Origin of the sequence: Mycobacterium sp. DL440, from assembly GCF_011745145.1 — a bacterium.
GTDB lineage: Bacteria > Actinomycetota > Actinomycetes > Mycobacteriales > Mycobacteriaceae > Mycobacterium.
Window position 1 is genome coordinate 3,322,593 of the sequence record NZ_CP050191.1, and the last position, 113,765, is coordinate 3,436,357.

Consider the following 113,765-nt stretch of genomic DNA (forward strand, 5'->3'; position numbering starts at 1 on the left):
TCGAAGCTGTAGTCGTCGGTGGTCCAGATCCCTCGGATGACTTCGAGTGCCTCGTCGAACAGTTTGGCACGGTCGTCGTAGGACACCCCGAGCGCGGCGAATTCCCGCTTGAGGTAGCCCACTCCGACGGCCAGGGTGAATCGGCCGCCGGACAGCAGGCCCAGGGTGGCGCCGGATTTGGCCACCACGAACGGGTTTCGATACGGCAGCACCACAATATTGGGCACCAGGCGAAGCGTGGTGGTGTGTGCCGCGGCGAAGGCCATGGCCACGAACGGGTCGACCGCGTCGTGACCGCCGGCATCCAGCCAGCGCTGCGACGGCGCGGGATGGTCGGTGAACCCGAAGCCGTCGAATCCTGCCGCCTCGGCCGCAGCCGCTACCGCGGCAACCCCGCTGCCGCTCACCAGATCCGGATGGTACGGGTGAGTGTGCATCGGATGGGTGATGCTGTAACGCACTGCGGCCGGCCGATCAGGAGGGGAAGCCGGAAAGGATGACGCCGTTGCACTCCGCTGCGCCTTGACGGACCTTGGCGGCCGCCTGGTAGGCGTCGGAGTAGTACCACTCACGCGCGGCGTCGACGGATTCGAACTCCAGCACCACCGTCTGCGTGCCGTGCCACGCGCCCTCGATCACCTCCGGCTTCTGGTCCACGGCCACGATCGTGGCGCCGCCCATCGCCTTCGACGCCAGCTTGGCGTACTCACCCATGCCGGCCGGATCCTTGATGTCCTCGGTGATGATCACGTAGCCCTTAGCAGATGCCATTACGAATCACTTTCTCTAGTTGTCGATTTCGCTGATTGCCCGCTCCGGGCAGTTGTCTATCGCCTCGCGCGCGGCATCTTCGAGCCCGGCCGGAACCTCGTCCGGGTCGGCCACCGCCCAACCATCGTCTGACATCTCGAAGACCTCGGGGCACAGCGTCAGGCACATGCCGTGGCCGGCGCAACGGTCCTCGTCAACCCTGACCCGCATCAGGTGTCGAACTCCAGGTGCAGCTCAGTGAGCCCGCGCAGGATGAAGGTGGGGATGTAGTTGTAGCGCCGATCGCTGTCGGAGCCGTGCTTGGCCTCGGAGATCCGGATGTCGGTCGTGCGGTCGAGCAACCGCTCGATCCCCACGCGGGTCTCCGCGCGCGCCAACGGGGCACCGGGGCAGCTGTGGATGCCACGGCCGAAAGCCAGGTGCTGACGGGCGTTCTTGCGCGCCGGGTCGAAGGTGTCGGGATCTTCGAAGCGCCGCGGGTCGCGGTTGGCCGCACCGTTGAGCACCATCACCGTGGTGCCGGCATTCAACTCGGTGTCGCCGATGGTCACCGGGCAGCGCGACAGGCGGAAGTCACCCTTGACCGGGCTCTCGATCCGCAGCGCCTCCTCGATGAAGTTGGGGATCAGGCTGCGGTCGGCGCGCAGCCGCTGCTGGATCTCGGGCTGTTCACCCAGGACCTTCAGCGCGGTGCTGAGCAGGCGCACCGTGGTTTCCTGCCCCGCCGAGAAGACATTGGTCGCGACCCGCGCGACATCGCCGACGTCGGGGATGCTGCCGTCCGGGAAGGTGGCGTCGGCCAGACCGGTGAGGACATCGTCGCGGGGGTTGGCCCGACGGTCGGCCACGTAGTCGGAGAACTGGCCGTAGAGGAACTCCAGCGGGCTGTGCGACAGCGACTCCTTGCTGGTGCTGCCGATGCCGCCACCGGAATTCTGCTTGATGCCGTTGACGAATCCTTCGCGGTCCTCGGGTGGAATGCCCAGCAGGTCGGCGATCACCAACAGCGTGAACGGGCCGGCGAAGCCCTTGATGAACTCGCCCCCGCCAGGTGCCAGATAGCTGTCGAGCACTTCATCGGCCAACTGCCACATGGCGTCCTCGTTCTCCTTGAGGCGCTTGGGCGTGATCAGCCGCATCAACAACGAGCGATGATCGGTGTGGGTCGGCGGGTCCAGTGTCGGCAGCTGGTCGCTGAACGGCAGATCGTTGCGGTGCTTGTCGATGAGCGCGGTGACCTCGTCGGCACTGCGCCCCTCTAGCGGGACCGGGAACCCCGGGAACGGCCCGGTGACCGACACGCACGACGAGAAGGTCTCCTCGTCGTTGTAGACCTGCACCGCTTCGTCCCAGCCGGTCACCATGGTCACGTTGTAGTGGTCTTCACGGGTGACGGGACATTTGTTCCGCAGCGCCTCGAAGAACGGGTACGGGTCGTCGACCAATCGTTCATCGCGGAAAAAATCGATACCGGTTGGGTCGATCGCCATCAGCTGCTCCCGTTCCAGCCACACATATGAGAATGCGGCTCTCATCTATGAATAGTAGATTTCCATAGCCCCGGTTGCGCGTCAACGCCGGACCCCAACCTATCAGCCATAAGCAGCAAGAATAGGATTCTCACCCCCTGAGCGCCCAGCGTGGTCAGGTCACACCCGAGGCACCGCCGGTAACCAGAACCGGCGGCCATGCACCGGGCGTTCATTGCAGAGATAGTTAGACAGACGTCAACTATTTCCAATCGCCGCATCCGTTGTTACAGTGCCGAATATGGCCAGGGGAACCGCGACGGATGCTGCTGACGGCAGTCAGCGTCGCGCCTCGTTCCAGCGGGCCCGCTCGCACCAGACCAAGCGCGACCTGGTCCAGGCCGCGATGGCGCTCTGGCGCACCAACGGCTACGCCAAGACCACGGTCGCCGATATCTGCCGAGCCGCAGGGGTGTCCCGCGCGTTGTTCTACTTCTACTTCCCGGCCAAAGAGGACGTGCTGTTCGAGGTGGGCCTGACCTCCACCCGGCTGGCCCAGAAGCGGGTGAAATCACTCCTGACCGGCGATTACGACATGATGGACGTGATCACCGAGGCACTGCGCAGCCTGGAACGGTCAATGGCCCGCAATCCACCCGATCTGATCGTCGAGACGATCCTGGAGGGGTACCGGCACGAGCACCGGATCCTGGCCGGCGACGTCGACCCGGATACCCAGGACGCCGACATGTTCGGCGAGTTGTTCGCCCGAGCCCAGGCCGACGGCACGCTCGGTGCGCACGTCGACGTGATCCACCTGTCCCGGCTGGCCCAGATCCTGGTCAGCGAGGGCGTCCGGCACTGGGCCGGCGGCAGTTACGGCGACCGCTCGTTCACCGACCTCGTCGCACGCGATATCGGCGCGATGATCACTGGCTTCAACACCACCAACAACTAGATCGGAGGACCCCCGATGGCGTGGGATTTCGAGACCGACCCGCAGTATCAGGAATTACTGGACTGGGCTGACGAATTCGTGACCGAGCAGGTCGAGCCGCTCGACTTGGCCTGGCCGCACCTGCAATTCACCCAACTGGAGGGCAAGCGCCGAGAAGCGATCGATCCGCTCAAGGCGCAGGTGCGCGAGAAGGGCTTGTGGGCGACACATCTCGGCCCAGAACTCGGTGGGCAAGGCTATGGGCAGCTCAAGCTGGCGCTGCTCAACGAGATCCTCGGCCGCTCGCAGTGGGCGCCGATCGTGTTCGGTTGTCAGGCGCCCGACACCGGCAATGCCGAGATCATCGCGCATTACGGCACCGAGGAGCAGAAGCAGCGCTACCTGCATCCGCTGCTCGAGGGCGAGCTGTTCTCCTGCTATTCGATGACCGAGCCGCACGCCGGTGCCGACCCCACGCTGTTCACCACCAGCGCGGTACGCGACGGGGACGACTGGGTGATTAACGGCTGGAAGTTCTTCTCCTCCAACGCCGCAACCGCATCGTTCCTCATCGTCATGGTGGTCACCAACCCTGAGGTCAGCGCCTACCAGGGGATGTCGATGTTCCTGGTGCCCACCGACACTCCGGGCGTCAAGATCGTCCGCAACGTCGGACTGTACGGCGAACCGGACAACGAGGGCAGCCATGCGTTGATCCATTACGACAATGTCCGGGTGCCCGCCGAGGCGGTGCTGGGTGGCGAGGGGCAAGCCTTCGTGATCGCGCAGACCCGGTTGGGCGGCGGCCGGATTCACCACGCGATGCGCACGATCGGCCTGGCCCAGAAGGCGCTGGACATGATGTGCGAACGAGCCCTGAGCCGCGAGACCCAGGGCAGTCGCCTGTCCGACAAGCAGTTCGTCCAGGGCTACATCGCCGACTCCTATGCCCAGTTGCTGCAGTTCCGGCTGATGGTGCTCTACACCGCGTGGGAGATCGACAAGTACAACGACTACAAGTTGGTCCGTAAGGACATCGCCGCGGTCAAGGTGGCGATGCCCGCCGTACTGCACGACATCGCCTGGCGGGCAATGCAGATCCACGGCGCACTTGGTGTCACCAACGAGATGCCGTTCCTGGGCATGGTCACCGGCGCCGCGGTGATGGGGCTGGCCGACGGCCCGACCGAAGTGCACAAGACGACGGTTGCCCGGCAGGTGTTGCGCGATTACCATCCGACCACCGACACCTGGCCCACCGAGTGGATTCCCCGCAAACGCGACGCTGCGAAAGCGAAGTTCGCCGAATACCTGGAAGCTGAGGTGGGCAACCTGTGAGCGAGATCGACACTGCGCGGCTTGCTGATTGGATGGACAACGCCGGGCTGGCGGGCAAGGGCGAGCCGCTTGAGGCCCGCTTCCTATCCGGCGGAACCCAGAACGTCATCTATGAGATCCGCCGGGGCGAGCACTCCTGCGTCCTCCGCATGCCACCGGCCGGGGCCCCACCCGACCGGGACAAGGGCATCCTGCGGGAATGGCGCATCATCGAGGCCCTCGACGGCACGGATGTCCCCCACACCGCCGCGATCGGTGTGTGTGCCGATCCAGAGGTGCTGGGGCGGCCGTTCTATCTGATGGGATTCGTCGACGGCTGGTCTCCGATGGACACTCATGGCCGCTGGCCTGAGCCGTTCAACACCGATCTGAGCACCCGCCCTGGGCTGAGTTATCAACTGGCGGAGGGTATTGCGCTGCTGTCCAATGTCGACTGGCAGGCCAAAGGGCTGAGTGACCTCGGTCGGCCCGACGGCTTCCACGAACGCCAGGTCTCCCGCTGGATCGGGTTCCTCGACCGGATCAAGAACCGCGCCCTGCCAGGCCTTGATGTCGCCACCGACTGGCTGCGAGCCCACAAGCCGCTCGATTTCATCCCGGGCCTGATGCACGGCGACTACCAGTTCGCCAATGTCATGTACCGCCACGGCGCCCCAGCCACGATGGCCGCGATCGTGGACTGGGAAATGGGCACCGTCGGAGATCCGAAGCTGGACCTGGCCTGGATGGTGCAGAGCTGGCCGGCCGATACCGACAACCCGGAGCCGTCTGAAATGGGCTACGTCGACATGCGCGGGATGCCCTCGCGTGACGACGTCGTGGCTCACTACGCCAAGGTGTCCGGACGACAGGTCGACGACCTCGACTACTACCTGGTGCTCGCGAAGTGGAAGCTTGCGATCGTGCTGGAGCAGGGTTTTCAGCGGGCCGGCGACGACGAGAAGCTGCTGGCGTTCGGTCCGGTGGTCACCGAACTGATGCGATCTGCCGCTGATCTCGCCGAATCCACTGATTACCGGTGAAAGCTGTCGTCTGCCCCGAGTACGGGCCTCCGGATGTGGTTCGCCTCGAGGACGTTCCCACTCCCCCGCTCGCCGCCGGTCAGGTACGGGTCCAGGTCGGCTCAGCCGCGGTCAACTTTCCCGACGTGCTGCTGGTCGCCGGCCAGTACCAGATCAAGGTGCCCGTACCGTTCATCCCGGGCAGCGAGTTCGCCGGTGTGGTGACCGAAGTCGCCAGTGACACCGACGGTTTCATCGTCGGTGACCGGGTGACCGGCACCGGGTTGTTCGGTGCGTTCGCCGAGCAGGTGTGTGTGCCGACGGCGGGGCTGGCCCGGATCCCCGACGGTGTGGACGACGGCACCGCGGCCGCCTTCGGGGTGGCGCACCGGACCGCGTATCACACGCTGCGATCGGTGGCCCGCATCCGACAGGGCGACGACGTGATCGTGCTGGGAGCCGGCGGCGGCGTGGGTTTGGCGGCGGTGCAGCTGGCGTCGACACTCGGCGCGCGGGTCACCGCGGTCGCATCATCTGACGAAAAGCTCTCCACTGCAGCACAATATGGCGCAGTCTCACTCGTCAATCACGCAAAGGCCGACCTGCGCGCCGCACTGCGGGAGGCGCTGCCTGACGGCGCCCACGCCGTGCTCGACCCGGTCGGCGGCGACCTGTCCGAACCGGCCTTGCGGTCCCTGCGCCGCAGCGGCCGGTTCGTGACCATCGGCTACGCCTCGGGCGTCATCCCTCGCATCCCGCTGAACCTGGTCCTGGTCAAGGGGATTCAGATCCTCGGCTTTCAGTTCCAGGACATACCCCCGGACGAGTTCACCCGTAACGAAGCCGAACTACGGGACCTGTTGGCCACTGGTGCGGTACGGCCCCACATCGGCGCGGTTTACTCCTTGTCCGAGACCGCCGCCGCGCTGCGGCAGGTCGCCGACGGGCGGGCGGTCGGCAAGGTGGTCATCGACCTCGCTTAAGCGTTATCCGCCCCGAGATCCTTCGGCGGGTAGAAGTACTCCCGCCAAGCCGTGATCTTCCCGTCTTTCACCTCATAAGCACCCATCACCGGCCAGCTCATTTGCTTGCCATCCACGATCCAGTAGTCGGTGCGCTCCATCAGCACCACGTCGCCGTCGACGGCCAGGTACAGAACTTTGAGGTCGACACAGTTCCCGCCGGCGAAGAACACCTTCATCATCTCGCCGATCGCTTCGCGACCAGAGAGCTTCGGCCAGTCCGGCCCGATGTCGAAGGTGGCGTCTTCGGCGAAGTGACTCATCACTTCGTCGACGTCGTTGCGGCCCCATGCGGCGATCTCGGCGCGCACGATTTCCTCAGCGGTCATCAGTACCCCGTCAGTCGTTGTGAAAGAGATTTACACTAGCCCGTCCGAGTGTAATTCCGATGGACATCACTTCCGGACCAGCACCACGTTTCAATCCGCAACAGCCAGTATCGAATTCGATCCTGGACCAGGAACCAGCAACCCAATCCTTGACCGGGCCACCTTCGGCCTGCTAAGCAGGTGCACAGCCCTTTCGATACGGTCAGGAGACCAGCCGTGCCCACTTCGACCGAAGCCGACCTGTACTACGACCCGTACAGCGTCGAGCTCAACATGGATCCCTATGCGGTATTCGCCCGCATCAGGGAAGAGGCCCCGCTGTACTACAACGAGCAGCACGATTTCTACGCACTGAGCCGCTACGACGACGTCAACAAGGCCGTCATCGACCACGAGACGTTCATCTCCGGGCGTGGAGCCTTGCTCGAGATCATCAAGTCCGGCATGGAAATTCCGCCGGGCACACTGATTTTCGAGGATCCGCCGATCCACAACATCCACCGCAATCTGCTCTCGCGGGTGTTCACCCCCCGCAAGGTGCTGGCGCTCGAACCGCAGATCCGCGAATTCACGGCGCGCTGCCTGGATCCACTGGTCGGATCGGACCGCTTCGACTTCGTCAATGACCTCGGCGAGCAGATGCCGATGCGCGTCATCGGCATGCTGTTGGGCATCCCCGAGGACCGTCAGCGGGCCATCACCGACCACGGCGAAGAGACCCTGCAAGGGCAGACGGTCGACGCCCTGGCCACCGGTGAGGTCTTCGCCGAGTTCATCGACTGGCGCGCCCAGCACCCGTCCGACGACATCATGACCGACCTGCTCAACGCCGAGTTCACCGACGAGACCGGCACCGTGCGCACGCTGCGCCGCGACGAGCTGCTGCTATATCTGACGGTCATCGCGACGGCCGGCTCCGAGACCACCACGCGGCTGATCGGCTGGGGCGGCAAGACCCTGGCCGACGTCCCTGATCAACGCCGTGAACTGGTGGAGAATCCCGAGCTCATTCCCCAGGCGATCGAGGAAATCCTGCGCTGGGAGCCACCGGCCCTGCAGATCGCCCGCTACGTCACCCGCGACGTCGAGTACTACGGCCAGACCGTCCCGGCGGGTTCGGCGATGCTGATGCTCGTCGGCGCTGCCAACCGCGACCACCGCCGGTTCGCCCCCGACGGCGACGTCTTCGACATCCACCGGGAACAGAAGTCACACATGACTTTTGGTGCGGGCACCCATTTCTGCATGGGCAACGCGCTGGCCCGGCTGGAAGGCCGCATCGCCTTCGAGGAGATCCTCAAACGCTTCCCCGAGTGGGAGGTCGACTGGGCGGGTGCGAAACCGTCGGAAACCGCTGCGGTGCGAGGCTGGGCCGCGATGCCTACCTTCGTATCCTGACCGGCCCACTCGCGGAAAGGACACGTCACGCCTACTGTCCGTAGGTGTAAAGGAAAGGTCAGCTGGCCGGGATCAGATCAGCGGGCACCGAGCGGCTGATCATCGTCCCGCACCGGAATGCCTCGCTGGTGCCGACGACCCGGGCCTCGGGATCATTGACCGCCGCCAGTGCCTGCGCCTTGAAAGCGCGTGCGGCAGCGGACAGTTCGTGGCGGACGGGATCAACGTGCAGGTCCGCCGGACACTCGTCGCCCCACAAGGTCACTTCGGTGTGTCCCTGCTCCAACGCGCCCAGGACACCGCGTCGCACGCGCTCATCGGTGTTGAACAGATCGGCGGCCACTGCCACGGTCTGCGGGTGCGGCCGGTCCTCCCAGGACTCCAGCACCGACTCCAGGGAAATCGTCTCCACCCCGAGAATCGCCAGCGGACGGACATCCTCGTCGGCACCGATCAGCACCGTGACATCCCACCCCGCCATCACCCGGTCGACCAGCCAGCCACCGGCGAACCGGACTGCGTCCACCACGCAAGGGGCGACCACATCAAGCCGATACCGCATGTCGTCCTCCAATCTCACTGGCCGGCCGCCCCGTTGCGGCCGCCCGACTGCTCGATCTCCCGCCCCAGCATCTCTGCGTAGCTCTTGAACACGTCCGTCAACGGGAGCGAGGGATCGAGTAGCCATGAGGTCTCCATTCCATTGATGAATGCCAGGATTTCCACGGCCTTGGTGGCCGCGTCGAAGTCGGAGCGGTAACGGCCGCTGAGCTGACCGCGGGTGATGATGTCGGTGACGATGTCGCGTGCCGCCTGCTGTCGTTTCAGCAAACGGTCGTGCAGTGGGGCGTCGGCTTGGATGTTCTCCACCAGCAGTACCGTGAACGTGCCGACCAACTCGGGTGCCCGGACGAACCGCTCGGCGACCCGCTTGATCTCCTGAGCGAGGTCACCGGAGCGGTCGGCGTGGGTGTCGTCGTCGTGATCGCGCGCGTCGAGGACTGCGTTGAGCAGTTGCTCCTTGGACTCGAAATGGTGCAACAAGCCGGCCGGAGTGACGCCGACCTCCCTGGCGATCTGGGCCAGGGAGGTGTTGCGCCAACCGTTGCGCGCCAGCAGCTTCTCGGCCACCGAAAGTATCCGCTGCCTGCGGTCTTCCCCCTTGGCCAGGAGCGTCTCATAGGGCCTTGCACCCTCAGACTGCCCCTGTAAACCAGAAACCGAAGCCACCGGACTCCTTCGTCGAACCAACCTAGTGAACACACAGTAGGTTGGTTTGACCGTTGTGACAAGCGTCTCAGGAAAAGAAGTTTCCGGTGGCCGTCACAACCGCCCGGTAGGCCCGGTCAGAGCCCAAGCGACTTGGCGATGATCACCTTCATGACCTCGCTGGTCCCGGCGTAGATGCGCGCCACCCGGGCATCCGTGTAGAGCCGGGCGATGGGGTACTCCATCATGTAGCCGTACCCGCCGAGGAGCTGCAGGCAACGATCGATCACTCGCGCCTGCATCTCCGTGCAGAACAATTTCACCCGGGCCGCATCGGCACCGGACAGCTCGCCGTCCACGTGCAGGGCCACCGCCCGGTCCAGCATCGCCTGGGCGGCCTCGACCTCTGTCGAACACGCCGCCAGCTCGAACTTGGTGTTCTGAAATGAGGACACCGGCTGGCCGAACGCCTTGCGGTCCTTCGTGTAGCCGATTGCCGCGGCGATCGCGGAGCGGGCCTGGGCCACCGAACCCACCGCCACCGTGAGCCGCTCCTGGGCCAGATTGTGACCGAGGTAGCTGAATGCCTCGCCTTCCTCCCCCAGCACGTTGGCCACCGGAACCCGCACATCGGCGAACGACAGTTCCGCGGTGTCCTGCACCTTGCAGCCCATCTTCTCCAGCTCGCGGCCCCGTTCGAAGCCCGCCATGCCGTCCTCGACGACCAGCAGGGTCAGCCCCTTGCGGCGGTTCTCCGGGTCGGTGGACGTCCGCGCCACCACGACCACCAGATCGGCCTGAATGCCACCGGTGATGAACGTCTTGGCACCGTTGAGGACGTACTCGTCACCATCACGAACGGCGGTGGTGCGCATCCCGGCCAGATCCGAACCGGTCCCCGGCTCAGTCATCGCGACCGCGGTCAGCAGCGTGCCCGCGGCCAGCCCGGGGAACCAGCGCTGCCGCTGTTCTTCGTTGGCGTAGTGCAGGAAGTACGGCAGGATCACCTCGAGCTGCGTGCGCACGGTCGACAGCGTCACCAGGGCACGGGCGGCCTCTTCCTGGAGAACCACGTTGTACCGGTAGTCGTCGATGCCCGCGCCTCCGTACTCCTCGGGGATCGCCATACCGAGCATGCCGAGCTCGCCCATGTGCTTGAAGACGTCACGCGGCATCCGTCCGCCCTTCTCCCACTCGGGATAGGCCGGGACGACTTCCTTTTCGATGAAATCGCGGGCGAGCGCACGGAATGCCTCATGATCCTCGGTGAACAGATTGCGTTGCACTACTTCTCCCTAGCGTCAGTCGATGAGCTCGACCAGCGTGGCGTTGGCGGTGCCGCCACCCTCACACATGGTCTGCAGTCCGTACCGAATTCCGTTGTCGCGCATGTGATTGATCATCCGGGTCATCAGCACCGCACCCGACGCGCCGAGCGGGTGTCCCAGCGCGATGGCGCCGCCGAGCGGGTTCAGTTTGGCCTCGTGGGCGCCCGTCTCGGCCAGCCACGCCAGTGGCACCGGGGCGAACGCCTCGTTCACCTCGAACACCCCGACCTCGTCGAGGCGTACGCCGGCCTTATGCAGGACCTTCTCGGTCGCCGGGATCGGCCCGGTCAGCATCAACACCGGATCCGCACCGGTCACCGCGCCCGCGCGATACCGCGCGATGGGCGAAAGGCCCATGGCCACAGCCGCTTCAGCAGTCATCACCAGCAGCGCCGCGGCTCCGTCGGAAATCTGCGAGGAGTTACCCGCGTGGATCACCCCGTCCTCGGCGAAGGCGGGCTTGAGACCGGCGAGCTTCTCCACAGTGCTACCGCGGCGCACTCCTTCGTCGGCGACCACCGGGTCGACCTGATCGGCCGGGTCCGGAAACACGGTGATCATCTGATTCTCGAAGGCACCACGGTCCTGCGCGGCCGCGGCCCGTTCGTGCGAAGCAACCGAGTACTCATCGAGACGGGTCCGGCTGAAACCCCACTTCTGCGAGATCATTTCAGCGGAAATGCCCTGGTTGAAAGCAAAACCCTTATACCGGTCAAGTGCCTTCGGTCCGTACGGCATGCCGGTCGAGCGGGCCGCCCCCAGCGGGACCTTGCTCATCACCTCCACGCCACCGGCCACCACCACATCCTGCTGGCCCGACATCACCGCCTGGACCGCGAAATCCAATGCCTGCTGGCTTGACCCGCAGGCCCGGTTGACCGTGGTGCCGGGGATGTGTTCGGGCCAGCCCGCGGCCAGCACCGAGTACCGACCGATGTTGCTGGACTGATCGCCGACCTGCGACACACAGCCCCAGATCACGTCGTCGATGATGTCGGGACTGATACCCGCCCGCTCCACCAGCGCGTTGAGCACCAGTGCGGACAGGTCGGCGGCGTGGAACCCGGACAGGCCGCCGTTGCGCTTGCCGACCGGGGTGCGGACGGCCTCGACGATGACGGTTTCGCGCATGGGATTCTCCTCTAGAACTAAGACTGGTAGGCCGGACCGATTGCACCCTGCTCGCGCAAGGCGTCGATCTTTTCCGCACTCAGGCCGATTCCGCCCAGGATGGCATCGGTGTGCTCGCCGAGCCCCGGCACCGCACCCATGCCCAACTCCATGCCGCTGATCACCGGCGGCGGCAACAGGGCCGAGATCTCCCCGTTGGGGGTGCCGACCGGACGCCACCGGTCCCGCGCTTTCAGGTGCGGATGCGTGATGACCTCACTGGGCAGGTTATACCGCGAATTGCCGATCCCGGCATCATCGGCGATCCGCTGAACGTCATCGAAATCATGCTGGGTACACCAGGATTCGATGGCCTTGTTCAGCTCGTCCCGATGTGCACAGCGGTCTGAGTTGGTGGCGAAGCGCGGATCGTCGGCCAGATCGGGGCGCTCGATGATCTCGCGGGCCAGCCGCTGCCATTCCCGGTCGTTGGTGGTCCCCAGCACCACGGTCTGCCCGTCACGGGTATCGAACGCACCGTAGGGCGCCACCGCCGGCGAACTCATCCCCAGCGGAACCTGGTCGATCCCGGAATGCTGGGTGTAGGCCAGCTGGTATCCCATGATGTCGGTCATCGTGTCGAACAGGCTGACCGCCACGGCCGGTGCGGCACCGGTGTCACCCTGGCGGGCCCGGCCAAGCAACAGCGCCATGATGGACAACGCCGAGTACAGCCCTGTGGTGATATCGGCAACCGCCGCACCGGGTTTGGCCGGCATCCCGGCATAGCCGGTCGACGCACACGAACCGGACTCGGCCTGCACCAGCAGGTCGTAGGCGCGCTTGTGCGACAAGGGCCCGCCGGGCCCGTAACCGTCGATCTCGACCGGGATCACCTGAGGATGGTGCACCTTGAGGTCCTCGGGTCCGAGCCCCAGGCGCGCGGTGGCGCCGGGAGCGAGATTGGACACCAAGGCGTCAGCATCATCGAGCAACCGGTGCAGCACCTCCATGCCCTCCGGGGACTTCAGATTGAGGGTGACCGATTCCTTGCCCCGGTTGGCCCACACGAAATGCGCCGCCTGTCCGAGCACCACATCGTCGTAGTCCCGGGCGAAGTCACCGCCCTTGGGGTTCTCGATCTTGATCACCCGGGCGCCGAAGTCGGCGAGGACCCGGGTGCACATCGGCGCCGAGACCGCCTGTTCCATCGCGATGACGGTGATCCCGGCCAGCGGCAGGGACGAACCGTCCGTCCTCGGTGGTTCGCTCGTAAACTCGCTCACAAGGTCACATAACCATGCCGCCATCGACCGGCAGTACCTGCCCGGTGATGTACGACGCGGCGTCGGAGGCCATGAAGACGAACGCACCGGCGACCTCATCGGCCTCGGCCCACCGCTTGAGCGGAATGCGGTTCATCATGTTGGCCGCGAACTTCTCGTTGGTGCGGATGGTTTCCGTCATCGGCGTTGCGGCCAGCGGCGCCAGGGCGTTGACCATGATGTTCTTTGTAGCCAATTCCCGGGCCAGCGACTTGGTGAAGCCGATCAGGCCGGCCTTGGCCGCCGAGTAGTTGACCTGGCCCAGGGTGCCGGTGAGACCGGCCGCCGAGGTGACGTTGATGACGCGGCCGGTCCCGTCGGTCGGCATGTGCGGCAGCGCGGCCTGGGTGACGTGGAAGGTGCCCATCACGTGGATGTCGAAGGTGACCCGGAACGTCTCGTCGGTGAGTTTCGGGAACATCGCCGGCGCGGTGACCCCGGCGTTGTTGACGACGATGTGCAGATTGCCCTCGCCCAGCGCGGCGGCCTGCGCAGCGGCGGCCACTGCGGCGCCGCGGTCACTGACGTCCAGCGCGGCGCTATCGGCCTTGCCGCCTGCAGTATTGATGCGCTCGGCCACCGCGGCCGCGGCAACACCGCTGATGTCGGTGACGAGCACTGAGGCACCGGCAGCGGCCAGCGCCTCGGAAACCGCGGCGCCGATCCCGGCACCGGCCCCGGTCACCAACGCCGAACGTCCGGTCAGGTCGAAATAGGTCCTCATTGAACTGGGCATCTCCTCAGTAACTCTTGGGCAGGCCGAGAACGTTGGCGGCAAGGAAGTTCAGGATCATCTCCTGGCTCACCGGTGCGATCTTCATCAGTCGGGACTCCCGGAAGAACCGGGAGATGTTGTATTCCTCGGAGTAACCCATCCCGCCATGGGTCTGCAGCGCACGGTCGGCAGCCCCAAATCCCGCGTCGGCGCACAGGTACTTGGCCATGTTGGCCTCCCGACCGCACGGCTTGCCGTTGTCGTAGAGCCAGGTGGCCTTGCGCAGGATCAGCTCGGCGGCGTCAAGGCGGGCCAGCGAGTCGGCGAGGGGGAACTGGATGCCCTGGTTCATGCCGATCGGCCGGTCGAACACCACCCGCTCGTTGGCGTATTTGACCGCGCGGTCCAGCGCCACGCGACCGATGCCGAGGGCCTCGGCGGCGATCAGCATCCGCTCAGGGTTGAGCCCGTGCAGGATGTACTTGAAGCCCTTGCCTTCCTCGCCGATCAGATGCTCAGCCGGCACCCGCAGATCGTCGATGAACAACTCGTTGGAGCTCACCGCATTTCGGCCCATCTTGTTGATGGGCCGAATCTCGACGTGATCGCGGTCGAGATCAGTCAGGAACAGCGACAGTCCGTCGGTCGGCTTTCCTCCGCGTTTCTCCACGTCTTCGCGGGATTCGGTGCGAGTGAGCAGCAGGATCTTCTCGGACTCAAGCGCTTTGGAGATCCATACCTTGCGGCCGTTGACAATGTAATTTTCGCCGACCTTCTTGGCGAAGGTGGTGATGCGCGAGGTGTCCAGGCCGGCGCCGGGTTCTGTGACACCGAAGCACACGTGCAGGTCGCCGTTGACAATCCGCGGGAGCGTCGCCTTCTTCATCTCCTCTGAGCCGAATACGACGACCGGCTGCATCCCGAAGATCGACATGTGGATCGCGCTGGCGGCATTCATGGCTCCGCCTGACCGGGCCACCTCCTCTGCCAGGATGGTGGCCTCGGTGATGCCGAGGCCGTGCCCGCCGTACTCCTCGGGAATCGTCATCCCGAGCCAGCCCCCGCCGGCGATGGCGTCGTAGAACTCCTGCGGGAACTCGTGGGCCTGGTCCTTGGTCATCCAATAGTGGTCATCGAACTTGCCCGCCAGCTCCGCAACGGATTTGCGGATCAGCTGCTGGTCCTCGGTCAGCTCGAAGTTCATACCGCCCGACACTGTGTGCTCTCCTATTTTTCTCGGCCGCTCGCCTTGACATTCAGTCTCGTGCGCCGGCAACGGCTTTCGCATTGACTTGGAAGTCGGCGAAGCTGGCGCCGGTCTTTTCCTTCTTGCTCAGTGCCTGGATCGACACGTCGTGGCCCTCGGCCTGCCTGCGCAGAGCACCGACGGTTGCCTGCTCCTTGGGGACGTGGACGAACGGGTCGAAGTGGTAGAGCCGCATGGCGTTCTCATGGGTGATCTTGTTGATCTCGTCGTCGGGTACCTCGTAGGTGTCGAACACCGCGCTCAACTCTTCGGGGGCGCCCGGCCACATCGAGTCGCTGTGCGGGTAGTCCATCTCCCAGCAGATGTTGTCCACCCCGATCTCGTGGCGGTTCTTCACCCCGACCGGATCGGAGATGAAGCAGGTCATGAAGTGCTCCCGGAACACCTCCGAGGGCAACTTGCCGCCGAAGTCCTGATGCGTCCACGTCGAGTGCATCTCATAGGTGCGGTCCACCCGGTCCAGGAAGTACGGAATCCACCCGGTGCCGCCTTCGGACAGTGCGATCTTGAGGCTCGGGTACGCCTTGATCGGCGCCGACCACAGCAGATCGGCCGCGGCCTGCACGATGTTCATCGGCTGCAGCGTGATCATCACGTCCATCGGGGCATCCGGGGCCGTGATCGCCAGCTTGCCCGACGACCCGATGTGCACGTTCATCACGGTTTCGGTGTCGACGAGGGCCTCCCACAACGGCTTCCAGTACTCAAGGTCGTGGAAGGAGGGATACCCCAGCGTCGACGGATTCTCGGTGAAGGTCAGCGAATGCACGCCCTTGCGCGACACCCGGCGCACTTCGTCGGCGCACAGCTGCGGATCCCAGATCGCCGGGATCGCCATCGGGATGAAACGGCCCGGGTGGGACCCGCACCACTCATCGATGTGCCAGTCGTTGTAGGCCTGAACCAGCGCCAGCGAGAAGTCGTCATCGTCGGTGGCGAACAACCGCGCGGCGAAACCCGGGAACGAGGGGAAGTTCATGGTGGCCAGCACGCCACCGGCGTTCATGTCCTTGACCCGCTCGCCTGCGTCGTAGCAGCCCTTGCGGATCTCATCGAGCCCCTGGGGCTCCAGGCCGTACTCCTCCTTGGGCCGGCCGGCCACCGCGTTGAGCGCCACATTCGGGATCACGGTGTCACGGAACTGCCAGGTGTCGCTGCCGTCGGGGTTGTGCACCAGACGCGGCGCCTCATCCCGGTACTTGGCCGGCAGGTGATTCCGGAACATGTCCGGTGGCTCGATGATGTGGTCATCGACGCTGATCAAGATCATGTCGTCTTTGCGCACTGCCTCGCTCCATTCCATGGGCTGTCACATTGGTTCTCTATGAGAGAAAACTAGCTTCTCATCTAGCGAGAATCAATGTCTGATGCCGTTGACAAGCAGATTTGGCCAGGTCACCGCAGAACCTGGCGCGTTCTTGTTGACCATCGCCCCAAAAGATGGAAACCTGTTAGTCGGAAATGAGAACCTGATTCTCGCCATCGAGAGTCACGAGAGACACCGATGGGTCATCGAGAGGAGAACCGCGCCGTGCGCTTGGCCCCTTTGCCCGCCGAGGAGTGGGACGACGATGTGCGACGAGCACTCTCGGTCATGCTTCCGGAGGAGCGGCTCAACCCCGAGGGCGCGGGCACCGCACTCTCGACGCTGGCCCGCCACCCTTCCCTGACGAAGGCCTTCCTGCGGTTCAGCAATCACCTGCTGTTCCGTTCGACCTTGGACCCGCAGATGCGCGAGCTGGCCATCCTGCGGATCGCTCACCGCAAGAAGTGCGAGTACGAGTGGACGCACCACGCCTTCATCGGCAAGTCCGAGGGGCTCACCGATGAGCAGATCGCGAGCAGCACGAGCGGCGAAGGCTCTACCTCCCTCGATCAACTCGTCCTCGACTCCGTCGACGAACTCGACGGGCAAGCGGAGATCTCGGACGGCACCTGGGCTGCGCTGAGCGAGCACCTCTCCGAGCGCCAGCGCATGGACCTGGTTTTCACGATCGGCGGCTATGGACTGATGGCCATGGCTTACAACACCTTTGGAATCGCGCCGGAATCCGGCCACTAACTCAAGAAGAAAGTAGAGGTAGATGATGGCGTTCTTCCCGAAGCCGGCTGCCGGCAGCTGGACCGAGAACTGGCCCGAACTGGGCACCGGCCCGGTCGATTACACCGATTCGATCGATCCCGAGCACTGGAAACTGGAGCAGCAGGCCATCTTCCGCAAGACCTGGCTGCACGTCGGGCGCGTCGAGCGGCTACCCAAGACCGGTAGCTACTTCACCCGGGAAATGCCCTCGGTGGGCACGGGCACCTCGATCATCATCAACAAGGACAAAGACGGCGAAATCCACGCCTTCTACAACCTGTGCCGTCACCGCGGCAACAAGCTGGTCTGGAACGACTACCCGGGTGAGGAAGTGTCGGGCAGCTGCCGCCAGTTCACCTGCAAGTACCACGCGTGGCGCTATGACCTCAAGGGCGATCTGACCTTCATCCAGCAGGAGCAGGAGTTCTTCGACGTCGACAAAGCCGACTACCCGCTCAAGCCGGTCCGCTGCGAGATCTGGGAAGGCTTCATCTTCGTCAACTTCGACGATGACGCCAAGCCACTGGTCGAGTCCATGGGCGACTTCGGCAAGGGTCTCGAGGGCTACCCGTTCCACGAAATGACTGAGGTCTACAGCTACAAGGCCGAGATCAAGGCGAACTGGAAGCTGTTCATCGACGCGTTCATCGAGTTCTATCACGCGCCGATCCTGCACATGAAGCAGGCGACCAAGGAGGAAGCCGAAAAGCTGGCCAAGGTCGGCTTCGAGGCGCTGCACTACGACATCAAGGGCGATCACTCGATGATCTCGTCCTGGGGTGGGATGTCCCCGCCGAAGGACCTCAACATGGTGAAGCCGATCGAGCGGATCCTGCACAGCGGTCTGTTCGGCCCGTGGGACCGCCCCGACATCAAGGGCATCCTGCCGGATGAGCTGCCGCCGGCGGTCAACCCGGCCCGTCAGCCCACCTGGGGCCAGGACAGCTTCGAGTTCTTCCCCAACTGGACTCTGCTGCTGTGGGTTCCGGGCTGGTACCTGACGTACAACTACTGGCCGACGGGCGTGGACAGCCACATCTTCGAGGCCAACCTGTACTTCGTACCGCCGAAGAACACCCGTCAGCGTCTGAGCCAGGAACTGGCCGCAGTGACGTTCAAGGAGTACGCGCTGCAGGATGCCAATACCCTGGAGGCCACCCAGACCCAGATCGGCACCCGGGCGGTCACCGAGTTTCCGCTGTGTGACCAGGAGGTCCTGCTGCGCCACCTGCACCACACCGCGCACAAGTACGTCGATGCCTTCAAGGCAGAACAAGCCGAGAAGGCTGCGACCAATGGGAAGGCCGCTCACAAAGAGAAGGACGAGGCACATGTCTGAAACGCAAGAAGCTCTGCTGCCTGCCGAGTTCGCCGACCTGGAGCGGTTCAGCGACTGGATCCTGGCCACCGAGCCCGAGCGCTACGCCAAGCGGCTGGCCTCGACCATGGACGAGATGCAGGATCTCTACGACGTCGGGATGGCCCGCCTCGAGGAGGTCATGGTCTACCTGGATGCCCGTTTCCCGTTGCACGACATGCCCGATGACGCCAAGCGGCTGATGCACCTGATGCAGTCCGTGGTGATGGTGAGCTTCCCGGTGGAGGCCTGGAAGCAGCCGCGCGTGCTCGACAGCGGTGCGGCCTGGGTCGAGATCACTCGGGAGCCGGTGGTCTGAGCATGCTGACCCTCAAGGCTGCGGGTCTCGTCGACGTCGATGCCGGGACGATCATTCGTCCCGGCATTGTCCGTGTCGACGGAGACCGTATTGTCGCCGTCGGAGACGGCAAATCAGACACAGCTATCGGCGACAATTCGGACGACGAGGTGATCGATCTCGGCGACTCGATCCTGCTGCCCGGCCTGATGGACATGGAAGTCAACCTGCTGATGGGCGGCCGGGGCGAGAACCCGGGCCTGTCCCAGGTGCAGGACGATCCCCCGACCCGCGTGCTGCGCGCGGTCGGCAATGCCCGCCGCACCCTGCGCGCCGGGTTCACCACGGTGCGCAACCTCGGGCTGTTCGTCAAGACGGGTGGGTACCTGCTCGACGTCGCCCTGGGCAAGGCCATCGACGCGGGCTGGATCGACGGTCCGCGCATCGTCCCGGCCGGTCACGCCATCACCCCCACCGGCGGACACCTGGACCCGACGATGTTCGCGGCGTTCATGCCGGGCGCCCTCGAGCTGACGGTCGAGGAGGGCATCGCCAACGGGGTCGACGAGATCCGTAAAGCGGTGCGCTACCAGATCAAGCACGGTGCCCAGCTGATCAAGGTGTGTGTGTCCGGCGGCGTCATGTCGCTCACCGGAGAGGCCGGCGCACAGCACTATTCGGACGAAGAGCTGCGGGCCATCGTCGACGAGGCGCACCGTCGCGGGCTGCGGGTCGCCGCGCACACGCACGGCGCCGAAGCCGTCAAGCATGCGGTGGACTGCGGCATCGACTGCATCGAGCACGGGTTCCTGATGGACGACGAGGCGATCCAGAAGCTGGTCGACAACGACCGCTTCCTGGTCACCACCCGCCGATTGGCCCAGGCCATGGACGTATCGAAAGCCCCGAAGGTGTTGCAGGACAAGGCCGCCGAGATGTTCCCGAAGGCCGAGACGTCGATCAAGGCGGCGTACGAGGCCGGGGTGAAGATCGCGGTCGGCACCGATGCGCCTGCCATTCCGCACGGCAAGAACGCCGACGAACTCGTCACGCTGGTGGAGTGGGGTATGCCGCCGGCCGCAGTGTTGCGCGCCGCGACAGTGGTGGCCGCCGATTTGATCAACGTCACAGACCGGGGCCGACTGGCCGAGGGACTGCTGGCCGACATCATCGCGGTGCCGGGTAATCCGCTTGAAGACATCACCGTTACACAGCATGTCAATTTTGTAATGAAAGGCGGTAAGGTCTTCCGCAATGAGCACATCAACTGATTCCCCGACACGGACCGAGGACCTCATCGAGATCCAGCAGGTGCTCGCCAAATACGCGGTGACCATCACGCAGGGCGACATCGACGGTCTCGTCAGTGTTTTCACCCCCGACGGCACATACAGCGCATTCGGCGAGACCTACACGCTGAATCGCTTTCCGGTGCTGGTGGACGCCGCTCCCAAGGGCCTGTTCATGACCGGCACCGCCCTGATCGACCTGGTCGAAGGGGCGGATAACGCGTCAGGGACTCAACCGCTCTGCTTCATCGAGCACTCCAAGCACGACATGCGCATCGGCTACTACCGCGACACCTACGTGCGGACCGCCGAGGGCTGGCGGCTGAAGACGCGTGCGATGACCTTCATCCGGCGCAGCGGCGATCACGACCACGGCCGGCCGCATGCAATCGGCAGGCCTTCGGCCGATGTCGCCGACCAAACGGCTCCGGAAGCCCGATGAGCGACCTGTTCGACACCGCGACCTTCCGTGCGGCGCTGCAGGATTGGATCGCCGAGAATGATCTGACACCGCCCGACGATCATTCGCTGCAGGGCCACATGCGGCAGTTCGCCCGGGTGCAGAAGGCGCTGTACGACGGCGGCTGGAGCCGCTACGGCTGGCCCGAGCACGCCGGTGGGCTGGGCGGACCGGCGATGCTGCGCGCGATCGTCGGCGAGGAGGTAGTGGGTCGCAGGCTGGCCGAACCCGGCCCGTACTCGATGCTCGAAGTGCTGGCGCCGACGATGATCGACTATGCGCCCAAGGAGCTGGCCGCCGAGATGGTGCCAAAACTCCTGTCCGGCGAAGAGCAGTGGTGCCAGGGGTTCTCCGAACCCGGCTCGGGCAGTGATCTGGCATCGCTGACCACCCGCGCCGTCCAGCGCGAGGACGGCAAGTGGGTCATCAACGGCCAGAAGGTCTGGACCAGCTTCGCGCAGTACTCCCACCGCTGCATCCTGCTGACCCGTACCGGCGATGCAGACACACCCAACCACCAGGCCATCACGGCGTTCTTCGTCGACACGGACGCGCCCGGCATCAGCGTGCGGCCGTTGCGCACCATGCACGATGTCGACGAGTTCTGCGAGGTGTACTTCGACGATGTCGAGGTCGACCCGAGCCGGATGCTCGGGAATCCGGGCGACGGTTGGCAGCTGGCGATGGACCTGCTGCCCTACGAACGCTCGACCTGCTTCTGGCAGCGCATCGCTTACCTGTACTCACGGTTCGACGCGTTGGTGGAAGCGGTGAAACGGCAAGGGCAGGTGGTGGATCCGGACCTCGGCGAGGTCTATCTGGCCCTGCATACGCTGCGCTGCCGATCGGCGGCAACCCAGCACCGGCTTGCCGAGGGCCACAAGCTCGGACCGGACACCTCGATCGACAAGGTGCTGCTGGCCGGTGCCGAGCAACTGCTCTACGACACCGCCCGCAATCTGCTGCCCGGCGTGATCGAACTCGAAGAGTCCGAATGGCGTACCGAGTACCTGTATTCGCGGGCCTCGACAATCTATGGCGGCACTGCCGAAGTGCAGCGCAACATCATCGCGCGCCGACTGCTGGACCTCGGGAAGGAGTGATCTGGTGACCGAATTGGATACCGAATCACTGGGCCTGCTTGAAGACACGCTTCGTAAGACCATGCTGGCGGTCTCGGGCGCCGAGCTGGACGCCGCCCTGGCCGAGCTCGGCTGGGCCGAGATGCTGTCGGACATGCCCGAGGTCGCCTTGCCGCTGGTGTTCCGGCTTCTGGGCGAAACAGGTTCGCACGCCTCAATTCTCAACGATGTTCTGCTGGAGACCATCGGCGGTCTGCCCGGCGGTACCCCGCCGATGCCCTATGCCGGTGGCACCTGGGTGGTCTGGGAGCGCCAGGACAATGCAGCCAGCAGCGCCTCGACATTGGGCGGCCTGCCGCTGCGCCAGGTACCCGACGGCCAGCTGCTCCGCATATCAGAGGCCCGTCGCGCGCTCGGCTGGTGGCTGGTCGGCTCGGCCCGTGCGATGCTCGCGCTGGCCCGACAGCACGCACTGGACCGGGTCCAATTCGGCAAGCCGATCTCGTCCTTCCAGGCTGTGCGGCACCGACTGGCCGAGACGCTGGTGGCCATTGAGGGTGCCGAGGCGACACTGAGCCTGCCCGGCGCCGACAATGTCGATCTGAACTCGCTGCTGGCCAAGGCCGCCGCGGGTAAGGCCGCTCTGACTGCGGCCAAGCACTGCCAACAGGTGCTCGGCGGTATCGGTTTCACCGAGGAGCACGAGCTGCACAACCACGTGAAGCGGGTCCTGGTGCTCGACGGATTACTGGGCAGCTCAAGAGAACTCACCCGCAAGGCCGGCGCCGGGTTGCGTGCCCGCGGGACCGTGCCGCGTCTGGCCCAGCTGTAGCGTTTCTCGCCGCCAACCACCCCTGCCGAACAGACGCGGAGGTACCCCGGAAAGCCGATTTTCGGGTACCGAAGCGTCTGCTCGCGCTAGGGGGTGACAGGCTCGGCGAAGACCGTGGCCGTCGAGCGGCCACGCAGAACCGTCGAGCCGCGCACCACCCAGTGCTCACCTTCGTCCGCGTCGGCGTGGGCCAGGGCGCTGCCCGAACACAACACCGTCGACTCGCGGTCCTTGGCGTGGTCGGCCAGGCGCGCCGCTTCGTTGACGGCGTCACCGATCACGGTGTACTCGTAGCGGTTCTCGGCACCGATGTTTCCCGCGAAAACCGAGCCGCACGAAATGCCCACGCCGAACTCCACATCCGGTAGTCCATGCAGCCGCGGCACCAACGCGCGCGCGGTGGCCAGCGCCGAAGATGCCGGGTTGTCCAGCCGTAGCGGTGCTCCGAAGACGGCCAGCACGGCGTCGCCCTCGAACTTGTTGATCAGGCCGTGATGCCGTTCGACGGTGTCCACCACGATCTTGAAGAACCCGTTGAGCAGCTGCGCCACTTCCTGCGGCGGGCGTGAGGCAGCGAGGACCGTCGAGCCGACCAGATCGACGTAGAGGACGGCGGCCTCGCGGACGTCCCCGGTGACCGCCCCGCCCTGCTGCAGCGCATGGCGGGCCACGTCAACCCCGACGTACCGGCCGAACAGGTCGCGTAACCGGTTCCGTTCGGCCAGGCCGGCCAGCATCCGGTTGAATCCGTATTGGAGTCGGCCGATCTCAGATGACTCATACACCTTGACCGAAACACCGGACCAACCTCGTTCGACCGCTTTCATGGCCAGCACGACCTCCCCGACCGGGTCGGATACCGAACGCGCCACCAGGATCATCGACCGAAGGCCGAAGGCCAGCGAGATGACCGCGAGCACGAGCACCGCGGCCTCGACCGGCGCCGTCTTCTGCACAAACCAGCCGTTGGAGCGTGCCAACACGATCAAGGCGATACCTGCCAGGGGCAGCCCGCTGAACAGGGTCCAGATGGTGATCAGCCGGGCCAGCACGCCGGGCATCCGCACCATCGCGGACGAGGACGCGGTCAGCGACGCGGCCACGATCGGCCGCAACATCCGTTGCGTCACCAGGAATCCCATGCAGGCGGCCGCAACACCGCCGAAGATGATCGCACCACCCATCACGTAGGCCACACCTCCCCCGACATCGAGGTTCAGCAGCGTGTACACGAGCGCGCTCACCGCCCAGGTGGTGAACTGGATGATGGTCTGACGCGGTGCGATACGCATGGCCGCGCGCTGCTGTTGCGGCGTCGGGTCCTGCCCCGCGGCAAACCATTTGAACGTCGGATGGACGTTGACCCAACCGACGACGGTGTCGACGATCGCCGCCGCGACCATCAGCGCGATCAGCGCAACGAGATTCGCCTGGGTCAGCAGCTCGCGCGCATCGCCCACGGTGTTACGGCTCAGCGCCAGCACCACGAGCGTCACCGCAGCCGCCGCGGTCGTCTGCGCGTAGATCTGCCTGGCCGCGTAACTCACGCTGAGCCGGACCGCCCCCATCTCAGAGGCCCAGGCCTACTTGATGTTCTGCTTCATTCCGTCGATATCCATCAGCACCGGCCATCCGCTGACGCTAAGCGCATTGCCGTGCCCGGTCTGGTGAATGTCAAACACCGATTGGATCGCGGCGTAGAAGCCCTGTACGTCGAGGGTCTGGTTGACCGCGCGCTTGGCCTGACGCAAGGCAAATGCCGGCATCTGGGCGATCTGCGCGGCCAGTTCCGCAGCCTGGGCGTCGAGTTCCGCGCGCGGCACCACCCGGTTCACCATGCCGGTGCGCTCCGCCTCCTCGGCCGTCAGCGCCCGGCCGGTGAACAGGATTTCCTTGGCCTTGCGGGCGCCGAGCTCCCAGGTGTGACCGTGGTATTCGACGCCGCCGATACCCATCAGCGCCACCGGATCCGAGAACAGCGCGTCATCCGCGGCCAGGATCAGATCGCACGGCCAACAGAGCAGCAGACCGCCCGAGATGCAGCGTCCCTGCACTGCAGCGATCGACGGCTTGGGCACATTGCGCCACCGCAACGTGTACTCCAGGTAGCGCCGCGACTCGTGCTCGATGAGGAACTCCAGCGTGATCTTGTCGGGGACCGGACCGCCGCCACGCAGGTCATGGCCTGCGGAGAAGTGCTTGCCGTTGGCCCGCAGCACGATCACCTTCACCTCGCGGTCGTCGGCGGCCCTGGTCCAGGCGGCGTCGAGCTCGTCGAGTAGTTCGGGGTTCTGCGCGTTGGCGGCTTCTGGCCGGTTCAGCGTGATCGTCGCGATCGAATCGGCGACGTCGTAGTCGATGTACACGTGTTTCCTTCTGCTTACCGCTGCCACACGACAGCCGTCTTCGCGATGCGGCAGCTACCGGCAGAAAGCGCCCCGGCGGCGCCAATATTTGATGCGAAACCCTTCTTCTCAAAGGACTTCTATAATTCCCATCATGAGAATACTATTCTCACAGTACGAAAGTTACAATCTCCGACACGTTGACCGCGAGGGGGTCTGGCACCACGATGGCAAGGCGTTCTCCGGTACAGTCAGTTCATGTTCTCCCCACTCGACAAGCGTCGGAGCGGCCAGTGACCACTGCTGGCGAAGAGCCCGCTTGGAAGCAACGAGCGGTCGAACGGTCGATCAAAACCGCCAAATTGCGCGCCGCGCAGCGCGTGCAACGTTTCCTGGACGCAGCCCAGGCGATCATCATCGAAAAGGGCAGCACCGACTTCACGGTCCAAGAGGTCGTCGACCGCTCCCGGCAGTCGCTACGGAGCTTCTACCTGCAGTTCGACGGTAAGCACGAGCTTCTGCTGGCGCTGTTCGAGGACGCGCTGAGTCGCTCGGCCGAGCAGATCCGCGCGGCCACCTCCACCCAAGGTGAGCCGATCGAGCGACTCAAGGTCGCCATTCAGCTGCTCTTCGAATCGTCCCGGCCCGATCCTGCCGCCAAGCGTCCGCTGTTCACCGACTTCGCGCCCCGGCTGTTGGTGTCACACCCGTCCGAGGTCAAGGTCGCCCACGCTCCACTGCTGGCCCTGCTCACCGAACTCATGGAGGAAGCCTCCGAGGCCGGCCAGCTGCGCGACGGGATCAACCCGCGGCGGATGGCGGCGATGACCATGCAGACGGTGATGTTCGTCGCGCAATCGAGCGGCGGCACCGACGAGGCGTCGATGCACCCGATCAGCGCCGACGAGGTCTGGGACTTCTGCGCCAATGGATTCGCCGCCAGCTAGTTGAGAATTTCATTCTCCTAGCTAAAGAATTGGCCTCGCCCTCAGGCGTGTGCCCGATCTCCGGACTGACCGATGTCGCGTCGCACATCGGCCGGCCGAGCCATCGAAACCCATCCGTTGCGCTCGATCATCGAGCCGCCACACCTGGAACTGACCACTGTTCATGTCTTCGGCGCCGGCAAGGTCGGCGTTGACGCCGGCGAGCTGCGGCCTGCCCATTCCGCTCGATCAGACGGCGGCAGTGGCCCCGGGACACACCGCGAACCACGCGGTCAACGCGGTGCCCTTCGTCTGCACCGCCGAGACGGGCATCCACTCGACCGTGGTCTGCCGCAGATCGTCGCGACAAAGGGTGTGAGAACTTCATTCTTCTAAGCGAAGAGTACAAATTGCCTGAAACGTATCTGTCGTTGACACAGCGGGCGACCCGGTGACAGAGTTGCTGAGCAGGTGCACAGAATTTCACCGAGTATGCGACAGACACGAAACAGAACTGGGGTAATCAATGACTGGACGGGTGGAAGGCAAGGTCGCGTTCGTCACCGGAGCGGCCCGCGGCCAGGGACGTAGTCACGCACTACGGCTGGCGCAGGAGGGCGCCGACATCATCGCGATCGACATCTGCGGACCGATCCGGCCCGGCGTGGAGACCGCCATCCCGGCCTCCACCTCCGACGACCTGGCCGAGACCGCGAATCTCATCAAGGGGCTCAACCGCCGCGTCGTCACCGCCGAGGTCGACGTCCGCGACGCCGGGGCGATCAAGGCGGCCGTCGACAGCGGTGTCGAGCAGCTCGGTCGCCTCGACATCATCGTGGCCAACGCTGGCATCGGCAACGGCGGCGACGTCCTACACGAGACCAGTCAGTTGGACTGGGACGAGATGATCGACGTCAACCTGTCAGGTGTCTGGAAGTCCGTCAAAGCCGGTGTGCCGCACCTGATCAAGGGTGGCAACGGCGGGTCGATCATCCTGACCAGCTCGGTCGGTGGACTCAAGGCCTACCCGCATTGCGGTAACTACGTTGCCGCCAAGCACGGTGTCGTCGGCCTGATGCGCGGCTTCGCTGTGGAGCTGGGTCAGCACAATATCCGGTGCAACACCGTGCATCCCACGCATGTCGCGACCCCGATGCTCCACAACGACGGCACATTCAAGATGTTCCGGCCGGACCTGGAGAACCCGGGTCCCGACGACATGGCGCCGATCTGCCAGCTGTTCCACACGCTGCCCATCCCGTGGGTCGAGGCTGTGGACATCAGCAACGCCGTGCTGTTCCTGGCCTCCGACGAGGCCCGCTACATCACCGGTGTGACGCTGCCGGTCGACGCGGGTAGCTGCCTCAAGTAGCTCCGGAAACCCTAGCCCGGACCGAGTGCCACCGTCGACGTGAAGCGTCTGCCCGGTGACGTAGCCGGACAGGCTGGAAGCCAGAAAGACTGCTGCCCCGGCGATTTCGTCGACATGACCGGCCCGACCCAGCGGGATGGCATCAGCGATACCCAACGGCGGCCCGTCTGGCGACAGCGCCATGAGTCCCTCGGTGAGGGTGAGGTCGGGCGCGATCGCGTTGACCCGGATCTTGTGCGGTGCAAGCTCGAACGACGCAGTCTGGGTGTAGTTGATCACGCCGGCCTTCGCCGCCGCGTACGCGGCATAGCCGGGGGCCGCGCGCACTCCTTCGATCGACGTGAGATTGATGATGCTGCCGGGCAATTCGTCGGCCACCAACCGACGTGCCACCCGCTGTGTGCACAACAACACATGGCGCAGATTGCTCTTGTACAGGGCGTCCCAACCGTTCTCGCTCGTCTCCAGCAACGGCGAGGCGAACACACCGCCGGCATTGTTGACCAGAATGCGTACCGGCCCCAACTCGGCGGCGGTCTGCGCCAGCGCGGCATCCACCTGCTCGGCGTCGCGCACATCGGTGACGATCCCCAGGGCACCTATCGACGCCGCGGCATCAGCGCAGCTCTCCTGGTTGCGTTCCCAGATCGCTACCGAGGCCCCGAACGCTGCCAGCCCGGCCGCAATACCCCGGCCGATACCGGCGCCGCCGCCGGTGACGACGGCCACCTGACCGGTGAGAAGAATGTCAGAAGGATTGATAGCCATGGCTTTCCACCCTAGCCGGTTCCCGCCGAGCAGACGCCGGAGTACCCGAAGTCCCCACTATTGGGGTGCTTTCACTGAGGGCACCTCCCGCTTGTGAAGTGGTCCCCGAAAGTTGGACTTCATTGCGGGGGACTGCTCGCGCAGAATCAGCGAGAGGCCTTGCGGCGTCCGCCCGGTTCGGTCCCGATCACGCCGTCGGTGGCCAGTGCGGTGATCTCCTCGTCGGACAACCCCAGCTCGGCCAGAAGTTCGTGATTGTGCTCGCCGAGTAGCGGTGCGGCCTGCCGGTGCAGCGCTCGTGGCCCGTTGGCCAGCGAAACAGGCAGCGTGCTGTGTGGTGCGGCGTTGTTGACCGGGTGCCCGACGTGCTCGAAGAACCGCCGGAATCGCAGCTGCGGCAGCTCCAGCTGACGGTGCGGCTGCATCACCTTGGCCACCGGAACACCAGCGGGCCACAGAGTTTCGACGATCTCGTCGCCGCTGCGGGGCAGGCACCAGGCCGCCAGCTCCTCATCGATCAGATCGTGGCGGGCCCGGCGCCCGGCCACGGAACCCAACGCAGGATCCGTCGCCCAGTCCGGTTCCCCGAGCGCCGCACGCAGCGCGGCCCACTGGGCATCGGTGCTGACCGCGATCGCCACCCAGCTGTCGTCGCGGCCAAACTCGTCGATCTCGGTGCTCTGATAGATGTTCTGCGGCGCCGCAGCCGGACCCCGGTTTCCATCGCGCTGCAGCAGCGCCCCGTAGGCCGAGTACTCGATCACCTGCTCGGCGGCGATGTTGAGCGCGGCATCGACCATCGCGGCCTCGACGAGCACCCCCTGCCCGGTGCGACGGCGGTGCTCGAGTGCGAGCATCAATCCCGACAGCGCGTGCACCCCGGCGTTGGGATCACCGATCGAATACGGTTCGAACGGAGTGCGATCCGGGTAACCGGTCAGCCAGCTCAAACCCGAGGCATCCTCGATGATGTAGGCGAATGCCGGGTTGTCCCGCCACGGCCCGTCGAGCCCGAAGCCTGGCATGCGCACCATGATGATGTCTTCGCGCAGCTCCCGCAGCGAATCGAAATCGAGCCCGATCTGTTCGATCACCCTCGGAGTGAAGTTTTCCACCACCACGTCACACGTGGCGATCAGCCGGCGCAACAGATCCCGGCCCTGTTCTGTCTGGAAATCCAGCGTCAGGCTCTTCTTGTTGGTGTTGAGCGCACTGAAGATCGGCGAACGCTCCCACCACTGCTCCACGGTGGCCGGGATACCGGCGATCAACCGGGTGCCGTCCGGGCGCGGAGTCGACTCCAGATGGATCACCTCGGCGCCGAGCATGCCGAGGGGATGGGTGCACGACGGACCGGCCCAGAACGTGGTCATATCGAGCACGCGTAACCCGCTGAACGGCAGCCGATCACCGCTCGGAACACCGGCCGGGACTTCGCGCGGGTTCAGCTCGGCCGCCCGGATCTCCTCGGTGTGCTCGCCGAGGTGCGGAGCCGGTGCCGCCTCCCGCAGCGCCACACCGGACAGCCGGTACGGCGCAGCGGGTTGGGTAAACCCGTACTGCGGATTGCGGATGAACGCGTTCCGCTCCACGAAATGGTCCACGGCGGTGACGTTCTCACCGTTGCCGACCGGCGAGTTCGGGATCCGGAATGCCGCTGCAAGTTCACGGAGGTCTTCCGCACGTTGCTCGCCGATCCATCGATACAACTCCTCGGCATGCAGGTTGGCCTGCTCGGTGATGGTGAGCTCGGAGTTCTCGTCGATCCACTCATCATGGCCCGACATCGCGCACAGATCCCACCACTGCTGGGCGGTCCCGCATCCGAGTGCCACCAGGTCGTCCGCGGCCTGCGCCACCCCGGGAACCGTGGGCCTGCGTTCGCTGCGCCACGGGCGGCCCAGCATCTCGAAGTACGTGACCGGGTAATAGGTCAGGCCCAGGATCTGCGCCTCCAACGCCGACAGGTCCACCAGTTCGCCATGGCCGTCGCGTAGCGCCCGCGCCCGGAACGCCAGGGTCATCGCCGCCGCGTAGGCACCGACCAACCACTCGCCCACCTGGCCGCCGATGGACACCGGCGCGCGGTCCTGCACGCCTCGGCCGATGCCGATCGCGCCGCCGGACCAGGCCTGCAGGGTGAATTCGGTGGCCGCCCGGTCACTCCACGGCCCGTCCAACCCGAACGGCGTGATCGTGGTGACGATCAGATGGGGGTGCCGCCGGAACAGGTCCTCCGGTGCGGCCGTCTGCGCCACAGCCGATTCCGGTGACCAGATGACGGCGTCGGCACCGGCCACCAACCGGTCCAGCAGCTCTCGGTCATCGGAGGCCTCATGATCCACGACCACGCTACGTTTCCCACCCGCCAGGAAAGCGAACAATGCGCCATCCTGGTCCGGACCGATGTGTGCACCCGACGCCGACCAACGGCGCAGCGGATCACCTTCGGACGCTTCGACTTTGATCACGTCGGCGCCTGCGTCGGCGAGGATCTTCGTGGCATAGGCCCCGGCGATTCCGTACGACAGGTCGACGACGGTGTACCCGTCAAGTGGTGCAGTCATATCCGCTCTCTCGCCGAAATCGCATTCCAGCCGGCCGCCACTCGGCCTTTCGCTGCTGGAATGCCATTTCGCCGGCTACTCAGGTTTGGCCCGGTTCTTCTTACTCAACCGGAAATCGGGTGGGAACTTGCTGTCGTTGTCATTCACGGCGGCCGACAGTCCGGAATCGATCGAGTCGAACATGTCCAGGTCGTCATCGCTGTCGTTGGCGACCCCGTTGCCCATCGACTCGAAGAACGCGGACAGCAGGCTGCCCATGTACTCACCCTGCTGCTGTTTGAAGATCTCGAAGAACATCTTCTGCTGAAAGACGGTGTCCACGGGTCGGTTCCGGGTACACGCCAGCGCGTACTTCTGCACTTCAGCTTCCAGTTGGTCGCGGGGCACCACCTTGTTCAGGAAATTGCAGTCATACATCTCGGAGGCGGTGAACGGCCGGCCGGTGAAGACCATCTCCTGGAACTTGCGCAGCCCCATCATCTGGACCCACGTCCACATGCGTGGCCCCCAGCCGTGGTACCGGAACGACGGGTGCCCGAACAAGGCATCGTCGGACGAGATCACCAGATCCGCATCGGCGCACTGATAGAAGTGCCAGCCGTAGCAGTAACCCTTGGCCTCGACGATGCTGATCTTCTTGAAGTCCTGCAGGGCGCGGTTCCCGGCCTGGGAGTTGGCATACCAGGAGCTGATGGTGGCCCCGTTGCGGAAAGTACCCTTCGGAGGGTAGGTCACCTCCCCCACGCCGTCGTCCTCGAGCCGCAACTCCGCCAGCCGCACCGCCGGGTTGTCGTTGCCTTCCATGAACTCCGGCAGATCCGCCCCGCTGCCCAGGTTGTCCCCGACTCCGCGGATGATCACCACCTTGACGTCGTTGTCGGCGTTGGCTGCCCGCAACACGTCGGCGTAGCGCAGCCGGGCCATCGACGTCGGTGCGTTGAGGAACTCCGGCCGGTTGAACGTGATGGTGGCGATCTTGGTCTTGGGGTCCTTCTCGTAGAGAATGATCTCCTCCGGACTGGGCCGCTCAGGCATGTGTCGCCTCACTGTCTGACGGGGCGTGGGTCAGCACCTCGGGGCCGTCGGCACCGACCACGACGGCATCGCGGGTGAACACCGCGCCGACACCGTGCTCCCACACGTAGCCAGTCACGGCGAGGACCATGCCCTCCTCGAGGATGTCGGCCTCGGCGGTCGCCCGCAGGCTCGGGGACACCACCGGCGGGTCGAATCCCAACCCGAGCCCGTGCGCCACCGGCATCGCCGGTACCGGTTCGCCGGCCTGGTCGTACGCATCGAGCAACGCACTGGTCGGCTTACCGGCGCGGCAGGCGTCACGCAGCCTGTCCCACAGGTCATCCCGTCGCCGGTACAGCGATCGAACCGCATCCGTCGATTCCCCTACGTAAACCGTGCGCGCGACCTCCGCGACGTAGCCGTCTGCGAGCACACCCGCAGACAGGGCCACCAGGTCGCCCTCGCTCACTCGACCGTCGCCTTCGGCACGACGCCACGGATGGTCCTTCGAGGTGACCCATGCGGCGTCCTGCGTGGCTGGGGTGCTCACCCCGCCGGCGGCTTCGGCCTCCAATATCGCACCGGCAAGGCTCTTCTCGGTGGTTCCCGGAACCAGCTCGGCTACGCCTTTGGCCAGGCCCTCTTCGGCGACCACCAACGCACGGCGCAGTGCCGAGATCTCCTCACGCGTCTTGACGCGACGCGCAGCCCGCATCGCCTGCTCACCGTCGACCAGCTCTGCGTTGGGGAAGGCCATCGGCAGCAACTTGGCGAACGTCGGTGTCAGAGCATCTGTTCCGATGCGCCACGCCGAATCGGAGCCCTTGATGTTGCGGAGCACATCAACCAGAGTCATCGGGTTCCACGCGAAGCCGTACAGGTTCTCGTGCGGGATTTCCTCGGGGATGCCCTCGTCCCACGTGCTGTTCAGGTGGATTTCACCCGTCGAGCGGACGAACGTGCAGATCGGCCCGAACGGCCTGGTACCCACCACCCACAGCTGTGGGGCGCCGGAGATGTACCGAACGTTGGCCTGTCGGCCGAGTACCAGCGCATCGAGGTCATGGGCCTCCATCTGTGCGATGGCGCGTTCTCGACGGCTGACGCGCAGCGCCCGGCCATCGGCCTCGATTTCAGTTCCCACGGGACACCTCATAGGGGTCGTACGGATATGCGGTCAGCGGCATCCAGCCACCCTCGGTTACCACCACGATCTCCTCGCCGCGATAGCCGCCGGTGCCGTCCTCCCAGACCACCGGCTCGAACACCAGCAACATGCCTTCCGGGAAGACGAAGTTGTCGTCCCACTCCTGGCCGAGATCCGTTCCGATCATCGGCATTTCAGCTGCGCTGGTACCGATGCCGTGCCCCAGGTAGAAGTGTGGCAACCAGGGCTTCTGGCCGCCGCCGGCCGCGGTCGCCGCCCGACCGAGGTCACCACAGGTGGCACCGGCCTTGGTCACCGAGAGCACCGCGTCGACGATGCGGCTCCACTTGTCGAATTGCTCCTGTTGGGCAGGCGTCGGATCCTGACCGACGATCCACGTACGCCCGTGGTCGGAACAGTAGCCGTGGTAGGCGATGGACACGTCGGTCCACAGCACATCGCCCCGCTGCAACTCGCGCTCGGTGGTCAGCAGGGGCAATGCGAGGTCGCCGGTGGTGGTCCAGCGGCCCTCCGCCTTCGACGCGGGCATGACCTGCCAGATCGAGTCGAACATGTTGGTGGTGGCACCCAGTTCGAAAGTGCGGCGCACGAATTCGGCGGACAGATCGATCTGGCGCACACCGGGAGCCAATGACTTGTGAATCTCGGCGACGGCTTGTTCGGTGATCTGACAAGCCCGGCGGACACAGGCGATCTGGTCAATGGTCTTGACGAGTTTCGCCGCACCGATCACCGGGGCGGCATCGACCGGTGCGCTGGGGAACAGTGCGCTGCCGGCCAGCCGCATCGCCCCGGTCAACTCGTCGGTCGCGATCGTCGCACCAGCGGCCACCAACCTGGCCAGAACCTTCGCGAATTCCGCTACGCCCTCGTCGAATTCGAGATAGACCGGACCGTGCAGGTGGTCATCGGGCAGTTCTGTTTCCATGGCCACGCCCTCACGGAACGGCAGGAACAGGTGCGGGTGTTCGTCGTCGGCCAGCACGACCGCGATCGGCCGCTCGACGTGCGACAGTCCCGCGTCGGCCAGCGGCCAGGCGATGCCGGTGGCGTACATGACGTTGCTGTTGCCGAGCAGTACGAGCGCGTCGACACCCTGGTCGGCCATTGCGGCGTGCAGACGCACGCCGACCTCGCGACGCATCCGGGCGAGGTCAGGCTCCTCGGGTATGTCGAGCGGGGTGAAGCCGGTCCGGGCGATCTGCGTGACACCCGAATGAGTCGAAGTGGTCATCGCAGCCCCAGGAACTTCTGGATGTTGGTGGACACGATCTTGACGGCGTTCTCCGGGCCGACCGCGTCCACCACCGTGGCCAGGGACTTTTCCGAGTAGCCGAAGGTGGATTCATTGTGCGGATAGTCGCTGGACCACATCACGTTGTCGACGCCGATCTCATCGATGAGCCGCAGGCCGAGCGGATCGACCATGAACGAGGCGGCCATGTGCTGGTCCCAATAGTGCCGGACCGGGTGCTGCAGTTCGTGGTTGAACATGTGCCGGTAGGAGGCCAGCATGTGCTCGGCGTCCTGTAACGCCGTCGGCACCCAGGCGATTCCACCTTCGAACCAGCCGATCTTGAGGCTCGGATGCCGATCCAGGATTCCGGAGAATACGTACTTGGCGAACTGCTCACGGAAGGAGTCGACGTTGACCATCATGCCGACCACGACGCTGTTGTTCTGGCACGGGGTCTTGGGCGGGGTCTCTCCGATGTGGTGGCTGACCGGCAGGCCGGCGGCCTCGATCTCGTCCCAGACCGCGTCCATCTCGGTGCTGCCGTAGTCGTAGATGTTGCCCTCGTCGTCCTTGCCCGGGTTCAGCGGCAACAGGAACGTCTTGAGTCCCAGCGATTTCAGCTGCTCGAGGGTACTGCGGGTGCCGGCCGGATCCCACCAGTTGATCAACCCGACCCCGTAGAAATGGCCATTGCTGTTGTCCTGAAGTTCGGCCATCACCTCGTTGTAGATGCGGAACACCCGCTCACGAATCCCCTTGTCCGGGTAGTGAAACAGAGCGAGCACGGCGTTGGGGAAGGCGAGCTCCCTGTCGATACCGTCTTCTTTGAGCTCGCGGATGCGGGCCGCGATGTTGTTGGACGCCGCACCGGCCAGATCGTCGTACTGCATGAGCACCCGACCGAAATCGCCGCCCGTCCAGGCTTTGCCCTTCATCCCGACCATGTAGGCGCCGTCCTCGTACCAGATGCGAGGGGCGGCACCTTTGAGGTCGTCGGGGAAACGCTCGTAGAAGATGTCGTCGGCCACCGAGATGTGATTGTCGGCCGAGAAGATCGTGGTGCCTCGTGGAAGGTTGGCAAGTCCGTCCGCTGAGGCGTGGCCGCGGCGATTCTTCGGTGCACCAAAACCTTCCGGCGGATAGAGGGTCGTCGAAGCAGTCATGGGTGGTACTCCAATCAGGGCTGTCGGTTACCAGGTCACGGGAAGTTCGTAGACGCCGTAGGCGAGGCGGTCGTGCTTGAACGGCACCTCATCGAACGGGATGCCCAGCTGCATCGTCGGAATGCGGCGCAGCAAGGTGTGGAAGACGATCTGCAGTTCGGCGCGCGCCAACTGCTGTCCGACGCACTGGTGGCGGCCGTAGCCGAAGCCCAATTGCTGTCCGGCATCCCGGCTGAGGTCCAGCTTGTCGGGCTCCGGATAGGCCTTTGCATCCCAGTTGGCCGGGGCCAGGTCGATGATGACGCCGTCACCGGCCTTGATGGTCTCACCGCTGATCTCGATGTCCTCGGTGGCGATGCGGCGCTGGCCGTTCTGGATGATCGACAGGTAGCGCATCAACTCTTCGCACGCGTTGGCGATGACCTTCGGATCCTCGGTGTTGCGCAGGAAGTCGGCCTGCTCAGGATTCTCCAGTAGCGCCAGGATGCCGATGCCGATGACGTTCGCCGTCGTCTCGTGTCCGGCGATCAGCAGACCGGTGCCGAGCTGGGCGGCTTCCTTGACGCTGATCTCGCCGGCGGTCACCCGCTCGGCCAGATCCGACACCGCATCCTCGGCAGGATCGGCCTGCTTCTTCTCGATCAAGTCGATCAGATACTGGTGCAGGCTCATCGCGCCCTTCTGCATGGCGTCCGCGGCAGCGTAGCGGGCCAGGCCGGCATTGGCGTGCTCCTGGAAGAACTCGTGGTCTTCGTAAGGAACACCGAGCATCTCGCTGATCACCACGGTGGGTACCGGCAGTGCGAGTTCGGCGACCATGTCGGCCGGCTTCGGACCGGCCAGAATCTTGTCGATGCACTCGTCGGTGACCTTCTGGATGGCTGACCGCAGGCCCTCGACACGCTTGAACGTGAAGGGCCTGGACAGCATCCGGCGGAACCGGGTGTGCTCCTCGGCATCGGAGGTGAACACCGAGCGCGGCCGCTTGTCGACGGTGGAGAGCATGTGCTCGTTCCAGTGCGGGAAACCCGAGATCCGGTCGTCGACGCTGATTCGGGAGTCGGAGAACAGCGCGCGGGCCTCTTCGTGGCCGGTGATCAGCCAGGGCGTACTGCCATTCCAGATCTTCACGCGGAACAGGCCTTTGGGGCTTCCCAACATGGGCGGCGGCGGCGCGAACGGGCACCGCACGTCGCGTTCCATCGGGTAGTCGGGGATGTCGGTGGTGGTCACGGAGTCGGCAAGGGCTTCAGACATTCGGTGTCATTCCTCGATCTCGATGGCTAGGGCTGGGCAGGCCGCTGCGGCGCGGCGGGCATTGTCGGTTTGGTCCGGGTCGGGGGCAGGATCGAGTAGGACCACGACGCCGTCGTCGTCGCGCTGGTCGAATACCTCGCCGGCGTTCAGTACGCACTGCCCCGACGAGACGCACTTGTCCTGGTCGACAGTGACTTTCATATGAGGTCGCTTTCTTGAGTAACCGGCGCCATCCAGAGGCCGACGATTGCGTCGATCAGTCCCGATGCCGCGCCCTGCCAGGACGCCCGCGGCACGTTGCCGCCCTGCGCCATCGCACGTTCACGATCGGCGGCACTGTGCATCAACAGGTTGCGCGCCATGATGTTTCTTTCCGCCCGGATCTCGTCGGGCAGGTCGGGTAGGCAGTTGTTCATGCCGTCGATGACCTGGACCAGGGACGGCGAACTCAGGGCGTCGCGGACCACGATGTTGTGGTAGGCAGGATCGGTCATGACCTGGGCGGCGAACCTGGCGTACCAGGTCGGGTTCCCCAGCGCCGCAAGGTGATCGGTGAGCGGCTGCACCAGGCAGGCGACCCAGTCCCGTAGTCCCGACGCGTCACCGGTGTCGGCGATCATCTGCTCACGCAGGTCTTCGATCGGGCCGCGGTGCTTGTGCTCGATCGCGCGGACCAGGTCGGTCTTGGTGCCGAAGTGGTAGCCGACCGCGGCGTTGTTGCCCTGCCCGGCAGCCTCGCTCACCTGCCGGTTGGACACCGCGAACACACCATGCTCGGCGTACAGCCGCTCGGCCGCCTTGAGGATCGCCTCCTGGGTGCTGCTGGCTCGGTCGGCGCGAGCGGTCCGATTGGCTGCTGTCACCGTTACAGTCAACGCCCTCGCTGTAATTAAGTCAAGCAGTTGATTTAAATCTGTCCGCGGCCGGTCGACACCTGCCCGCCGGCTCGCCGAAACCACGCTTTTTGGCTGGGTAACCGGGTTTTTCGGCCAGAAAACCTAGTGTCGGCGCCGGAGCTTACGGCTTGGGCTTGCGGACGATGACCTTGCCCGCGACGGTGCCCCCGTCGATCGGCAGCACGGTACCCGTCACGTACCGCGCCCGGTCGGTGGCGAAGTAGAGCGCCGCCTCGGCCACGTCCTCGACCGTTCCCTCCCGCTTGAGCGGGCGGTCGTTGCGCATCTGGGCGCGGATCCCGGCTTCGAACTCTTCGATGCGCTCACGCTCATCGGGGGAGGCCGACTTGGCCACGATCGCCGTACGGATATTTCCCGGCGCGATGGCGTTGACCCGGATCTCGTGATGGGCCAATTCGATTGCCGCGGACTTGGTGAACTGGATGACCGCGGCCTTCGACGCGCGATACGTCATCACACCGCCGCCGGCCTGGATCCCGCCGATCGAGGTCAGGTTGAGGATCGATCCGCCGCCGTGCTCGGACATGTACCGCGCAGCATCGCGGGTGCCGGCCATCGCTGCACGGACATTGACCCGCATTACGGTGTCGAAATCGGCGAGATCGTCGTCGAGGAAGCGACGGTGCATCCGGCCCGAGACCCCGGCGTTGTTGACCATGACGTCCAGGCCACCGAACGTTTCCACCGCGCCCGACACCAGACGGCCGACCTGCTCGACTTCGCCGACATCGGTGAACAGGAACCGGGCGTTCTCGCCGAGCTCGTCGGCCAGTGCCTTGCCCCGATCCTCGTCGATGTCACCGATCATCACCTGGGCGCCCTCGGCCGCGAATCGGCGCACCAGACCTTCGCCGAGACCCGAGGCCCCGCCGGTGACCACTGTGACTTTTCCGGCCAGCTCGTTACTCATTGCACCTCTTTCAGGAATTCCAGCAGCACCGCGGTGAGCGCGGCGGGCTGTTCGATCTGCGGGCAGTGGCCCGCTCCGTCGATCACTGCGCTCCGGGCGCCCGCGATCTGGCCGGCGATTTCGGCGGCCCATCCGGACGGCAGCAGCTTGTCACGATCCCCCTCGATGATCATGGTCGGCACACCGATGCGGTCATATGCCCGTTGCGACGACGGCAACGCCGGCGCTTCCAGGCCGGGCCGCCGAAACCGGGCCGCGGCCAAGGTTTCCCAGGCCCCCGGCGCGATGCTCGACGCGTACCGCCGCTGCACATAAGCCCCATCGGCCGGATAGGCCGGATCGGCGAACAGTGCGGTGACGATGCGTCGCATCCCGTCCAGCGTGGCGTCATAGTCGTACAACGCCGCCGAATGCTCGTTGCGCTGGATCTCCCCTCCCCCGCAGATCGCGACCAGCGACAGCATGGGGAGCCGGGGCGCATCCGAGGTCGCGTCGACCAGCAGATTGATCGCGCCCATCGAGTTCCCGACGAAATGCGCTGAGGCGACCCCGAGTTCGGCGCAGAACCGGGCAATGTGCCGGATCCGCATGCCCCGGCCGTCGTTGAAGTCGATGACCTTGGCGCTGCCACCGAATCCGAGCATGTCCGGGGCGAGTACCCGGTAGTGCCCGGCGAGCGTGTCGATGGCCCGCTCCCAACTCAGTTCGGCACTGACACCGAACTCACCACCGTGCAGCAGGACGACGGGGTCACCTACACCTGCCTCGAGGTAGCTGGTGGTCAGGCCGTCGACGTCGATGGTCTTGCGGGCGAACGCGTGCTGAGCCGTCATTGGGCCGCTCCTTTGGATCGACGGAAGGTCAGTAGCTGGGTGGCCAGCATGTCGAGTTGGCCGCGCACCGGCCCATCGGCCAATTCGCCTGCCTCGTCCCAGATCTGATCGGCGGAGTTGATCGCCACCCCGAGTGGCGTCGGCCAGGCCCTCAGCGCGTGACCGATCGAGCGTAACTGCCCCAGCGTCCCCACCGCGGCCTGCCAGCCGTAGGCACAGCTGATGCAACCCCACGGGGTGTTGTCCAGGTACACCCGAGGGTCCTCCCGTAGATCCTCGATGTAGTCCAGCGCGTTCTTCACCAGACCCGAGATCGCACCGTGGTATCCGGGCGAGCCCACCACCACGGCGTCAGCGTCCCGTAGCGCGGAGACGAACTCCAGCGCCGCGGGTGTGCGTTCCAACGAATGTGGGGCATACATCGGCAGTTCCAGGTCCGGCCCGGCGAACATCCGGGTTCGGCCCCCTTGCCTCTCCACTGACTCCAGGCAGTACCGCACCACCCGCTCGGTCGACGAGTTCGCGCGAAGGGTGCCGCCGAGCCCGACCACGAACGGGACCTTCTCAGCTGTCGTCATCGTTCCTCACTTGATGGCAATGGGATTCACCGGCGATCCGACGGCTCCGGTCACCCGCAGCGGCGGGGCGATGAGCTGGAACTCGTAGACGCCATCGGCCGCACAGTCGGCGGCCAGCGCGCCCAGGTCCCAGTACTCGCCGAGCATCAGGCCCATGTCGCGCAGGCAGAGCATGTGCATCGGCAGGAACGTGCCCTTGACGCCGTTGGCCGGGTCAGGGTCCTCGACCATCAGGTTGTCGGCGGCGACCGCGGCCACCTGGTGGTCGTGCAGCCACGAGGCACAGCGCCAGTCCAGTCCCGATCCGGGCTCAGCCCCGTCTCCGTTGGCCAAAAACCTTGTCCACCAGCCGGTGTGCACCGCCACGATGTCACCGGCGGTGATGGCCACGCCCTGCGCCCTGGCCACCTCGTCGAGTTCGGCCGGGGTGATCGGATTGCCCGGTTCCAGGAACTGCCCGGCACCCCGGTGGCGGACCACGTCCAGCAGTACCCCGCGCGAGGTGATGCCCTTGCTGTCCACCTTGTCGATGCCGCAGTGGAAGGCACCGAAGCTCGTGACCGAATCGGCCGGAAAGCCGTTGTACAGCTTGTCCTCGTAGTAGACGTGGCTCAGCGCATCCCACTGCGTGGCCGCTTGCAGCGGCATGACGATCATGTCGTCGTTGAAGCGGAACGGATTGTCCACAAAGAACCCGCTGACCTCGTGGGCCACCGAATTGCGCAGCCACTGCGGGCCATACTGCGCCAGCGTGTGAGCGTCCCCGCCGTCGACCGTCATCACATGCGTCGGGTTCTGCCGGAACTGGAACGCCCCTTGCGGGCCGGCTGACGAGAAGTCAACCCCGAGCGCGAAGACCTTGCCCTGCTTGGCCAGCGACGCCCCCTGCGCGACCTTCTCGGCGGTGATCAGGTTCAGGGTGCCGAGTTCGTCGGCATCGCCCCAGCGGCCCCAGTTACGCACATCGTCGGCGACCTTGCGGAAGTCGCGCATCGTCCCGGCCACGCTCAGCTCCTCTGCCCTTCGTCTGCAGTGTCCTCTACAGGATCGACCAACGCCGACTCCCGCTGGGCGAGAATGCCGCCATCGGCCCAGATCACCTGCCCGGTCACGTAACTGGCCGCCGCGCTGCCCAGGAATGCCAGCACCGCAGCCTGTTCGGCGGCTTCGGACTTGCGGCCCAGCGGAGTGGTGAACGAATCGAAGAACCGCTTCCCGTACGCCGTGCGCAACTGGTCGAGGATCGGCGTCTCGGTGACCCCCGGTGCCGTGCAGTTGATCCGGATCCCGCGAGCGCCGAGTTCGGTGGCCCGGAACATCGTGTAGAGAATCGTCGCCTCCTTGGACAACCGGTAGCCCCCGTCGGCCAGCGCCTCGGGATTGTCAGCGCACCACCGCAGTCCCTCGTCCACCGACCGGGTTTTGACCAACCCCACCGTGGTCGCCCGGTTTTCGCGGTAGCCCGACGCCGCCAGCGAGGACACCGAGGTGATCGATCCACCCGCTGGGATGCGGCCCTCCAACGCCTCGGCGAATTGCCGGGTGCCCAGGAAGTTGATCCGCACCACCAACAACGGATTGCCGATGCCCGACGACACCCCGGCCACGTTGAACAGGGCGTCCACCGGCGCGTCGACCGCGCCGGCAGCCCGGTCGACGGACGCCGGGTCCGCCAGGTCCAGTTCGATGAAGGTGTCGGGCAGGTGATCGGGTGGCCGGATGTCCAGGCCCGTCACCCGGGCGCCGAGTTCTCCCAGCGCACGAGTGACCTCGGCGCCGATGCCCGACCCGCAGCCGGTGACCACAACGTGTTTACCGTCGTAGCGCACCAGCTCATCGAGAGAGGTCACGCTCAGCCGGCAGTTTCTCGGGCTGCCTTGTCCGCCTGCGCTGCCTTGACCCGGCCCTCGTTGATCTCGGCCATCGCCTCGGGAATCTCACCGGCGGTGAACTTGTCGCGCCCGGTGGGCAGACCACCGAAGGAGTAGGTCTCGTCAAACAGCGGGGCGTCCGACGGACGGCGACGGGCCTCGACCTTCTCGATCACCGGCTGCAGGCGCTTGGCCTTGTCCGCCACCGCCTTTGCATCCCGCTCGATGAACTCGGGCAGGATCTCCTTGCCCATGATCTCGATGGACTCCATGGTGCCTTCGTGGCTGCGCGGGTTGAGCAGCAGGATGATCTCGTCGACCCCGCTCGCCTCGTAGCTGCGCAGGAACTCACGCACGGTGTCGGGCGATCCGATCGCACCGCGGCCGGGGCCGTACGCCAGTGTCGGATCCTCCTTGACCGCCTCCTGGTAGCGCTCCCACACCTTGGTGCGGCCGGGGGTGTGCATGCCGGTCAGGTAGTAGTGCATGATCCCGAAGGAGAAGAAGCCGCCGCCGGTGCCCAGGCGCTTGAGGGCCTCATCGTCGGATTTGGCCACCATCATCGACAGGTCGCCGCCGATGGCCAGGATGTTGGGGTTGATCGCCGGGGTGATGGGTGCACCCTGCTCTTCGAATTCCTTGTAGTAGCCGTCGACCCGCTCCTTGAGCGCTTCGGGGCCGGTGTAGGCGAAGCTCAGCGCACCGATGGCCTTCTGGGCCGCCATCTGCACCGACGACGGCCGCGTGCAGGCCACCCAGACCGGCGGGTGCGGCTTCTGCAGCGGCTTGGGAATGACGTTGCGGGCAGGCATCTCGACGTGCTCGCCCTTGAAACCGGTGAAGGGGGCTTCCGTCATGCAGCGGATGGACACCTCCAGGGCTTCTTCCCACATGGTGCGCTTGTCGGCCGGATCGATATCGAAACCGCCCAGCTCCGCCACCGATGATCCCTCACCGGTGCCGAACTCCACGCGCCCGTTGGACAGGTGATCCAGGGTGGCGACCCGCTCGGCGATCCGGGCCGGGTGGTTGATCGGCGGGGGCAGGTGCATGACACCGAAACCCAACCGAATGTCCTTGGTGCGCTGACTGGCCGCGGCCAGGAACATCTCCGGCGCGGTGGAGTGGCAGTACTCCTCCAGGAAGTGGTGCTCAGTCAGCCAGACGGTGGAGAAACCGGCCTCGTCGGCCGCCTCGACCTCGGTCAGGCCGTGCTGGAACAGCTGATGTTCGTCATCCTCCGACCACGGCCGGGGCAGTGGGAACTCGTAGAACAGCGAAATCTTCATCGGTTTCCTCCTGGGGTGTTGCTGACGTTGTCCTGGATTTGATTGGCGACGTGTGAAACAGGTTGTGCAACAAGCTGTTCAGCTTGGAGATCGGCGATGTGTCTGGCTGCCACGTACCCGAAGGTCATCGCAGGCCCGATGGTCGCGCCCGCTCCGGCGTAGCTGCGGCCCATGACCGCCGCCGATGCGTTGCCCACCGCGTAGAGCCCGTCCACGGCGGAATCGTCGGCACGCAGGACCCGCGCGTTCTCGTCGGTGCGCAGTCCGCCCGAGGTGCCCAGGTCGCCGAGGATGATCTGGAACGCGTAGTACGGCGGCCTGCCGAGTGGACGCAGATTCGGGTTGGGCAGGGTCGGGTCCCCGTAGTAGTTGTCGTATGCACTGTCACCGCGGTTGAAATCGTCGTCGTGACCGGCCTGCGCCAACTGATTGAACCGCTCCGCGGTGGCCCGCAGATTCTCTGCGGGTACACCGATCTCGCGCGCCAACTCTTCCCAGTTGTTCGCCTCGACGACGACACCGGAGTCCAGCCAGGCCCGAGGCACCTTGCGCCCGGTGGGGACCGGGGCGAACGGGATCTTCGGGATGGGCAGGTGCCCGGCCACCACATACCGGTGGAACGAGTCGATGTCGGTAACCAGCCAACACGGGATGTGACCCACCCCGGACTGCTGGCCCTCGATCATCGCGTGGGCGAAGTCCATATAGGGCGCGGCCTCGTTGATGAACCGCTTGCCCTCACCGTTGACCACGAACTGCGACGGCATCATGCGCTCGTTGAGCATGAACTGCAGCCGGCCGTCGGGCCAGCAGATGGCCGGGAACCACCACGCCTCATCGAGCAGATCGGTGGCACCACCCGCTTTCTCACCGGCGCGGATACCGTCACCGGTGGCCGCTGGATTGCCGAAACTCCAGTCTTTCTCGAGCACCGGCAGATGCTCCTTGCGCCATGCGAAGTCATGGTCGAAGCCGCCGGAGGCGAGAATCACTCCCCCGGTAGCCCGGACCCGCAGCGCCTTGCCGTCCCTTTCGATGACCGCGCCGAGCACTGCGTCGTCCGCACCGGTGATCAGCGACGTCATCGGTGCATCCAGCCACAGGGGCACGTCGTGCTGCTTGAGCGCGAGCCGCATCCGGGCCGCCAGCGATTGGCCGATGGCTGCCATCCGGTCACCGAACACCCGGGCCCGCACCATCCGCCAGATCAGCTTCAGCAGCACGGCCTTGCCACGCCAGTTCTGCCGGACCTGGTAGAACAGCCGAAGGTCCTTGGGCGCAAACCAGATTCCCTTGGGCGCGAGGGCCAGCGGGGCGAGCAGCTCCTGCTCGTACTCACCGAGTTTGCGTAGGTCGATGGCTGGGACGTTGATGGTGCTGCCCTGTGCGGAGCCGCCGGGCAGCTCCGGGTAGTAGTCGGCGTAGCCGGGCTTCCAGACGAACTCGAACCAGTCGCTGTTGTGCTCGAGGAAGTCCATCATCTCCGGCGCCGCCTCGACGTACTTGCGCAGCCTGGCATCGCTGACGGTGCCCTCGGTGATCTGCTTGAGGTAGTCGAACACCCCGTCCGGAGAGGGCACATAGCCGGCGCGGCGCTGCGACGGCGCCCCGGGCACCCAGATGCCGCCGCCGGAAAGCGCGGTCGAACCGCCGAAGTGGGAGGACTTTTCGACCACGAGGGTTTTGAGGCCGGCTGCGTCGGCTGCCAACGCAGCCGTCATGCCGCCGCCCCCGGAACCGATGACGAGCACGTCGACCGTTTCGTCGAAGCCTTCATCGGCCGTCTGTGCAGTGGTGTCTGAAGTCATGCTGCGATTCCTACCGCCGTCCTGATTGCGAATCCTGCGATCAATTCCGGTGCCGCCCGGTAAAAGTGACTTCCGGTCCGGTACGGCCCGTTGGCCGCAAGCGCCGCGAATGCGGCCACCCAGGTACGGATCTCATGGGCCGAGTTGCCCCCTTCGGTGGCGATGAAGGTGTTGGACCAACCGTCCAGATCGGTCAACCGCCCCTCGTCGAAGATCTCCAGCAGGCTGTGGTCCCAGTCGGGATTCAGCGGCCGTAGCGCGCTGTCTCCGCGGGCGAAGTCTCGGGCGGCCTGGCTCACCGCGTTCTGCCGAGCCATGCGCTGTTCCGCGGTCATCGGGACCCCGTGCACGATCCGGTCCAGCGCTGCCCGCGGCGCGGTGGTCAGCGTCGGCACCGGCGGATCATGCGACAGCCCACCGGAACCCAGCACCAGCACCCGCTTGTCAAGGGTTGCCAGGAAGGCACCCACTGCCGCACCCAGTGCCCGGGACCGCGACAGCGGACCGAGTGGGGTGGCAACGGAATTGATGAAGATCGGCACGATGGGACGCGCGGTCGCCTCACCGAACAACTCCTGCAGCGGCTGCACGGTGCCGTGGTCGACGTCCATGCTCGTCGAGATCGCGACGTCGACCCCGGACTCCCACACCGCCTCGGCGCACTGCTGAGCTATATCGCCGGCCACGTCGAGCGCACCCTCGTACGTCCCGTAATCCCCCACTCCTGCCGCGGCGGTGCCGATGCAGAAGGGCGGCATCAACCGGTAGAAGAACCCGTTGTAGTGGTCGGGCGAGAAGGTGACGACGAGTTCGGGGTCGTAGTCGGCAACAAACTCCCGCGCGGTGGCGAGAGCCGAAGCGATCTCGTCGAGGAGATCAGCCGACGGTCCCGGAAGGTTCAGCAGTGGGCTGTGGGACATACAGCACAGGGCTACCGGCATCGTTCACTCCTCCCTCCACCACATGCAGTACGTCGAACAGGGCGGTGCTCAATTCCGGGGCACGTTGGGCGATGTCGGCCCCGGCGATGCACCGGTCGGGGCGCAGCACCAGCACCGATTCGGCGTGCCCGTCGAACCAGGACTTGAGCGCACCGGTGCGGTCACCGACGATCACCACCGAGCCGTCATCTCCGTCCGCATCGTGCCCGGTCCAGAACAACTGGGTCTGTGGCCGGGCTGCAATGAACTTCGCGCCCAGGGCTTTCCAGCGCTGATAGGCCTGCTCTCCGAGCAATGCGCGCGGATTGTTGTTCCAGCACAGCACCGCGAAGTTCAGCCCGATCACATCGTCGAGCAACACGTTCGACTGCTCGCGGGTGTCCACCCGCGGCTGGATGAACAAGGTGCCGGCGGGGGCGTCTGGCGTCGGCGCCTTCGGGTGGTAGACCGCGCCCTGGTCGTAGCGCGGCATCGGCTTGAACCGCATCTCCAGCACATAGCGCTTGAGCGCCGGGACCACCGATGCTCCGCGAATGAGCTTGTCCCGCAACATCGCAATCTTGCGATTGGTGGGCGAGATGACCCGGCCCACCAAGGTGGACAGGTCGATCATGGCCCGCGCGTGCTTGCGGCGTTCGGTGTCGTAGCTGTCCAGCAGTGCGTCGCCGGCCTGTCCGTTGACCACCGCGGCCAGCTTCCAGCCCAGGTTCGCCGCGTCCCGGATGCCGCTGTTGTAACCCTGGCCCTGCCACACCGGCATCAGGTGCGCGGCGTCGCCGGCAAGCATGAACCGGCCCTTGCGAAAGTTTCCCGCGATGCGGGAGTGGTGGGTATAGACACGGCGACGGATCACGTCGACCTTGTCGGGATGCGGGACGAACGGTGCCAGCAGCCGTGCCACGAACTCGGGATCTTCGGCCTGCTCGTCGGTTTCGTCGGCGTGGATCATGAACTCGAACCGGCGGATACCGTGGGCGATCGAGATCGAGGCGTACGGCCGGTCCGGGTCGGCACCGACCTCGCTGTTCGGGTGCCCCAGCGGGTCATTTTCCAAATCGACCACCACCCAGCGGGTCGCTGAGGTGGTGCCGTCGAACGAAACGCCCATCATGGCGCGGGTGGCGCTGCGTCCGCCGTCGCACCCGATCACGTAGCGCGCACGTACCGCGGGCGCATCGGGGCCGAAGTCGACATTCACTCCGTCGGCGGTCTCGACGGCCGATTCCATCCGGCGCGCCCAGGCCACCTGCACGTGTTCGAACCGGTCCAGCCCGGCCAGCAGTTGCGCGTCGACCAGTGGCTGGACGAACCCGTTGCGCTTCGGCCAGCCGAATCGTGCGTCCGGAGGCGCCATTTCAGCCAGCAGCCGGCGACTTCCGTCGTAGAACCGCAGGATCTGATTGGGCACGGTGTGCGGAAGGATCGCCTCCACCAGCCCGATGGACTGGAAGGTACGCAGCGATTCGTCATCGAGACCGACCCCACGCGGGTAATCGATGAGGGTGTCGCGTTCCTCCACCACGAGCGTCCGGACACCCTGAATTCCAAGGACATTCGCCAGGGTCAGGCCGACCGGCCCGGCCCCGACGATGACGACGTCGACCTCTTGGTCGGTCACGCCGATCTCCCGAGGAGGAAATCAAGATGCAGCCGATTGAAGGTCTCGGGGTCTTCGTACTGCGGCCAGTGCCCGCAGTCGGGCATCACCTCGAACCGCGCACCCGGGATCATCGAGGCGATGCGCCGTCCCTCGCTGACGTCGGCAGTCGGGTCGTCACTGGTCCACAACACGAGCGTGGGCGCGGTGATCGAACCGTATTCCTTCTCCCCCAGTAAGTTACGGTCCCGGATCTCCGGATCCTGCAGCGCCATGATGTCGCTCATCGCGGCGACGAAACCGGGCTGGCGGTACACCGCCTGCCGGCTGGCCACGATGTCGTCGTAATCCTTTGTCTTGTCGGCCATCAACCATTTGATCCGGGCCTGCACGGTTTCCCAGCTCGGGTTCTCCGCGGCCGCCATCGACAGCGTGATGATCCGCTTCATCACCGCGGGGTCGGCTTGTGAGCCACCGGCGGTGTTGAGTACCAACCGGTCGACGCGATCCGGATGATCGGCAGCGGCCCGCGCCGCCACCCAGCCGCCCAGCGACTCACCTGAAATGTGGGCGCGCTGCGCGCCGATCGTGTCGAGGAAGCCGATCAGGTGATCGACATAGTGCGACACCTCCAGCGGGTGGCCCGGCTTGTCGGTGTAGCCGTGTCCGAGCATGTCGATCGACCACGTCGAGAAGTGCGCGGCGTGGGATTCCAGGTTGCGCACATACGCCTCGGCGTGTCCGCCCGACCCGTGCAGCAGAACGAGCACGGGCAGTTTCGGGTCACCGGCATGCAGGTAGCGGGTACGGACCCCGCCCACATCGAGGTAGCCCTGCTTGAACGCCACGCCCTGCAGGTCAGCCCAGACGCTCTCGTGCCCGGCGGCCGAAACGGAACCGGATGCCGGCCCGGCGGCAGTGCTTGTCATGATCCCCTCTCCGGAGGTAGGGAGAATGATATTCTCCAAATTTGTAAGCACTTTGCTCATATAGCGCACATGTGAGTGCACTATTATCAGAGCATCACTCTCGCGGTTCTATCTGTCAAGGAGGGGCGCGATGCCGGCCAAGGCAACCCAGCCGCAGGCACAAACGAAGACCGACGGCTCTCCCACCGGAGTGCCCGGTTCACAAACTCTGGCGCGCGGATTGAGCGCGCTCGCAGCGATCGCCGCAGCCCCGACCGGGCTCACCGTGCAACAGGTCGCCGACCACGTCGGCGCCCACCGCACGATCGCCTACCGGCTGCTGGCCACCCTGAGCCAATTCCGGTATGTGACAAAGGGGGAGGACGGTCGCTACCGGCCCGGCGCCGGGCTGGCAGCACTCGGTTCGTCCTTCGACAACAACATGCGCCAACTCAGCGTCCCGACCCTGCGCGCACTCGCCGACGAACTCGGCAGCACGGTGTCACTGCTGGTAGCCGAAGGCGATCAACAAGTGGCCGTCGCGGTGATCGTCCCGACGCAGGTGTTCTACCAACTGTCGTTCCACGAAGGCAGCCGCCACCCGCTCGAGCGTGGTGCGGCCGGGGTGGCGTTGCTGGCGAGCATGCCGGCGCGCCCGGGCGAACGCGAACTCGTCCGCCAAACCCGCGAACAAGGCTGGGTGATCACCCACGGCGAGATCGAACCTGACACCTATGGCCTGGCGGTTCCCGTGCGCCGACGCCTGCCGTCACCGCCCACCTGCATCAACCTCATCTCGCACCGCGAAGACGTCGTGCTGGGCGGCAAAGACGCGGTGGTCCGAGCGGCAAACGAACTATCGGCGATCCTGTACTGAAAGGGAATGACTGTGACCCGTACCGAGTCTCACCGAAACAACGAAGTCGACTGGGACAGCGAGGTCGACGTCGTCGTACTGGGCAGCGGTGGCGCCGGACTCACCGCGGCCCTGACCGCGTCGGTCAACGGCGCGTCGGTCGCGATCTACGAGAAGGCACCCACGGTTGGCGGCACGACCGCGGTCTCCGGCGGCATCGTGTGGATCCCCTCGCATGACCGCAGCGCCGACGGGCCGCTGCCGGTCTCCGACGCGGTGGACTATCTGCACGCCCAATCGCTCGGCTACCTGGATACCGACCTGGTGGACACTTTCGTGCGGACCGGCCCGGCGATGCTCGATTTCGTCGAGGAACACAGCGAACTGCGATTCGCCGTCGCCGAGGGATTTCCCGACTACAAGCCCGAACTGCCGGGTGGACGGCCCGGCGGTGGCCGGTCGCTGAGCGCCGGCCCTGTGGACCTCGCCAAGCTCGGTGACTGGCGGGACCGGATCACCTCCTTTCCAGCGGATTTCAGCAACGTCGGCATCGACGCGGAAACCCGTGCCCGCATTCACGCCGTGCACGACGATCCCGACGCCGACCTGTGTGTCGCCGGTACCGCACTGATCGCCGGCCTCCTGCGCGGCCTGCTCGATCGGGGCATCCAACCGGTCACCGAGGCCCGGGCCGTTGAGCTGATCGGTGATGCCGACGGCATCGAAGGGGTACTCATCGGTCTCAGCAGCTCCGGCGGCACCGACGTTCGTGTCCGCGCCCGCAACGGCGTGGTACTGGCCACCGGCGGCTTCGAATGGGACACCAAGCTGGTCGAGGCCTACCTGCGCGGCCCAATGCGCGGCGCGGTGTCACCTCCGAACAACACCGGCGACGGGCTGCGGATGGCCATGGCACACGGCGCCGACCTGGCCAACATGGGTGAGGCGTGGTGGGTTCCGATCGTGCAACTCCCCGGCGACACCATCGACGGTCACCCCCGCAGCCGCAGCGTGCGCATGGAACGCACCCGGCCCCGCAGCGTCATCGTCAACCGGGCCGGCAAGCGCTTCCTCAACGAGGCGGGCGAATACAACTCGATGGCCGGAGCATTCCAGTACCTCGACCCCAAGCTCGGCTACGCCAACGATCCGGCCTGGATCGTGTTCGACTCCGTGCACCTCCAGCGCTACGGCTTCCTCGGCGTGGAACCCGGTGAGCCGGTACCGGATTGGTTCTGCGCGTCCGCCTCGCTCGCCGAACTCGGCGCCAAGACCGGTATCGACGCCGAGGGCCTGGCCGCCACCCTGGGCCGCTGGAATGACAACGTCGCCGCCGAGATCGACCCGGATTTCGGCCGAGGATCCAGTGCCTACGACGGGTACTGGGGCGACAATTCGGCGGCCACCCCGGCCGGCCAGACGCTCGGTCCGCTCGACACCGCGCCGTTCTACGCGGTTCCGGTCAAGATCGGCGCGATGGGCACCAAGGGCGGCCCGCGCACCGACCGGGACGGCCGGGTCCTGCACGTCAGCGGCGCCCCGATCCCGGGACTGTTCGCCGCGGGCAATGCGATGGGCGGGGTGACCGGCAAGGCCTACGGTGGCGCAGGCGGCACCCTGGGCCCGGCAATGGTGTTCGGTTATCGCGCAGGGTGCGCCGCAGCGACGGGCAAGTCGGTGAGCTGATCAGCTACGGCCCGGGTCCGGGCGCTACCCGGCTGAATCCGCGATCAATTGCGCCGCAGCGCTGTACGGGTCGGTGGTGCCGTCGGCCACGGCGGCGGCCAGCCCGTCCAGCTCGCCGTGGTTGCGCAGCAAGGTCTGGGCCAGCGAAAGGATCTGGGTCCGGGCGCGTGCGGCGCGCCGCGCCGCAGTGTCGGACCGGTGGTGGGCGTCGATGGCCTCGACCAGCTCGGTCAGCCCATCCCCTTGGGCTGCAACAAGTTTGAGTACGGGCACGCTGGCCTCGGCCCGCAGGTCGCGGGCGGTCTGATCGGCCCCCTCGCGGTCGGCCTTGTTCACCACCACCAGATCGGCGACCTCAAGCAGCCCGGCCTTGGCAGCCTGCACGGCGTCCCCCGCACCGGGATTGAGTATCACCACCGTCGGGTCGGCGATCGCGGCGATCTCGATCTCCGACTGCCCCACACCTACGGTCTCCAGCACGATCAGGTCGTAGGACAAGGCGGCCAGCAGGCGGATCGCCGCGGGTACCGCGGCGGCCAGTCCGCCCAGATGCCCACGGGTGGCCACCGACCGGATCAGCACGTCGGGGTCATTGATGTGGGCAGCCATCCGGATCCGGTCGCCCAGTAGCGCACCCCCGCTGTACGGGGACGACGGATCCACCGCGAGCACGGCGACCCGCAGACCGCGCTCTCGGTACGCGCCGACGAGAGCGCCGACCGTCGTCGACTTTCCGGCCCCAGGCGGGCCGGTGATCCCGATGACGCGCGGAGATGCCGGGCCGAGCACCGCCAGAACCTCGTCGCGACGGTCGCTTTCGACCAAGCTCAGCAATCGCCCCACGGCACGCTGGGATCCGCCGCGCGCCGCGGTGATGAGTTCTTCGATGTTGTACTTCGCCATCACGGTTGACACTACGACGAAGGCACCTCGATGACCGTCGCCGAGCCCATACCGCCGCCGGCGCACATCGCGGCCACGCCGATACCTCCCCCGCGCCGGCGCAACTCATGGACCATGGTGGCCAGCATGCGAGCCCCGGTGGCGGCCACCGGATGGCCCAGCGAGCACCCGCTGCCGCTGACGTTGACGATCTCGGGGTTGAGGTCGAGCAGCTTGATGGTGGCGACGCACATCGCCGCGAACGCCTCGTTGATCTCGAACAGGTCCACGTCGGACAGTGAAAGACCGGCCCGGCCAAGGGCTTTGGTGATCGCCTCAACGGGCGCCAGCCCGGTCGAGGCCGGGTCCACGCCCACCGAGGCCCACGACTTGATGGTGGCCAGGGCCGGCAATCCGAGTTCGTCGCTGGCGATGGTCAGCAGTGCCGCCGCGTCGTTGGCGCCGCACGCATTGCCTGCAGTGATGGAGAATCCGTCGATCTCGGGATGCAGCGGCTTGAGCGCGGCCAGCTTCTCCACGGTGGTGTCACGGCGCGGATGCTCGTCGGTGTCGAAGAGACCGTGAGGCGTGTTGATCGGGACGATCTCTTCGGAGAACCGGCCCTCGTCGATCGCCGCGACGGCCTTGAGGTGTGAGCCCAGCGCCCATTCATCCATCTCCTCGCGACTCACCCCGGCCTTCACCGCGGCGTTCCAGCCGACCGTGATCGACATGTCCATGTTCGGCGCATCCGGTCGGTCCGGATGGGTGGGTGGGAACCAGTTCACCCACTCGGCATCCTTCGCACTGCTGGCCGCCCGGATGAACCGCGGTGAGGTGGAGGCCGAGTTGACCCCGCCTGCCAGGATCAACTGGTCCATCCCGGCGCGGATGCTGGCCGCGGCGCTCTGCACGGCGGCTTGCCCGGCCGCGCAGTGCCGGTTGATCGACGCACCGGGGACCGTGGTGAGGCCGGCGGTGATCGCAGCGTGACGGGCGATGACGCCGCCGCCGTACAGACCTTCGCCCAGAATCACGTCGTCCACTGATCCGGTGAGGTCGGCAGGCATGTTCTCCAACGCTGCCCGCACCACGTGGTCGGCCAGCTCGTAGGCATCCGTATCGCGCAACGTGCCCTTCTTTGCTGTGCCGATGGCGGTACGCAACGCGGACACGATGACGGCTTCAGGCATTGATCTGCTCCCTGGTTCACCCGGTAAGAGAATGCTATTCTCGCAGTCAGAGAGTGTCAGTTGCAAGAAGGGGAACCGTATGCAAATCGCCGGGAGTTCTGCGATCGTCGTCGGCGGTGCGGGCGGCTTGGGAGAAGCGACCGTCCGCCGCCTGCAGGCAGCGGGCGCCAAGGTGGTCGTCGCAGACCTGGCCGACGAGAAGGGCGCCAAGCTGGAGAACGAGTTGGGGGTGCGCTATGTGCCCACCGACGCCACCTCCGAGGAGTCCGTGCTCGCGGCCATCGCTGAGGCTGAAGCCCTTGCCCCGCTCCGTATCTCGGTAGACACCCACGGCGGCCCGGCCGCCGGCGGCCGTCTCGTCGGCAAGGACGGGTCCCCTCTGGATCTCGACGGCTTCAAGAAGACCATCGAGTTCTACCTGACCGCGGTGTTCAACGTCATGCGACTGTCGGCCGCGGCGATCGCCAAGACCGAACCGCTGGAGGAAGGCGGCCGCGGCGTCATCGTCAACACCGCATCGATCGCCGGGTACGAGGGCCAGATCGGCCAGCTGCCCTACTCGGCCGCCAAGGGCGGCGTCCTCGGCATGACGCTCGTCGCCGCGCGCGACCTGTCGCCGCTGGGCATCCGGGTCTGCACGATCGCCCCTGGCACCATCAACACCCCCGCCTACGGCAAGGCCGCTGATCAGCTGGAGCAGTACTGGGGTCCGCAGGTGCCGTTCCCCAAGCGGATGGGCCGATCGACCGAGTATGCCCAGCTGGCGCAGAGCATCATCGAAAACGACTACCTCAACGGCGAAATCATCCGCCTCGATGGGGCATTGCGTTTCCCGCCCAAGTAATAGCCCAAGTAATAGTCTGTCGCGATGACCTTGACCGGAAAGGTTGCCTTCGTCGCCGGGGCCAGCCGCGGTATCGGCGCCACCATCGCTCGAACACTGGCCGCCGAAGGGGCCGCGGTCGCGGTCGCGGCCCGTTCGAAGGAGCAGGGCAAGCTGCCCGGCACCATCGGATCGGTGGCCGCGGCCGTCAACGATGCGGGCGGGCGGGCTCTGCCGGTCGCCTGCGACGTCACTGACGAGGAATCAGTGAACAAAGCTGTCGCCCGCACAGTTTCGGAATTCGGCGGTATCGACATCCTCGTGGCCAATGCCGGTGTGCTGTGGCTCGGCCCGATCGAGACGACGCCGCTCAAGCGCTGGCAATTGTGCCTGGACGTGAACCTCACCGGTGTGTTCCTGGTGACCAAGGCCGTCATCCCCGAGGTGCGCAAGCGTGGCGGCGGGTCGCTCATCGCGATCACCACGACCGGCGTCGATATGGTCGAGCACGGTGCCAACGCCTACTGGGTGTCCAAGGCCGCAGCCGAGCGTTTGTATCTCGGCCTGGCCGCTGAGCTGCGCGACGACAACATCGCGGTCAACTGCCTGAGCCCCTCACGGGTGGTGCTGACCGAAGGCTGGCAGGCCGGCGGCAGCGGGCTGCAGATCCCGGACGAGATGGTCGAGCCGCCAGAAGCCATGGGCCGCGCGGCCGTACGACTGGCCGGTCAAGATGCCAGTGGTGTCACCGGCACCGTCCAGCGCTCCGAAGCCCTCACCTTCTGACGCCGAGCAGACGCAAACCCGTACCTTTTCGCTTGGAAAGGTACGGGTTTGCGTCTGCTCGCGGGGCTGGTGTCAGTCCTTGGCGATCAGGCCATCAACGATCCGATTGAAATCGGCAGTGCCGAACGAGACGTACTCGGCAAGGTTGGCGTAGTCCAGCGACGCCATCACCTGCTGCTCCAGCTGGATGTTCATCAACCGTTTGGTGGCCTCGACCGCCTGCTTGGGCAGGTCAATGAGCTTCTTGGCGCAGGCGATCGCCTCCGAAAGCGGATCCTCCACCACATGATTGGCCAGACCGAGCTCCAGTGCCCGCTGGGCCTTGATCCGCACACCCGTCAGCGCAAACTCCTTGGCCTGCAACAGGCTGATCTGCGAGCCCCACACCAGAGGACCTCCGTCGGCGGCCACCAGGCCGATCTGCACGTGCGGATCGGCGAAGTGCGCGGTCTCCGCCATGTAGACGACGTCGGACAGCGCGGCCAGGCTGCATCCCAGCCCCACTGCCGGGCCGTTCACCGCGGCCACGACCGGGATCCGGCACCGCACCATGCCGATGACGAGGTCACGACCGTGCTTGATCGTCTTCTGGCGCAACGCCTCGTCGCGACGCAGCTCGTCGAGGTAATTGAAGTCCCCGCCGGCCGAAAATGCCCGTCCCGCACCGGTGATCACTGCCGCACGCGCGTCGGCATCCTCATTGAGCGCTTCCCACAGCCGCGCCAGCCCGACATGCAGGTTGTCGTTGACCGCGTTGAGTGCATCGGGGCGGTTCAGCGTGATGATGCGCAGGGCACCGTCGGCCTGCACATCGATTTCTTCTGGCATTCCGTACATCTAGACTCCCAGCCCGAGGATTCGTGACGCGATGATGTTCTTCTGGATCTGCGACGTACCACCCATGACGCTCTGCGCCCGGCTGTACAGATACGCGCTGAGTAGCTCGGGGTCCGTGGTTCCGGCTACCGAGAGTGCAGCGTGCCCGACGGACTGCTCGACCCAGGTCATGAGCAGCTTGTCCAGCGAGCCGTCCGGACCGTGCTTGAGCCCGTCGAGCTGTTCGGACAGCCGGCGTCGCACATGCAGGCGCAGCATCTCGGCCTGCACTCCGGCCCAGGCGAGGTCTTCGGGAACATTGCCGCCAGCGCTTTCGACCCGAGAGGCCATCTCCCGCACGAGCTTTCCGTAGCGCGCCGAATAGCCGAGGGTCGACGGTTCGCGCTCATGGCTGACCACAGTCATGGCGAGGCGCCAACCGTCGCCCGGCTCACCCACCATGTTCGAGGCCGGCACCACCGCACCGTCGAACGCCACCTGCCCGAACTCCGTGGTGACACCGTTGATCATCTGCAGCGGCCGCTGTTCGATGCTGTCCTGGTGCATCGACACGATGAACGCCGAGATACCTTTGTGTCGCGCGACATCCTTGTCGGTGCGGGCCAGCACCAGGCACCAGTCCGCCACGTCGGAATAGCTCGTCCAGATCTTGTGACCGTTGATGACGTAGTTGTCGCCATCGCGCGTCGCCGTCGTCGTCAACGACGCGAGGTCAGAACCCGCACCGGGTTCTGAAAAGCCCTGGCACCAGCGCTCGGTGCCATTGATCATGCCCGGCAGGAACCGCTGCTGCAGTTCCTTGCTGCCGTGGTGGCCAAGGCCCACCACCAGATAGCCGAGGCTGGGCCGGGGCGGAGCACCGGCCCGGGCCAGCTCCTCGTCGACGATGACGTCGTAAACCGGCGCCAGGTCCTGGCCGCCGAACTCCTTGGGCCACGAAGTGCCGAAAAACCCTGCGGCATAGAGGGCCTGATGCCACTCCCCCATGCGCGCCCAGTAATCGTCGCCCGATGCCTTGAAGGACGCGGCGTTGTCGGCCAGCCAGGTCCGCAACCGGTCCCGGAAGGCGGCTTCCTCAGATGAATCACGAAAGTCCAAGATCACTGACCTCCAAGTCCTTCAGCTTGACGGGCCACAACTCGGTGGCCACCAGAACCCGGCGCAAGTACACGTGCGCCAGGCATTCCCAGGTGTTTCCGATGCCGCCATGCACCTGAATCGCCGTCTCGCACACTGTCCGTGCGGCGCGCGCACAGTAGACCTTGGCGATCTTTGCGGCGCGGACAGCCTCGCCTGCCGGCAGCTCGTCGACAGCCCACGCCGCATGACGTAGCACGCTGATCGATCCCTCGATCAGGGCGAGCCCCTCGGCGAGCAGATGCGCGACAGCCTGGTACGAGCCGATCGTCGAGCCGTACTGCTCACGGACTTTCGCGTAGTCCACGGCCAGCGCGTGCACACCGCGGGCGGCACCGACCAGGTCGGCGCTCGTGGCGGCGAGCGCCAGCGCCCGCCAGCGCAGGGCGTCCTCGTCCGACAGTTCGCCGAGCTCGGCGGGCGACTCGACAGCGCCCGCGGTGCTGCGGGTCAGATCCACACCGGCGGTGGCGGCCTCGCCCCCGCGAGACTCTCGCAAGCCGACCACCTTCACCTCACGATCGAGCCGACGAGCCAGATCGTCCGCGAGCACAGGCCCGAGGAACGGCACGTCGACCAGACCGCGCCCGAACTCTTCGGCGACGATCGCCACTTCCACACCGGAGGCGCCGTCGGAACGCAGGGTGCGCCACTCGGTGGCAGCGACCGTACTTTCCAACCGGGCGATCCGGCTCTCATCCGACAATTCCTGGACCGCATCCGGTCCCAGGTCGTCGGCCAGTTTCGCTGCGGCCTCTCGCAGCTGCTGCTGTTCAGACGTCAGACGAACGTCCATGCCGCTCCTTCAGCACTCGTCGCAATACCTTTCCGGAAGGTAACCGCGGTATGTCGGTTACGAACTCCACGCGGCTGGGCCGCTTGTACGAGGCCAGCCGCTCACCGACGAGATCGATGAGTTCCTCGGCCGACACCGCAGAACTTGTCGCCACGGCGGCCACCACGGCCTCACCGTCGGCCGCATCGGCCACACCGAACACGGCGCAGTCGGTGACCGCCGGATGTCCGTGCAGCACCGCTTCGATCTCGGCCGGCGCCACTTGGAAGCCGCGGACCTTGACCATCTCCTTGGAGCGGTCGGTGATGCGCAGGTATCCGTCGTCGTCGAGGTAGCCGATGTCGCCGGTGCGGTACCAGCCGTCGCAAAATGCGCCCGCGGTAGCGTCCTTGGGTAGATACCCGGCCATCGCCGAATCCGACCGCACCTGGATTTCGCCGTCCTCGCCGATGCGTACGTCCACCCCGCGCACCGGCGTACCCACGGTGTCGATGTGGGTGGCGTCCAGCGGATTGCACGCGATCACCGGAAGCTCGGTGGTGCCATAGGCGGTCAGCCACCGGATCCCGGACCGTTCGGTTACGGCGTCGGCGACGCTGCGGGTCACCGGGGTGGCACACCACATCACGTAGCGCAGTGACGACAGATCGTAACGGCCCAGATCGGGATGCGCGGCCAGCGCCAAAGCGATTGGTGCCACCGCCATTTCGATCGTGATCCGGTCGGATTCGATGTGGCGCAGCATGGCATCGATGTCGAATCGGCGGTGCAGACGCATCCAGGCCCCGGTGTCCAGCGCCATGGCGATGTTGAGCAGGCCCAGGATGTGCGACGGCGGCGTCATGATCTGCATGCGATCGGCACAGGTGAAACCCAGTGCGTCGCGCCAATGCTCGATGGCCGCGGCAAACCCGCGATGGGTGTGCCGCACCGCCTTGGGCAGGCCGGTGGTTCCCGAGCTGAAGACGAACAGCGCGTCGGCATCCAGATCGGGCGAGTCGAACTGCCGCAGTCCCGGGGTGATCGGCTCGTCCAGGTGCAGCATCGGCATCTGCGAGGCCAGCACCTCGTGATCTCCCACCGCATGGCTGGGCATGGTCAGAGCCAGGGCGTGCGCGGCCTCGGTTGCTTTCCATGCCGGGCTGATCAGTACGGCCGCCGCACCCAGGCCCCAGATAGCCCGCAGTGCCACGACGAACTCGGGGCGGTTGGACGACATCATGGCGACGCGATCACCCGGACGTACGCCGCGGTGCTCCAGCGCGGTGGCCATCCCACTGGTCAGCGCGTCGAGTTCGGCCAGGGTGTACTCACGGTCGTCGAACGCGAGCACGGCGGGGTCAGTCAAGATCTACAACCCCTCTCCCGAGACTCTGCTGTGCGTCGAGCACGCCGAGAAGATACTATCATTTAGCGAGAATGGTATTCTCTTCATATCAGAACGTACGTGCACAGGGGAGTCACATGACCGCAGAACCGATGGCCGGCAGCGAAGCGGACGGCAAGGTCACGATCGTGTTCGATCGCGAGCAGTTGTCCGTGCCGCGCCGGCAGGGCGAAACGCTGCTGGAGAGCGCGCGCCGGGCCGGCATGACACCGCCATTCTCGTGCGAAGCCGGCAACTGCGGCACGTGCATGGCCAAGCTCCTCGAGGGCACCGCAACCATGCGGGTCAACGACGCACTCGACGACGACGAGGTGGCCGATGGCTACGTTCTGACCTGCCAGGCGGTGCCTGACTGCGACTCGGTGACGGTCTCCTACGACGAGGATTGAGCCCGTTCCGACGGACAAGAGTGCCACCGGTTTCTACCGCAGGGCTGCCAATTTCGAGCGGTCACGACCCTGGTGCAGAAACCGACGAAGGTTGGCCGTACTCATCGAACACCGGCGCGGGCCGGTAGTCCGGTGTGTACCCGGCGACGTGCACCGGGCTTCCTACCAACCGGAAATCCCCAGCCGTCACCAGCATCTCGGGCGTCGCGTCCAGCGCCTGCGGCAGCGTGCGCACCGCCGCCGCCGGAATCCCCAGCGGCTTGAGGCGTGACTCCCAGCCCGCAGCGGTATCGGTGGCCAGCGCCGCCGTCACCACGTCGAGCACCTCATGTCGCCGCGCCGCCCGTTCGGCCATGGTCTCGAAACCCTCGACCCCGGCTTCACCGGCGAACGACTTCCAGAACCCGTCGTGGGTGATGAACAATGCCAGATAGCCGTCGGCGGTCGGGAACAGCTGCGCGGGTACGTAATAGGAATGTGCGCCAAACGGATGGCGGCGCGGCTCGGCGCCATCGTTGAGGTATGCCGAAGCGCGGTAGTTCAGCTGCGAGAGCATGACATCACGCAGCGAGACATCCACCTGCCCGCCCTTGCCCGAGACGATCATCGCCAACAGGCCCAGCGCAGCGGTCAGTCCTGTCGAGTTGTCCGCCGACGAGTAGCCCGGCAGCGTGGGCGGGCCGTCGGGATCGCCGGTCATCGCGGCCACCCCGGTGGCGGCCTGGATGACGTAATCGAACGCCGGGTCGTCTCCCCCGTTTAGTCCGAATCCCGTCATCGCGACACAGACAATCTCAGGGTTGAAGCACGAAAGCGCCGCATAGGTCAGGCCCAGCCTGCGGATCACCGACGGCTTCATGTTCACCAGCAGCGCATGCGAATCAGCCACCAGCTCACCGAGTTTCGCCTGACCGGCCTCCGAGGCGAGATCGAGGCAGATGCTGCGCTTACCCCGATTGAGGCTGGCGAAATAGCTGTCACTGACCTGGCGTGAGATCTCCCCGCCCGGCGGTTCGACCTTGATCACCTCGGCGCCCAGGTCAGCCAGCATCATGGTGGCGTACGGACCGGCAAGCATCACGCCGACCTCGATGACGCGGATACCGGAAAGAGGCCCGCTCACTCAAGCACCCTTCTCTTCGCGCAAGCGCTCATCGGACAGCCTTGGCGAGCTCGGCGATCACCTCACGCGTCCGGTACTTCGACGCGATCAGCTCGTCGCGGTTCTCCCCGATCGGCAGCAACCGCACCGACAGGTCCGTCACTCCGGCATCGGCGAACTGCTTGAATCGCTTCAGGATTGATTCCTCGTCGCCCGCAGCGAGCAGATCGCCGACGTTGCGGGCCTCGCCGCGGTCCAGCAGCCGCTGGTAGTTGGGCGAGGTCTCGGCTTCGGCGAGGACACGGTTGGCCCGGTCCTTGGCTTCCTCGATCTCGGAGTTGGCGCACAGCGTGACCGGGATGCCTGCGACGATGCGTGGCGCGGGCTTACCGGCTTCGGCGGCGGCCTTGTTGATCTTCGGGGCGATGTGCTCGCCGATCGCCTTCTCGTCGGCCATCCACAACGAGGTCCCGTCGGCGTGCTCGCCGGCGATCTGCAGCATCACCGGGCCCAGTGCCGACACCAGCACCGGCATCGGGGTGTCGGCGGCAAGCACCGTCGGGTTGTGCACGGTGAAGGAATCGTTCTCCACGTCAACGTCTCCGGGTCCGGAGATGGCTGCGTTCAGCACCTGCAGGTAGTCCCGGGTGTAGGCGGCCGGCTTGTCATAGGGCAGGCCCAGCATGTCGCGGACGATCCAGTGATGCGAGGGCCCGACGCCCAGGGCCAGCCGGCCACCAGAGATGGCGTGCACCGACAGCGCCTGCCGAGCCAGCGCGATCGGATGCTGCGCTTGCAGCGGCACCACCGCGGTGCCGAGTTCGATGCGCGACGTGTTCGACGCCATCAGCGCCACCATGCTGAGCAGGTCGAAGTCGTTGGGCACCTGCGGCATCCACGCACTATCCAGCCCGGCCGATTCGGCCCACTGGATGTCGGAGATCAGCTTGGAGACCTTGCGGGCCATATCGCCGCGCTCGGCCCCGATCATCACACCAAGGCGCATGTCAGCTCGCTTTCTCTGTCAGCGCACGAACATCGGTCACGAGGGTTTCGAGCGACGTTCCGGTTGGGAACACCGCTGCCGCACCGGCATCGAGGAGTTTCTGCACATCGGACTGCGGGATGGTGCCTCCGACAACGACGGCGATGTCACCGGCGTCGGCTGCCCGCAGTGCCTCGACAGTCCGGGTGGTCAGCGCGACGTGCGCGCCGGACAGGATCGAAAGGCCGACCAGCGCAACGTCTTCCTGCAGCGCGATGGAGACGATGTCCTCGATGCGCTGCCGGATGCCGGTGTAGATGACCTCGAATCCAGCATCACGCAGGGTGCGCGCGACGATCTTGGCGCCGCGGTCGTGACCGTCGAGACCGGGCTTGGCGACGAGTACGCGAGTAGCCATAACTAGAACACCACCGGCTGCTGAAACTCGCCCCACACCGACTTCAAGGTCGACACCATCTCCCCCACTGTGCAATACGCATTCGCGCAGTCGATCAACCGGTGCATCAGGTTGTCATCACCCTCGGCACCCCTGGCCAACGCGGCCAAAGTCTCTTTGACTGCGACGTCGTCGCGCTCGGCCTTGACCTTCGCCAGTCGCTTGAGTTGTAGATCGCGGCCCTCGGCGTCGAGCTCGTAGGTGTCGATGTCCGGCGCCGGCTCGTCGGTGACGAATCGATTGACCCCGACCACCGGCCGCTCGCCCGATTCGGTCTCCTGGTGAATCTTGTAGGCCTCGTCAGCGATCAGGCCCTGCAGGTAGCCGTCCTCGATGCACCTCACCATGCCGCCGTGCTTCTCCAGGTCGTCCATGATCTCGATGATCTTGGCTTCCGTGGCGTCGGTGAGCGCCTCGACGAAGTAGGACCCGCCGAGCGGATCGGCGACCTTGGTGACACCGGTTTCGTAGGCCAGGATCTGCTGGGTGCGCAGGGCCAGCGTCGCCGATTCCTCACTCGGCAAGGCAAACGGTTCATCCCACGCCGCAGTGAACATCGACTGCACGCCGCCGAGCACCGCCGCCAACGACTCATAGGCGACCCGGACCAGGTTGTTCTGTGCCTGCGGCGCATACAGAGACGCTCCACCCGCCACACATCCGAACCGGAACATCGAGGCCTTGTCGGTGGTCGCGCCGTAGCGCTCCCGCACGATCGTGGCCCAACGTCGCCGGCCGGCACGGTATTTGGCGATCTCCTCGAAGAAGTCACCGTGGGTGTAGAAGAAGAAGGAGATCTGCGGGGCGAACTTGTCGATCGTCATCCGGCCGCGTTCGACGACGGTGTCGCAGTAGGTGACGCCATCGGCCAGTGTGAACGACATCTCCTGCACGGCATTGGCGCCCGCGTCGCGGAAGTGCGCGCCGGCCACCGAGATCGCGTTGAACCGGGGCACCTCGGCCGCACAGAACTCGATCGTGTCGGCGATCAGCCGCAGTGACGGCTCGGGCGGCCAGATCCAGGTGCCGCGCGACGCGTATTCCTTGAGGATGTCGTTCTGGATGGTGCCGGTGAGCTTCTCGCGGGGCACGCCCTTCTTCTCGGCCGCAGCGACGTAGAAGGCCAGCAGGATGGCCGCAGTGCCGTTGATGGTGAAGCTGGTGCTGATCTTGTCCAGCGGAATGCTGTCGAACAGGATCTCGGCGTCGGCCAGGGTGTCGACCGCAACACCGACGCGGCCGACTTCCTCACCGTATTCTTCGTCATCGGAGTCATAGCCGCACTGGGTGGGCAGGTCCAGCGCCACCGACAGGCCCGTCCCACCCTGATCGAGCAGGTAGCGGTACCGGCGGTTGGATTCCTCAGCGGTGCCGAAGCCCGAATACTGCCGGAAGGTCCAGGTCTTCCCGCGGTAGCCGGAGGCGAAGTTGCCGCGGGTGAAGGGATAGGTCCCGGGGGCAGGCGGCTCGACCGCGCGGTCGCTCGGCCCATAAACGGGCGCCAGCGGGATGCCGGACGGAGTCTCCACCGGAGGGACGTCTTGCTCGCTCATCAGTGGATAACGTACTTGCTAAAAATGAGAATGCCAATACCGCGTGGTGGAAATGTGGTGCCTGTACTGGGCAGGGGTGCTCCGACCTGCGCACTGAGGACTGCCGGCGACACCAACGAACAGGTCAGGTGGACGCCGATTCTTCAACCGCCGCACCGTATGATTACGACACTTGCTAAAAATGAGAATGCCAATACCATTTGGGTAGGGTTGACACACGGCGCATAGCGGACGCTGCGCTCGACGAGGAGGACCATGTCCAGCCAGCAGGAGTCATTCACCGATCGCACGCTGGTCGTATCCGGCGGCAGTCGCGGGATCGGGCTGGCGATCGCGCTCGGCGCAGCCCGCCGCGGAGCGAACGTGGTGCTCTTGGCCAAGACCGCAGAACCTCATCCCAAGCTTCCCGGCACCGTGCACACCGCCGTCGCCGAGGTGGAAGCCGCCGGAGGCAAGGGAGTCGCGGTCGTGGGCGATGTGCGCAAGGAAGAGGACGTGGCCCGCGCGGTCGAGGCCGCGGTCGAGCACTTCGGTGGCGTCGACATCGTGATCAACAACGCGAGCGCCATCTCCACCGACCCCACCGAGGCGCTGTCGGCCAAGAAGTTCGACCTGATGATGGACATCAACATCCGCGGCACCTTCCTGCTCACCAAGGCAGCGCTGCCGCACCTACGCAAGTCCACCAACGGCCAGGTGTTGACGCTGGCCCCGCCGATGAACATGAACCCCTACTGGCTGGGCGCACACCCCTCCTACACCCTGTCCAAGTACGGCATGACGCTGCTGTCTCTGGGCTGGGCGGCCGAATACGCGGACGCCGGCATCGGATTCAGCTGCCTGTGGCCCGAGACCTACATCGCCACCGCCGCGGTGACCAATCTCGCGGATGGCGACACGATGGCCTCGCAGTCCCGCAAGCCCGAGATCATGGCGGATGCGGCCGTGGAGATCCTGTCCCGCCCGGCTGCCGAGGTCAACGGTCAGACCTTCATCGACTCTGAGGTACTCACCTCTTCCGGTGTCACCGACCTCTCCCCCTACGGCGGCGGGGATAATCCGATCATCGACATCTTCATCGACGCACCGGGACAGGGCCTATGAGCATCTCGCTACTGCTCGAGATGGCGGTCTCGGGTGGACCCGACCGCACCGCAATAGTTTCCGATGATCTCCGCCTGACCACCGAGGAACTCAGCGGCCTGGCCGACGGCGGCGCCGGCGTCATCGCAGCCGCCGGAGCCGCCCATGTGGCCTATGTCGGCACCGGCGGAGCGCTCCTGCCGCTGCTGCTGTTCGCTTCGGCCCGCGCCGCTGTACCGTTCACCCCGCTGAACTACCGCCTGAGCCGCGACGGTCTGCACGAGTTGATCGCGCGCCTGCCCGAGCCGCTGGTGGTCGCCGACGCCGAGTACGCCGACGTGGTCGTCGGAGCCGGCAAGCGGGTGATCACCTCCGAAGAGTTCCTGGGCGCGGCGCGCACCGCCCAGCCCGCTGCCGAATTCGCCGATCCCGACGCGGTCGCGGTCGTCCTGTTCACCTCGGGCACCACCTCGCGGCCAAAAGCCGTCGAGCTCACTCACAACAACCTCACCAGCTACATCACCGGAACCGTCGAATTCGCCTCGGCTGCAGAAGAAGACGCCGCCCTGATCTGCGTACCGCCCTATCACATCGCCGGCGTCAGTGCGGCCATGTCAAACCTGTACGCCGGCCGGAAGATGGTGTACCTGCGGCACTTCGACGCCGACAAATGGGTCGAGCTGGTCCGCACCGAAGGCGTCACCTCCGCAACCGTGGTGCCCACCATGCTGGACCGCATCGTCACCGCACTGGAAGCGGCCGGGCTCGAGCTACCGACCCTGCGCAACCTCGCCTACGGCGGCTCGAAGGTCGCACTGCCGCTGGTCCGCAAGGCACTGCAGCTACTGCCGAACGTCGGTTTCGTCAACGCCTACGGATTGACCGAAACCAGCTCCACCATCGCGGTTCTGGGCCCCGACGATCACCGCGAAGCACTGGCTGCCGAGGATGCGGCCGGTGCTCGGCGCCTCGGCTCGGTCGGCCAGGTGGTCCCGGGTATCGAGGTGCAGATCCGCGCCGACGACGGCACTGTGCTGGGTGCGGGTGAGACCGGTGAACTGTTCGTGCGGGGTGAGCAGGTGTCGGGCCGCTACACCGACATCGGATCGGTACTCGACGCCGAGGGCTGGTTCCCGACAAAGGATGTCGCCACGCTCGACGACGGCGGCTACCTGTTCATCGGCGGACGATCCGACGACACCATCATCCGCGGTGGGGAGAACATTGCCCCGGCCGAGATCGAGGACGTGCTCGTCGAGCATCCCGAGGTCCGCGACGTCGCCGTCGTCGGCCCCGAGGATCCCCAGTGGGGCCAGATCATCGTGGCCGTCGTGGTGCCCGTCGAGGGCGCCTCCCCCGACCCGGATGCGCTGCGCGATCATGTCCGCAAGCAACTGCGCGGATCACGCACCCCCGATCGGGTGGTGTTCCGCGATGAACTGCCCACCAACCCGACCGGCAAAGTCCTGCGCCGCCAGCTCATCGACGAACTCGCACCGATCTCCAAGGAGTCAGCATGATCAAGAACGGCACCCGCCTGCAGAGCCAGGTGTGCGACACCCAGGTCATCGTGGTGCGCAGCGCCGACAGCCTCGATGATCTCCGCGCCGGTGGCGTCGCGATGGTCCCCCTCGATGCCGAAAAGGACTCGGGCGCAACCATCGACGGGGCCTTCTCCGACGGCAATCTGATGGGCAAGCGCTACGTGGACGAGGGTGGCGCCGAGGTGCTCGTCACCAAGGCCGGGGCCGGCACACTGTCAGTCGGGGCCACCGCGCTGAGCCTCAAAGAGGCCAAGCCGCTTCCTGCCAGCGACTGAATATTTTCTGCCGAACAGGCGCGTAGGTACCCCATTTGACGTGAAATGGGGTACCTACGCGTCTGCTCGCGCATTCAGGCGTGACGACTGGTCACTCCCCCGTCCACGACGAGTTGCGCGCCGGTGATGAACGACGCCTTCGGTGACATCAGGAACGCCACGGCAGCCCCGATCTCATCAGGCTGCCCGAGCCGGCCCAGCGGTGCGGCCTGTTCGAAGCCGGCGCGGATCTCCTCGACGTCCAACGCGATCTGCAGCATCGGGGTGTGGATGAAGCCCGGGCACACCGCATTGACGCGAATTCCCAACGGGCCCAACTGTGCAGCCATCGACCGGGTCATGCCGAGCAGGCCGGCCTTGGAGGCGCAGTAGGCCGGGATAAAGGGGTTGGCGGCCAGGCCTTCGATGCTCGAGATACCGACCACGGCGGGCGATCCGCCGTCCTTCGCGGACTTCTCCAGGTATGGCAGCAGCAACTGCATCAACAGCGCCTGCGCTCGCAGATTCACATCGAGCACCGCGTCCCAGGACTCCTCGGTGTAGGCGCCCACCGGTTCGGGAAGCACCCGGCCCGCCGCGTGCACCAGACCGTCGATGCCGTCGAGCGCTTGAGCCGCCTCCTCGACGGCGCCCGACAGCGCAGTGGTGTCACACACGTCGATCACCGCGGAGGGCATACCCAAACCCCCGGCCACATCGCGAACCTCGGGAGCGATGTCCCACAACGCAACCCGCCGGCCGTCCGCGATCAGCGCCTCCGCGCTGGCCCTACCGATCCCTGACGCTGCACCCGTCACCACCACACCTGTCATGCCGGACAGGTTAGGGGCTCCGCTGCGATCCGTGGGCGATTTTGGTTATACCGTCTAACCGATGAGATCGGCCAAGGCCTGCGCGGTCTGCAGATCCTCGTAGGCCGCCGAATACCGCTGGGCCAGTGCCAGGGCGATGTCCGGGCGCTGCCACAGCTCACCCGCGCTGGCGGTGGCCAGCCAGGTGGTCAACCCGTGCGCCACCGAGGCCCGGTAGCGGAGCCAGATCTCATCCGCCGACGGCAGCTCATCGGCGGGAAGCTCCAATGCCTCCCGGTAGTCCTCGAGCAACTGACGCTCCGCGATGCGGCGGTCCTCAGTCGTCAGAGCGCCCTGCAGGAAGTAACCGAGATCAAGCGAGAAGTTGCCTCGGCGAGCCACCTGCCAGTCGAGGAAGCCGACGTCGCCGTCGGGCAACAGCCCTGGAACTATATAGGTGTTTCCGATATGCGGGTCGCCGTGCAGCAGCGTCTGCGAGACACCGGGTGCAGTGAGGGTGCGGATGAACGGCTTCCAGATCCCCTCCACCAGATGGTCGATCGTCAGCCCATGCACTGATGCGGGCGCATCGTCACCGAGACGTTCCAGAGCCGCGGGCAACGGCGCCCACTGCATACCGTCCCACGGCTCGAACGGTTCCAGCCACTCCAGCCCAGGACGGCGCACCCGCGCACCCCAGAACGCGCCGTGCAACCGGGCCAGACCGCGCACGCCCTGGGCTGCCTGCTCCACGGTCAACGGCCTGGTGGCATCGCGCGGATCGGCGGCGCGGGCGGTCAGATCCTCCATGATCAGCATGAAGTCTTCGTCACCCTCATCGACCGGCGCCGCGTACACCGTCGGATGTTCCAGCGGCAGCTCGACTTTGGAGTTGAACAGCCTCGGCTCGTGTAGCAGGCCGCTGGTGTACTTGATCATCTCCTTGTGGTCGGGATCGACGGCTTTGGCGAACACGGTCTCCGGCCCCGACCCCGACGAGTAGGTGACTGCCAGGCGCGCCCGACGGTTGGTGCCGTCGTCGCGCATATCGATGGTCACGCAGTCCACCACCGCGTCGGGGTGGTGGTCGGCCAGCGCTGCGGTCAACCACTCGGGCGTGACCTGGGTCCAGTCCTTGGGGACCGTCAGCGCGGTGGTCACCGGACGAACGCCGGCATCGAATCCCAGCCGCGGACCGTCGAAGTCGGCGACAATATGGCGTTGTCGAGATCGACGTCCCAGTCCGGGAAACGCTTGAGCATCTCCTCCAACGCGATCCGGCCCTCCAGCCGCGCCAATGCCGAACCCAGGCAGTAGTGGGTGCCCACACTGAACGCCAGGTGCTGGCGCTGCTCGCGGTGGATGTCGAAAACCTCACCGTCGGGCGGGAACTGGCGGCTGTCGCGGACGGCCGCGCCGATCAGCATCATCATCACACTTCCCTCGGGAACCGTCTGGCCGTGAAGCTCCACGTCGCGGGTGACGTAGCGGGCCACGTGCGGGGCCGGCGGCTCGAAGCGCAGCAATTCCTCGATCGCCTGCGGGATGAGCGCGGGATTCTCGACCAATTGGCGGCGCTGATCCGGATGCTCGGCGAGTACCTTTGCCGCCCAGCCGATCAGCCTCGTGGTGGTCTCGTTACCCGCACCCGCCACCACGTTGATGTAGATCAGCAGTTCTTCGCGGGTGAGGTTGCGCGTGACCCCGTGCTCGTCGGTGAACTCGACGTTGAGCAGGTCGGTCATGATGTCGTCGGACGGGTTGTCCTTGCGCCAGTCGATGTAGGTCTCGAAGATCGAGCCGTCGACCAGACCGTCCTGGGCCGCCTTCATCGGCTTGCCCGCCTCGGTACGCATCTGATCGTTGCCGTGGTCGCGGATCATCTCCTGGTCGTCCTCGGGGATGCCCAGCAGCGCGCTGATCACCCGCATCGGCATGATCGCGCCGAAATCCTTGATGAAGTCGATCTTGCCTGCGCCCACCAGCGGGTCCAGCGACTGGGCGCAGAATTCCCGGATCTTGGGCTCCAGCGCGTTGATCTTGCGGGGCGTGAACATCCGAGCCAACAGCTTGCGATGCACGGTGTGGATTGGCGGATCCTCGAAAATGAGGGCGCCCGAAGGGATGTCGATGTTGGCCTTGATCAATTCGATGATCGCGCCGCGGGCCGAGCTGAACGTCTCGTGGTCGACGAGTGCTTTGTTGACATCGGCGAAACGGCTCAACGCATAGAAGTCGTACTGCTCGTTGTAGTACAGCGGCAATTCTTCACGGAGCCGGGCGAACGTCGGATACGGGTTGGCGTTGATCTCGACGTCGTAGGGATCGAAGTACACGTCATTGGTGGTGCTCACACTCACGGCGGTCCGCCTCTCTGAGGGCTGCGGAGAGTTACTTACCCGCGTAAGTTACACGGCGGGGCCACCACCGGACAAGACCGTACGGGGTTACGGCATGCCGTTCACCTGTAAGCCTCAGGTGCTGTCGCGAACGACGAGCCCGGCAGGGTCGCTGTCGTCGATGTCGGCGACCGTGGGATATCCGAGTTCGGCCATCATGGCCGGCACCGCGGCATCGACAATGGTCTTGGCGTCGAATACGACGGAGGTCAGCGGCGGGGAACTCACCGCTCCCAGCGGTATCGCGTCGACCCCCATGACCGCCAGATCGTCGGGGCAGCGCAAGCCGGCCCGGCGTATCCCGTGCAGCACCACGAACGCCGTCTCATCGCTTTGCGCACATACGGCCGTCACGCCCGCCGACACCCATTTCGAGACGACCGCGGCCGCATCGGACCCATCGGTGGCCATGCTGTCGACCTCGATCTCGGGCAGGCCATGCTCGCCGGCAGCCACCCGAAGGCCCGACAACCAGTAGTCACCGAGCGGCCGCAGCACCTCGCTGCCGGAATAGGCGAAGGCCAGGCGGGTATGGCCGCGCGACATGAGATGTTCCACCCGCATCGCTCCGACGGTCAGATGCAGCGACCCGAGCGCGCGCAGCTTCTCGCTGCCCAGGTAGATCTGCGGAATCCTCGCCGCCTCGACAGCCGCGGAAGCAGCACCGGTGAGCGGGAACACCCCTGCAACAGCCAGAGGATCGAGGTTCGCCACCGCGTCGACGATGTTCTGGCCGTCATCCGTCTCGAGCTGCATCGACAGCACGATGCCGTGCCGGCCCAGCGCGGTGGTGAGGCGGCTGCCGACCTCGAGAGGCAGTTCGCCCAGATCGGTCCGCGGCACGATGTAGAGCACCACACCGCTCCCCCCGACGGCGAGGTTGCGGGCCGCGAGGTTGGGCCGATAGCCCAGATCGGCCGCCGCCTTGCGCACCGCGGCCTGAGTCTGCTCCGAGATGCGTTGCCCTTGAACGTTGTTGAGGACATAGCTGACGGTCGCCGTGGAGACGTTGGCCAGCTTGGCAACGTCGGCTTTCGTCGGGCGCAGCCCGACTTTCGAACCCGTCGGGCGTCCTCGTGTCGTACTCACGGTGTCATCGTGGCACGTTGCTGATCCGACGGGTCGTCCACGCCACGCATTGGTTGCCCCGCACTCTCGCGCAACGTCAGGACGGTGGCCACCGAGACGATGCCCGCGGCAACCAGATACAGCGCGGGCGCCAGGTTGTTGCCGGTTGCCGCGGTGAGCCAGGTGACCACGTACGGGGTGGTCCCGCCGAACAACGCCACCGCGATGTTGTAACCGATCGAGAAACCGCTGTAGCGGACCCTCGTGGCGAACAGTTCCACACCGGCCGTCACCGCCGTCGCGACGTACACCGATTCGATGGCGGCCAGCAGGCAGTGTCCGACGATCGCCGCCGCCACCGAGCCCGAATTCATCAGCAGGAAAAGCGGATACGCCAGCACCACGAATCCGGCGGAGCCTGCGATCAACAGCGGTTTGCGCCCGATCCGGTCCGACAACGCAGCCAACGGCAGGATCAGGATCAATGCCACCAGGCTGGCCAGGCTGATCGAGACGAACGCCTGCATCTTGCTGAAATGCAGCGCCTTGATGAAGTAGGTCGGCAGGAACGTGAACACGACGTAGTACCCGACGTTGAACACGATGAACAGTCCGATGACTTGCAGGATCGCGCGCCGCGCCGTGCCCACGGCTTCGCGCAACGGCGAGGTGGACACCCGATCGGCCTCGTCGAGCTTGGCGAACTCAGGGGTGTCATCGAGCCGCAGCCGGATATACAGACCGACCAGGCCGAGCGGCGCGGCCACCAGGAACGGGACGCGCCAGCCGTAGTTCTCCATCGACTCCGGCGGTAGAAAAGCCTGCAGGAGCGTGACGGTGACGGAGCCCAGAAGGAAACCCAGCACCCCCGACCACGCGATGAACGTGACGGTGAGCCCGCGCCGTCGGGTACTCGCGTACTCGGCGAGATAGACTGCACCGCCGCCGTATTCGCCGCCGGCCGAGAACCCCTGCAGACACCGCAGCAGGAGTAGGAGCAGCGGCGCAGCCACACCGATGGTGGCGTAGGTGGGCAGCAGGCCGATGCCGAGCGTGGCGGCCGACATCAGCAGGATCACCACGGCGAGCACCCGCTGACGCCCCAATCGGTCGCCCAGCGGGCCGAATACGAATCCACCAAGTGGACGCATGAAGAATGCAGCGGCGAAAATGGCGAAAGTGTTGAGCAGCGCGGCTGTTTCGTTTCCGGCAGGGAAGAAGTTCCCCGCGATGTAGGTCGCCAGAAAGCCGTAGATGGCGAAGTCGAACCACTCGACCGCGTTGCCGATGGACGCGCCGACGATCGCTTTGCGCACGGTGGGGTCGATGCCGTTGTTTCGCTTCGGTGCCGTCAACAGAAAACTCGCCTCTCGGATCGCGAGAGGCGAGTTTATCTGTTTTGGTTATGCGCATAAGCCTCGTTCTCGGAGGCTGGAGCCTACGGGCTTGGGCGTCAGACTCCGGCGAGCGCGTCGGCGGTGAGCAATGCCTGGGCCACCCCGGAGACGATCGACGCCAACCGAATGGCCTCGAAGATCGTCGTGCGGGACACCTCGGCGTCGCGGAGCACGGTCTCGTGCGCCGACAAGCAGTGCCCGCAACCGTTGATCGCCGAGACTGCCAGCGACCACAGCTCGAAATCCGCCTTGGGCACACCCGGGCTCGCGATGATGTTCATCCGCAAACCAGCCCGCAGGTCGTCGTAACGGCCGTCGAGCTGACCCTTGGTGCGGTAGAAGACGTTGTTCATCCCCATGATCGAGGCAGCGCCGAGGGCGGCGTGGTAGGCCTCCTCGCTCAGCACGTCCAGGGCGTCCTCGGAGATCTCTTTCAGCAGCTGCTGCGATTTGGTGGCTGCCGCCGTAGCGACCAGCGCACCCCACAGCTGTTGCTCATTGAGCTCCGTGGACTTCACGATGCTGCCGAAGTTGAGCTTGAGATCCTTTGCGTACTCCGGCAGCGCTTCCTTGATGTTGTCGACGCTCATGATTAGACCGCCTCAGACAACAGCTCACCGGCGTCCAGCGTCGGGTCGCCCTTCTTCCAGTTGCAGGCGCACAGCTCGTCGGACTGCAGCGCATCGAGCACGCGCAGCACCTCGTCGACGTTGCGCCCCACCGAACCGGCGGTCACGGAGACGAACTGGATCTCGTTGTTGGGGTCGACGATGAAGGTGGCCCGGTCGGCGACGCCGTCCGCGTTGAGCACGCCGGCCGCAGCGGTGAGTTCACGCTTGAGGTCCGAAACCATCGGGAAAGGCAGCTTCTTCAGGTCCTCGTGCTGCGCGCGCCACTGGAAGTGGACGAACTCGTTGTCCACCGAAACACCGATCACCTTGGCGTCGCGATCCTCGAAGTCTTCATTGAGCTTGCCGAACGCGGCGATCTCGGTCGGGCACACGAAGGTGAAGTCCTTGGGCCAGAAGAAGATGATCCGCCACTTGCCGTCGTCATCCTTGTTGGTGACGCGGGTGAAATAATCGTCGGGCTGCTTGGCGTCGACCTTGGACAGATCTCCGCCAACCACGGCCGTCAGGTCGTATTCCGGGAACTGAGAACCAATCGACAAAAGTGCCATTGCAAGCTATCCAATCTCACGCTGATTTTCTGGAATCATTCCAGATTTACTACTCAATCTTGGACCCCGCCGATGGCTATAGCAACTCACTGAGCCGTGATTATGCCCACAAACGACATCAGTGTGAGCTGGGCATCACGACCGTCACCGGATCCGGCCAGATCGGCGGGCGATGCCCAAAGTCGGCGCGAACAGGTAGAACTGGCTGGGGTGTATCGCGTGGAAGGCGGATCAGTTGGCGAGGCTTCGCTGGTGGCTCGGTCTGGCCTGTTGTGCGGCGCTGCTGGCCGGTTGCGGGAACGCCACCGTGATCGGGGGCAGGGCGACGTCGATGCTGTTCCTACCCGACCGGGTAGGCGGCCTGCCGGTGACCGACGGCCACAGCGGCACCCGACCCGAGGCGCCCGCGCCGACCCGCCGGGCCGAGAACACCGACGGCGGGCAGATCGACGACCTGGCCCTGCTGGCCATCGACGACATCGAGGACTTCTGGTCGCAGAACTACACCGGTGGGTCACTGCCGGGAACCTTCACCCCCGTTTCCCGGCTGGTGTCGTTCAACTCCGATGCCTCCCCCGGGCTCGAGATCTGCGGCCAGAACACGGTCGGGCTGACCAATGCCTTCTACTGCCTCAAGAGCGACGTGATGGCGTGGGACCGTGGCGTCGCGATTCCGGTGGCGGCGCAATATTTCGGCCAGATGGGTGTGGTCGGGGTGATGGCCCACGAGTACGGCCACGCCGTCCAGCAACAAGCGCGGCTGATCAACGAGAGCACGCCCGTGCTGGTGGCCGAGCAGCAGGCCGATTGCCTGGCCGGGGTCTACCTCCGCTGGGTGGCCGCCGGAAAATCGCCGCGCTTCGAGTTGAGCACCGGCGACGGGCTCAACCACGTCCTGGCCGGGCTGATCTACATCCGTGATCCCCTGATGACCCGGATCGACGCCACGCTCACCGGCAACGAGCACGGGTCCGCGCTGGACCGGGTCAGTGCCTTCCAGATCGGCTTCAGCGGCAACGTCGACCAGTGCGCGGCCATGGACTCCGATGAAATCACCAAGCGTCGCGGTGATCTGCCGAAATTCCTCGACTTCTTCGGCGGCCAGCAGAGCGCCAACAGCACGATCACGGCGAATCTGTTGGACCAGACCATGCAGTCGCTGCGGCAGGTCTACGCACCCATCAACCCGCCCACGTTGAGTACCGAGCCGAGCGCGTGTCCCGACGCCGGACCGTCTCCGCCGGCGTCCTACTGCCCGGCGACCAACACCATCGTGGTCGACCTGGATGGACTGAAAGCCCTAGGGGAAGCCAGAAGCGAAAACGACGAACAGGAGCTCCTGCAGGGCGACAACTCGGCGATCTCCGTTCTGACATCGCGGTACGCCATGGCGGTACAACACGAGAGGGGCCTCCCGCTGGACACTTCCGTGGCCGCGATGCGTACGGGCTGCCTGACCGGCGTGGGTCAGGCCAGGATGGCCGAGCCCGGTCTGCCGATCACGTTGTCAGCCGGTGACACCGACGAGGCGATCAGCAGCCTGCTCACCAACGGGCTGGCCGCCAGCGACGTCAACGGCAGGGTGCTGCCGGCGGGGTTTACCCGCATCCTGGCCTACCGGTCCGGCCTGCAAGGCGATGACGCACAGTGCTACCAGAGGTTCCCGTAAGCCGATGAGTCCAGTCGAGAAGAAACGATGAACGGTCCCGAGCAGCCGTGGTGGGCGCGGCCGGGTGGCGCGCCCATGCCGGGCGGCACGCCGCCACGGCCGGCATGGACACCCCCGCCCGCGCGGCAGCCGTCGCCGCCCCAGCCGCCACAGCACCATGCGCGGCCCGCACCGCCGCCCCAGTACCAACCACGGCCGGCACCACAGCCGCCGTCTAGGCCGCAGCCCAACCCCCGGCCCAAGCACGCCGACCGACGTCTGCTCATCGGGGCGGCGATCGCCGTCGTGACAGTCGCGGTGATCGGCGCCGGACTGTGGGTGTGGAGCCGCGCGGACACCAACAGCACCCGACTCGACGTCCATCAGGCCGAGTCCGGGGTGGCACAGATCCTGTCCGATCCGATCAACGGCTACGGGGCCAACCGCGTCGTCGCAGTGGCGTGCAACAACGGCCAGAATCCGGTCGTGCGGACCGGCGCGACGTTCACATGCGCGGTTGAGATCAACGACACGCTGCGCAGGGTGATCGTGGAGTTCACCGACGATAACGGCACTTATGCCGTGGACGGGCCTCGATAAATAGAGACGCACGACACATTTTCCGAGCCTCGTGACAACCCACACCTGACCGCGCTGCCAGGCTTTATTAGAGCCGCTATTAGTCTTACCGGTTATGGGTCGGGATCCCGCTGCAACCAGTGCTGTTGATACGTCGACGTCGAACATCGAAAATTACGTCCGCGACGACGGCACGATTGTCGTACCCGACGGCGTCACCCTGACGTCGTTCCTGGATCGCAATCGGTTCATCTACGGGGACCAACCGTCCTACCGATTCCTCGACTACTCGACGGATCCCGACGGCCGCGCCATCGAGCTCAGCTGGAACGCCCTGTGGTCGCAGGTGTGCGCTGTCGGCGCCCGACTGCAGCAGGTCACCCAGCCCCGCGACCGGGTAGCGATCCTGGCCCCGCAGGGCGTCGAGTACGTCGCGGCGTTCTTCGCAGCGGTGCACGCCGGCAACGTCGCCGTCCCGCTGTTCGCGCCGGCCCTGGCCGGTCACACCGAGCGGCTGGCCGCCGTGCTGGCCGACGCCAAACCCACCGTGGTGCTCACCACGACCTCTGCGGCCGAGTCGGTCCGCACCTTCATCAAGACGCTGCCCGCCGCCGAGCGGCCCCGCGTGATCGCCGTCGACGCCGTCCCGGACACGCTTGCCGAGATGTACGTCAGCCCCACGGTCGACACCGACGACATCGCCTATCTGCAGTACACCTCCGGCTCGACCCGCACGCCCGCCGGTGTGGAAATCACCCACCGCAACGTGTGCACCAATGTCATCCAGATGGTCCTGGCCGGCGACCTCGACACCGGTATCCGCAGTGTCAGCTGGCTGCCGCTCTACCACGACATGGGCCTGATCATGGTCATGTTCCCGGCGCTGTGCGGTGGCCACATCAGCCTGATGGACCCGATGGCGTTCGTCCGCCGCCCGTACCGCTGGATCAAGCGGTTGGCCGAAGAGGCTGCCCACGGGCGCACCTTCGCCGCGGCTCCGAACTTCGCCTTCGAGCTGGCTTCCGAGCGCGGCCTGCCGCCCGAGGGTGAGACGCTGGACATGTCCAACGTGGTCACGCTCCTCAACGGGTCCGAACCGGTCACGATGACCGCTGTCGAGAAGTTCACCTCCGCGTTCGCCCCGTATGGGCTGCCCGCCACCGCGATCAAGCCGTCCTACGGCATGGCCGAGGCCACCCTGTCGGTGGCCAGCATCGCACCGAGTGCCGCGGCCAGCGTCGTGTACCTCGACCGCGACCAGCTCAGCGCCGGGCGCGCCGTGACCGTCGCTCCCACCGACGAAGGCGCTGTGGCCCATGTGTCCTGCGGGCAGCCCATTCCGAACCAGTGGGCGGTGATCGCGGGCCCCGATGGCGACGAGTTGGCCGATCGCACGGTCGGCGAAATCTGGCTGCACGGCAACAATGTCGGCCAGGGTTACTTCGGCCGCGCCGAGGAAAGCGAGCGGGTGTTCGGCAACAAGCTGCAGACCCGACTCGAGACAGGTAGCCACGCCGGGGAAGTGCCGGACAACGGGCATTGGCTGGCCACCGGCGACCTCGGCGTCTACATCGACGGCGAGCTGTACCTCACCGGCCGGATCAAGGACATGATCCTGATCGACGGACGCAACCACTACCCACACGACATTGAGACCACCGTCAGCGCGGCCTCCCCTGCGGTGCGCTCGGGCTATGTCGCCGCGTTCTCGGTGGACGGGGACCGCGGCGAGGAACTGGTGATCGTCGCCGAGCGGGCCGCCGGGGCCGGACGCGCCGAGCCCGGTCCGATCGTCGACGCGGTGCGTGCCGCCGTGTCACGCCACCACCAGATCCGGGTCGCCGATGTGCGCATGGTCGCCGCCGGCGTGATCCCCCGGACGACGAGCGGCAAGCTGGCCCGAAATGCTTGCCGCGCTGAATATTTGAGCGGGAAGTTCGACAAGTAGCCCTCGCCTTGGCGTGGTTGGCCGCGCCGAATGCGACGCTATGGTCGTGATCCGGCGCGCGTGGCGCGACCCTAGTGTTGTTCTCGACTACAGCTGACTCTCATCGCCTCACCGAAGGCGCCGTCGCGCAGCAGGTTGATGCTACGGGCCTGTGTGTCGATGTGGGTGATGCGTTGCACTGTGCCGCCGTGCCAGAAGTAGGTGTCGCGACTGACCGCCCCACCGGGCGGATTCTCGGTCCGCCCGACCGTCACCGAAGCGATCCACTCCGCCGCGTCGGCCGTGGACTCGCCGACGGCGTGCAGGAACAGCAGACTACGGTGGGGCACGCTGAACACCACCCCCAGCGGTGCGGCTCTACCCAGCACGGTCTCGATCATTCGGGGCATGTTCAGCGCTTTCGAGGCGATGAAAAAGGAATCGCCGGTCAACGCAAACACGTTGCGGTCCAACGCTTGTACGGTCACAGGCTCGGCATCGGTATTGCGCTGACCCACCTCATAGAGGAAATCCAGGTCCCGGCCGGCGACGTCATCATCACCCACCGTCTTCACCACCGTCGGCAAGTCACGACTCAACTCGGCGACCAGACCGTCGAACACTAGGCGGGCATATCGCATCGAGATCATGCTCGAGGTGTCCGGCGTCTGTAGGCGCGTGCGCACCTGTGCCAGAAACTCGGCGTCCGACAGTTCGGCCGGCTCGGGTTCGGAGCGACTGGTGAACTGCTGATCGAAGTGAAACTCGACGGCGCCTACCCACTCGGCCGGCGGACGTTGCGCACATTGCAGCTGAAGGTTGTACAGCCGGTAGTGATTTCCCGCCGGGTCCATGAACCAGTCATCACCCAGCGCGTCCTGCGGGGCCGGACGCACCCGCACTCCACGACGTTCCAATGATTCCAACGCCAGGCGGCGCACGAACCGACGCCGCTCATCGTCGGTGCTGACGGTCGGCTCGTTCCCACTCATCCACGACTCCCCCATGCTGACCCCCCCGTAGTGGTGCTGGTCGACTCAGCCATGATCCCACCGCCGCGGGCACCCGCTCGGCACCAGTTCGGGGCGCCTCGACATGTCAGTACCCCATGCGACGCTGTCCGGTTCTCAAACGAACCGACATAGGAGCGCCGGAGATGTACGACCTTCAGCAGCAGAACTTCCGAGTGAACCTCGGCGGGGTGATCGCACTACTCAGCAAGAACCTGTATTCCAGTCCCGGCGTCTATGTGCGGGAGCTGATCCAGAACGCGGTGGATGCCATCGCAGTGCGCGACGCCCTCGGCGGCACCACTGCCCCGCGCACCATCACGATCTCGCCCTACGGGGTCGCGTCACCGAATTCGCCTGCCGACGAGTTCGCACTCACCGATGCCGGAATCGGTGTCAGCCCCGAGCAGGTCGAGCAGTTCCTGGCCACCGTCGGCGCCAGCTCCAAAGGTGACGAGTTACAGCGCAGCCGTCGGACGTACATCGGGCAGTTCGGCATCGGCCTGTTGAGCTGTTTTCTCATCGCCGACGAGATCACCGTCGTCTCCCGCAGCGCGACGGGCACGGAACCGATCGAGTGGGTCGGCAGGAGCGACGGCACCTACACGCTCCGCGCCACAACCGAGGACATCGCAGTCGGAACGACGGTACGACTGCGGCCTCGTCCCGACATGATCGGATGGGCCCGTGCCGAGCAGGTGCGCCCTCTGGTGCAGAAGTACGCCGAGTTCCTTCCGGTAAACATCAAGGTCCTCACAAGCCAAGGCCCGAAGGAAGTTTCGCGGAAATATCCATGGGAGAACGACTTTAGCGCCCATCGTTCCACTGTGCTGCAAGGGGTTTCACCGGTCTATGGCGGCATGGGCGTGGGTAGGCAGTTCGATGCCATCGAGATTGCCGACGAAGACCTTGGATTACAGGGCGTGGTGTACATCGGAACTCCGTCGCGCCGGGCCACGTCCGTCCGCCGCAATCGCGTCTACGTCAACGACATGCTCGTCGATGACGCCGAGGGTGCACTGCTGCCGTCATGGGCGTTCTTCGCTTGGGCCGTGGTCAACTCCACCAAGCTTGAGCCGACCGCCAGCCGCGAGGCCATCATGAACAACGCGGTACAGGCCGGGACTCGGCGCGCGCTCGCACAAGCGGCGCTGAAGTGGCTGCGTTGCCTTGCCGACAACGATCCGGAGCGGTTCGCCGAGTTCGTCACCGACAACGAACTTGAGCTCAGATCCGCTGCGACGCAATGCATCGACGCGGAGAACCTGGAGCTGGCCGAAGTCGTGCTCCCGATGCTGACCATGCAAACAACCGAAGGACACCTACGCCTGGTCGACATCGTCAGCCGTAACCCGAACATCCTTTACGCGTTGTCTGTCAAGGAGTTTCGCACCATCGCGAGTTTCAACCCAGGTGGGCGGATCGTCGTCAACGCGGGCCACGCTCTGGACCAGGAAGTGCTGCTCATGCTGCCGCAGGTGATGTCCGGGGTCACCGTCACGCGGGCCTATCCGGCCTCCGAGGTGGCAGCGCTGACGATGCCGTCAGCTGATGCGGACGGTGCCGTAGCGGCGCTGGAACAGCGCGGCAGTCACGCGCTGCAGGCATCGGGAAGTCGGGTCGTGGTGCGCCGGTTTCCGTCAACCGATCTGCCTGCAGTCTTCATCGGCCGCGGCCAGATCGACGCGGCATCACCCGGGTCCGGCGACCTCCCGCATCTGGTGGTGAACTGGGACAACCAGGCGGTGCAGGCGCTGAGCCACACAACCGACGACCTCGTGTTCAGTCGGCTCATGCAGCTGCTGTTCGTCCAGGCTCGGATGGCTGCACAGTGCGATGGCCCCGAGGATCGAATCCTGTTGTCGGAGGCGCTCGATGACATCATCGTGCTGGCCGCCGGTGTGGACGGTACGGAGGTCGCTCGATGAACGAGCCGACGCCGAAGTCACTCGACGCGCGGGCCGCGGAACTGCGGGCCATGGCGGACACCGCCATGGAGGAAGGCGACCTCGCTCATGCATCGCACATGAGTTTCCGGCTCGGCGAGACCCTCGAGCATCTCGGTGGCCGCGAGAATGCCGAGGCTGCGTACCGCCACGCGGTAGTACTCGCGCGGGAAGTCGATGCGAACGATCCCGAGTTGATTTCGGCGGCGTTCGTTTCCCTGATCCATTTCCTCTCTCCCTCAGAGGAATCGGTGACCCTCGCCCAGGAAATGGCCGCCTATTTGATCGATCGCCGCGACATGTACCACCCGATGCGGGCGGCCGACGCTGCTTACCACTGTGCGATCGCCGAACTGAACTTCGCCGAGGTGACACCGCACCGGATGGATCACGCGATCGACGAGATCTCACGTCCCACCATCAAGATGCTCGACGACATCTGTTTCCACGACAAGAGCCAGGCACTGCAGCGCCTGGTAGCCGAGGTCCTGCGTGGCGTCGGCCGCGATATCGAGGCAGATCAGTGGCAAGCCGACGCGGACAAGTACGAGGACTGGTCAGCCTTCATGGAGCAAGAGATCCCCGGACACGTCCACCTGTGGGACATCCGATTCGACCTGCCCGACGGCAAGGAAGCCGATTAGCCGGCAGCCCACTCCTTGGCCGCATCGAGCTCACCCAGCCCGAAGACCTTGAGCTCACCCGGAATCATCCACGCGAACGCATGCATCGCATGGGCGACCCAGTCTCTATCGGACACCACAGCGATCCGCTTGAACGCCGAGTGGTGCCCGAGCAGCGCGCCGAAGCCGAGCTTCAGATCCTCGACCAGACCTCCAGGGCCGAAGCCCTCGTAGTCCGGTGAGATGACCTCGACGATCCGGATCTCGCCGGTCGCCAGCAATTCGTCCATCGTCGGCCGGAACTCGCGCAGGTCATCACCGCGCACCCGGCCCGACACTCGGATACCGAACACACCCTCTGGCATGTCGGGAAGGACATCGATCATCGGTTCTCCTCCCGTCTCACACTCAAGTCTGCCCCTGCCGACTCAAGAACGGGAAGACTCCCAGAGGTTGGATATTTCCGACGGCACGTTCTCGGATTTGACGCCGGCCCTGGTCCATCCGCCGTGACTGCCCGGAGCGATCCGGTAGACCCCTGAATCACCCGAATACACCCAGAGCTGTTCAGGTTCCGTGGGCAACCAGGTGATCATCACGCCGTTGCGGGGGCTGTAGGACGAATGGTCATGGAACACCTCTTCGCCTGCCTTGTCCCGAACCACCACGACCCAGGGCTTCACCCCGTCCTCCTCTGATCCCTGCTCTGCGAAGGCGGTGTACGTGCCCGACGGTGACTCCTGGGCGTGGTCGGGGGTGACGATCGCAGCGGCAGCGTCATCGCTATTCCCACAGCCCACGACGATCGCCATTACTGCCAGAATCACTGCGATCAACCGCTTGCCCATGTATCGATCCCTTCGGTGCTGACGAGCGCGCCGTGCGCCTTCGCCGCTTCACGAGAGGGAACGATACGGTCTGGCCACCGCGGCCGATCACTACCCCAGCGACTTGTTCAGCAGCTCATCGAGCGTCACGCGCCAGCATCGTCGTCAATCCTGCGATGACAGCATCAAGGTTGAACTCCAGCTGCGCGTCTTCGTCAGGTTCTGCCGACATCGCCACCAGAACCTGGCGCAGCATCTTGTAGTCGCTACCGCCATCAATGCCTATGGCCGCCATGGCCTCTTCGTGTTGAGGATGGATACCTCGCCCGGCGCGCAGCAGGGAGTCGCGTGCAGCGGACAGCGCCAACTCGGCGATTATGTTGGCTGCCCGGCCCGCTTGCTCGACGTCGAAACCCGCGTCGACAAGTGTCTGGAGGACGAACTCGGCCTGTCCCAAGGCCGCGAGGCCGATGGCGCCCTCCATCGGGAACGCGTCATGGACTCCTAGCTGAGCTATCGCATTGCGTGCCCTGCGCGCATACCACCGCAGCACCTCACGCCAGTCGCCGCCGGCCGGCGGTGGGACACGCTCGAATTCAGCCTCGAACACAGCAGATGCCATGAGCGCCAACAATGTTTCACGATCACCGATGTGATATTTGACCGACTTGCGGTCGACGCCCAGTGCGTCAGCCACCGCCTGCATGGTCAAAGCCTCCGGCGCGACGCCGAGCGCGGCAGACACGATCTGCTGGCGGTTGATCCGCGCCGGGCGTCCCCGCCGCGCTCGCAACGCGGCGTCGTCGCCGGTGCCGGTGCCGGTGCCGGTGCCGGTGCCGAGATCATGACCGCTCACGTCCGCCAGCGTAGTTACTCTCCGGCCACAGCCAGGGTCACGCATCTCGAGGCGCCTCGCCGAAATAATTTCCCCCGTATCGGGAAAAATTTCTGGAATTCGCCTCCACCGCCGGTTCTGGCGACGTATACCTGAGCGCGTGAAAGCGTCTGCGTACATCGGTCGGGTCGGCGGTTTGGCTATCGCGTTAGGGGTCGGCGTTGCCTTGACCTCGGGAATCGGTGTGGCATGGGCCGACCCACACGGCTCGACAACAAGAGATTCATCGGCGGGTTCGACGAGCAGCCGCACCGCCGGCACAGTAGGTGCAGGTGCGACCGAGCCCGGCCCGCAGGCCCGGATCAAACGCGCCGAAGATCGGGCGACGCGCACCATCGCCGGCCTCACGCACGGGCTGCAGAACCGTGCCCAAGCGGCCTCCGGCAAGAGCAAGCACGCCCCGGCGACGACGCCGAAAAAGAAGAAGACCACCGGCCGACCCTCGACTGAGCCGTCGGCTCTGAGAACCGCAACCCGGCCTGAGGCCCCGCGCTCCGAGGTGGCATCGAACACGGCGGCAACGTCCACCGAGACTGACACCTCCAGACGCGCGTCGCGAATGAAGACCACCTCCGTACCAGCCCAGACGGGTGCCCCGGCCAGCGTCCCAACACCGGCGACTGCATCCACGACGCAGCCACGGATGACGACAACGTCGACCACCAGAACCCCGGACAATCCGATCAAGGCAGTCGCAACGGCGGTTTCGCACCTGTTCGCGGCGGTGAACCGCCCGGCCGCCGGCAGCACCCCGACAGCTCCGGCCGATCCCCCACTGTCGTGGGTGATGCTGGCCGCGGCACGTCGTGAGCTCTCCGGTGCCTCAAGTCCGGCGAAAACCTCTGCCGCACAGGCACAGACAACACCCACTGACGCATCGGCATGGTTCCAGCATGCTGTCTACACGCCGGTGCACGACGGTGTCCAGAACTGGATCGACAGTGACCTGGGCCGGCAGGTCGATGGCGTCATCAACACCGTGGCCGGTTCCTATGTGATCGGCAACGGTGCCGACGGCACGGCGACCAACCCTGACGGCGGCGTCGGCGGATGGCTGCTGGGTGACGGAGGAGACGGCTGGGACAGCGCGGACGCCGGTGTCGTCGGCGGTAACGGCGGCGCGGCCGGATTCTTGGGAGACGGCGGGATCGGCGGTGACGGGGGCGCCGGGAGCGACGGCGGGTCCGGTGGCGCCGGCGGGTTCCTGATGGGCATGGGTGGCGCCGGCGGCCATGGTGGCGACGGTATCGCAGGTGGTGTCGGAGGCGCCGGCGGCGAAGGCGGTTCGGCTACCGGTTTGGCGTTCGGCATCGGTGGTGCCGGCGGCGATGGAGGCAACGGAGCCAACGGCGGCCGAGGTGGTGACGGCGGCGACGGCGCGGCGCTCTTGGGCAGTGGCGGTGACGGCGGCAACGCAGGTGATGGCGGAATAGGCGGTGCTTCAACACGACTCGCGGCACTGGGCGGGGCCGGTGGCGACGGCGGCCTGTTCGGCGCGCATGGCGTGGTCGGCCGTTACGGGACCCGGACCGATGCGCCGGCCAGTGGCGACACCTCTTTGAACACCACCGGCAAATGGATCACCAACAGTGACGGCCAGGTCGTCATCCTGCACGGCGTCAACATGGTCTACAAGGTGCCGCCGTATGAGCCCTCCGCATCCGGCCTCAGCGACGACGATGCACAGTTCCTGGCGGATAACGGTTTCAACGTGGTGCGACTCGGCATCAACTGGGCCGCTGTGGAACCCGAGCCCGGCGTCTACGACGACGAATACCTGGCCTCGATCCAACAGACCGTGCAGACGCTGAACGCACACGGTGTCTACGTCGTCCTCGACATGCATCAGGACACCTACGGCACCAAATTCGGCGGCGAAGGCGCACCCGAGTGGGCGACGCAGACCGGCGGACTACCCAACCCCATTCTGGGCTTCCCACTCACCCAGTTCCTCAACCCCGCCGAGCAGCACGCCTGGGATGCGTTCTGGTCCAACTCGAAGGCATCCGACGGGGTCGGTCTGGAGAACCACTACGCCCAGACCTGGCAGCACGTGGCGTACTACTTCAAGGACGAGACCGGCGTGGTCGGCTACGAGATCATGAACGAGCCCTACCCGGGCGCCTCACAGATGTTGCCGACCATGTTCGGCAGCCCGTTCTTCTCGGCTCAGCAGCTGACGCCTTTCTACAACCAGGTGGATGCCGCGATCCGGTCCGCCGATCCGAATACGACGGTGTACTTCGAACCCGACGCTGACACCAACCTGGGCTTCCCCGTGCACTTGGGCACCGTCGACGACCCGAACAGCGTCTTGTCGTATCACGCGTACGACTACGTCTCGCTGGGCCCGCTGGGCTCCTTCCCGAACGCCCAACTGATCTCCGACAACGCACAGGCATATGCCGAAGCGCACGGCATCCCGGCATTCATGAGCGAGTTCGGCGGCAGCTCCGACAGCGCACGCATCATCGGATCCATGGATCCCGCCGACCAGCACATGTTCGGCTGGACCGAGTGGAACTACACGGGCGTCGGTGACATCACGACGTTCGCTCCACCGGAGGAAGAGGCGCTGGTGTACGACCCGAGCCTCCCGCCGGAGGGGGATAACGTCAACACCGCGAACCTGAAGACGCTCGCGCAACCGTATCCGCAGGTGACGTCCGGCACCCCGCAGTCATGGTCGTTCAACGACGGTACGTTCGACTACACGTACTCGACCCAAAGGGCGGACGGTACAGGCAACTTCGCCGCAGGTTCGGAGACCATCATCGCCACCCCCGCCGTCCAGTTCCCCGACGGATACCAGGTGACGATCACCGGCGGGCACGTCGTCTCCGCCCCCAACGCCTCCAAACTGGTGATCGCGTCGGATGACGCAACCGAAGTTCACGTCGTCGTGACCGCCAACCCCGGCGGGTCCACGGTGACCACGGTGTAAAACCCTTCGCCGCAGCTCAACTCGTGGAAAACTCATCCAGCATTCTTGCTGTGCGTTCGAAGTTCGGTGCACAAAACGGGGGGAAACGTCGAATGTCGCTGGCGGAGAAATTTGCTGCCGTTGTTGCCATCTCGACCGTAATCGTCGGCGGCGGTGCTGTACCGATCACACACGCCGACCCCGCGGCTCCGCACGCAGCCGATAGCGATGGCTACTACCAGCCGTATTCGAATGATTTCACCGGCATGGAGGGCGCCTGGACGGCCGAGAAGGACGGCCCGCAACCGCACTCCGCGGTGCACATCGACTGGGATGTTCCGATCACCATGAGCGACGGCGTGGTTTTGAAGGCCAACGTCTACCGGCCGATGGACAACGGGGTGGTGGTCACCGACCCGCTGCCCACCGTGCTCAACGCAACGCCGTACACCAAATGGATGATGGCGATCGGCACCAAGCTGATGAACGCCCCGGGTATCCAGGATGGCATCTTGCGCGGCATCGGCAGCCTGGAAAGCTCCGACCCCGCCCTCAAGAACCTGATGCAGCTGATGCAGACGATGGATGGCGGCATGACCCAGGTCATGATGGCCGACAAACAGCTGATCAAGAGCGGCTACGTCTGGATCGATCTCGATATCCGAGGTACCGGATTCTCCGATGGGAAATGGCAATTGACCGGTCCTCGGGAGCAGCAGGACACCGTCGAGGTGATCGACTGGATCAGCAAGCAGGACTTCAGCGATGGCAAAGTCGCCGCGACGGGCGTGTCCTACGACGCCATCACCGCCTTGCAGGCCGCCTCGCATCGCCCGCCGGCGCTGAAGGCGGTGTTCGCCGTCGAGCCCGCCACCGACCTCGTGCAGGATGTGGCGCTGCGCGGCGGAGGTATCAACGTCGGCTTCCTGCCGTTCTGGCTCTGGTTGGTCAACGGACTCAAGCGTGTTCCCGACGTGCAGTCCATGGCATTGGGCACCTACCAGCAGGAGTATCAGAAGTGGATCGACGACCGCGCCGAAGATCCGACATCGATGTCCGACGCCATGTACACCGCACTGAACGCCCGATCCATGAACGAGGTCTACAACTCCCCCGAAGCGATGATGCTGTACGACGCACAAGGCCCGTGGCGCAAGGCAACTCGAACCGATTTGGCCAACATCAACGTGCCGACCATGATCACCGGCGGATGGAGCGACCTGTTCCGGAACGCCGAATTCCGATCGTTCCAGGATCTGACGGGGCTCAAACCCGGCGAGAAGCAACTGATCATCGGACCGGGCTACCATGTCACCACCACCGGCGGATACGGCAAACGGGACGCTCCACCGAGGGCGGATGTCCTACAGAAGGCATGGTTCGACCACTGGATCAAGGGCATCGACAATGGAGTGCGGAACCTCGGACCCATCCTGGAGCACATGCCGGGCGCCCAAGGGTGGCAACGAATTTCGCAGCTGCCACGCCCAGGGATGAGCAATCAGCGGGTGTACCTCCGCAGCGAGAACAGCCATACCGCGGTACGCACCCAGCATGACGGTTCGCTGTCTGCTCAGCCGCCCACCGCGCCCGATCAACTCACCGTCAAAGTCGGTGTGGCCAGCCTGTGTTCGGACATCACCAACACCCAATACCTCGGTATCACCGCGATTCTCATGGAGTGCGCCCAAAATGAAAACACGCATGAGATCGACGGCCTGACCTTTACCAGCGAACCGGTATCGGTGCCGACGGTGATGTCGGGGCCTGTTGCGGTGCACCTGAATACGCAGCATGAAGGCACCGATGGATTCTGGATGGCCACCGTCAGTGATGTCGATGACACCTCGGGTACTTCACTTCCGCTCAGCACCGGCTGGGTGGTGTCGTCAATGCGCCAGGTTGATGAAGCCAGAAGCAAGCGCGGGCCCAACGGCGATTACGTCGACCCCATCCAAACCCTGGACCTCAAAAGCGGTTACTCCCCCGTCGTCCCGGGTAAGCCCACGACCATCGATTTCGGTACCTACCCGCTGGATGCGGTGTTGCAGCCGGGACACCGGCTGCGGGTGAGCATCTACAGCAGCAACTATCCGTCGGCGGTACCCCCCATGCCGATGATGATCGCCGCGGGCCTCACCCCGCCACCGTATGACGTCCGCGACGTGGCACTGCTTTTCGACCGGAGCAATACTTTCTACCCCGAACATCTCAACATCGACCCCGCCGCACCCAGCTGGGTCAGCGTCCCTACCAGCGACCCCATCGGCTGACGGCGGCACACGTAGTTTCGCTGCCTACAGAAAAGCTCGATTGCCGTAGCGGTCGAGTGAGACGAATTCTCCGACCGGCCGACGTGTCGTCGGCCCGTACTTGCCCTTCGGCCAACCCAACGGGATGACCGCACACGGAGTGACGTTCCACGGCAGGCCCAGGGCGCGCCTCGCCAACAGCTTGCTCCACAACGGCAAGGTGATCAGCGCTGCGCCCAACCCAGCCGCACGGGCCGCCAGCAAGAGGTTTTGCACCGCGGGAAAAATAGAACCGTAGGCACTGCTCACCGCCACTGACGGCCAGAGCGGAATGACACCCTTGAGGCAGGCAACGACTACGACAGGGATCTCGTCGAAATGATCCGCCTGCCATTGCACCGCCTTCTCGATCCGGAGCATCTGGTCACTCATGTCGCGTACGACGACGCGCTTGTAGATCGGGCCGCCGAACTTCACGGCTCGGCGATTCAAGCCGCCGAGTTTCGCGACGACTTCGCGGTCCTTGACGACGATGAACTCCCAGTTCTGAGCGTTCGAGCCCGTCGGCGCCTTCATCGCGAGTTCCAGAATGTGAAGGAGAAGTGCGTCATCGATGGGATCAGCCTTGAGCCGGCGGATCGCCCGTTGAGTACGCATCGCCTCTTCGAGTGGCATGGCCAAGGCCTCGTGCTGCGTCATGGCCACAATTCCAACACGGCCAATCACATCCAGAGGGCATTCTCGGACGAAGGCTCAGTCGGTCCTAATGACATCAATCCGCAGACAATGTCACACAAGTGCCAGTAGAGAGACATTGTGGCCGTGACCATGTTTGTAAACGAGCAATCTGGCGCTCTCGTCGATTTCGCCGTCGCGCATTCGCCGTTCACCGTCCGCAACGTCGAGGCCGGGCTCGAAGTTTCTTACGGTCGAGCTAATAAGCTCATCGGACAGCTCATGGATCTCGGTGCTCTCGACGTAGTGGACGCGGACGCATACAGGCGCCGATTCTTCGCGCCGCGGGTCCTGGACGTACTGACCGCAGGGGGAACTCGTGACCAACTTCGCCTTCGTCGGCGCCGACGCCGACGCCGACAACATCGTGCAGATTCTCAACACGGTGAAGGGAAATGCCGTCCCGGCCGACGGGGTTGCCTGAACTCGTTGCAGATTTGTGTCGCACACTTTTGCGGTGACGACACAGCAGCGGCTCGACAGGTGGGAGGCACGCGCCGAGTGGCCGCTGGCCACGGTGGCAGCGATATTCCTCGCCGCCTACACGGTGGAAGTCCTGGTCCAGCCATACGGGTTGGCAGCCCGGGTCGTCGAACTCGCGACCCTACTCACCTGGGCGGTGTTCACCGCGGACTATGTGGCCAGGTTGTATCTGGCCGACAACCGGGTGCACTGGTTCCGCACCCATCTCGTTGACCTGGCGATCGTGGTGCTGCCGCTGCTGCGGCCGTTGCGACTGTTACGCCTGGTCGTGTTGATCGGCGTGATCCAGAAAGCCGTCGGCCACGCCATCCGCGGCAAGGTCGTGCTCTACACGATCTCCGGCGCGGTCCTGTTGGTGTACGTCGCATCGCTGGCCGTGCTGCAGGCCGAACGCGGCCAACCCGACGCTCACATCACCAACTTCGGCGATGCGATCTGGTGGGCCATCACCACCATCACCACCGTCGGCTACGGCGACATGTATCCCGTGACGACAACGGGACGAGTCATCGCCGCGCTGTTGATGATTGGCGGGATCAGCCTGGTCGGTTCGATCACCGCGACGATCGCATCGTGGATCGTGCAGACCGTGGCGATAGACGACGCTGCCGCGGCGGCGGTGACGGCGGAGCACATCAACGACCTGCGGGCCGAGATCGCGTCGCTACGGGACGAACTGCGGAGGGCTCCGGCCATCGAGGGCGCTGGAGGCGACCACCGACCGTGAACCCTGGTACCGCATGCGGTACCAGGGTTGGAGATCACAGCTGAGTTGAAGAGTGCGGGCGGTGGGACTCGAACCCACACGCTCTTTCGAACACGGGCACCTAAAGCCCGGGCGTCTGCCAATTCCGCCACGCCCGCAGAGCCACGATGCTACATGTCCGGTGACTGCCGAATCTGTCGGTGGGCGCCAATATCGTCGAGACACCCCAGCAAAAAGGATGCACCATGCGGTCGGCCGACGAATTCAGCGATGTGCTCCAGCTCATCGCGACTGGCATGAACGACTGCGAGATTTCGCGCCGAACGGGCATACCCCGAAAGACCGTTTGGCAATGGCGCCGCAAACCCGGGGTAAGGCCGAGATCTACAACCGATTCTTCAGGCCGTTGCACCGTCCATGACTTCTCTGCGCTTCCCGCCAAGGCGTATTGCTACGTCCTCGGCATGTACCTCGGTGATGGTTGCATCTCTCGAGGAACCCGGACGTGGCACCTGAGGATCACCCTGGACACGAAGTACCCGGGAATCGTCCACGGCTGCCGTGAAGCCATAGACATCCTCTTGCCCGGGCAGCACGCAGCCGTCGTCCGCCGCAAAGACAACTGCGTCGACGTCGTTCTGTGCTCGAATCATTGGCCATGTCTGTTCCCTCAGCACGGTCCGGGCAGGAAGCACACCAGACCAATCCGGCTCGAGCCCTGGCAGCAGGATCTCGTGGACCAAGCCACTGAAGAGTTCGTGCGCGGCCTGATCCACAGCGACGGTTGCCGGGTGGTCGCGAACGACCGCGGCGTCAAGAGCATCCGATACCATTTCACGAATCACTCGGAGGACATCCTGAACCTGTTCACCGCGGCGCTGGATCACCTCGGCATCCCGTGGACACGTTCCACCAAGTACGTCGTCTCGATCTACCGCAAGGCCGCGACCGCTCGCCTCGACGAATTCATCGGCCCCAAGGTCTAGTCGGACGGTCGCGCCTGACCAGACATGTCGATCAGCCTGTCCTGTTCGTCGAAACGGAACTCGGCATGCCCGTCGGGCAATGCGATCCGCAGGCCTGCCGGAATCTCGTCGACCTGGACCCCACGCACATCACCCCATGCCCACACGCTGCGGGGCGCGACCGGTAGTGCCTGTAACGCCTCTCCCACGCTGCGCATCAGACGGGGCACGGTCGGCTCGGGCAACCGCAGCCGATCGTCCGCCAGCACAATTGCGCCGATAGTGGAGCCGTCGGCGTCGAAGGTGTAGGTGGGCAATTGCCCGAGAAGGAGCGCCGCGACCCCACCCATCCACCACGCGAACTCACGCGGCTCAGCCTCACCGAGTGGAACTTCTGGGTCACGCAACTCGGCGACTTCGTACTGCTCTCCGAAGTTACGGATCAGTGCGCTGCTCTCGACGATCGAGGGCGGGTAGGCGGAGTTGGCCCATGCCCACAGCCAGGTGCCAGGTCCCTGCGCCGAGGAGCCGAGCAATTCAGCCCGAGCAACAAATGGGTCGGCTCCGTTCGTCGAGGCCTTCGAGAACACGCCGGCGCCGAGGTCCAGGCTCCAGTCCCCGTCGTACGGTGAATTTTCGCCGATGAGGTCGGAGAGGTGGGCTTGAGTCTCGGCTTGGACGATCGCGGCATCGAGAAGCAGGTCATAGAGCAGCACCCGAAAAGCCTAAGTGGCGCTAACCACCCTTCCAGGCACGTATTTTCGACGCCCGCGACCCGCGCCGTACCATGGACGAATGTCCACTACACGGCGTAGGAGACCAGCCCTCATCGCGCTGGTGTGCCTTGGCGCCGCAGGCTGCCTGGCGCTGGCATGGTGGCAGTGGACGCGTTACGAATCCGCCTCCGGCACCTTCCAGAATTTGGGCTACGCCCTGCAGTGGCCGATGTTCGCCGGGTTCTGCTTCTACGCGTACTACAAGTTCGTCCGCTACGAAGACGCCCCACCGGAGCGCCCCAGCGGCGACGTCACCGAGATTCCCGCGGGCCTGCTGCCCGAACGTCCCAAGGCCGCGGCCACCGACGCCGGCGACCGCGAACTTTCCGAATACAACGCCTACCTCGCCGAGCTGGCCAAGTCCGACCAGCCCGAGAAGAAAGACAGGACCGATAGATGACCGCACCAGAACCGGGCGCCGAGGTCACGCCGGCGGTTTCGACTCCTAAGGAGACCCTCCGTAAGGCGCTGCTGGGCTACCGCGTGTTGGCCTGGACGACGGGCATCTGGCTCATCGCGCTGTGCTACGAGATGGTGCTCAAGTACATCGTGCAGGTGGACAATCCTCCGGGCTGGATCGGCATCGTGCACGGCTGGGTGTACTTCATCTACCTGCTGTTCACGGCCAACCTCGCAGTCAAGGTTCGCTGGCCCATCGGCAAGACCATCGGCGTGCTGCTCGCGGGCACGATCCCGCTGCTGGGCATCATCGTCGAGCACTTCAATACCCTTGATCTCAAGAAGCGCTTCGAACTGTAGCTATCCCATCGAAGCCAACCGCTGAAGCAGCGGCCCGGCTTTGACCAAGGTCGCCACCTCCTCGTCGGTCATCTGAGCGAACTGTTCGCGGACGCCGGCGGTCCACGCCGCGTCGATCATCTTCTTGTGCTCGGCGGCCCTGGGCGTCACCTGCAGCCGAATGCAGCGGCGGTCGTGTTCGTCGGGCGCGCGGTCGATCAGGCCCCGCTCAACCAGTTTCCGCACCGTGGTACTCACGTTGCTGGGCTGCAGCGCCAGCACATTGGCGGCCTCGGACACACTGATGCCCGGATGGTCGCCCACCGTGCGGATGAGTTCGAACTCCGAGTGTGGCAACGGTTCCAGACCGACTTGCTTCTCACCGAACCGCCGTAGCGACCAGACCAGCGTCCGTACGGCGGCCGCAGTGTCACGAACATCACGCATCGCCCTGGGTACTCGGGGGGCCGTCATATCAGCTATATTACATATAACTTTATATATAAATCTTGAACCTAAGGTCGCATGAGTACTCAAACCACAAAAACCGAGACGACATCCCAGACACCTGCCTTGCCGCTGAGCTGGCTGGGTGTGCTGGCCCTGCTGACCGCCGTGGCACCGCTGTCGATCGACATGTATCTGCCCGCCTTCCCGGCAATGGCGGCTGAGTTCGGAACATCGGCCTCCGCCGTTCAGTTCACCCTGACCTCGTTCATGGTGGGCCTGGCCAGCGGGCAGTTGATCATCGGTCCGCTCTCGGACCGATTCGGCAGGCGCCCACTGATGCTCGCGGGCACCTTCGTGTGCATCCTGGCCGGCGTCGCCTGCGCGGTGGCTCCAAACATCGCCGTACTGACTGCATTCCGCTTCGTGCAGGGATTCAGCGGCGCAGCCGGCGTGGTGCTGAGCCGTGCTGTCGTGGCCGATCGCGCGCACGGCGCCGTGGCCGCACGGGCGTTCAGCCTGATGATGATCATCAACGGTGCCGCACCGGTGCTGGCACCGCTCATCGGTGGATCGCTGATGGGTGTGATCGGCTGGCGCGGAGTCTTCTGGATCCTTGCCGGGCTTGCCGTGGCGATGTTCATCGGCGTCGTCGCCGTACTCCCCGAGACCCATCCGAAAGACCGTCGTCACACCGGCGGCGTGGCCGCCATGCTCAGCGATGCGCGGTCGGTGCTGACCAATCGCGGCTACCTCGGCTACACACTGGCGTTCGCGTTCGGCTTCACCGTGATGTTCGCCTACATCGCGGCTTCACCGTTCGTGCTTCAGAACGTGCTCGGACTGTCCCCGCTGCACTATTCGTTCGCCTTCGCCGCGAACGCCGCGGGCATCGTCATCATGAATGCCGTCAACGCCAGAATCGTCGGCCGATTCGGGCAGCGCCGGCTGCTGCACCTCGGCGTCGGTCTGCTCGTCCTCTTTTCGGCCCTGCTGTTGGTGGACGCGATGCTGGGTCCGGTGCTGTGGGCGTCGCTGCTGCTGTTGTGGGGTGCGGTCGCGAGCCTCGGCCTGGTAGCCGCCAATGCGACATCGCTGGCACTCGATCAGGTCCGCCATGCGGCGGGCACCGGTTCTGCGGTATTGGGCGCGTTGCAGTTCGGCCTGGCGGCGGTGGTGTCACCGATCGTCGGGCTCGGCGGGGACCACACCGCGCTGCCCATGGCGGGGGCCATGTTGGTCAGTGCCTGCATCGGTGCGGGAGCACTGCTGCTGACTCGCCCGCGTCAGGTTGTTGCCATCGATTGACCCGGTTTGTCACGCCAGCGTGGCCCCCGAGCTTGGGATCCACGCTGGCGTGACAACGGCTGGGCCGCAGTCGATTCTGTGCACGCTAACGTGACACTCGAGCGCGACAGCCACTCCAGCGTGACAAACGAGCAGTGTGACAAACGCACGCCGTGGCGAGCTGGCTAAGACCCGGCCAATTCCCGCAGCGCAGGCACCAACAACGCCAGCGCCCGGCCGCGATGCGACGACGCGTCTTTCTCGGCGGGCGTCAATTCGGCTGCGGTGTGGGTAGATCCGTCAGGTAGGAACACCGGGTCGTACCCGAATCCCCCGTCGCCGCGGGGCTCGCGCACAACCGTGCCCGGCCACTCGCCGCGCACCACAGTCGAACCCGACGCAGAGACCAGCGCACACGCCGACACGAAAGCGGCGCCGCGTCGTTCATCGGGTACATCGGCCAGCTGCCCCAGGAGCAGAGCAGTGTTCGCGGCGTCGTCCCCGTGCTTCCCGGACCACCGGGCCGAGAGCACACCCGGCATCCCGTTCAGCGCCGAAACAGAGATCCCGGAATCGTCTGCCACACAAGGCAATCCGGTGGCGTGAAACCCGTCCAAGGCCTTGGCCAGCGCGTTGTCCTCAAAGGTCGCGCCGGTCTCTGGTGCCTCGTCGAACGGCGCCACGTCGGCCAGCGACAACAGCTCCAGACCAACCACCCCGGCCGCGTCCAGCACCCGCCGTAGCTCGGCCAGCTTCTTCGCGTTACTACTGGCTACCAGAAGCGAGGGCACTCAGTTTCCAAACGCTTTCTTGGGCGCTGGCCCCTCCGGCAGCACGCCCGGATACGGCAATTCCAGTGCCTCGCGCTGGACTACGAACAACTGCTCGCAACCCGCCAGCGCCGCGTCGAGCATCTTGTCCAGGGTGGAGCGCGGGAACGTCGCGCCCTCGCCGGTGCCCTGGATCTCCACCAGGGTGCCGGTGTCGGTGGCGACGACGTTCATGTCCACCTCGGCGCGCGAATCCTCGGTGTAGGGCAAATCCAGACGCACGCGACCGTCGACGACGCCCACCGACACCGCTGCGATGGCGCACGACAGGGGGCGCGGATCGGAAAGCCGTCCGGCCGCCGCCAGATACGTGACCGCATCGGACAGCGCCACGTACGCGCCGGTGATGGCGGCGGTGCGGGTGCCGCCGTCGGCCTGCAGCACGTCGCAGTCGACCGCGATGGTGTTCTCGCCCAGCGCGCCGAGGTCGATGCACGCGCGCAGTGAGCGCCCGACCAGCCGGCTGATCTCCTGGGTCCGCCCGCCGACGCGCCCCTTGACCGATTCCCGGTCGGAGCGGTCATGGGTGGCGGCAGGCAACATGGCGTATTCGGCGGTCAGCCAGCCCTGCCCGGAACCCTTACGCCAGCGGGGCACACCTTCGGTGACCGAGGCGGTGCACATGACGCGGGTCTGGCCGAACTCCACCAGTACCGAGCCGGCGGGATGCGATGTGAAACCGCGGGTGATGGTTACCGGGCGCAGCTCGTCGTCGAGACGACCGTCTTCTCGCTTGGACACCCGCCAACCCTAGCGGGTCAGCGCCGGGTGACGTCGAAGGTCTCGCCGCTCAGCACGGCGTGCACCGGGCCGTCGAACTCGGCCTTGGCCTCGCTGATTACATCCTCGCGCGACGTCCACGGCGGAATGTGGGTAAGCAGCAGCTCACCGACGCCGGCTTCGGCGGCTGCCCGCCCGGCCTCGGTGCCCGACAGGTGCAGGTGCGGCGGTCGGGACGGATCGTGCGTCCACGATGCCTCGCACAGGAAGACGTCGGCCCCGCGGGCCAGTTCGACGAGCGCGTCGCAGTACCCGGTGTCACCGCTGTAGACCAGGGTTGCCCCGGACGGATCGGTGAAACGCATGCCGAAGGATTCGGTGGGGTGACACACCAGCCGCGGTGTCACGCTGAGCGTGCCGAGCTGCACCGCGGAGCCGTCCTCCCAGTTGCGCACCTCGAAGATGTCGGTGAAGTCGTCGATCTCACCACCCTCGGGCGACGACGCCGCACCGAGCCGGGCCCAGGTGTTGACTGGCCCGTACATCAGCCCACGCTCGGTGGCCGGAATGGGGTGATAGCGCCGCCACACGAAGAGGCCGGGCAGATCCAGACAGTGATCGGCATGCAGATGCGACAGCAACACGTTGACCGAATTCGGATCGGCGTAGCGCTGCAGCGCACCCAGGACGCCCCCGCCGAAGTCGACGACCATCGGAGTCGTGTCAGGTGCGGTGACGAGATAGCCGGAGGCTGCCGAATCCGGGCCGACGACGCTGCCGGAGCATCCCAGGATGGTCAATCGCACAGTGTCTAGCTTGCCATGCTTGCTGTGCGCGTTGCCAAGACATCGCCGGTTTGGGCGACGGAGATCATTTTCCGACGCCCACGTGACGCCGGACCTGCCGCGCCCCGTCCAGCCCCGGCCCCAGGAAGCGGGCGGCCAGCGCGGTGAACGCCTCGGGATCGCCGGTGGCCTCGAACACCCGTTGGGCCGGGCCGGATTCGTGAGGCATCAGCAAATCGAGCTCGGTGAGCACCCGGAGGAGGTCCTTGGCGGTCTCCTCGGCCGAGGACACCAGGGAGACGTTGTCGCCCATGGCCAACTGGACGAGCCCGGACAGCATCGGATAGTGCGTGCAGCCCAGGACCAGGGTGTCCACCTCGGCCCGCTGCAGCGGTTCGAGATAACCCTCGGCCAGCCCCAGCACCTGACGACCACTGGTGATCCCGCGCTCCACGAAGTCGACGAACCGTGGGCAGGCCACCCCGAATACCTCGGTGTCACGTGCCGCGGCGAACGCGTCCTGATAGGCGCCCGAGGCGATGGTGGCGGCGGTGCCGATCACGCCGATGCGTCCGTTGCGGGTGGCGGCCACCGCGCGCCGGACCGCGGGCAGGATCACCTCGACCACCGGCACCGGTGAGTAGCGCTCGCGCGCGTCGCGCAGGCACGCTGAGGACGCGGTGTTGCAGGCGATCACCAGAGCCTTGACGCCGCGGGCCACCAGGTCGTCACCGATGGCCAACGAGTGCGCCCGGATCTCGGGAATGGTCAGCGGCCCATACGGACCGTTGCCCGTGTCTCCGACGTAGATGATGTCCTCGTCGGGCAGCTGGTCGATGATCGCGCGGGCCACGGTCAGACCACCGACGCCGGAGTCGAAGATGCCGACGGGTGCCAGGCGGTCGTTCATATGGTCATGCACTCAGACGCGGCTGGGCGGAACTCTTCTTCGCTTCGCGCGCCTTGCGTTCCGGTCCGGACAGCAGGTACGCGGCGATGATGCCCGCAAGGGCCCCACTGAGGTGGCCCTGCCAGGACACGCCCGCATTACCGGGCAGCACGCCGAACAGCACACCGCCGTAGACGAACAGCACGACGACGCCGATCACGATCTCCCACACGTTGCGGGTGAAGAAGCCGAACACGATCAGGAACGCCAGCCAGCCGAAGATCAGGCCGGATGCGCCGATGTGAGTGCTCGTGCACTGCACGCTCACGTAGGGGCAGTGCAGGCCGATGTTGCCGATCAGCCACGTGCCGAAGCCGCCCAGGATCCAGATGATCGCCGTCGCGGCGATGAATCGCCCCATCCCGGCCAGCGTCATGAGAAAGCCGAGCACCAGCGCGGGCACGGTGTTGGCGATCAGGTGCGGCCAGCCGCCGTGCAGGAGGGGCGCCCACAGGATGCCCCACAGTCCGTCGGTCTGCAGGGGCCGAATGCCGTCCTGGTCGAGCCGGTGACCCATCGCGGTATCGACGAACTCGATCACGTACAACAGCGCGACGAAACTGATGATCGTCACGCCGCCGACCATCCAGCCGGGCCGCTTCTTCGGCTCCGGCGTCGGTGTCGTTTGGTATCCGTACGGGCTCGTCATGCCCAAAGCTGCCCTTCCAACGCATCCTCTGCGTCATCCAGGCTACCGGCGTAGGCACCGGTCGACAGATACTTCCAACCGGCGTCGGCGACCACGAATGCGATGTCGGCGCGCTCGCCGGCCTTGATCGCCTTGGCCGCCATCCCCAGCGCGGCGTGCAGCACCGCGCCCGTCGAGATGCCGGCGAAGATGCCTTCGCGGGTGACCAGGTCACGGGTGCGTTTGACTGCGTCGTAGGAGCCCACCGAGAACCGCGTGGTCAGCACGTCGGGGTCGTACAGCTCGGGGATGAACCCCTCGTCGATGTTGCGCAGTGCGTAAACACCCTCGCCGTAGCGCGGTTCCGCGGCCACGATCTGCACACCCGGCACCTGCTCGCGCAGGAAGCGGCCGGTGCCCATCAGGGTTCCGGTGGTACCGAGGCCGGCGACGAAGTGGGTGATCTCTGGCAGGTCGGCAAGCAGCTCAGGGCCGGTCCCGTAGTAGTGCGCGTCGGAGTTGGCCGGGTTGCCGTACTGATACAGCATCACCCACGAAGGATTTTCTGCCGCAAGCTCTTTCGCCGTCGCCACGGCGGTGTTGGAGCCACCCTCGGCCGCGCTGAAGATGATCCTCGCGCCGTAGAGTTCCAGGATCTGACGCCGCTCGATCGAGGTGTTCTCGGGCATCACGCAGATCATGTTGTAGCCCTTGAGCATCGCGGCCATGGCCAACGAGATGCCGGTGTTGCCGCTGGTGGGCTCCAGGATGGTGGCGCCCGGGCTCAGCAAGCCGTCACGCTCGGCCTGTTCGATCATGCGCAGCGCGGGCCGGTCCTTGATGGACCCGGTCGGGTTACGGTCCTCGAGCTTTGCCCACAACCGCGCATGCGGCCCGTCCTCACCATCGTCCCAACGCGGCGAGAGGTTCTGCAGCCCCACCAGCGGGGTGTTGCCGAGGGCCTGCAGCAGTGAGTCGTGCCGTGCCATCGGCTATCCGCCTGCCACCGCGGGCAGGATCGTCACCGAGTCGCCGTCGGCGATGGTGGTGTCCAGTCCGCCGGAAAACCGCACGTCCTCGTCGTTGACGTAGATGTTGACGAAGCGGTGCAGCTTGCCCTTGTTGTCCGAGTCGATGAGGCGATCCGATATTCCGGAGTAGTTGGCCTCCAGGTCGCTGATCACCGCCGCCAACGTGTCGCCGGACGCACTGACGCGTTTCTGTCCGCCGGTGTGCGGACGCAGGATGGTCGGGATCGAGACGGTTACAGAAATGGGCTCAGCCATGTCGCTCCTTAGTTGTACTGCTCAACGATGTCGATGGGTTCCTCCGCGACGACGCCGTCGATGATGCGATAGCTGCGCAGCTCATGCTCGTCGGGGTCGCGGGTGGACACCAATATGTAGTGGGCGTCGGGTTCGGAGGCCAACGAAATGTCGGTGCGGCTCGGGTAGGCCTCGGTCGCGGTGTGCGAGTGGTAGATGACGACGGGCACCTCGTCGGCCTCGTCCATCGCCCGCCACACCTTGAGCTGCTCGCCCGAATCGAACCGGTAGAACGTCGGCGAACGCTCGGCGTTGGCCATCGCGACGAAGCGTTCGGGCCGATCAGAGCCTTCCGGCCCGGCGATCACCCCGCACGCCTCGTCGGGGTGGTCGGCGCGCGCATGCGCCACCATTGCCTCGACGAGATCCCGGCGGATCACCAGCACTTCATCACTCCTATCGCACTTCCTTCACCACGAACGCTCCGGGCAACATGTCACGGTAGGTCGGTATTCCGGCCACCGGCTCGGCAGCCAGCAGCCCGACCAGCACGGCGCGGGCCAGCACGTCGGCCGCGGCCGCCCCGACCTTGGTCACCAGCGCCGTCTCCGGCGACATCGCCACCGGGGTCTTTTCGTCCGGCTCGACGGTCACCGCGCCCGTCGCCAGCGCAAACACCGTATCGCCATCGACCGGGGTGTGACACGGCTGGATGGTCCGGGCCAATCCGTCGTGGGCGGCGACGGCCACCCGGCGGCACCCGGCGGGGCTCAGCGCCGCATCGGTGGCCACCACCGCGATCGTGGTGTTCAACGCGCTCAGCTCGGTGTGAAGTTCGGCGTAGGCCGCGAGTTGGTCGGCGGGCGGGGCGGTCAGCCTGAACTCCTCGATCAGCGCCGCCATCCACGGCAGACCGGTGGCCGGGTCGACCACGTCACCGGCGGCGTTGAGCACGACCAGGGCACCCACCGTCACCCCGCAGTCCAGCGTCACCGAGGCGGTACCCACGCCGCCTTTGAGGATCCCGGCCCGCGCGCCGACCCCGCCGCCGACGGTGCCGAGCGCGAAGTCGGTGGAGGCCGCGGCGGCGGCCGCATAACCGAATTCGGCGGTCGGCCGGTTCGCCCAGCCGCCCACCGGTAGATCGAAGATCACGGCGGCGGGCACGATCGGCACCACGCCACCGTCCATCGCCACTCCGCGGCCCTGCTCCTCCAACCAGGTCATCACACCGTCAGCGGCCGCCAGACCGTAGGCACTGCCACCGGTCAACACCACGGCGTCGACATGGCGCACAGTGTTGATCGGGTCGAGCAGGTCGGTCTCGCGGGTACCGGGCGCACCGCCTCGACCGTCGACGGCACCGACGGTCCCCGGCGGCGTCAGCACCACTGTCGACCCTGACGCCCACCCCGACCCCAACGACACATCGGGGTCGATGCGGTGATGGTGGCCGACCAGGATGCCGCCGACGTCGGTGATCGCACCCATCAGATCTACCTCCCCATCAGGCCCAGGACGAGGTACTCCTGCAGCACGGTCAGCCACTGGTAGACGTCGACGTGCCCGGCCATCGGGTGCTCGGCGGGCAACTGCTCGGGCCCCTGCGAGTCGATGTCGAGCATGGTGCCCAGCGCCAGCCGGATGTCGTTGACCGCGGCGGCCCATGCCTCAGCGTCGTCCTCGGTCAGCTCGAGCTTCCCGCCGCCCTCTGGGATGGTGTCCAACAAACGTTGGGCCGCTTCCCGTTTGGCGTCGATGATGGCCGGCTCATGCAGCCCGCGCAGCGCACTGTTGAGGCTCTCGGCGGTGCCCGAGCCGGCAGGATGTTCGGTCTGCGGCCGGTAGAAATCCGGGAGCAGACGCTTCATCGTGGCGTCCTCCGGCGGCTGAGGATTACCAGTCTTCATGCCGGTGATCATCTCGAGTTCGTCTGTGGGCCCGGAGGATCCACGCTCGTCGAGCATCCCGAGCATCGAGGTGCCCAGGCTGGACAACAACGAGGCCTCGTGGCCCTCCAATGCCGAGCGGTACCGTAGACCGTCAGCGGTCTCAATCCGTTTCCATTTGCGCACAGTCGATCAGCGGTCCTGTTGCATGGTGGCCCACAGCCCTGCGGCGTGCAGTTTGGTCACATCGGTTTCCATCGACTCGCGGCTGCCCGCCGACACCACGGCCTTGCCCTCGTTGTGCACCTGCAGCATGAGTTTGGTGGCGTGCGGCTCGGTATATCCGAACAGTTTCTGGAACACGTAGGTGACATAGGTCATCAGGTTGACCGGATCGTCCCAGACGATGGTCACCCACGGGCTTTCGGTGGCGGTATCTTCCTGGGGCGCGGCCCCGGCACTGCGCTCCTCGCGGGTCCCCGGTCGGGCCTTCGCCGGTGTAACCATGGGGCCACAATACCGGCGGCAACCCTGATACCCGAAACAGCTACGGTTGCTGGTGTGACCGTCGCGTTGCTCACCGACAAGTACGAGCTGACGATGCTCGCCGCCGCGCTGCGCGACGGCACGGCACACCGCCGCACCACGTTCGAGGTCTTCGCCCGCCGGCTGCCCGAAGGACGCCGGTACGGCGTGGTCGCCGGCACCGGACGCTTTGTGGAAGCGTTGGCACAGTTCAGCTTCTCTCCGGAGGAATTGGCCGAGCTGTCCGAGTTCCTCGATTCCGCGACGCTGGACTTCCTGTCGGCCTACCGGTTCAGCGGTGACATCGACGGCTACGCCGAGGGCGAGCTCTATTTCCCGGGTTCGCCGGTGCTTTCGGTCCACGGAACCTTCGCCGAGTGCGTGGTGCTCGAGACCCTGGTGCTGTCAATCCTGAACCACGACACCGCGATCGCCTCGGCAGCGGCCCGGATGACCAGCGCCGCTCACGGCCGGCCGATGATCGAGATGGGCTCACGGCGTACCCACGAGCTGGCCGCCGTGGCCGCAGCACGTGCGGCCTACCTGGCCGGGTTCACCGGTTCGTCCAATCTGGCCGCCCAGCAGCGCTACGGCGTGCCCGCGCTGGGCACCGCGGCGCACGCCTACACGCTGTTGCACACCACGGCGTCCGGCCCCGACGAGCAGGCGGCGTTCCGTGGCCAGGTGGCAGCGCTGGGCATCGACACCACCCTGCTGGTGGACACCTATGACATCACCGCCGGAGTGGCCAACGCGATAGCGGCGGCCGGCCCGCAGCTGGGCGCCGTCCGCATCGACTCGGGCGATCTCGGGGTGCTGGCCCGCCAGGTGCGCCAGCAGCTCGACGACCTGGGCGCCACCGGAACCCAGATCGTGGTCTCCGGTGACCTCGACGAGTTCGCGATCGCCGCCCTGCGCGCCGAGCCGGTCGACAGCTACGGCGTCGGTACCTCGGTGGTCACCGGATCGGGCGCACCGACCGCGGGCATGGTCTACAAGCTGGTCGAGGTCGACGGGATCCCGGTGGCCAAGCGCAGTAGCCGCAAGGAATCCCACGGTGGCCGCAAGCAGGCCCTGCGGCTGGCCAAGTCCTCGGGCACGATCGTCGAGGAAGTGGTCCACCCGTGCGGCCAGGCTCCGCCGGAGCCCTCGGGGCTCACCGCACGCCGACTCACCGTGCCGCTGGTCACCGGCGGCGCGCCCGTCGACGGGCACCACCCATCTGCCGACCTGACCACCGCGCGCGAGCGGGTGGCCGCGGGGCTGCACAGCCTGCCGTGGGACGGCCTCAAACTGTCCCGCGGGGAGCCGGCCATCCCCACCCGGGTCGTGGCATCGGCCCAGGTTCGTTAGTCCCGCACTGTGCCCTCCACTTCGAAGCCGACTGGAACCAAGCCATCCCGCGAGGTGGCCAATGTGGTGACCAATCTCCTCAAGATCGCCGTGAAAGGGCTCGGCGGCGCCGGTCGCCCGGGCCAGGTCCAGATGGCCGAGGCGGTCGCGAACGCCTTCGAGTCGGGTGAACACCTGGCGGTACAGGCCGGGACCGGCACCGGCAAATCGCTGGCCTACCTGGTGCCCTCGATCGCCCGGGCGTTGCAGACCGAGCAACCGGTGGTCGTCTCGACGGCCACCATCGCCCTGCAGCGTCAGCTCGTCGACCGGGACCTACCCCGGTTGGTGAACTCGCTAGCCGATGCACTGCCCCGCACACCCACTTTCGCGTTACTCAAGGGGCGCGGAAATTATCTGTGCCTCAACAAGATTCACAACGGAGCGACAGAAGACCCAAGCGCCCTCCCCCAAGACCAACTGTTCTCACCGATGGCTGTCAGCGCCATGGGCCGGGATGTGCAACGGCTGACGGAGTGGTCCTCGGACACCGAGACCGGGGATCGCGACGAGGTGGTCCCTGGCGTGCCGGACCGATCGTGGTCGCAGGTCAGTGTCTCGGCGCGCGAATGCATCGGGGTGTCGCGCTGCCAGTTCGGTACCGACTGTTTCGCCGAGCGGGCGCGGGAGAAGGCCGGGGCCGCCGACGTCGTCGTCACCAATCACGCACTGCTGGCCATCGACGCGCTCTCCGATTTCTCGGTGCTACCCGAGTACGAGTTGCTGGTGGTCGACGAGGCCCACGAACTGGCCGACCGGGTGACCGGGGTGGCCACCGCCGAATTGTCGGCGACCTCCATGGCCGTGGCGCACCGCAGGTTGTCCCGTTTGGTGGATGACGAACTGGCGCAACGGTTCGAGGCCGCGGTCGCGACGTTGTCCTCGCTGCTGCACGAATTCGACGCCGGCCGCATCGATGTGCTCGACGAGGAATTGGGCACCTACCTGACCGCATTGCGCGACGCCGCCAATGCGGCGCGCACAGCCATCGACACCACCCCGAGCGACCCCCAGGCCGCCTCAGCCCGCACCGAGGCCGTCACCGCACTGAGCGACGTCAGCGACACCGCCACCCGGATTCTCACCTCGTTCGTCCCAGCCATCCCCGACCGCGTCGACGTGGTGTGGGTGGAACAGTCCGACGGCCCGGCCGCCGCCAACGCCGGAAACGCGGCCCCCCGCCCCGGGCGCAGCCTGCTGCGGGTGGCGCCGATGTCGGTGTCGGGCCTGTTGCGCACCAGGCTGTTCGCCAACACCACCGCGGTACTGACCTCTGCGACGCTGACCCTCGGTGGCAACTTCGACGCGATGGCGCGCAATTGGGGTTTGGGCGGCTTCTCCAGCAACGACGGGGCCGGCGAGCCGGCCAAACCGGGCGGGGCCGGCGAGCCGGCCAAACCCGGCTGGCGCGGCATCGATGTCGGATCACCTTTCGATCACGCCAAATCCGCAATCCTCTACGTTGCCAAGCATTTACCACCTCCCGGGCGGGACGGCACGGACACTCGGACACTGGATGAGATCGAAGGACTGATCACCGCGGCCGGCGGCCGCACCCTCGGCCTGTTCTCTTCGATGCGCGCAGCCAAGGCCGCTGCCGAAGTCATGCGCGGGCGGCTGTCCACCCCCGTCCTGTGCCAGGGTGAGGACACCACTTCGGCTCTGGTGCAAAAGTTCTCCGATGATCCGGAGACATCGCTGTTCGGCACCCTGTCGCTCTGGCAGGGCGTGGACGTGCCCGGACCGTCGCTGTCGCTGGTACTGATCGACCGGATTCCGTTCCCACGCCCCGACGATCCGTTGCTGACCGCCCGGCAGCGGGCGATCAGCGCTCACGGCGGCAACGGCTTCATGGCGGTCGCCGCCAACCATGCCGCGCTGCTACTCGCCCAGGGCACCGGCCGGCTACTACGCCACACCGACGACCGCGGCGTCATCGCCGTCCTGGACTCGCGGTTGGCGACCGCCCGCTACGGCGGTTACCTGCGTTCGTCGTTGCCGCCGTTCTGGTCCACCACCGACCCCGACCGGGTGCGACAGTCGCTGAAGCGGCTGCGCGGCGAAGGTTGATATCGCAACCTGTGCTCGCTCGGTTAACTAGTGTGTGCGGCAATGACCCCGCGCGGACGGTTGTGGCCGCCAGAGTGCACCGGAAGGCGGCAACATGAGCCGACGCACCCTGCTCGGCATCGCTTTTGCGGTATGCACCGTGTTGCCGCTGGCCGCCTGCTCATCTCTGGTCGGCGGCGCGCCGGTGTCGGTGTTCAGCGATCCCTTCTCGGTTGCCGGCATGCCCGCCACCGACGGTTCCAGCGGTTTGCGTCCCGATGCCGAGGAGCCCTCGCGCACGGTCAAGAACACTGACGGCGGCAAGAGCGACAATCTCGCCGCCAGCGCCGTCAGTGACCTCGAGGAGTTCTGGTCGGAGGCCTACTCCGAGGCTTTCGACGGCGAGTTCCAACCGGTCCGCTCGCTAATCTCCTGGGACGCCGAGGGTTTCGACGGCCGATTCTGCGGAATGGAGACATACGGACTGGTCAATGCCGCGTTCTGCAAGCCCGACCGGACCATCGGCTGGGACCGGGGTGTGCTGATACCCGGCCTCCGCCGGCAGAACGGCGACATGGGCGCCGTCATGGTGCTCGCGCACGAGTACGGCCACGCGATCCAGCAGCAGGCCGGGTTGGTCAACCGCAAGACGCCCACTTTGGTCGCCGAGCAGCAGGCAGACTGCCTGGCTGGAACCTACATGCGATGGGTGGCCCAAGGCGATTCCCCACGCTTCACCCTCAGCACCGCCGACGGACTCAACAACCTGCTGGCCGCGGTGATCGCGTTCCGGGATCCTCTGCTCACGGAGTCCGAGGCCCAGCGCGGGATCGACGAGCACGGGTCGGCGTTCGAGCGGGTGTCGGCTTTTCAGTTCGGCTTCACCGACGGTCCGGCGGCGTGTGCCGCGATCGACGTCAAGGAGATCAATCAGCGCCGCGGCGAACTTCCGGTGCTGCTGGCCGAGGACCAGAGCGGCGATCTGGACATCACCGAACCCTGGGTCCGCTCGATGGTCGACGCGCTCAACATCCTTTTCAAACCAGCCAGGCCACCGCAGCTCAATTTCCGGTCCGACTCCGCGGTGGACTGTCCGAGCGCACGACCCAGCCCCCCGGTTTCCTACTGCCCTGACACCAACACCATCGTGATCGACCTGGCCGAGCTGCAGTTGCTGGCCGAACCGCTTGAGGATGTCGGCGGCAGCGGTCTGGCCGGCGGCGACAACACCGCATTTTCGGTACTGATCTCGCGCTACATGGTGGCGCTGCAGCACGCCCGCGGCCTGGTGCTGGACAACGCCGAGGCCGCGCTGCGCACCGCCTGCCTCACCGGGGTGGCGACGGCGAAGATGATCAAGCCGGTGACCGTACCCAACGGTGACACGATTCTGCTGACCGCTGGTGACGTCGACGAGGCGGTGTCGGGCATCCTCACCAACGGGTTGGCGGCCAGCGATGTCAACGGAGAGTCGGTGCCCTCGGGCTTCGCTCGCATCGATGCGTTCCGGGTCGGCATTCTCGGCGACGAGGAACGCTGCCTCAAGCGCTTCGCGTGACCGCTCAGACCACCTTCGTGGTGCCGTACCAGGCGAGTACCGCCTCGGATTCGTCGGTGGAGCGGGTCAGCACCGCATAGGACCGGATGAACGACTGCCCCACACAGCCGTCGATCTTCACCCGGAAGTTGCTGATCATCACCCACGGTTCGGTGCCCTTGAACTCCTTCTTGGCCACCGGGATGAGGTTGATGATCCCGGGTTTGAGACCGATCGTGATGCCGCCGCCGATGTTCGCGCCGACCCCCGGCAGGATGCCCTCGGGCCAGGGCGAGACCATATCGGTGCCGAGAATCCCGATGGAGCTGTTGATGCCGGCGGTGCCGCTCAACGACACACCGTTGGACGTGCTCATGTCGATGCCGCAGCCAATCTGGTAGCCGGCCTCCAGCTTGCCCTGCGGCTCGTCACCGCCGGGTCCGGCCATGGCTCCGCGGTAGGTTCCGCCGACGACGTATTCGCGGGACGAAATCGCTGTGGTCAGCGGTGGCACCACGGCCTGCGTCTCGTCGGAGGCCGACGCCGTCAGGTTCCAGCCGTCCGGGGTCTTGAGGTGGGCCGGCGGGGTCGACTCGACCAGGTCGGCGGCGGCCGGTTCACCCGGTGCGGGCACCACATCGGCGACGACCTCGACCACGGGAGCGACGACGGGATCGGCCCAGGCCTGTGCGACCGACGCCGCGCAGGCCACAGACACGGCGGTGAGCAGTCCCAACGAGCGAATCAACACAGGCGGCCTCTCGTTGCAGTCCCCCGCGGGAACAAGACTGCCTATGTACTTACCGGACCGTTGCAGCAGACCGGCACTCAGGTGGGCATTTTCAGGACGAATCCACACTCGAGCGCCACCCAGCAGGCGCCGTCAGGACCGATCGCCAACCCGTGCGGTTCACTGCCGGACGGCAGGTCGATGGTCACCACCTCGCCGTCGCCGCTGATCCGCGCGATCTGGTCGGCGCCCCACAGACTGACCCACACTCCGTCGGTCGGGTCGGCAACCACCGCGTGCGGTTTGCCCGGCAGGTCCAACTCCTGGATCGCGTCGCGGACCGGGATCCTGCCCACCTTGTCCGCGCGGATCTCGGTGAACCACACGGCGTCGTCATGGGTGGCCGCGATGCCGACCGGACCTGCTGCGGCAGTGGGTAATTCGCGCACCGAGAGGGCTCCGTCGGCGGTCAGCCGGCCCACCGAGCCGGTCTCGTTGAGCGTGAACCACAACGCATCGTCGGGCCCCTTGGTGATCATCGACGGCATTCCGCCGACCGTGGCCGCGGTGCTGATCTCACCATCGGTGTTGATCCGGCCGATCTCGCCCGACGCCATCGTGGTGAACCACATGGCGCCGTCGGGTCCCGCGGTGATGCCGAACGGCGAACTGCCCTCGGGCAATTCGAACGAACTCAACTCGCCGGCCGTGGTGATCCGACCGATGCGATCGTCGCCGGAGCGGGTGAACCACAGGGCTCCGTCCGGTCCTGCCGCGATGATCGACGGACGCGCGCACTCTCCGACCGGGTATGTGGTCACCTCGCCGGCGGCCGAGACCCGGGCGACGGCGCCACTGTGCACCAGGGTCACCCACATCGCGCCGTCGCTTCCGGCTGCCAGCGCGTACGGTCCGCCGTCGAGCCGAACTTTGAGCGCGTTACTCAAGCCAGTGCCACCAGGCCCAGCTCGTTGTCGGCGGTCAACAGCCGATGGTGCGGCAACACCCGGACGGTGTAACCCACCGGGCCGGCCACCGGCAACGGCGTGCTGGTGGAGAACACCTCGGTCCCGTCGTCGGCAGACGCGGTGTGCGTCATCGGCACGGTCACCGGATTCACGATCACATCGCCGGCGTCAACCCGCCCCAGCACCGCCTGCACCGTGACCTCGTCGGGCCGCAGGCCGGCCAGCTGCACAGTGGCGGTGAGTGTGAGCTGTGATCCCAACAACGGGGTGTCGGGCAGACCGTAGCTGTCCACATCGGTGATCTGGATCTTCGGCCACGCATCCTCTGCACGACGCCGGTACTCGGCCAGTTCCCGGGCCGCGCCGAACGGCTCACCCGAGGTGGCCTCGACGGTCGCGCGCAGCGACAGGGCCGCCGGCACGTAGTACTTCTCGGTGTAGTCCCGCACCATGCGTGAGGCCAGCACCTTCGGACCCAAAACCTGCAGCGTGTGGCGCACCATCTCGACCCAGCGGGTCGGGACGCCCTCGTCGTCGCGCTCGTAGAACTTGGGCGTGACCGCAAGCTCGAGCAGGTCGTACAGGGCGGCGGCCTCCAGATCGTCGCGGCGGCCCTCGTCGTCCACCCCGTCGGCGGTCGGGATCTCCCATCCGTTCTCGCCGTCGTACCACTCGTCCCACCAGCCGTCCCTGATGGACAGATTCAACCCGCCGTTGAGTGCGCTCTTCATTCCCGACGTGCCGCACGCCTCCAAGGGCCGCAACGGATTGTTGAGCCACACGTCGCAGCCCCAGTACAACAACCGGGCCATCGACATGTCGTAATCAGGCAGGAACGCGATGCGATGGCGTACCTCCGGGCGGTCGGCGAACCGCACGATCTGTTGGATCAGCGCCTTGCCACCGTCGTCGGCCGGATGCGACTTGCCGGCCACGATCAGCTGCACCGGCCGCAACTCGTCGAGCAGCAATTTCTCCAGCCGCTCCGGGTCGCGCAGCATCAGCGTCAACCGCTTGTAGGTTGGCACCCGCCGGGCGAATCCGACTGTCAGCACCGAAGGATCGAAAGCCGTTGCAATCCAGCCCAGTTCAGCTTCGGACGCACCGCGCTCCAGCCAGGAACGTCGTAACCGGGCGCGCACGTCGGCGATCAGCGTCTCGCGCAACTGCGATCGGATCGACCACATGTGGCCCGGGTCGACTTCCTGCAGGCGTTCCCACACCGCCGGCTCCGCGGCCTCGGAACCGATCAGCTCGCGGCCCAGCGCCAACCACTGCGGCGCCGCCCAGGTCGGGGCATGCACACCGTTGGTGATCGAGCCGATCGGCACCTCGGCCTGGTCGAATCCCGGCCACAGCTCGTTGAACATGCCCCGGCTGACCCGACCGTGCAACAGCGACACCCCGTTGGCCCGCTGCGCCAGCCGCAGACCCATGTGCGCCATGTTGAACTTCGACGGATCGTCCTCGGCACCGAAGGCGACAACCCGCTCCAGCGGAACCCCGGGCAGAAGGCGACTGTCGGGCGGTCCGCTCCATTGATGCTCTTCGCGCGAGCGCTCATCGGCTGGGCTGCCGAAGTAGCGCCTGATCATCTCGACCGGGAACCGGTCGATCCCGGCGGGCACGGGGGTGTGGGTGGTGAACACCGTCGAGGAACGCACCACGGTCAATGCGGTGTCAAAACCCAGCCCCGCCGCGACCAGCTCGCGGATACGTTCCACGCCGAGGAAGCCGGCGTGACCCTCGTTCATGTGGAAAACCTCAGGGGCAGGAAGGTTTTCGATCTCGGAGAACGCGCGGATCGCCCGGACTCCGCCGATGCCCGCCAGGATCTCCTGCTTGATCCGGTGTTCTTGGTCGCCGCCGTAGAGCCGGTCGGTGACCCCGCGCAGGTCGTGCTCGTTCTCCGGAACATCGGAATCGAGCAGGAGCAGCGGCACCCGGCCCACCTGGGCTACCCAGACCCGGGCCCGCAGTTCACGGGCGTCCGGCAACGCCAACTCGACCAGTACCGGCGCTCCGGACGCGTCAGTGAGCAGGCGCAACGGCAGCCCCTGCGGGTCCAGCGACGGGTAGGTCTCGTGCTGCCACCCGTCGGCGGTCAGGGACTGCCGGAAGTAACCCGAGCGGTAGTACAGGCCCACCGCGATCAATGGCAGTCCCAGATCCGACGCGGATTTCAGATGGTCTCCGGCCAGGATGCCCAGACCGCCCGAATAGTTGGGCAGCACCTCGGCGACACCGAACTCCATCGAGAAGTACGCGATGCCCTTTGGTAGGGGCGCCTCCATCTCGCCGCTTCCGTCCTGCTGCTGGTACCACAACGGACGGCTCAGATAGTCGTCCAGATCCGCGGCCAGCTCGTCGAGCCGGCCCAGAAACGATTCGTCGCCGGCCAGCTCGTCGAGCCGTTGCGGACTGACCGCCCCCAACAACGCGACCGGGTCACCGTTGGTCTGCTGCCACAGCTCGGAATCGAGCACAGCAAACAGATCCTGGGTGGGCTTGTGCCACGACCAGCGCAGGTTGATCGACAGCCGTTCCAGCGCCGCCAACCGCTCGGGAAGGTGCGCGCGGACGGTGAACCTTCTGAGGGCTTTCACGCGACCCAACCTTACTGACAATTCCGTTTCGTGCAGCGATGAGCGATACCCGCACGGACGGTGTTATCCCCCTACAAGCGGCGGTCGCGCCGCGCTTAACGCCCGCGAGATTGGGCAGCCCACTACGGTGGGTATCAGACGCGACAAGGTGAGCGAACGAGAGACAGCCGCTTGATCGAGACGACGTGAGGAGTGGATGGGTGGCCGGTCGTATCGGAATCGACGATGTCGCGCCTGTGATCTTCGGCGGACAGTTCCCGGCAAAAGCCGTCGTCGGCGAGGTGGTGCCGGTAAAAGCCACCGTCTGGCGCGAGGGCCATGACGCGGTCGCGGCCACCCTGGTGGTGCGGTATCTCGGTACCGAATACCCGCGGCTGGCCACCGGACCCGGCACCGCGCCAGTACCGATGTCGATCGACACCGTATTGCCGGCCAACCCTGCGGTGCGCCAGCCACAACGCATAAAGCCGCAGGCCCTGCCCATGTCCACCGGACACACCCCCGATGTCTTCCACGGCCAGTTCACGCCCGACACCGTCGGCCTGTGGACCTACCGGGTCGACGGCTGGGGCGATCCGCTGGCCACCTGGAGGCATTCGGTCGAAGCCAAGCTCGGCGCCGGTCAGAGCGAGGCCGAGTTGTCCAACGACCTTCTGGTCGGGGCGCGCCTGCTCGAGCGTGCCGCCGCCGGGGTGCCCCGCAAACTGCGCGATCCGCTGATCGAGGCCGCCGCGGCACTGCGCACCCCCGGGGACCCGTTCCGGCGCGCCGGGGTCGCCCTGTCCGAAGAGGTCACCGAGCTGCTCGAGCAGTACCCGCTACGCGAGTTGGTCACGCGCGGTGAGCAATACGGTGTCTGGGTGGATCGGCCGCTGGCCCGGTTCTCCTCGTGGTACGAAATGTTCCCGCGGTCCACCGGCGGCTGGGACAAGGCCGGGCATCCGGTACACGGGACGTTTGCCACGGCCGCCGAGCAGCTCCCCCGGATCGCCCGCATGGGTTTCAACATCGTCTATCTGCCGCCCATCCATCCGATCGGCAAGGTGCATCGCAAGGGACCCAACAACGCGGTCACCGCCGCGCCGGACGACGTCGGGTCGCCGTGGGCCATCGGCAGCGACGAGGGCGGCCACGATGCGGTGCATCCCGCACTCGGCACGATCGACGACTTCGACGCCTTCGTGGCCGCCGCCCGGAAGCAGGGCGTCGAGGTGGCACTCGATCTTGCGCTGCAGTGCGCGCCTGATCATCCATGGGCCGCAACGCATCCGGAGTGGTTCACGGTGCTGCCCGACGGCACCATCGCCTACGCGGAGAACCCGCCCAAGAAGTACCAGGACATCTACCCGCTCAACTTCGACAACGATCCCGCCGGGCTGTACCACGAGGTACTACGGGTCGTACGCTTCTGGATCTCGCACGGCGTCAAGGTCTTTCGTGTGGACAATCCGCACACCAAACCGCCGAACTTCTGGGTCTGGCTGATTTCCGAGGTGAAGAACGAAGATCCGGACGTCCTGTTCCTGTCCGAGGCGTTCACCCGGCCGGCCCGGCTCTACGGGTTGGCCAAACGCGGTTTCACCCAGTCCTACACGTATTTCACCTGGCGCACCAACAAGTGGGAACTCACCGAATTCGGCAACGAGATCACCGCCAACGCCGACAGCGCACGGCCCAGTCTGTGGGTCAACACCCCCGATATCCTGCACGAGTCGCTGCAACACGGTGGTCCCGGCATGTTCGCGATCCGCGCGGTGCTGGCCGCGACCATGAGCCCGTCGTGGGGCATGTATTCGGGTTTCGAACTGTTCGAGCACCGAGCCGTCCGAGAGGGCAGCGAGGAGTATCTGGACTCCGAGAAATACGAGCTGCGTCCGCGTGACTTCGCGGCGGCGATAGCCGAAGGCCGTTCGCTCGAACCGTTCGTGTCCCGCCTCAACGAGATCCGGCGCCTGCACCCGGCCCTGCGCCAGCTCCGTACTCTCACCTTCCACCACGTCGACAACGACGCACTACTCGCCTACAGCAAGTTCGACCCGATCACCGGAGACACCGTGCTCGTGGTGGTCACGCTCAACGCGTTCGGCCCGGAAGAAGCCATGTTGTGGTTGAACATGGAGGCACTGGGTATGGAATCGCATGACCGGTTCTGGGTACGCGATGAGATCACCGGCGAGGAATACCAGTGGGGACAGTCGAATTACGTTCGCATCGATCCCGCCAAGGCGGTGGCGCATGTGCTGAACATGCCGCTCGTACCCTATGAGCAACGACTGGGCTTGCTACGCAGGGAATGAGAACACGATGACTAGAAGTAACCACCTCGCCGACAGGCATCTGCGGCCCGACCCATCGGACATCCAGCGGCTGCTCATCGGGCAGCACCACGATCCGCATTCGGTGCTCGGCGCCCACGAATACAGCGGCCGCACCGTGATCCGGGCCTTCCGGCCACACGCCTCCAAGGTCGTCGCGGTGATCGGCGGTGACCGATTCCCCTTGCAGCACATCGACTCCGGGCTTTTCGCGGTGTCCGTTCCGTTCACCAAACTGGCCGACTACCGGCTGGAGATCGGCTATCCGGGCGCCGACGAATCGATCTTCACCCACACCACCGCCGATGCCTACCGCTTCCTGCCCACGCTCGGCGAACTCGACCTGCACCTGTTCGCCGAGGGCCGCCACGAACGCCTGTGGGAGATCCTGGGCGCACATCGGCGCAGCTTCACCACCCCCGACGGGGTCGTCGAAGGCGTGTCGTTCGCAGTGTGGGCACCGAATGCCAAGGGCATCAGCGTGATCGGTGACTTCAATCACTGGGACGGTAACGAGGCGCAGATGCGGGCGCTGGGCTCGTCAGGCGTCTGGGAATTGTTCTGGCCCGGGTTTCCGCCCGACGGCCTGTACAAGTTCCGAATCCACGGCGCGGGCGGCGTCACCGCAGACCGTGCCGACCCGATGGCGTTCGCTACCGAGGTGCCGCCGCAAACCGCATCCCGGGTCACCGCCAGCTCCTACACCTGGTCCGACGGCAAGTGGATGACCCGGCGCGCGGCACAGAATCCGGTATTCGAACCGATGAGCACCTACGAGGTGCACCTGATGTCCTGGCGTCCCGGGCTCAGTTACCGGCAGCTCGCCACCGAGCTCACCGAATACGTTGTGGAACAGGGTTTCACCCACGTCGAACTGCTCCCGGTGGCGGAGCATCCGTTCGGCGGATCGTGGGGCTATCAGGTCACGTCCTACTACGCCCCGACCTCCCGGTTGGGAAGCCCTGACGACTTCCGGTACCTGGTGGATTCACTGCACCGCGCCGGGATCGGGGTGATCGTCGACTGGGTGCCGGCCCATTTCCCCAAAGACGCCTGGGCCCTTGGGCGCTTTGACGGCACCCCGCTCTACGAGCATTCCGACCCGCGCCGTG

At 65.8% G+C, this 113,765-nt stretch carries 110 protein-coding genes, 1 tRNA gene and 1 pseudogene (2 of these 112 cut by a window edge); 39 read left to right on the forward strand and 73 right to left on the reverse strand.

Translation table 11 applies throughout. From position 1 onward, the window contains the following. The 4 genes in view from HBE63_RS15970 to HBE63_RS15985 are tightly spaced (at most 15 nt apart) and all read right to left on the reverse strand, a layout consistent with a single transcriptional unit that may run on beyond the window. Positions 1–461 carry the 5' portion of an LLM class F420-dependent oxidoreductase gene (locus HBE63_RS15970; RefSeq protein WP_166905611.1) on the reverse strand. Its footprint begins 460 nt before the window's first position, so the window shows 461 of its 921 coding nt (coding positions 1–461); the start codon lies at positions 459–461; the stop codon falls past the left edge of the window. Positions 462–474: 13 nt separating this feature from the next. Continuing rightward, positions 475–771: a DUF1330 domain-containing protein gene (locus HBE63_RS15975; RefSeq protein ID WP_003880116.1), complete on the reverse strand. Its 297-nt coding sequence runs from the start codon at positions 769–771 to the stop codon at positions 475–477. A 15-nt stretch (positions 772–786) separates the two neighbouring features. Continuing rightward, entirely contained in the window at positions 787–981 is a 195-nt protein-coding gene (locus HBE63_RS15980; RefSeq protein ID WP_166905612.1) for a ferredoxin, read from the reverse strand. Next, on the reverse strand, positions 981–2,261 hold the full coding sequence (locus tag HBE63_RS15985; protein WP_166909852.1) for a cytochrome P450: 1,281 nt from the start codon (positions 2,259–2,261) through the stop codon (positions 981–983). The genes HBE63_RS15980 and HBE63_RS15985 overlap by 1 nt, the downstream gene beginning before the upstream one ends. Positions 2,262–2,541: 280 nt before the next feature. Between HBE63_RS15985 and HBE63_RS15990 the strand changes: the two genes are divergently transcribed. From HBE63_RS15990 to HBE63_RS16005, 4 genes are read left to right on the forward strand one after another with little or no spacing between them, the layout of a single operon-like run. Continuing rightward, the gene (locus HBE63_RS15990; protein ID WP_166905613.1) at positions 2,542–3,198 is read left to right on the forward strand and encodes a TetR/AcrR family transcriptional regulator; all 657 of its coding nucleotides are present in this window, start codon (positions 2,542–2,544) and stop codon (positions 3,196–3,198) included. A 15-nt stretch (positions 3,199–3,213) separates the two neighbouring features. Then, entirely contained in the window at positions 3,214–4,515 is a 1,302-nt protein-coding gene (locus tag HBE63_RS15995; protein WP_166905614.1) for an acyl-CoA dehydrogenase family protein, read from the forward strand. A 32-nt stretch (positions 4,516–4,547) separates the two neighbouring features. After that, positions 4,548–5,537 (forward strand): phosphotransferase family protein, encoded by a 990-nt coding sequence (locus HBE63_RS16000; RefSeq protein WP_166909854.1) that lies wholly within the window; start codon positions 4,548–4,550, stop codon positions 5,535–5,537. Next, a complete protein-coding gene (locus HBE63_RS16005) occupies positions 5,534–6,499 on the forward strand; it encodes an NADPH:quinone oxidoreductase family protein (protein ID WP_166905615.1) in 966 nt (321 codons plus the stop codon). Before HBE63_RS16000 ends, HBE63_RS16005 begins: the two co-directional genes overlap by 4 nt. On the opposite strand, the gene HBE63_RS16010 is transcribed toward HBE63_RS16005, so the two are convergent. Beyond that, the gene (locus HBE63_RS16010) at positions 6,496–6,867 is read right to left on the reverse strand and encodes a limonene-1,2-epoxide hydrolase family protein (RefSeq protein WP_166905616.1); all 372 of its coding nucleotides are present in this window, start codon (positions 6,865–6,867) and stop codon (positions 6,496–6,498) included. The genes HBE63_RS16005 and HBE63_RS16010 overlap by 4 nt on opposite strands. Before the next feature lie 273 nt (positions 6,868–7,140). Between HBE63_RS16010 and HBE63_RS16015 the strand changes: the two genes are divergently transcribed. After that, positions 7,141–8,265, forward strand: coding sequence for a cytochrome P450 (locus HBE63_RS16015; RefSeq protein ID WP_243858738.1), 1,125 nt, complete (start codon positions 7,141–7,143; stop codon positions 8,263–8,265). 58 nt (positions 8,266–8,323) lie between these two features. Here HBE63_RS16015 and HBE63_RS16020 read toward each other — a convergent pair whose 3' ends face one another. The 8 genes from HBE63_RS16020 to HBE63_RS16055 all read right to left on the reverse strand — a co-directional run bounded on the left by HBE63_RS16020 (position 8,324) and on the right by HBE63_RS16055 (position 16,504). Next, entirely contained in the window at positions 8,324–8,827 is a 504-nt protein-coding gene (locus tag HBE63_RS16020) for a hypothetical protein (RefSeq protein WP_166905618.1), read from the reverse strand. 14 nt (positions 8,828–8,841) lie between these two features. Next, positions 8,842–9,495 (reverse strand): TetR/AcrR family transcriptional regulator, encoded by a 654-nt coding sequence (locus tag HBE63_RS16025; protein WP_166905619.1) that lies wholly within the window; start codon positions 9,493–9,495, stop codon positions 8,842–8,844. A gap of 116 nt (positions 9,496–9,611) precedes the next feature. Continuing rightward, entirely contained in the window at positions 9,612–10,760 is a 1,149-nt protein-coding gene (locus tag HBE63_RS16030; protein WP_166905620.1) for an acyl-CoA dehydrogenase family protein, read from the reverse strand. 15 nt (positions 10,761–10,775) lie between these two features. Next, positions 10,776–11,933: a thiolase family protein gene (locus HBE63_RS16035; protein ID WP_166905621.1), complete on the reverse strand. Its 1,158-nt coding sequence runs from the start codon at positions 11,931–11,933 to the stop codon at positions 10,776–10,778. 17 nt (positions 11,934–11,950) lie between these two features. Next, complete coding sequence (locus HBE63_RS16040; RefSeq protein ID WP_166909855.1) at positions 11,951–13,123, reverse strand: CaiB/BaiF CoA-transferase family protein; 1,173 nt, start codon at positions 13,121–13,123, stop codon at positions 11,951–11,953. 79 nt (positions 13,124–13,202) lie between these two features. After that, entirely contained in the window at positions 13,203–13,961 is a 759-nt protein-coding gene (locus HBE63_RS16045; RefSeq protein WP_166905622.1) for an SDR family NAD(P)-dependent oxidoreductase, read from the reverse strand. Between the two features lie 16 nt (positions 13,962–13,977). Next, positions 13,978–15,156, reverse strand: coding sequence for an acyl-CoA dehydrogenase family protein (locus tag HBE63_RS16050; protein ID WP_166905623.1), 1,179 nt, complete (start codon positions 15,154–15,156; stop codon positions 13,978–13,980). Positions 15,157–15,208: 52 nt separating this feature from the next. Further along, entirely contained in the window at positions 15,209–16,504 is a 1,296-nt protein-coding gene (locus HBE63_RS16055; protein WP_166909857.1) for an amidohydrolase family protein, read from the reverse strand. A 246-nt stretch (positions 16,505–16,750) separates the two neighbouring features. Here HBE63_RS16055 and HBE63_RS16060 point away from each other — a divergent pair, with 246 nt between their 5' ends. The 7 genes from HBE63_RS16060 to HBE63_RS16090 all read left to right on the forward strand — a co-directional run bounded on the left by HBE63_RS16060 (position 16,751) and on the right by HBE63_RS16090 (position 22,620). Continuing rightward, complete coding sequence (locus tag HBE63_RS16060) at positions 16,751–17,281, forward strand: carboxymuconolactone decarboxylase family protein (RefSeq protein WP_166905624.1); 531 nt, start codon at positions 16,751–16,753, stop codon at positions 17,279–17,281. A gap of 25 nt (positions 17,282–17,306) precedes the next feature. Further along, positions 17,307–18,641, forward strand: coding sequence for an aromatic ring-hydroxylating dioxygenase subunit alpha (locus HBE63_RS16065; RefSeq protein ID WP_166905625.1), 1,335 nt, complete (start codon positions 17,307–17,309; stop codon positions 18,639–18,641). Beyond that, positions 18,634–18,978: a hypothetical protein gene (locus tag HBE63_RS16070; RefSeq protein WP_166905626.1), complete on the forward strand. Its 345-nt coding sequence runs from the start codon at positions 18,634–18,636 to the stop codon at positions 18,976–18,978. The genes HBE63_RS16065 and HBE63_RS16070 overlap by 8 nt, the downstream gene beginning before the upstream one ends. A gap of 2 nt (positions 18,979–18,980) precedes the next feature. After that, positions 18,981–20,228, forward strand: coding sequence for an amidohydrolase family protein (locus HBE63_RS16075; protein ID WP_166905627.1), 1,248 nt, complete (start codon positions 18,981–18,983; stop codon positions 20,226–20,228). Beyond that, the gene (locus HBE63_RS16080) at positions 20,212–20,688 is read left to right on the forward strand and encodes a nuclear transport factor 2 family protein (RefSeq protein WP_166905628.1); all 477 of its coding nucleotides are present in this window, start codon (positions 20,212–20,214) and stop codon (positions 20,686–20,688) included. The genes HBE63_RS16075 and HBE63_RS16080 overlap by 17 nt, the downstream gene beginning before the upstream one ends. Further along, the gene (locus HBE63_RS16085; RefSeq protein WP_166905629.1) at positions 20,685–21,809 is read left to right on the forward strand and encodes an acyl-CoA dehydrogenase family protein; all 1,125 of its coding nucleotides are present in this window, start codon (positions 20,685–20,687) and stop codon (positions 21,807–21,809) included. The genes HBE63_RS16080 and HBE63_RS16085 overlap by 4 nt, the downstream gene beginning before the upstream one ends. A 61-nt stretch (positions 21,810–21,870) precedes the next feature. Next, positions 21,871–22,620, forward strand: coding sequence for an acyl-CoA dehydrogenase family protein (locus tag HBE63_RS16090; protein WP_371815034.1), 750 nt, complete (start codon positions 21,871–21,873; stop codon positions 22,618–22,620). Between the two features lie 86 nt (positions 22,621–22,706). Here the strand turns inward: HBE63_RS16090 and HBE63_RS16095 are convergent, their stop codons facing one another. Further along, positions 22,707–24,188: an adenylate/guanylate cyclase domain-containing protein gene (locus HBE63_RS16095; RefSeq protein WP_166905630.1), complete on the reverse strand. Its 1,482-nt coding sequence runs from the start codon at positions 24,186–24,188 to the stop codon at positions 22,707–22,709. Between the two features lie 15 nt (positions 24,189–24,203). Further along, positions 24,204–24,986: an enoyl-CoA hydratase gene (locus HBE63_RS16100; RefSeq protein WP_166905631.1), complete on the reverse strand. Its 783-nt coding sequence runs from the start codon at positions 24,984–24,986 to the stop codon at positions 24,204–24,206. Between the two features lie 206 nt (positions 24,987–25,192). Here HBE63_RS16100 and HBE63_RS16105 point away from each other — a divergent pair, with 206 nt between their 5' ends. Further along, positions 25,193–25,912 (forward strand): TetR/AcrR family transcriptional regulator, encoded by a 720-nt coding sequence (locus HBE63_RS16105; protein WP_166905632.1) that lies wholly within the window; start codon positions 25,193–25,195, stop codon positions 25,910–25,912. A 505-nt stretch (positions 25,913–26,417) separates the two neighbouring features. After that, positions 26,418–27,263 carry a mycofactocin-coupled SDR family oxidoreductase gene (locus tag HBE63_RS16110; protein WP_166905633.1) on the forward strand — a complete coding sequence of 282 codons (846 nt, stop codon included), beginning with the start codon at positions 26,418–26,420 and terminating at the stop codon, positions 27,261–27,263. A 6-nt stretch (positions 27,264–27,269) separates the two neighbouring features. Here HBE63_RS16110 and HBE63_RS16115 read toward each other — a convergent pair. The 19 genes and pseudogenes from HBE63_RS16115 to HBE63_RS16205 form a co-directional block, all read right to left on the reverse strand. Beyond that, positions 27,270–28,031, reverse strand: a pseudogene (locus HBE63_RS16115) (SDR family NAD(P)-dependent oxidoreductase); the annotation flags it as partial. A 146-nt stretch (positions 28,032–28,177) separates the two neighbouring features. Beyond that, positions 28,178–30,598 carry a CaiB/BaiF CoA-transferase family protein gene (locus tag HBE63_RS16120; protein ID WP_166905634.1) on the reverse strand — a complete coding sequence of 807 codons (2,421 nt, stop codon included), beginning with the start codon at positions 30,596–30,598 and terminating at the stop codon, positions 28,178–28,180. Between the two features lie 75 nt (positions 30,599–30,673). Then, positions 30,674–31,633, reverse strand: a complete 960-nt coding sequence (locus HBE63_RS16125) for an enoyl-CoA hydratase/isomerase family protein (protein ID WP_166905635.1) — start codon at positions 31,631–31,633, stop codon at positions 30,674–30,676. After that, positions 31,626–32,759 (reverse strand): Xaa-Pro peptidase family protein, encoded by a 1,134-nt coding sequence (locus tag HBE63_RS16130; RefSeq protein ID WP_166905636.1) that lies wholly within the window; start codon positions 32,757–32,759, stop codon positions 31,626–31,628. The genes HBE63_RS16125 and HBE63_RS16130 overlap by 8 nt, the downstream gene beginning before the upstream one ends. Then, entirely contained in the window at positions 32,749–34,017 is a 1,269-nt protein-coding gene (locus HBE63_RS16135; RefSeq protein WP_166905637.1) for a Xaa-Pro peptidase family protein, read from the reverse strand. Before HBE63_RS16135 ends, HBE63_RS16130 begins: the two co-directional genes overlap by 11 nt. Continuing rightward, on the reverse strand, positions 34,014–35,183 hold the full coding sequence (locus tag HBE63_RS16140) for an amidohydrolase family protein (RefSeq protein ID WP_166905638.1): 1,170 nt from the start codon (positions 35,181–35,183) through the stop codon (positions 34,014–34,016). Before HBE63_RS16140 ends, HBE63_RS16135 begins: the two co-directional genes overlap by 4 nt. Before the next feature lie 27 nt (positions 35,184–35,210). Then, complete coding sequence (locus HBE63_RS16145) at positions 35,211–36,440, reverse strand: cytochrome P450 (protein WP_166905639.1); 1,230 nt, start codon at positions 36,438–36,440, stop codon at positions 35,211–35,213. A gap of 6 nt (positions 36,441–36,446) precedes the next feature. Further along, on the reverse strand, positions 36,447–36,641 hold the full coding sequence (locus HBE63_RS16150) for a ferredoxin (RefSeq protein ID WP_166905640.1): 195 nt from the start codon (positions 36,639–36,641) through the stop codon (positions 36,447–36,449). Then, entirely contained in the window at positions 36,638–37,303 is a 666-nt protein-coding gene (locus HBE63_RS16155) for a TetR family transcriptional regulator (protein ID WP_208301142.1), read from the reverse strand. The genes HBE63_RS16150 and HBE63_RS16155 overlap by 4 nt, the downstream gene beginning before the upstream one ends. Before the next feature lie 154 nt (positions 37,304–37,457). After that, entirely contained in the window at positions 37,458–38,267 is an 810-nt protein-coding gene (locus tag HBE63_RS16160) for an SDR family NAD(P)-dependent oxidoreductase (RefSeq protein ID WP_166905641.1), read from the reverse strand. Next, entirely contained in the window at positions 38,264–39,100 is an 837-nt protein-coding gene (locus tag HBE63_RS16165) for an alpha/beta fold hydrolase (RefSeq protein WP_166905642.1), read from the reverse strand. The genes HBE63_RS16160 and HBE63_RS16165 overlap by 4 nt, the downstream gene beginning before the upstream one ends. Then, the gene (locus HBE63_RS16170; protein WP_166905643.1) at positions 39,097–39,678 is read right to left on the reverse strand and encodes an NADPH-dependent FMN reductase; all 582 of its coding nucleotides are present in this window, start codon (positions 39,676–39,678) and stop codon (positions 39,097–39,099) included. Before HBE63_RS16170 ends, HBE63_RS16165 begins: the two co-directional genes overlap by 4 nt. 6 nt (positions 39,679–39,684) lie before the next feature. Beyond that, on the reverse strand, positions 39,685–40,671 hold the full coding sequence (locus HBE63_RS16175) for a cyclase family protein (RefSeq protein ID WP_208301464.1): 987 nt from the start codon (positions 40,669–40,671) through the stop codon (positions 39,685–39,687). Positions 40,672–40,685: 14 nt separating this feature from the next. After that, complete coding sequence (locus HBE63_RS16180) at positions 40,686–41,528, reverse strand: coniferyl-alcohol dehydrogenase (protein ID WP_166905645.1); 843 nt, start codon at positions 41,526–41,528, stop codon at positions 40,686–40,688. A gap of 2 nt (positions 41,529–41,530) precedes the next feature. Next, a complete protein-coding gene (locus tag HBE63_RS16185; protein ID WP_166905646.1) occupies positions 41,531–42,838 on the reverse strand; it encodes an LLM class flavin-dependent oxidoreductase in 1,308 nt (435 codons plus the stop codon). Beyond that, a complete protein-coding gene (locus HBE63_RS16190) occupies positions 42,835–44,646 on the reverse strand; it encodes an FAD-binding protein (RefSeq protein ID WP_166905647.1) in 1,812 nt (603 codons plus the stop codon). The genes HBE63_RS16185 and HBE63_RS16190 overlap by 4 nt, the downstream gene beginning before the upstream one ends. Further along, on the reverse strand, positions 44,643–45,566 hold the full coding sequence (locus HBE63_RS16195; RefSeq protein WP_243858739.1) for a 3-carboxyethylcatechol 2,3-dioxygenase: 924 nt from the start codon (positions 45,564–45,566) through the stop codon (positions 44,643–44,645). The genes HBE63_RS16190 and HBE63_RS16195 overlap by 4 nt, the downstream gene beginning before the upstream one ends. Then, positions 45,523–47,205, reverse strand: coding sequence for a bifunctional 3-(3-hydroxy-phenyl)propionate/3-hydroxycinnamic acid hydroxylase (locus tag HBE63_RS16200; protein ID WP_166905649.1), 1,683 nt, complete (start codon positions 47,203–47,205; stop codon positions 45,523–45,525). Before HBE63_RS16200 ends, HBE63_RS16195 begins: the two co-directional genes overlap by 44 nt. Beyond that, positions 47,202–48,113, reverse strand: a complete 912-nt coding sequence (locus HBE63_RS16205) for an alpha/beta fold hydrolase (RefSeq protein ID WP_166905650.1) — start codon at positions 48,111–48,113, stop codon at positions 47,202–47,204. The genes HBE63_RS16200 and HBE63_RS16205 overlap by 4 nt, the downstream gene beginning before the upstream one ends. 130 nt (positions 48,114–48,243) lie before the next feature. Between HBE63_RS16205 and HBE63_RS16210 the strand changes: the two genes are divergently transcribed. Further along, positions 48,244–48,969 carry an IclR family transcriptional regulator gene (locus tag HBE63_RS16210; RefSeq protein ID WP_166905651.1) on the forward strand — a complete coding sequence of 242 codons (726 nt, stop codon included), beginning with the start codon at positions 48,244–48,246 and terminating at the stop codon, positions 48,967–48,969. Between the two features lie 6 nt (positions 48,970–48,975). Then, positions 48,976–50,634 carry an FAD-dependent oxidoreductase gene (locus tag HBE63_RS16215; protein WP_166905652.1) on the forward strand — a complete coding sequence of 553 codons (1,659 nt, stop codon included), beginning with the start codon at positions 48,976–48,978 and terminating at the stop codon, positions 50,632–50,634. Positions 50,635–50,658: 24 nt separating this feature from the next. On the opposite strand, the gene meaB is transcribed toward HBE63_RS16215, so the two are convergent. Together meaB and HBE63_RS16225 are read right to left on the reverse strand one after the other, a co-directional pair. Then, complete coding sequence (gene meaB, locus HBE63_RS16220; protein ID WP_166905653.1) at positions 50,659–51,537, reverse strand: methylmalonyl Co-A mutase-associated GTPase MeaB; 879 nt, start codon at positions 51,535–51,537, stop codon at positions 50,659–50,661. A gap of 11 nt (positions 51,538–51,548) precedes the next feature. Next, positions 51,549–52,709 carry a thiolase family protein gene (locus HBE63_RS16225; RefSeq protein ID WP_166905654.1) on the reverse strand — a complete coding sequence of 387 codons (1,161 nt, stop codon included), beginning with the start codon at positions 52,707–52,709 and terminating at the stop codon, positions 51,549–51,551. A 79-nt stretch (positions 52,710–52,788) separates the two neighbouring features. Here HBE63_RS16225 and HBE63_RS16230 point away from each other — a divergent pair, with 79 nt between their 5' ends. Continuing rightward, positions 52,789–53,553: an SDR family NAD(P)-dependent oxidoreductase gene (locus HBE63_RS16230; protein ID WP_166905655.1), complete on the forward strand. Its 765-nt coding sequence runs from the start codon at positions 52,789–52,791 to the stop codon at positions 53,551–53,553. 24 nt (positions 53,554–53,577) lie between these two features. Beyond that, on the forward strand, positions 53,578–54,318 hold the full coding sequence (locus HBE63_RS16235) for an SDR family NAD(P)-dependent oxidoreductase (protein WP_166905656.1): 741 nt from the start codon (positions 53,578–53,580) through the stop codon (positions 54,316–54,318). Between the two features lie 72 nt (positions 54,319–54,390). Here the strand turns inward: HBE63_RS16235 and HBE63_RS16240 are convergent, their stop codons facing one another. From HBE63_RS16240 to HBE63_RS16255, 4 genes are read right to left on the reverse strand one after another with little or no spacing between them, the layout of a single operon-like run. After that, complete coding sequence (locus HBE63_RS16240) at positions 54,391–55,155, reverse strand: enoyl-CoA hydratase/isomerase family protein (protein WP_166905657.1); 765 nt, start codon at positions 55,153–55,155, stop codon at positions 54,391–54,393. Further along, positions 55,156–56,253, reverse strand: a complete 1,098-nt coding sequence (locus HBE63_RS16245; RefSeq protein ID WP_166905658.1) for an acyl-CoA dehydrogenase family protein — start codon at positions 56,251–56,253, stop codon at positions 55,156–55,158. Continuing rightward, a complete protein-coding gene (locus HBE63_RS16250; RefSeq protein WP_166905659.1) occupies positions 56,240–57,088 on the reverse strand; it encodes an acyl-CoA dehydrogenase family protein in 849 nt (282 codons plus the stop codon). The genes HBE63_RS16245 and HBE63_RS16250 overlap by 14 nt, the downstream gene beginning before the upstream one ends. Further along, entirely contained in the window at positions 57,066–58,436 is a 1,371-nt protein-coding gene (locus HBE63_RS16255; RefSeq protein ID WP_166905660.1) for a class I adenylate-forming enzyme family protein, read from the reverse strand. The genes HBE63_RS16250 and HBE63_RS16255 overlap by 23 nt, the downstream gene beginning before the upstream one ends. A gap of 116 nt (positions 58,437–58,552) precedes the next feature. Between HBE63_RS16255 and HBE63_RS16260 the strand changes: the two genes are divergently transcribed. Beyond that, positions 58,553–58,864, forward strand: a complete 312-nt coding sequence (locus HBE63_RS16260; protein WP_162464448.1) for a 2Fe-2S iron-sulfur cluster-binding protein — start codon at positions 58,553–58,555, stop codon at positions 58,862–58,864. Between the two features lie 61 nt (positions 58,865–58,925). Here HBE63_RS16260 and HBE63_RS16265 read toward each other — a convergent pair whose 3' ends face one another. From HBE63_RS16265 to HBE63_RS16280, 4 genes are all read right to left on the reverse strand, one after another. Continuing rightward, on the reverse strand, positions 58,926–59,942 hold the full coding sequence (locus tag HBE63_RS16265; protein ID WP_243858740.1) for a CaiB/BaiF CoA-transferase family protein: 1,017 nt from the start codon (positions 59,940–59,942) through the stop codon (positions 58,926–58,928). A gap of 73 nt (positions 59,943–60,015) precedes the next feature. Next, positions 60,016–60,972, reverse strand: coding sequence for an LLM class F420-dependent oxidoreductase (locus HBE63_RS16270; protein WP_166905662.1), 957 nt, complete (start codon positions 60,970–60,972; stop codon positions 60,016–60,018). Position 60,973: 1 nt separating this feature from the next. Next, positions 60,974–61,369, reverse strand: a complete 396-nt coding sequence (locus tag HBE63_RS16275) for a cobalamin B12-binding domain-containing protein (protein ID WP_003880180.1) — start codon at positions 61,367–61,369, stop codon at positions 60,974–60,976. Between the two features lie 2 nt (positions 61,370–61,371). Then, a complete protein-coding gene (locus tag HBE63_RS16280; RefSeq protein ID WP_166905663.1) occupies positions 61,372–62,961 on the reverse strand; it encodes a methylmalonyl-CoA mutase family protein in 1,590 nt (529 codons plus the stop codon). Between the two features lie 255 nt (positions 62,962–63,216). On the opposite strand from HBE63_RS16280, the gene HBE63_RS16285 reads away from it, so the two are divergent. From HBE63_RS16285 to HBE63_RS16295, 3 genes are read left to right on the forward strand one after another with little or no spacing between them, the layout of a single operon-like run. Continuing rightward, entirely contained in the window at positions 63,217–64,065 is an 849-nt protein-coding gene (locus HBE63_RS16285; RefSeq protein WP_166905664.1) for an NAD(P)-dependent oxidoreductase, read from the forward strand. After that, the gene (locus HBE63_RS16290) at positions 64,062–65,564 is read left to right on the forward strand and encodes a class I adenylate-forming enzyme family protein (RefSeq protein WP_166905665.1); all 1,503 of its coding nucleotides are present in this window, start codon (positions 64,062–64,064) and stop codon (positions 65,562–65,564) included. Before HBE63_RS16285 ends, HBE63_RS16290 begins: the two co-directional genes overlap by 4 nt. After that, positions 65,561–65,863, forward strand: coding sequence for a hypothetical protein (locus HBE63_RS16295; protein WP_166905666.1), 303 nt, complete (start codon positions 65,561–65,563; stop codon positions 65,861–65,863). Before HBE63_RS16290 ends, HBE63_RS16295 begins: the two co-directional genes overlap by 4 nt. 74 nt (positions 65,864–65,937) lie before the next feature. Here HBE63_RS16295 and HBE63_RS16300 read toward each other — a convergent pair whose 3' ends face one another. The 7 genes from HBE63_RS16300 to HBE63_RS16330 all read right to left on the reverse strand — a co-directional run bounded on the left by HBE63_RS16300 (position 65,938) and on the right by HBE63_RS16330 (position 72,698). Next, on the reverse strand, positions 65,938–66,675 hold the full coding sequence (locus HBE63_RS16300; RefSeq protein WP_166905667.1) for an SDR family NAD(P)-dependent oxidoreductase: 738 nt from the start codon (positions 66,673–66,675) through the stop codon (positions 65,938–65,940). Between the two features lie 54 nt (positions 66,676–66,729). Next, on the reverse strand, positions 66,730–67,815 hold the full coding sequence (locus HBE63_RS16305) for a phosphotransferase (RefSeq protein ID WP_166905668.1): 1,086 nt from the start codon (positions 67,813–67,815) through the stop codon (positions 66,730–66,732). Next, on the reverse strand, positions 67,812–69,014 hold the full coding sequence (locus HBE63_RS16310) for a cytochrome P450 (RefSeq protein WP_166905669.1): 1,203 nt from the start codon (positions 69,012–69,014) through the stop codon (positions 67,812–67,814). The genes HBE63_RS16305 and HBE63_RS16310 overlap by 4 nt, the downstream gene beginning before the upstream one ends. 114 nt (positions 69,015–69,128) lie before the next feature. Continuing rightward, a complete protein-coding gene (locus tag HBE63_RS16315; protein ID WP_166905670.1) occupies positions 69,129–70,142 on the reverse strand; it encodes a LacI family DNA-binding transcriptional regulator in 1,014 nt (337 codons plus the stop codon). Further along, positions 70,139–71,476: an MFS transporter gene (locus HBE63_RS16320; RefSeq protein WP_371814764.1), complete on the reverse strand. Its 1,338-nt coding sequence runs from the start codon at positions 71,474–71,476 to the stop codon at positions 70,139–70,141. Before HBE63_RS16320 ends, HBE63_RS16315 begins: the two co-directional genes overlap by 4 nt. Before the next feature lie 98 nt (positions 71,477–71,574). After that, entirely contained in the window at positions 71,575–72,108 is a 534-nt protein-coding gene (gene ahpD, locus HBE63_RS16325) for an alkyl hydroperoxide reductase AhpD (protein ID WP_166905671.1), read from the reverse strand. A 2-nt stretch (positions 72,109–72,110) separates the two neighbouring features. After that, on the reverse strand, positions 72,111–72,698 hold the full coding sequence (locus HBE63_RS16330) for a peroxiredoxin (RefSeq protein ID WP_166905672.1): 588 nt from the start codon (positions 72,696–72,698) through the stop codon (positions 72,111–72,113). A gap of 235 nt (positions 72,699–72,933) precedes the next feature. Here HBE63_RS16330 and HBE63_RS16335 point away from each other — a divergent pair, with 235 nt between their 5' ends. The 3 genes from HBE63_RS16335 to HBE63_RS16345 all read left to right on the forward strand — a co-directional run bounded on the left by HBE63_RS16335 (position 72,934) and on the right by HBE63_RS16345 (position 76,873). After that, entirely contained in the window at positions 72,934–74,367 is a 1,434-nt protein-coding gene (locus HBE63_RS16335; RefSeq protein WP_166905673.1) for a peptidase, read from the forward strand. Between the two features lie 27 nt (positions 74,368–74,394). Then, positions 74,395–74,946 (forward strand): DUF4333 domain-containing protein, encoded by a 552-nt coding sequence (locus HBE63_RS31455; protein ID WP_243858084.1) that lies wholly within the window; start codon positions 74,395–74,397, stop codon positions 74,944–74,946. A gap of 94 nt (positions 74,947–75,040) precedes the next feature. Continuing rightward, a complete protein-coding gene (locus HBE63_RS16345; RefSeq protein WP_166905674.1) occupies positions 75,041–76,873 on the forward strand; it encodes a fatty acyl-AMP ligase in 1,833 nt (610 codons plus the stop codon). 71 nt (positions 76,874–76,944) lie between these two features. Here the strand turns inward: HBE63_RS16345 and HBE63_RS16350 are convergent, their stop codons facing one another. Continuing rightward, entirely contained in the window at positions 76,945–77,844 is a 900-nt protein-coding gene (locus HBE63_RS16350) for a hypothetical protein (RefSeq protein ID WP_166905675.1), read from the reverse strand. Between the two features lie 164 nt (positions 77,845–78,008). On the opposite strand from HBE63_RS16350, the gene HBE63_RS16355 reads away from it, so the two are divergent. Both HBE63_RS16355 and HBE63_RS16360 read left to right on the forward strand, forming a co-directional pair. Beyond that, complete coding sequence (locus HBE63_RS16355) at positions 78,009–79,790, forward strand: ATP-binding protein (RefSeq protein WP_166905676.1); 1,782 nt, start codon at positions 78,009–78,011, stop codon at positions 79,788–79,790. After that, positions 79,787–80,452 (forward strand): hypothetical protein, encoded by a 666-nt coding sequence (locus HBE63_RS16360; protein WP_166905677.1) that lies wholly within the window; start codon positions 79,787–79,789, stop codon positions 80,450–80,452. The genes HBE63_RS16355 and HBE63_RS16360 overlap by 4 nt, the downstream gene beginning before the upstream one ends. Here HBE63_RS16360 and HBE63_RS16365 read toward each other — a convergent pair. The 3 genes from HBE63_RS16365 to HBE63_RS16375 all read right to left on the reverse strand — a co-directional run bounded on the left by HBE63_RS16365 (position 80,449) and on the right by HBE63_RS16375 (position 82,816). Next, a complete protein-coding gene (locus HBE63_RS16365; protein ID WP_166905678.1) occupies positions 80,449–80,817 on the reverse strand; it encodes an STAS/SEC14 domain-containing protein in 369 nt (122 codons plus the stop codon). The two genes, HBE63_RS16360 and HBE63_RS16365, sit on opposite strands and share 4 nt — an antisense overlap. 42 nt (positions 80,818–80,859) lie before the next feature. Beyond that, the gene (locus HBE63_RS16370; protein WP_208301143.1) at positions 80,860–81,279 is read right to left on the reverse strand and encodes a hypothetical protein; all 420 of its coding nucleotides are present in this window, start codon (positions 81,277–81,279) and stop codon (positions 80,860–80,862) included. 115 nt (positions 81,280–81,394) lie between these two features. After that, positions 81,395–82,816, reverse strand: coding sequence for a TetR/AcrR family transcriptional regulator C-terminal domain-containing protein (locus tag HBE63_RS16375; protein WP_166905679.1), 1,422 nt, complete (start codon positions 82,814–82,816; stop codon positions 81,395–81,397). Here HBE63_RS16375 and HBE63_RS31720 point away from each other — a divergent pair. Then, positions 82,797–85,097 (forward strand): cellulase family glycosylhydrolase, encoded by a 2,301-nt coding sequence (locus tag HBE63_RS31720; RefSeq protein WP_256367874.1) that lies wholly within the window; start codon positions 82,797–82,799, stop codon positions 85,095–85,097. The genes HBE63_RS16375 and HBE63_RS31720 overlap by 20 nt on opposite strands. A gap of 92 nt (positions 85,098–85,189) precedes the next feature. Further along, on the forward strand, positions 85,190–87,349 hold the full coding sequence (locus HBE63_RS16385) for a CocE/NonD family hydrolase (protein WP_166905680.1): 2,160 nt from the start codon (positions 85,190–85,192) through the stop codon (positions 87,347–87,349). 24 nt (positions 87,350–87,373) lie between these two features. Here the strand turns inward: HBE63_RS16385 and HBE63_RS16390 are convergent, their stop codons facing one another. Next, the gene (locus HBE63_RS16390; RefSeq protein WP_243858086.1) at positions 87,374–88,027 is read right to left on the reverse strand and encodes a nitroreductase family protein; all 654 of its coding nucleotides are present in this window, start codon (positions 88,025–88,027) and stop codon (positions 87,374–87,376) included. 493 nt (positions 88,028–88,520) lie between these two features. Between HBE63_RS16390 and HBE63_RS16395 the strand changes: the two genes are divergently transcribed. Beyond that, positions 88,521–89,273: a potassium channel family protein gene (locus HBE63_RS16395; RefSeq protein ID WP_166905681.1), complete on the forward strand. Its 753-nt coding sequence runs from the start codon at positions 88,521–88,523 to the stop codon at positions 89,271–89,273. 53 nt (positions 89,274–89,326) lie between these two features. Here HBE63_RS16395 and HBE63_RS16400 read toward each other — a convergent pair. Next, positions 89,327–89,410, reverse strand: a tRNA-Leu gene (locus HBE63_RS16400). A gap of 42 nt (positions 89,411–89,452) precedes the next feature. Between HBE63_RS16400 and HBE63_RS16405 the strand changes: the two genes are divergently transcribed. Then, entirely contained in the window at positions 89,453–90,238 is a 786-nt protein-coding gene (locus HBE63_RS16405) for an LAGLIDADG family homing endonuclease (RefSeq protein ID WP_371814766.1), read from the forward strand. Here the strand turns inward: HBE63_RS16405 and HBE63_RS16410 are convergent. After that, entirely contained in the window at positions 90,235–90,933 is a 699-nt protein-coding gene (locus HBE63_RS16410) for a DUF6882 domain-containing protein (RefSeq protein ID WP_166905682.1), read from the reverse strand. The genes HBE63_RS16405 and HBE63_RS16410 overlap by 4 nt on opposite strands. 79 nt (positions 90,934–91,012) lie before the next feature. Between HBE63_RS16410 and HBE63_RS16415 the strand changes: the two genes are divergently transcribed. Both HBE63_RS16415 and HBE63_RS16420 read left to right on the forward strand, forming a co-directional pair. After that, positions 91,013–91,393 carry a hypothetical protein gene (locus HBE63_RS16415; RefSeq protein WP_166905683.1) on the forward strand — a complete coding sequence of 127 codons (381 nt, stop codon included), beginning with the start codon at positions 91,013–91,015 and terminating at the stop codon, positions 91,391–91,393. Beyond that, positions 91,390–91,752, forward strand: a complete 363-nt coding sequence (locus tag HBE63_RS16420; protein ID WP_064885671.1) for a DUF3817 domain-containing protein — start codon at positions 91,390–91,392, stop codon at positions 91,750–91,752. Before HBE63_RS16415 ends, HBE63_RS16420 begins: the two co-directional genes overlap by 4 nt. Here HBE63_RS16420 and HBE63_RS16425 read toward each other — a convergent pair whose 3' ends face one another. After that, a complete protein-coding gene (locus HBE63_RS16425) occupies positions 91,753–92,205 on the reverse strand; it encodes a MarR family winged helix-turn-helix transcriptional regulator (RefSeq protein ID WP_243858088.1) in 453 nt (150 codons plus the stop codon). It abuts the gene before it with no gap. A 51-nt stretch (positions 92,206–92,256) separates the two neighbouring features. Here HBE63_RS16425 and HBE63_RS16430 point away from each other — a divergent pair, with 51 nt between their 5' ends. Continuing rightward, on the forward strand, positions 92,257–93,486 hold the full coding sequence (locus HBE63_RS16430; RefSeq protein WP_243858090.1) for a multidrug effflux MFS transporter: 1,230 nt from the start codon (positions 92,257–92,259) through the stop codon (positions 93,484–93,486). 164 nt (positions 93,487–93,650) lie between these two features. Here the strand turns inward: HBE63_RS16430 and HBE63_RS16435 are convergent, their stop codons facing one another. The 11 genes from HBE63_RS16435 to clpS form a co-directional block, all read right to left on the reverse strand. Further along, positions 93,651–94,256: a non-canonical purine NTP pyrophosphatase gene (locus HBE63_RS16435; RefSeq protein ID WP_166905684.1), complete on the reverse strand. Its 606-nt coding sequence runs from the start codon at positions 94,254–94,256 to the stop codon at positions 93,651–93,653. Next, complete coding sequence (gene rph, locus HBE63_RS16440; RefSeq protein ID WP_166905685.1) at positions 94,257–95,036, reverse strand: ribonuclease PH; 780 nt, start codon at positions 95,034–95,036, stop codon at positions 94,257–94,259. Positions 95,037–95,053: 17 nt separating this feature from the next. Then, on the reverse strand, positions 95,054–95,821 hold the full coding sequence (locus HBE63_RS16445) for a cyclic nucleotide-degrading phosphodiesterase (RefSeq protein WP_166905686.1): 768 nt from the start codon (positions 95,819–95,821) through the stop codon (positions 95,054–95,056). Between the two features lie 64 nt (positions 95,822–95,885). After that, positions 95,886–96,710 (reverse strand): glutamate racemase, encoded by an 825-nt coding sequence (murI, locus tag HBE63_RS16450; RefSeq protein WP_166905687.1) that lies wholly within the window; start codon positions 96,708–96,710, stop codon positions 95,886–95,888. A gap of 4 nt (positions 96,711–96,714) precedes the next feature. Next, positions 96,715–97,398: a rhomboid family intramembrane serine protease gene (locus tag HBE63_RS16455; RefSeq protein WP_166905688.1), complete on the reverse strand. Its 684-nt coding sequence runs from the start codon at positions 97,396–97,398 to the stop codon at positions 96,715–96,717. Next, positions 97,395–98,366: a cysteine synthase gene (locus HBE63_RS16460; protein WP_166905689.1), complete on the reverse strand. Its 972-nt coding sequence runs from the start codon at positions 98,364–98,366 to the stop codon at positions 97,395–97,397. The genes HBE63_RS16455 and HBE63_RS16460 overlap by 4 nt, the downstream gene beginning before the upstream one ends. 3 nt (positions 98,367–98,369) lie before the next feature. Further along, on the reverse strand, positions 98,370–98,651 hold the full coding sequence (locus HBE63_RS16465; RefSeq protein ID WP_166909878.1) for a MoaD/ThiS family protein: 282 nt from the start codon (positions 98,649–98,651) through the stop codon (positions 98,370–98,372). 20 nt (positions 98,652–98,671) lie between these two features. Continuing rightward, positions 98,672–99,055 (reverse strand): Mov34/MPN/PAD-1 family protein, encoded by a 384-nt coding sequence (locus HBE63_RS16470; RefSeq protein WP_208301465.1) that lies wholly within the window; start codon positions 99,053–99,055, stop codon positions 98,672–98,674. A gap of 43 nt (positions 99,056–99,098) precedes the next feature. Beyond that, a complete protein-coding gene (locus tag HBE63_RS16475) occupies positions 99,099–100,133 on the reverse strand; it encodes a P1 family peptidase (protein ID WP_166905691.1) in 1,035 nt (344 codons plus the stop codon). Between the two features lie 5 nt (positions 100,134–100,138). Next, positions 100,139–100,717, reverse strand: coding sequence for a DUF2017 domain-containing protein (locus tag HBE63_RS16480; protein ID WP_166905692.1), 579 nt, complete (start codon positions 100,715–100,717; stop codon positions 100,139–100,141). Between the two features lie 6 nt (positions 100,718–100,723). Beyond that, complete coding sequence (clpS, locus tag HBE63_RS16485; RefSeq protein WP_166905693.1) at positions 100,724–101,038, reverse strand: ATP-dependent Clp protease adapter ClpS; 315 nt, start codon at positions 101,036–101,038, stop codon at positions 100,724–100,726. Between the two features lie 93 nt (positions 101,039–101,131). On the opposite strand from clpS, the gene HBE63_RS16490 reads away from it, so the two are divergent. The 3 genes from HBE63_RS16490 to HBE63_RS16500 all read left to right on the forward strand — a co-directional run bounded on the left by HBE63_RS16490 (position 101,132) and on the right by HBE63_RS16500 (position 106,055). Next, a complete protein-coding gene (locus HBE63_RS16490; RefSeq protein WP_371815035.1) occupies positions 101,132–102,409 on the forward strand; it encodes a nicotinate phosphoribosyltransferase in 1,278 nt (425 codons plus the stop codon). 66 nt (positions 102,410–102,475) lie between these two features. After that, positions 102,476–104,518, forward strand: a complete 2,043-nt coding sequence (locus HBE63_RS16495) for an ATP-dependent DNA helicase (protein WP_305848720.1) — start codon at positions 102,476–102,478, stop codon at positions 104,516–104,518. A gap of 94 nt (positions 104,519–104,612) precedes the next feature. Next, entirely contained in the window at positions 104,613–106,055 is a 1,443-nt protein-coding gene (locus tag HBE63_RS16500; protein ID WP_166905695.1) for a neutral zinc metallopeptidase, read from the forward strand. Between the two features lie 4 nt (positions 106,056–106,059). Here HBE63_RS16500 and HBE63_RS16505 read toward each other — a convergent pair whose 3' ends face one another. From HBE63_RS16505 to HBE63_RS16515, 3 genes are all read right to left on the reverse strand, one after another. Next, positions 106,060–106,785, reverse strand: a complete 726-nt coding sequence (locus HBE63_RS16505) for an MspA family porin (RefSeq protein ID WP_166905696.1) — start codon at positions 106,783–106,785, stop codon at positions 106,060–106,062. Between the two features lie 77 nt (positions 106,786–106,862). Then, on the reverse strand, positions 106,863–107,642 hold the full coding sequence (locus HBE63_RS16510; protein WP_243858743.1) for a virginiamycin B lyase: 780 nt from the start codon (positions 107,640–107,642) through the stop codon (positions 106,863–106,865). A gap of 65 nt (positions 107,643–107,707) precedes the next feature. Continuing rightward, complete coding sequence (locus HBE63_RS16515) at positions 107,708–110,338, reverse strand: glycosyltransferase family 1 protein (RefSeq protein ID WP_166905698.1); 2,631 nt, start codon at positions 110,336–110,338, stop codon at positions 107,708–107,710. A 200-nt stretch (positions 110,339–110,538) separates the two neighbouring features. Between HBE63_RS16515 and HBE63_RS16520 the strand changes: the two genes are divergently transcribed. Continuing rightward, the gene (locus HBE63_RS16520; RefSeq protein WP_166905699.1) at positions 110,539–112,635 is read left to right on the forward strand and encodes an alpha-1,4-glucan--maltose-1-phosphate maltosyltransferase; all 2,097 of its coding nucleotides are present in this window, start codon (positions 110,539–110,541) and stop codon (positions 112,633–112,635) included. Between the two features lie 7 nt (positions 112,636–112,642). Then, on the forward strand, positions 112,643–113,765 hold the 5' portion of the coding sequence (gene glgB / locus HBE63_RS16525) for a 1,4-alpha-glucan branching protein GlgB (protein WP_166905700.1). It continues 1,085 nt past the right edge of the window; 1,123 of the gene's 2,208 nt are visible here — the first part of the coding sequence; its start codon is at positions 112,643–112,645; the stop codon falls past the right edge of the window.

What these genes read in the sequence shown, in the direction of transcription:
- HBE63_RS16385 (WP_166905680.1), top strand. Translation starts at nt 85,190, where the DNA reads ATGTCGCTGGCGGAGAAATTTGCTGCCGTTGTTGCCATCTCGACCGTA.
- HBE63_RS16035 (WP_166905621.1), bottom strand. Translation starts at nt 11,933, where the DNA reads ATGCGCGAAACCGTCATCGTCGAGGCCGTCCGCACCCCGGTCGGCAAG.
- HBE63_RS16145 (WP_166905639.1), bottom strand. Translation starts at nt 36,440, where the DNA reads ATGTCTGAAGCCCTTGCCGACTCCGTGACCACCACCGACATCCCCGAC.
- HBE63_RS16190 (WP_166905647.1), bottom strand. Translation starts at nt 44,646, where the DNA reads ATGACTTCAGACACCACTGCACAGACGGCCGATGAAGGCTTCGACGAA.
- HBE63_RS16135 (WP_166905637.1), bottom strand. Translation starts at nt 34,017, where the DNA reads ATGACCACTTCGACTCATTCGGGTGTCACGCAGATCGCCCGGACCGGC.
- HBE63_RS15995 (WP_166905614.1), top strand. Translation starts at nt 3,214, where the DNA reads ATGGCGTGGGATTTCGAGACCGACCCGCAGTATCAGGAATTACTGGAC.
- HBE63_RS16110 (WP_166905633.1), top strand. Translation starts at nt 26,418, where the DNA reads ATGACTGGACGGGTGGAAGGCAAGGTCGCGTTCGTCACCGGAGCGGCC.
- HBE63_RS16280 (WP_166905663.1), bottom strand. Translation starts at nt 62,961, where the DNA reads ATGAGCGAGCAAGACGTCCCTCCGGTGGAGACTCCGTCCGGCATCCCG.
- HBE63_RS16205 (WP_166905650.1), bottom strand. Translation starts at nt 48,113, where the DNA reads ATGACAAGCACTGCCGCCGGGCCGGCATCCGGTTCCGTTTCGGCCGCC.
- murI (WP_166905687.1), bottom strand. Translation starts at nt 96,710, where the DNA reads ATGAACGACCGCCTGGCACCCGTCGGCATCTTCGACTCCGGCGTCGGT.
- HBE63_RS16125 (WP_166905635.1), bottom strand. Translation starts at nt 31,633, where the DNA reads ATGCCTGAGCGGCCCAGTCCGGAGGAGATCATTCTCTACGAGAAGGAC.
- HBE63_RS16510 (WP_243858743.1), bottom strand. Translation starts at nt 107,642, where the DNA reads ATGTGGGTGACCCTGGTGCACAGTGGCGCCGTCGCCCGGGTCTCGGCC.
- HBE63_RS16270 (WP_166905662.1), bottom strand. Translation starts at nt 60,972, where the DNA reads ATGCGCCTTGGTGTGATGATCGGGGCCGAGCGCGGCGATATGGCCCGC.
- HBE63_RS16285 (WP_166905664.1), top strand. Translation starts at nt 63,217, where the DNA reads ATGTCCAGCCAGCAGGAGTCATTCACCGATCGCACGCTGGTCGTATCC.
- HBE63_RS16275 (WP_003880180.1), bottom strand. Translation starts at nt 61,369, where the DNA reads ATGGCTACTCGCGTACTCGTCGCCAAGCCCGGTCTCGACGGTCACGAC.
- HBE63_RS16415 (WP_166905683.1), top strand. Translation starts at nt 91,013, where the DNA reads ATGTCCACTACACGGCGTAGGAGACCAGCCCTCATCGCGCTGGTGTGC.
- HBE63_RS16265 (WP_243858740.1), bottom strand. Translation starts at nt 59,942, where the DNA reads ATGCTTGCCGGTCCGTACGCCACCATGATGCTGGCTGACCTGGGCGCC.
- HBE63_RS15990 (WP_166905613.1), top strand. Translation starts at nt 2,542, where the DNA reads ATGGCCAGGGGAACCGCGACGGATGCTGCTGACGGCAGTCAGCGTCGC.
- HBE63_RS16095 (WP_166905630.1), bottom strand. Translation starts at nt 24,188, where the DNA reads ATGGGGGCGGTCCGGCTCAGCGTGAGTTACGCGGCCAGGCAGATCTAC.
- HBE63_RS16090 (WP_371815034.1), top strand. Translation starts at nt 21,871, where the DNA reads ATGCTGGCGGTCTCGGGCGCCGAGCTGGACGCCGCCCTGGCCGAGCTC.
- HBE63_RS31720 (WP_256367874.1), top strand. Translation starts at nt 82,797, where the DNA reads ATGACGACAACGTCGACCACCAGAACCCCGGACAATCCGATCAAGGCA.
- HBE63_RS16240 (WP_166905657.1), bottom strand. Translation starts at nt 55,155, where the DNA reads ATGTACGGAATGCCAGAAGAAATCGATGTGCAGGCCGACGGTGCCCTG.
- HBE63_RS16365 (WP_166905678.1), bottom strand. Translation starts at nt 80,817, where the DNA reads ATGATCGATGTCCTTCCCGACATGCCAGAGGGTGTGTTCGGTATCCGA.
- HBE63_RS16500 (WP_166905695.1), top strand. Translation starts at nt 104,613, where the DNA reads ATGAGCCGACGCACCCTGCTCGGCATCGCTTTTGCGGTATGCACCGTG.
- HBE63_RS16085 (WP_166905629.1), top strand. Translation starts at nt 20,685, where the DNA reads ATGAGCGACCTGTTCGACACCGCGACCTTCCGTGCGGCGCTGCAGGAT.
- HBE63_RS15985 (WP_166909852.1), bottom strand. Translation starts at nt 2,261, where the DNA reads ATGGCGATCGACCCAACCGGTATCGATTTTTTCCGCGATGAACGATTG.
- HBE63_RS16470 (WP_208301465.1), bottom strand. Translation starts at nt 99,055, where the DNA reads ATGGTGGCGCATGCGCGCGCCGACCACCCCGACGAGGCGTGCGGGGTG.
- HBE63_RS16165 (WP_166905642.1), bottom strand. Translation starts at nt 39,100, where the DNA reads ATGACGGCTCAGCACGCGTTCGCCCGCAAGACCATCGACGTCGACGGC.
- HBE63_RS16350 (WP_166905675.1), bottom strand. Translation starts at nt 77,844, where the DNA reads ATGAGTGGGAACGAGCCGACCGTCAGCACCGACGATGAGCGGCGTCGG.
- HBE63_RS16050 (WP_166905623.1), bottom strand. Translation starts at nt 15,156, where the DNA reads ATGAACTTCGAGCTGACCGAGGACCAGCAGCTGATCCGCAAATCCGTT.
- HBE63_RS16140 (WP_166905638.1), bottom strand. Translation starts at nt 35,183, where the DNA reads ATGACTGCTTCGACGACCCTCTATCCGCCGGAAGGTTTTGGTGCACCG.
- HBE63_RS16170 (WP_166905643.1), bottom strand. Translation starts at nt 39,678, where the DNA reads ATGACGACAGCTGAGAAGGTCCCGTTCGTGGTCGGGCTCGGCGGCACC.
- HBE63_RS16040 (WP_166909855.1), bottom strand. Translation starts at nt 13,123, where the DNA reads ATGGAACAGGCGGTCTCGGCGCCGATGTGCACCCGGGTCCTCGCCGAC.
- HBE63_RS16460 (WP_166905689.1), bottom strand. Translation starts at nt 98,366, where the DNA reads ATGGCACGGCACGACTCACTGCTGCAGGCCCTCGGCAACACCCCGCTG.
- HBE63_RS16070 (WP_166905626.1), top strand. Translation starts at nt 18,634, where the DNA reads ATGTCTGAAACGCAAGAAGCTCTGCTGCCTGCCGAGTTCGCCGACCTG.
- HBE63_RS16300 (WP_166905667.1), bottom strand. Translation starts at nt 66,675, where the DNA reads ATGACAGGTGTGGTGGTGACGGGTGCAGCGTCAGGGATCGGTAGGGCC.
- HBE63_RS16290 (WP_166905665.1), top strand. Translation starts at nt 64,062, where the DNA reads ATGAGCATCTCGCTACTGCTCGAGATGGCGGTCTCGGGTGGACCCGAC.
- HBE63_RS16080 (WP_166905628.1), top strand. Translation starts at nt 20,212, where the DNA reads ATGAGCACATCAACTGATTCCCCGACACGGACCGAGGACCTCATCGAG.
- HBE63_RS16075 (WP_166905627.1), top strand. Translation starts at nt 18,981, where the DNA reads ATGCTGACCCTCAAGGCTGCGGGTCTCGTCGACGTCGATGCCGGGACG.
- HBE63_RS16250 (WP_166905659.1), bottom strand. Translation starts at nt 57,088, where the DNA reads ATGGACGTTCGTCTGACGTCTGAACAGCAGCAGCTGCGAGAGGCCGCA.
- HBE63_RS16345 (WP_166905674.1), top strand. Translation starts at nt 75,041, where the DNA reads ATGGGTCGGGATCCCGCTGCAACCAGTGCTGTTGATACGTCGACGTCG.
- HBE63_RS16015 (WP_243858738.1), top strand. Translation starts at nt 7,141, where the DNA reads ATGGATCCCTATGCGGTATTCGCCCGCATCAGGGAAGAGGCCCCGCTG.
- HBE63_RS16065 (WP_166905625.1), top strand. Translation starts at nt 17,307, where the DNA reads ATGGCGTTCTTCCCGAAGCCGGCTGCCGGCAGCTGGACCGAGAACTGG.
- HBE63_RS16490 (WP_371815035.1), top strand. Translation starts at nt 101,132, where the DNA reads ATGCTCGCCGCCGCGCTGCGCGACGGCACGGCACACCGCCGCACCACG.
- HBE63_RS16455 (WP_166905688.1), bottom strand. Translation starts at nt 97,398, where the DNA reads ATGACGAGCCCGTACGGATACCAAACGACACCGACGCCGGAGCCGAAG.
- HBE63_RS16160 (WP_166905641.1), bottom strand. Translation starts at nt 38,267, where the DNA reads ATGAGTAACGAGCTGGCCGGAAAAGTCACAGTGGTCACCGGCGGGGCC.
- HBE63_RS16000 (WP_166909854.1), top strand. Translation starts at nt 4,548, where the DNA reads ATGGACAACGCCGGGCTGGCGGGCAAGGGCGAGCCGCTTGAGGCCCGC.
- ahpD (WP_166905671.1), bottom strand. Translation starts at nt 72,108, where the DNA reads ATGAGCGTCGACAACATCAAGGAAGCGCTGCCGGAGTACGCAAAGGAT.
- HBE63_RS16105 (WP_166905632.1), top strand. Translation starts at nt 25,193, where the DNA reads ATGGCAAGGCGTTCTCCGGTACAGTCAGTTCATGTTCTCCCCACTCGA.
- HBE63_RS16120 (WP_166905634.1), bottom strand. Translation starts at nt 30,598, where the DNA reads ATGACTGCACCACTTGACGGGTACACCGTCGTCGACCTGTCGTACGGA.
- HBE63_RS16210 (WP_166905651.1), top strand. Translation starts at nt 48,244, where the DNA reads ATGCCGGCCAAGGCAACCCAGCCGCAGGCACAAACGAAGACCGACGGC.
- HBE63_RS16185 (WP_166905646.1), bottom strand. Translation starts at nt 42,838, where the DNA reads ATGAAGATTTCGCTGTTCTACGAGTTCCCACTGCCCCGGCCGTGGTCG.
- HBE63_RS16195 (WP_243858739.1), bottom strand. Translation starts at nt 45,566, where the DNA reads ATGTCCCACAGCCCACTGCTGAACCTTCCGGGACCGTCGGCTGATCTC.
- HBE63_RS16175 (WP_208301464.1), bottom strand. Translation starts at nt 40,671, where the DNA reads ATGCGCGACTTCCGCAAGGTCGCCGACGATGTGCGTAACTGGGGCCGC.
- HBE63_RS16430 (WP_243858090.1), top strand. Translation starts at nt 92,257, where the DNA reads ATGAGTACTCAAACCACAAAAACCGAGACGACATCCCAGACACCTGCC.
- HBE63_RS16150 (WP_166905640.1), bottom strand. Translation starts at nt 36,641, where the DNA reads ATGAAAGTCACTGTCGACCAGGACAAGTGCGTCTCGTCGGGGCAGTGC.
- HBE63_RS16330 (WP_166905672.1), bottom strand. Translation starts at nt 72,698, where the DNA reads ATGGCACTTTTGTCGATTGGTTCTCAGTTCCCGGAATACGACCTGACG.
- HBE63_RS16045 (WP_166905622.1), bottom strand. Translation starts at nt 13,961, where the DNA reads ATGAGGACCTATTTCGACCTGACCGGACGTTCGGCGTTGGTGACCGGG.
- HBE63_RS16370 (WP_208301143.1), bottom strand. Translation starts at nt 81,279, where the DNA reads ATGGGCAAGCGGTTGATCGCAGTGATTCTGGCAGTAATGGCGATCGTC.
- HBE63_RS31455 (WP_243858084.1), top strand. Translation starts at nt 74,395, where the DNA reads ATGAACGGTCCCGAGCAGCCGTGGTGGGCGCGGCCGGGTGGCGCGCCC.
- HBE63_RS16215 (WP_166905652.1), top strand. Translation starts at nt 48,976, where the DNA reads ATGACTGTGACCCGTACCGAGTCTCACCGAAACAACGAAGTCGACTGG.
- HBE63_RS16225 (WP_166905654.1), bottom strand. Translation starts at nt 52,709, where the DNA reads ATGCCTGAAGCCGTCATCGTGTCCGCGTTGCGTACCGCCATCGGCACA.
- HBE63_RS16260 (WP_162464448.1), top strand. Translation starts at nt 58,553, where the DNA reads ATGACCGCAGAACCGATGGCCGGCAGCGAAGCGGACGGCAAGGTCACG.
- HBE63_RS16020 (WP_166905618.1), bottom strand. Translation starts at nt 8,827, where the DNA reads ATGCGGTATCGGCTTGATGTGGTCGCCCCTTGCGTGGTGGACGCAGTC.
- HBE63_RS16010 (WP_166905616.1), bottom strand. Translation starts at nt 6,867, where the DNA reads ATGACCGCTGAGGAAATCGTGCGCGCCGAGATCGCCGCATGGGGCCGC.
- HBE63_RS16235 (WP_166905656.1), top strand. Translation starts at nt 53,578, where the DNA reads ATGACCTTGACCGGAAAGGTTGCCTTCGTCGCCGGGGCCAGCCGCGGT.
- HBE63_RS16295 (WP_166905666.1), top strand. Translation starts at nt 65,561, where the DNA reads ATGATCAAGAACGGCACCCGCCTGCAGAGCCAGGTGTGCGACACCCAG.
- HBE63_RS16230 (WP_166905655.1), top strand. Translation starts at nt 52,789, where the DNA reads ATGCAAATCGCCGGGAGTTCTGCGATCGTCGTCGGCGGTGCGGGCGGC.
- HBE63_RS15980 (WP_166905612.1), bottom strand. Translation starts at nt 981, where the DNA reads ATGCGGGTCAGGGTTGACGAGGACCGTTGCGCCGGCCACGGCATGTGC.
- HBE63_RS16475 (WP_166905691.1), bottom strand. Translation starts at nt 100,133, where the DNA reads ATGGGTGCGATCACCGACGTCGGCGGCATCCTGGTCGGCCACCATCAC.
- HBE63_RS16420 (WP_064885671.1), top strand. Translation starts at nt 91,390, where the DNA reads ATGACCGCACCAGAACCGGGCGCCGAGGTCACGCCGGCGGTTTCGACT.
- HBE63_RS16390 (WP_243858086.1), bottom strand. Translation starts at nt 88,027, where the DNA reads ATGACGCAGCACGAGGCCTTGGCCATGCCACTCGAAGAGGCGATGCGT.
- HBE63_RS16355 (WP_166905676.1), top strand. Translation starts at nt 78,009, where the DNA reads ATGTACGACCTTCAGCAGCAGAACTTCCGAGTGAACCTCGGCGGGGTG.
- HBE63_RS16360 (WP_166905677.1), top strand. Translation starts at nt 79,787, where the DNA reads ATGAACGAGCCGACGCCGAAGTCACTCGACGCGCGGGCCGCGGAACTG.
- clpS (WP_166905693.1), bottom strand. Translation starts at nt 101,038, where the DNA reads ATGGTTACACCGGCGAAGGCCCGACCGGGGACCCGCGAGGAGCGCAGT.
- meaB (WP_166905653.1), bottom strand. Translation starts at nt 51,537, where the DNA reads ATGGCGAAGTACAACATCGAAGAACTCATCACCGCGGCGCGCGGCGGA.
- HBE63_RS15975 (WP_003880116.1), bottom strand. Translation starts at nt 771, where the DNA reads ATGGCATCTGCTAAGGGCTACGTGATCATCACCGAGGACATCAAGGAT.
- HBE63_RS16425 (WP_243858088.1), bottom strand. Translation starts at nt 92,205, where the DNA reads ATGACGGCCCCCCGAGTACCCAGGGCGATGCGTGATGTTCGTGACACT.